Source organism: Mangrovivirga halotolerans (assembly GCF_026241165.1).
Classification (GTDB): domain Bacteria; phylum Bacteroidota; class Bacteroidia; order Cytophagales; family Cyclobacteriaceae; genus Mangrovivirga; species Mangrovivirga halotolerans.
In genome coordinates, this window is the sequence record NZ_JAPFQN010000004.1 from 1 (window position 1) to 115,343 (window position 115,343).

Annotated in this window: 99 protein-coding genes and 1 tRNA gene (1 of these 100 running past the window's edge); 58 read left to right on the forward strand and 42 right to left on the reverse strand. The window is 35.9% G+C overall.

Annotated features, from left to right (window positions below; translation table 11 throughout):
* Positions 1-307 precede the first annotated feature (307 nt).
* Positions 308-757 (forward strand): hypothetical protein, encoded by a 450-nt coding sequence (locus OO013_RS06635; protein WP_266055918.1) that lies wholly within the window; start codon positions 308-310, stop codon positions 755-757.
* A gap of 7 nt (positions 758-764) precedes the next feature.
* On the opposite strand, the gene OO013_RS06640 is transcribed toward OO013_RS06635, so the two are convergent.
* Positions 765-1,748, reverse strand: coding sequence for an NAD(P)H-quinone oxidoreductase (locus OO013_RS06640; RefSeq protein WP_266055919.1), 984 nt, complete (start codon positions 1,746-1,748; stop codon positions 765-767).
* A gap of 38 nt (positions 1,749-1,786) precedes the next feature.
* Between OO013_RS06640 and corA the strand changes: the two genes are divergently transcribed.
* Genes corA through OO013_RS06660 form a run of 4 tightly spaced genes read left to right on the forward strand, consistent with a single transcriptional unit; the run spans position 1,787 to position 7,339 of the window.
* Positions 1,787-2,863, forward strand: coding sequence for a magnesium/cobalt transporter CorA (corA, locus tag OO013_RS06645; RefSeq protein WP_266055920.1), 1,077 nt, complete (start codon positions 1,787-1,789; stop codon positions 2,861-2,863).
* A gap of 56 nt (positions 2,864-2,919) precedes the next feature.
* Positions 2,920-3,591, forward strand: coding sequence for a response regulator transcription factor (locus tag OO013_RS06650; protein WP_266055921.1), 672 nt, complete (start codon positions 2,920-2,922; stop codon positions 3,589-3,591).
* On the forward strand, positions 3,566-4,861 hold the full coding sequence (locus OO013_RS06655) for a sensor histidine kinase (protein ID WP_266055922.1): 1,296 nt from the start codon (positions 3,566-3,568) through the stop codon (positions 4,859-4,861). Before OO013_RS06650 ends, OO013_RS06655 begins: the two co-directional genes overlap by 26 nt.
* A gap of 54 nt (positions 4,862-4,915) precedes the next feature.
* Positions 4,916-7,339 (forward strand): TonB-dependent receptor, encoded by a 2,424-nt coding sequence (locus OO013_RS06660; RefSeq protein WP_266055923.1) that lies wholly within the window; start codon positions 4,916-4,918, stop codon positions 7,337-7,339.
* Positions 7,340-7,390: 51 nt separating this feature from the next.
* Here OO013_RS06660 and OO013_RS06665 read toward each other — a convergent pair whose 3' ends face one another.
* The 4 genes from OO013_RS06665 to OO013_RS06680 all read right to left on the reverse strand — a co-directional run bounded on the left by OO013_RS06665 (position 7,391) and on the right by OO013_RS06680 (position 14,826).
* Complete coding sequence (locus OO013_RS06665) at positions 7,391-7,738, reverse strand: hypothetical protein (RefSeq protein WP_266055924.1); 348 nt, start codon at positions 7,736-7,738, stop codon at positions 7,391-7,393.
* A 298-nt stretch (positions 7,739-8,036) separates the two neighbouring features.
* Positions 8,037-8,447, reverse strand: coding sequence for a hypothetical protein (locus OO013_RS06670; RefSeq protein ID WP_266055925.1), 411 nt, complete (start codon positions 8,445-8,447; stop codon positions 8,037-8,039).
* A 36-nt stretch (positions 8,448-8,483) separates the two neighbouring features.
* Complete coding sequence (locus OO013_RS06675) at positions 8,484-8,918, reverse strand: lipocalin-like domain-containing protein (protein WP_266055926.1); 435 nt, start codon at positions 8,916-8,918, stop codon at positions 8,484-8,486.
* Positions 8,905-14,826 carry a type I polyketide synthase gene (locus tag OO013_RS06680; RefSeq protein ID WP_266055927.1) on the reverse strand — a complete coding sequence of 1,974 codons (5,922 nt, stop codon included), beginning with the start codon at positions 14,824-14,826 and terminating at the stop codon, positions 8,905-8,907. Before OO013_RS06680 ends, OO013_RS06675 begins: the two co-directional genes overlap by 14 nt.
* Before the next feature lie 311 nt (positions 14,827-15,137).
* Here OO013_RS06680 and OO013_RS06685 point away from each other — a divergent pair, with 311 nt between their 5' ends.
* Positions 15,138-15,773 carry a 4'-phosphopantetheinyl transferase family protein gene (locus OO013_RS06685; protein WP_266055928.1) on the forward strand — a complete coding sequence of 212 codons (636 nt, stop codon included), beginning with the start codon at positions 15,138-15,140 and terminating at the stop codon, positions 15,771-15,773.
* 26 nt (positions 15,774-15,799) lie between these two features.
* Here the strand turns inward: OO013_RS06685 and OO013_RS06690 are convergent, their stop codons facing one another.
* The gene (locus OO013_RS06690; protein WP_266055929.1) at positions 15,800-17,449 is read right to left on the reverse strand and encodes a SulP family inorganic anion transporter; all 1,650 of its coding nucleotides are present in this window, start codon (positions 17,447-17,449) and stop codon (positions 15,800-15,802) included.
* 81 nt (positions 17,450-17,530) lie between these two features.
* Entirely contained in the window at positions 17,531-17,878 is a 348-nt protein-coding gene (locus OO013_RS06695) for a hypothetical protein (RefSeq protein ID WP_266055930.1), read from the reverse strand.
* Between the two features lie 223 nt (positions 17,879-18,101).
* Here OO013_RS06695 and OO013_RS06700 point away from each other — a divergent pair, with 223 nt between their 5' ends.
* On the forward strand, positions 18,102-18,545 hold the full coding sequence (locus OO013_RS06700; RefSeq protein WP_266055931.1) for an RrF2 family transcriptional regulator: 444 nt from the start codon (positions 18,102-18,104) through the stop codon (positions 18,543-18,545).
* Here OO013_RS06700 and OO013_RS06705 read toward each other — a convergent pair.
* Positions 18,542-18,973 (reverse strand): hypothetical protein, encoded by a 432-nt coding sequence (locus tag OO013_RS06705; RefSeq protein ID WP_266055932.1) that lies wholly within the window; start codon positions 18,971-18,973, stop codon positions 18,542-18,544. The two genes, OO013_RS06700 and OO013_RS06705, sit on opposite strands and share 4 nt — an antisense overlap.
* Positions 18,974-19,143: 170 nt before the next feature.
* On the opposite strand from OO013_RS06705, the gene OO013_RS06710 reads away from it, so the two are divergent.
* Entirely contained in the window at positions 19,144-21,297 is a 2,154-nt protein-coding gene (locus OO013_RS06710) for a TonB-dependent receptor plug domain-containing protein (protein WP_266055933.1), read from the forward strand.
* 54 nt (positions 21,298-21,351) lie between these two features.
* On the opposite strand, the gene OO013_RS06715 is transcribed toward OO013_RS06710, so the two are convergent.
* The 6 genes from OO013_RS06715 to OO013_RS06740 all read right to left on the reverse strand — a co-directional run bounded on the left by OO013_RS06715 (position 21,352) and on the right by OO013_RS06740 (position 29,439).
* On the reverse strand, positions 21,352-22,758 hold the full coding sequence (locus tag OO013_RS06715) for a TolC family protein (RefSeq protein WP_266055934.1): 1,407 nt from the start codon (positions 22,756-22,758) through the stop codon (positions 21,352-21,354).
* Between the two features lies 1 nt (position 22,759).
* Positions 22,760-24,118: an HlyD family secretion protein gene (locus OO013_RS06720; protein ID WP_266055935.1), complete on the reverse strand. Its 1,359-nt coding sequence runs from the start codon at positions 24,116-24,118 to the stop codon at positions 22,760-22,762.
* Positions 24,119-24,121: 3 nt separating this feature from the next.
* Entirely contained in the window at positions 24,122-25,708 is a 1,587-nt protein-coding gene (locus OO013_RS06725) for an ABC transporter transmembrane domain-containing protein (RefSeq protein WP_266055936.1), read from the reverse strand.
* A 137-nt stretch (positions 25,709-25,845) separates the two neighbouring features.
* The gene (locus tag OO013_RS06730) at positions 25,846-26,595 is read right to left on the reverse strand and encodes a sulfite exporter TauE/SafE family protein (protein WP_266055937.1); all 750 of its coding nucleotides are present in this window, start codon (positions 26,593-26,595) and stop codon (positions 25,846-25,848) included.
* Between the two features lie 18 nt (positions 26,596-26,613).
* A complete protein-coding gene (locus OO013_RS06735; protein ID WP_266055938.1) occupies positions 26,614-27,033 on the reverse strand; it encodes a (4Fe-4S)-binding protein in 420 nt (139 codons plus the stop codon).
* Between the two features lie 18 nt (positions 27,034-27,051).
* Positions 27,052-29,439, reverse strand: a complete 2,388-nt coding sequence (locus tag OO013_RS06740; protein ID WP_266055939.1) for a S9 family peptidase — start codon at positions 29,437-29,439, stop codon at positions 27,052-27,054.
* Positions 29,440-29,661: 222 nt separating this feature from the next.
* On the opposite strand from OO013_RS06740, the gene ric reads away from it, so the two are divergent.
* From ric to OO013_RS06780, 8 genes are all read left to right on the forward strand, one after another.
* A complete protein-coding gene (gene ric / locus OO013_RS06745) occupies positions 29,662-30,369 on the forward strand; it encodes an iron-sulfur cluster repair di-iron protein (RefSeq protein ID WP_266055940.1) in 708 nt (235 codons plus the stop codon).
* A gap of 29 nt (positions 30,370-30,398) precedes the next feature.
* Positions 30,399-30,872, forward strand: a complete 474-nt coding sequence (locus tag OO013_RS06750; RefSeq protein ID WP_266055941.1) for a c-type cytochrome — start codon at positions 30,399-30,401, stop codon at positions 30,870-30,872.
* 27 nt (positions 30,873-30,899) lie between these two features.
* Positions 30,900-32,861, forward strand: coding sequence for a Sec-dependent nitrous-oxide reductase (gene nosZ / locus OO013_RS06755; RefSeq protein ID WP_439651826.1), 1,962 nt, complete (start codon positions 30,900-30,902; stop codon positions 32,859-32,861).
* Positions 32,862-32,929: 68 nt separating this feature from the next.
* On the forward strand, positions 32,930-33,511 hold the full coding sequence (locus tag OO013_RS06760) for a hypothetical protein (protein ID WP_266055942.1): 582 nt from the start codon (positions 32,930-32,932) through the stop codon (positions 33,509-33,511).
* Positions 33,512-33,518: 7 nt separating this feature from the next.
* On the forward strand, positions 33,519-33,971 hold the full coding sequence (locus OO013_RS06765; RefSeq protein WP_266055943.1) for a nitrous oxide reductase accessory protein NosL: 453 nt from the start codon (positions 33,519-33,521) through the stop codon (positions 33,969-33,971).
* A 7-nt stretch (positions 33,972-33,978) separates the two neighbouring features.
* Positions 33,979-35,211 carry a nitrous oxide reductase family maturation protein NosD gene (locus OO013_RS06770; RefSeq protein ID WP_266055944.1) on the forward strand — a complete coding sequence of 411 codons (1,233 nt, stop codon included), beginning with the start codon at positions 33,979-33,981 and terminating at the stop codon, positions 35,209-35,211.
* Positions 35,208-35,975 (forward strand): ABC transporter ATP-binding protein, encoded by a 768-nt coding sequence (locus OO013_RS06775; protein WP_266055945.1) that lies wholly within the window; start codon positions 35,208-35,210, stop codon positions 35,973-35,975. Before OO013_RS06770 ends, OO013_RS06775 begins: the two co-directional genes overlap by 4 nt.
* The gene (locus OO013_RS06780) at positions 35,972-36,754 is read left to right on the forward strand and encodes an ABC transporter permease (RefSeq protein WP_266055946.1); all 783 of its coding nucleotides are present in this window, start codon (positions 35,972-35,974) and stop codon (positions 36,752-36,754) included. The genes OO013_RS06775 and OO013_RS06780 overlap by 4 nt, the downstream gene beginning before the upstream one ends.
* A gap of 21 nt (positions 36,755-36,775) precedes the next feature.
* On the opposite strand, the gene OO013_RS06785 is transcribed toward OO013_RS06780, so the two are convergent.
* From OO013_RS06785 to OO013_RS06820, 8 genes are all read right to left on the reverse strand, one after another.
* A complete protein-coding gene (locus tag OO013_RS06785) occupies positions 36,776-37,402 on the reverse strand; it encodes a Crp/Fnr family transcriptional regulator (RefSeq protein ID WP_266055947.1) in 627 nt (208 codons plus the stop codon).
* A 113-nt stretch (positions 37,403-37,515) separates the two neighbouring features.
* Positions 37,516-40,068, reverse strand: a complete 2,553-nt coding sequence (locus OO013_RS06790) for an adenosylcobalamin-dependent ribonucleoside-diphosphate reductase (protein ID WP_266055948.1) — start codon at positions 40,066-40,068, stop codon at positions 37,516-37,518.
* 139 nt (positions 40,069-40,207) lie between these two features.
* Positions 40,208-41,464, reverse strand: coding sequence for a hypothetical protein (locus OO013_RS06795; protein ID WP_266055950.1), 1,257 nt, complete (start codon positions 41,462-41,464; stop codon positions 40,208-40,210).
* Positions 41,465-41,476: 12 nt separating this feature from the next.
* Positions 41,477-42,535, reverse strand: coding sequence for a DUF8744 domain-containing protein (locus OO013_RS06800; RefSeq protein WP_266055951.1), 1,059 nt, complete (start codon positions 42,533-42,535; stop codon positions 41,477-41,479).
* A 117-nt stretch (positions 42,536-42,652) separates the two neighbouring features.
* Positions 42,653-42,734 (reverse strand) — tRNA-Leu (locus OO013_RS06805).
* Between the two features lie 68 nt (positions 42,735-42,802).
* On the reverse strand, positions 42,803-43,093 hold the full coding sequence (locus OO013_RS06810) for a putative quinol monooxygenase (protein ID WP_266055952.1): 291 nt from the start codon (positions 43,091-43,093) through the stop codon (positions 42,803-42,805).
* A gap of 44 nt (positions 43,094-43,137) precedes the next feature.
* Positions 43,138-44,355 carry a hypothetical protein gene (locus OO013_RS06815; RefSeq protein ID WP_266055953.1) on the reverse strand — a complete coding sequence of 406 codons (1,218 nt, stop codon included), beginning with the start codon at positions 44,353-44,355 and terminating at the stop codon, positions 43,138-43,140.
* Between the two features lie 104 nt (positions 44,356-44,459).
* Complete coding sequence (locus tag OO013_RS06820; protein WP_266055954.1) at positions 44,460-45,236, reverse strand: SAM hydrolase/SAM-dependent halogenase family protein; 777 nt, start codon at positions 45,234-45,236, stop codon at positions 44,460-44,462.
* Between the two features lie 92 nt (positions 45,237-45,328).
* Between OO013_RS06820 and OO013_RS06825 the strand changes: the two genes are divergently transcribed.
* The 14 genes from OO013_RS06825 (at position 45,329) to OO013_RS06890 (ending at position 60,605) form a co-directional block, all read left to right on the forward strand.
* The gene (locus OO013_RS06825) at positions 45,329-46,306 is read left to right on the forward strand and encodes a PhoH family protein (protein ID WP_266055955.1); all 978 of its coding nucleotides are present in this window, start codon (positions 45,329-45,331) and stop codon (positions 46,304-46,306) included.
* Positions 46,303-46,740, forward strand: coding sequence for a GNAT family N-acetyltransferase (locus OO013_RS06830; protein WP_266055956.1), 438 nt, complete (start codon positions 46,303-46,305; stop codon positions 46,738-46,740). The genes OO013_RS06825 and OO013_RS06830 overlap by 4 nt, the downstream gene beginning before the upstream one ends.
* Before the next feature lie 46 nt (positions 46,741-46,786).
* Positions 46,787-48,796: a ComEC/Rec2 family competence protein gene (locus tag OO013_RS06835; protein ID WP_266055957.1), complete on the forward strand. Its 2,010-nt coding sequence runs from the start codon at positions 46,787-46,789 to the stop codon at positions 48,794-48,796.
* Entirely contained in the window at positions 48,793-49,566 is a 774-nt protein-coding gene (locus OO013_RS06840) for an enoyl-CoA hydratase/isomerase family protein (protein WP_266055958.1), read from the forward strand. The genes OO013_RS06835 and OO013_RS06840 overlap by 4 nt, the downstream gene beginning before the upstream one ends.
* On the forward strand, positions 49,567-51,483 hold the full coding sequence (locus tag OO013_RS06845) for a RecQ family ATP-dependent DNA helicase (RefSeq protein WP_266055959.1): 1,917 nt from the start codon (positions 49,567-49,569) through the stop codon (positions 51,481-51,483).
* 479 nt (positions 51,484-51,962) lie between these two features.
* On the forward strand, positions 51,963-52,592 hold the full coding sequence (locus OO013_RS06850) for a GNAT family N-acetyltransferase (protein WP_266055960.1): 630 nt from the start codon (positions 51,963-51,965) through the stop codon (positions 52,590-52,592).
* Between the two features lie 57 nt (positions 52,593-52,649).
* Positions 52,650-53,852, forward strand: a complete 1,203-nt coding sequence (locus OO013_RS06855; RefSeq protein ID WP_266055961.1) for an argininosuccinate synthase — start codon at positions 52,650-52,652, stop codon at positions 53,850-53,852.
* Positions 53,845-54,825, forward strand: a complete 981-nt coding sequence (gene argC, locus OO013_RS06860) for an N-acetyl-gamma-glutamyl-phosphate reductase (RefSeq protein WP_266055962.1) — start codon at positions 53,845-53,847, stop codon at positions 54,823-54,825. Before OO013_RS06855 ends, argC begins: the two co-directional genes overlap by 8 nt.
* A gap of 44 nt (positions 54,826-54,869) precedes the next feature.
* Complete coding sequence (locus OO013_RS06865; protein ID WP_266055963.1) at positions 54,870-56,033, forward strand: aspartate aminotransferase family protein; 1,164 nt, start codon at positions 54,870-54,872, stop codon at positions 56,031-56,033.
* Positions 56,008-56,997 (forward strand): N-acetylornithine carbamoyltransferase, encoded by a 990-nt coding sequence (locus OO013_RS06870; RefSeq protein WP_266055964.1) that lies wholly within the window; start codon positions 56,008-56,010, stop codon positions 56,995-56,997. Before OO013_RS06865 ends, OO013_RS06870 begins: the two co-directional genes overlap by 26 nt.
* Positions 56,969-57,754 (forward strand): acetylglutamate kinase, encoded by a 786-nt coding sequence (gene argB, locus OO013_RS06875; protein WP_266055965.1) that lies wholly within the window; start codon positions 56,969-56,971, stop codon positions 57,752-57,754. The genes OO013_RS06870 and argB overlap by 29 nt, the downstream gene beginning before the upstream one ends.
* Before the next feature lie 4 nt (positions 57,755-57,758).
* Positions 57,759-58,859 carry a M20 family metallo-hydrolase gene (locus OO013_RS06880; protein ID WP_266055966.1) on the forward strand — a complete coding sequence of 367 codons (1,101 nt, stop codon included), beginning with the start codon at positions 57,759-57,761 and terminating at the stop codon, positions 58,857-58,859.
* Positions 58,859-60,157, forward strand: a complete 1,299-nt coding sequence (gene argH, locus OO013_RS06885) for an argininosuccinate lyase (protein ID WP_266055967.1) — start codon at positions 58,859-58,861, stop codon at positions 60,155-60,157. The genes OO013_RS06880 and argH overlap by 1 nt, the downstream gene beginning before the upstream one ends.
* Positions 60,158-60,218: 61 nt before the next feature.
* Entirely contained in the window at positions 60,219-60,605 is a 387-nt protein-coding gene (locus OO013_RS06890) for a DUF8785 domain-containing protein (RefSeq protein ID WP_266055968.1), read from the forward strand.
* A 104-nt stretch (positions 60,606-60,709) separates the two neighbouring features.
* On the opposite strand, the gene OO013_RS06895 is transcribed toward OO013_RS06890, so the two are convergent.
* Positions 60,710-63,109 (reverse strand): choice-of-anchor tandem repeat GloVer-containing protein, encoded by a 2,400-nt coding sequence (locus tag OO013_RS06895; protein ID WP_266055969.1) that lies wholly within the window; start codon positions 63,107-63,109, stop codon positions 60,710-60,712.
* A 142-nt stretch (positions 63,110-63,251) separates the two neighbouring features.
* Here OO013_RS06895 and OO013_RS06900 point away from each other — a divergent pair, with 142 nt between their 5' ends.
* Positions 63,252-63,386 carry a hypothetical protein gene (locus tag OO013_RS06900; RefSeq protein WP_266055970.1) on the forward strand — a complete coding sequence of 45 codons (135 nt, stop codon included), beginning with the start codon at positions 63,252-63,254 and terminating at the stop codon, positions 63,384-63,386.
* Positions 63,387-63,490: 104 nt separating this feature from the next.
* Here OO013_RS06900 and OO013_RS06905 read toward each other — a convergent pair whose 3' ends face one another.
* Positions 63,491-65,911 carry a T9SS type A sorting domain-containing protein gene (locus OO013_RS06905; RefSeq protein WP_266055971.1) on the reverse strand — a complete coding sequence of 807 codons (2,421 nt, stop codon included), beginning with the start codon at positions 65,909-65,911 and terminating at the stop codon, positions 63,491-63,493.
* A gap of 227 nt (positions 65,912-66,138) precedes the next feature.
* Here OO013_RS06905 and OO013_RS06910 point away from each other — a divergent pair, with 227 nt between their 5' ends.
* Both OO013_RS06910 and OO013_RS06915 read left to right on the forward strand, forming a co-directional pair.
* Positions 66,139-66,537 (forward strand): hypothetical protein, encoded by a 399-nt coding sequence (locus tag OO013_RS06910; RefSeq protein ID WP_266055972.1) that lies wholly within the window; start codon positions 66,139-66,141, stop codon positions 66,535-66,537.
* A 39-nt stretch (positions 66,538-66,576) separates the two neighbouring features.
* Entirely contained in the window at positions 66,577-67,584 is a 1,008-nt protein-coding gene (locus OO013_RS06915; RefSeq protein WP_266055973.1) for a transporter, read from the forward strand.
* Positions 67,585-67,673: 89 nt separating this feature from the next.
* Here OO013_RS06915 and OO013_RS06920 read toward each other — a convergent pair whose 3' ends face one another.
* From OO013_RS06920 to OO013_RS06930, 3 genes are all read right to left on the reverse strand, one after another.
* Positions 67,674-70,973 carry a VPS10 domain-containing protein gene (locus OO013_RS06920; RefSeq protein WP_266055974.1) on the reverse strand — a complete coding sequence of 1,100 codons (3,300 nt, stop codon included), beginning with the start codon at positions 70,971-70,973 and terminating at the stop codon, positions 67,674-67,676.
* Between the two features lie 165 nt (positions 70,974-71,138).
* Positions 71,139-72,140, reverse strand: a complete 1,002-nt coding sequence (locus OO013_RS06925; RefSeq protein WP_266055975.1) for an amidohydrolase family protein — start codon at positions 72,138-72,140, stop codon at positions 71,139-71,141.
* Positions 72,141-72,280: 140 nt separating this feature from the next.
* Positions 72,281-72,856, reverse strand: a complete 576-nt coding sequence (locus OO013_RS06930) for a hypothetical protein (protein ID WP_266055976.1) — start codon at positions 72,854-72,856, stop codon at positions 72,281-72,283.
* 449 nt (positions 72,857-73,305) lie between these two features.
* On the opposite strand from OO013_RS06930, the gene OO013_RS06935 reads away from it, so the two are divergent.
* From OO013_RS06935 to OO013_RS06950, 4 genes are all read left to right on the forward strand, one after another.
* On the forward strand, positions 73,306-74,358 hold the full coding sequence (locus OO013_RS06935) for a CNNM domain-containing protein (RefSeq protein WP_266055977.1): 1,053 nt from the start codon (positions 73,306-73,308) through the stop codon (positions 74,356-74,358).
* A gap of 11 nt (positions 74,359-74,369) precedes the next feature.
* Positions 74,370-74,939, forward strand: a complete 570-nt coding sequence (locus OO013_RS06940; RefSeq protein ID WP_266055978.1) for an acyl-CoA thioesterase — start codon at positions 74,370-74,372, stop codon at positions 74,937-74,939.
* Positions 74,940-75,103: 164 nt separating this feature from the next.
* Positions 75,104-77,548, forward strand: coding sequence for a TonB-dependent receptor domain-containing protein (locus OO013_RS06945; protein WP_266055979.1), 2,445 nt, complete (start codon positions 75,104-75,106; stop codon positions 77,546-77,548).
* Between the two features lie 144 nt (positions 77,549-77,692).
* Positions 77,693-78,427 carry a spheroidene monooxygenase gene (locus tag OO013_RS06950; RefSeq protein WP_266055980.1) on the forward strand — a complete coding sequence of 245 codons (735 nt, stop codon included), beginning with the start codon at positions 77,693-77,695 and terminating at the stop codon, positions 78,425-78,427.
* Positions 78,428-78,456: 29 nt separating this feature from the next.
* On the opposite strand, the gene OO013_RS06955 is transcribed toward OO013_RS06950, so the two are convergent.
* Positions 78,457-79,707, reverse strand: a complete 1,251-nt coding sequence (locus tag OO013_RS06955) for an NAD(P)/FAD-dependent oxidoreductase (protein ID WP_266055981.1) — start codon at positions 79,705-79,707, stop codon at positions 78,457-78,459.
* Positions 79,708-79,919: 212 nt separating this feature from the next.
* Here OO013_RS06955 and OO013_RS06960 point away from each other — a divergent pair, with 212 nt between their 5' ends.
* The 5 genes from OO013_RS06960 (at position 79,920) to OO013_RS06980 (ending at position 84,659) form a co-directional block, all read left to right on the forward strand.
* A complete protein-coding gene (locus OO013_RS06960; protein WP_266055982.1) occupies positions 79,920-80,912 on the forward strand; it encodes a cation diffusion facilitator family transporter in 993 nt (330 codons plus the stop codon).
* On the forward strand, positions 80,912-81,154 hold the full coding sequence (locus OO013_RS06965) for a hypothetical protein (protein ID WP_266055983.1): 243 nt from the start codon (positions 80,912-80,914) through the stop codon (positions 81,152-81,154). The genes OO013_RS06960 and OO013_RS06965 overlap by 1 nt, the downstream gene beginning before the upstream one ends.
* Complete coding sequence (locus OO013_RS06970) at positions 81,132-81,845, forward strand: hypothetical protein (RefSeq protein ID WP_266055984.1); 714 nt, start codon at positions 81,132-81,134, stop codon at positions 81,843-81,845. The genes OO013_RS06965 and OO013_RS06970 overlap by 23 nt, the downstream gene beginning before the upstream one ends.
* A 65-nt stretch (positions 81,846-81,910) precedes the next feature.
* Positions 81,911-83,602, forward strand: coding sequence for a 1-acyl-sn-glycerol-3-phosphate acyltransferase (locus OO013_RS06975; RefSeq protein WP_266055985.1), 1,692 nt, complete (start codon positions 81,911-81,913; stop codon positions 83,600-83,602).
* Complete coding sequence (locus OO013_RS06980) at positions 83,580-84,659, forward strand: NAD(P)H-dependent glycerol-3-phosphate dehydrogenase (RefSeq protein ID WP_266055986.1); 1,080 nt, start codon at positions 83,580-83,582, stop codon at positions 84,657-84,659. Before OO013_RS06975 ends, OO013_RS06980 begins: the two co-directional genes overlap by 23 nt.
* A gap of 9 nt (positions 84,660-84,668) precedes the next feature.
* On the opposite strand, the gene OO013_RS06985 is transcribed toward OO013_RS06980, so the two are convergent.
* Positions 84,669-84,893, reverse strand: coding sequence for a DUF2905 domain-containing protein (locus tag OO013_RS06985; RefSeq protein ID WP_266055987.1), 225 nt, complete (start codon positions 84,891-84,893; stop codon positions 84,669-84,671).
* A 21-nt stretch (positions 84,894-84,914) separates the two neighbouring features.
* On the opposite strand from OO013_RS06985, the gene OO013_RS06990 reads away from it, so the two are divergent.
* The 3 genes from OO013_RS06990 to OO013_RS07000 all read left to right on the forward strand — a co-directional run bounded on the left by OO013_RS06990 (position 84,915) and on the right by OO013_RS07000 (position 87,051).
* Positions 84,915-85,478, forward strand: a complete 564-nt coding sequence (locus tag OO013_RS06990; protein WP_266055989.1) for a DNA-3-methyladenine glycosylase I — start codon at positions 84,915-84,917, stop codon at positions 85,476-85,478.
* A 136-nt stretch (positions 85,479-85,614) separates the two neighbouring features.
* Positions 85,615-86,238 (forward strand): porin family protein, encoded by a 624-nt coding sequence (locus OO013_RS06995; RefSeq protein ID WP_266055990.1) that lies wholly within the window; start codon positions 85,615-85,617, stop codon positions 86,236-86,238.
* A 243-nt stretch (positions 86,239-86,481) separates the two neighbouring features.
* Positions 86,482-87,051 (forward strand): RDD family protein, encoded by a 570-nt coding sequence (locus OO013_RS07000; RefSeq protein ID WP_266055991.1) that lies wholly within the window; start codon positions 86,482-86,484, stop codon positions 87,049-87,051.
* A 17-nt stretch (positions 87,052-87,068) separates the two neighbouring features.
* Here OO013_RS07000 and OO013_RS07005 read toward each other — a convergent pair whose 3' ends face one another.
* Positions 87,069-87,605 carry a hypothetical protein gene (locus OO013_RS07005; protein WP_266055992.1) on the reverse strand — a complete coding sequence of 179 codons (537 nt, stop codon included), beginning with the start codon at positions 87,603-87,605 and terminating at the stop codon, positions 87,069-87,071.
* Positions 87,606-87,811: 206 nt separating this feature from the next.
* Between OO013_RS07005 and OO013_RS07010 the strand changes: the two genes are divergently transcribed.
* The 4 genes from OO013_RS07010 to OO013_RS07025 all read left to right on the forward strand — a co-directional run bounded on the left by OO013_RS07010 (position 87,812) and on the right by OO013_RS07025 (position 91,560).
* Positions 87,812-88,411 (forward strand): hypothetical protein, encoded by a 600-nt coding sequence (locus tag OO013_RS07010; protein ID WP_266055993.1) that lies wholly within the window; start codon positions 87,812-87,814, stop codon positions 88,409-88,411.
* Entirely contained in the window at positions 88,401-89,087 is a 687-nt protein-coding gene (locus OO013_RS07015; protein WP_266055995.1) for a hypothetical protein, read from the forward strand. The genes OO013_RS07010 and OO013_RS07015 overlap by 11 nt, the downstream gene beginning before the upstream one ends.
* Positions 89,088-89,221: 134 nt before the next feature.
* A complete protein-coding gene (locus OO013_RS07020) occupies positions 89,222-90,442 on the forward strand; it encodes an NADH:flavin oxidoreductase/NADH oxidase family protein (RefSeq protein ID WP_266055997.1) in 1,221 nt (406 codons plus the stop codon).
* A gap of 65 nt (positions 90,443-90,507) precedes the next feature.
* On the forward strand, positions 90,508-91,560 hold the full coding sequence (locus OO013_RS07025) for a carboxypeptidase-like regulatory domain-containing protein (protein WP_266055999.1): 1,053 nt from the start codon (positions 90,508-90,510) through the stop codon (positions 91,558-91,560).
* Between the two features lie 59 nt (positions 91,561-91,619).
* Here OO013_RS07025 and OO013_RS07030 read toward each other — a convergent pair whose 3' ends face one another.
* Genes OO013_RS07030 through OO013_RS07040 form a run of 3 tightly spaced genes read right to left on the reverse strand, consistent with a single transcriptional unit; the run spans position 91,620 to position 94,535 of the window.
* On the reverse strand, positions 91,620-92,807 hold the full coding sequence (locus OO013_RS07030; RefSeq protein WP_266056001.1) for a phosphoglycerate kinase: 1,188 nt from the start codon (positions 92,805-92,807) through the stop codon (positions 91,620-91,622).
* A 59-nt stretch (positions 92,808-92,866) separates the two neighbouring features.
* Positions 92,867-93,826: an L-threonylcarbamoyladenylate synthase gene (locus OO013_RS07035; RefSeq protein WP_266056003.1), complete on the reverse strand. Its 960-nt coding sequence runs from the start codon at positions 93,824-93,826 to the stop codon at positions 92,867-92,869.
* A gap of 1 nt (position 93,827) precedes the next feature.
* Positions 93,828-94,535 carry a tetratricopeptide repeat protein gene (locus tag OO013_RS07040; protein ID WP_266056005.1) on the reverse strand — a complete coding sequence of 236 codons (708 nt, stop codon included), beginning with the start codon at positions 94,533-94,535 and terminating at the stop codon, positions 93,828-93,830.
* 82 nt (positions 94,536-94,617) lie between these two features.
* On the opposite strand from OO013_RS07040, the gene OO013_RS07045 reads away from it, so the two are divergent.
* The 4 genes from OO013_RS07045 (at position 94,618) to OO013_RS07060 (ending at position 96,962) form a co-directional block, all read left to right on the forward strand.
* Entirely contained in the window at positions 94,618-95,364 is a 747-nt protein-coding gene (locus OO013_RS07045; protein ID WP_266056007.1) for a sulfotransferase family 2 domain-containing protein, read from the forward strand.
* Positions 95,365-95,435: 71 nt separating this feature from the next.
* On the forward strand, positions 95,436-95,600 hold the full coding sequence (locus OO013_RS07050) for a Lacal_2735 family protein (protein WP_266056009.1): 165 nt from the start codon (positions 95,436-95,438) through the stop codon (positions 95,598-95,600).
* Between the two features lie 3 nt (positions 95,601-95,603).
* Positions 95,604-96,311 carry an SDR family NAD(P)-dependent oxidoreductase gene (locus tag OO013_RS07055; RefSeq protein ID WP_266056012.1) on the forward strand — a complete coding sequence of 236 codons (708 nt, stop codon included), beginning with the start codon at positions 95,604-95,606 and terminating at the stop codon, positions 96,309-96,311.
* Between the two features lie 6 nt (positions 96,312-96,317).
* Complete coding sequence (locus tag OO013_RS07060; RefSeq protein ID WP_266056013.1) at positions 96,318-96,962, forward strand: flavin reductase family protein; 645 nt, start codon at positions 96,318-96,320, stop codon at positions 96,960-96,962.
* A 43-nt stretch (positions 96,963-97,005) separates the two neighbouring features.
* Here the strand turns inward: OO013_RS07060 and OO013_RS07065 are convergent, their stop codons facing one another.
* The 4 genes from OO013_RS07065 to OO013_RS07080 all read right to left on the reverse strand — a co-directional run bounded on the left by OO013_RS07065 (position 97,006) and on the right by OO013_RS07080 (position 104,642).
* Positions 97,006-98,340: an ABC1 kinase family protein gene (locus OO013_RS07065; RefSeq protein ID WP_266056015.1), complete on the reverse strand. Its 1,335-nt coding sequence runs from the start codon at positions 98,338-98,340 to the stop codon at positions 97,006-97,008.
* 15 nt (positions 98,341-98,355) lie between these two features.
* Entirely contained in the window at positions 98,356-98,985 is a 630-nt protein-coding gene (locus OO013_RS07070) for a TetR family transcriptional regulator C-terminal domain-containing protein (protein ID WP_266056017.1), read from the reverse strand.
* A gap of 55 nt (positions 98,986-99,040) precedes the next feature.
* Entirely contained in the window at positions 99,041-103,273 is a 4,233-nt protein-coding gene (locus tag OO013_RS07075) for an AsmA family protein (RefSeq protein WP_266056019.1), read from the reverse strand.
* A 124-nt stretch (positions 103,274-103,397) separates the two neighbouring features.
* Positions 103,398-104,642: an ammonium transporter gene (locus OO013_RS07080; protein ID WP_266056215.1), complete on the reverse strand. Its 1,245-nt coding sequence runs from the start codon at positions 104,640-104,642 to the stop codon at positions 103,398-103,400.
* Between the two features lie 470 nt (positions 104,643-105,112).
* On the opposite strand from OO013_RS07080, the gene OO013_RS07085 reads away from it, so the two are divergent.
* The gene (locus OO013_RS07085) at positions 105,113-106,747 is read left to right on the forward strand and encodes a mechanosensitive ion channel family protein (protein WP_266056021.1); all 1,635 of its coding nucleotides are present in this window, start codon (positions 105,113-105,115) and stop codon (positions 106,745-106,747) included.
* Here the strand turns inward: OO013_RS07085 and OO013_RS07090 are convergent.
* Positions 106,744-107,424 (reverse strand): TVP38/TMEM64 family protein, encoded by a 681-nt coding sequence (locus OO013_RS07090; RefSeq protein ID WP_266056022.1) that lies wholly within the window; start codon positions 107,422-107,424, stop codon positions 106,744-106,746. The genes OO013_RS07085 and OO013_RS07090 overlap by 4 nt on opposite strands.
* A 63-nt stretch (positions 107,425-107,487) precedes the next feature.
* Between OO013_RS07090 and OO013_RS07095 the strand changes: the two genes are divergently transcribed.
* The 4 genes from OO013_RS07095 (at position 107,488) to OO013_RS07110 (ending at position 111,022) form a co-directional block, all read left to right on the forward strand.
* Positions 107,488-108,633 (forward strand): cystathionine gamma-synthase, encoded by a 1,146-nt coding sequence (locus OO013_RS07095; protein ID WP_266056023.1) that lies wholly within the window; start codon positions 107,488-107,490, stop codon positions 108,631-108,633.
* Positions 108,634-109,527, forward strand: coding sequence for a bestrophin family protein (locus OO013_RS07100; RefSeq protein ID WP_266056024.1), 894 nt, complete (start codon positions 108,634-108,636; stop codon positions 109,525-109,527). It begins immediately after the preceding gene.
* A 47-nt stretch (positions 109,528-109,574) separates the two neighbouring features.
* Complete coding sequence (locus OO013_RS07105; RefSeq protein WP_266056025.1) at positions 109,575-109,958, forward strand: VOC family protein; 384 nt, start codon at positions 109,575-109,577, stop codon at positions 109,956-109,958.
* Between the two features lie 83 nt (positions 109,959-110,041).
* Positions 110,042-111,022: a helix-turn-helix transcriptional regulator gene (locus tag OO013_RS07110; protein ID WP_266056026.1), complete on the forward strand. Its 981-nt coding sequence runs from the start codon at positions 110,042-110,044 to the stop codon at positions 111,020-111,022.
* A gap of 238 nt (positions 111,023-111,260) precedes the next feature.
* On the opposite strand, the gene OO013_RS20160 is transcribed toward OO013_RS07110, so the two are convergent.
* The 4 genes from OO013_RS20160 to OO013_RS07130 form a co-directional block, all read right to left on the reverse strand.
* Positions 111,261-112,070 (reverse strand): J domain-containing protein, encoded by an 810-nt coding sequence (locus OO013_RS20160; RefSeq protein ID WP_305067205.1) that lies wholly within the window; start codon positions 112,068-112,070, stop codon positions 111,261-111,263.
* Between the two features lie 84 nt (positions 112,071-112,154).
* Entirely contained in the window at positions 112,155-112,790 is a 636-nt protein-coding gene (locus OO013_RS07120; RefSeq protein WP_266056027.1) for a T9SS type A sorting domain-containing protein, read from the reverse strand.
* 314 nt (positions 112,791-113,104) lie between these two features.
* Positions 113,105-113,713, reverse strand: coding sequence for a T9SS type A sorting domain-containing protein (locus tag OO013_RS07125; RefSeq protein WP_266056028.1), 609 nt, complete (start codon positions 113,711-113,713; stop codon positions 113,105-113,107).
* Positions 113,714-113,848: 135 nt separating this feature from the next.
* Positions 113,849-115,343 carry the 3' portion of a glycosyltransferase gene (locus OO013_RS07130; RefSeq protein ID WP_266056029.1) on the reverse strand. Its footprint extends 293 nt past the window's final position, so the window shows 1,495 of its 1,788 coding nt (coding positions 294-1,788); its start codon lies beyond the right edge, outside the window; the stop codon is at positions 113,849-113,851.

Sequence of the window (115,343 nt, forward strand, 5' to 3'; positions counted from 1 at the left end):
TGGAGGAATTATCAAAAATGCTTTACGGATTGATAAAGAGGTTTGATTCATAAAACAGTATCGAGAGTGCGAGCGAGAGCGAGAATTCTCGATACTGTTTTCTCTATACTCACTCACACTCTCACACTTTATAACCATATCAACCAAAAAGAGATGTTTGATATTCTTTAATATCATTAACATCATTTATGTTTCTATAAGATTATTCGATTTTGATTGATCCAGGTAATAAATCAGGTCAAATTGAAGTGCAAAAAGAAATCAGTCTGATTACTTTTAAAACTCATTCAACTAAATCTCATTTATTATGCTAAGATCAATTTATTTTTTAGGAGTATTAACGATTTTCCTTACAACTTCATGTTCATCTGATGATTCTGAAACTCCAATTGAAATCAGAAATCCCGAAGGTGTTGTAATAAGAAATGTAGGTGATAATTATTTTGTGGATATCTATTTTGATAGAATATCTGTGGGATCCAATGGAGTTTTACAGGGTACTGGTGATTACTTTAGTTTTGTTATCAATGCATCAGATTTATCCGGTAAATATGATTTGTCAGAACCAAATGTTTCTGTTTCAGCAATAGAAGATTTTAATCCGGTTCAACCCGATAATGCAGTAATAAAATTTCCATCACAAGCTTTATTGACAGTAGATAAAGAGGATGATGAGGTGAGTAAAGTAACTTATACTTTAACTTATGATGGGGTTGAGTATCAAGGAGAAACTTCCTCAAATATATCAGAATTCTAATTATTATTTAGTCAAAAGAAATTACAAGCTTCCCGATATTCTGGTTATTTTCCATGGTTCGGGTAGCTTCAATTATGTTCTTGTAATTATAAATATCATGAATTACCGGTTTAATTTTTCCTTCCGTAAATGCAGGTAATGCCAATTTAGAGAAATCATTGATTAATCTGGCCTTATAATTTAATGATCTGGCTCTTAGAGTTGTACCAGTAAGTTGTATTCTTTTGGCCAATAGCTTAAATAAAGGAAAGTTTTCTGCCCTTGCTCCCCCCATGAAGGCTATTAATAACCATCTACCATCAGATTTTAATACATCAATATTATCGTCAACGTATGGTTTTCCGATGACATCCATGATAATATCAATTTTATTTTTGCCATAATTTTCTTCAATTATTTCTTTGAAACTCTCATTCTTATAATTGATTCCAAGAGATGCACCGAGTGTTTTGCAAAAATTAATTTTCTCTTCGGTACCTGCAGTAACGATACTTTCGGCACTGAAAATTTTACACAGCTGGATAGCGGCTGTCCCGAGACCACTTCCACCAGCATGAATTAATACTTTGTCACCTGATTTTATTTTTGCTATAGTATGAAGACACTGAAATGCAGTAAGAAATGATTCAGGTATGGCTGCTGCGCTTGCAAAGTCCATTTGGTTAGGGATGTTCATGCAAAGATCTTCGTTTACTACCACTTCTGTAGCATATCCACCACCTGCGAGTAAGCACATTACCTTATCGCCAATATTAAAATTTTCACAGTCATCCCCTTTTTCAATGACGACTCCTGCGCATTCAAGCCCAAGAATTTTACTTTCTCCCGGAGGAGGTGGGTATTTACCCTTTCTTTGAAGCAGATCAGCCCTGTTAAGCGAAAAAGCCTTAACCTCAATTTTTAATTGCCCTGCTTTTGGTTTTAAACTTTCGCCTGATTGCCAGTCCATTGATTCCAGATCACCATTTTCGTTATATATTATATGTTTCATTATTTCAGCTTTTTGCTATTTTTTTCTAATTTAAAAAGATGTTAAAGACTTACCGTATTAAGCGTACGCCTCCGAAGCCCGGATCTCAACCGGGTTCACTGGTATATACCGGGCAAAATGTTGATCAAAAAACCAATATTCAACTTATCAGGTATAATGCTGATTGGTTTGATGAAAACACATCCTTCTTTGAATTAGAGCAATTTAAAGAACAAATGGATGAGAAGCATATTAGCTGGTTGAATTTTCATGGCCTGAATGAGGTGAAATATATCAAGGGACTTGGAGATCAATTATCCATCAGTAATATGATCATGGAGGATATGCTAGACACACGACAACGTCCAAAATTAGAGGAGATGGAAGATTATCTTTTCTTCACTTTGAAATCCATTACGAATGCAAGGATTGACGAAGAGGATGAAATGAATATTGAACAGATAAACTTTATAGTGGGTAAAAATTATGTTGTCTCCTTACAGGAAAAGAAAGCTGATATTTTTGAAGAAGTACGACGAAGGATCAGGAATAATTCGGGTGTGATACGGTCTAAAGGAAGTGATTATTTACTTTTTTCTTTACTCGATGCAGTAATAGATCAATACTACTATGTTTTAGATCAGGTGATTGGAAGAATAGAACAGCTGGAAGAAGAAGTTCTTGAAAATTTTGACAGAGATGTATTAATTGATATTGAGACTCAGCGAAAAAAGTTGAATAATCTAATGAGAGTCATTAATCCACTTAAAGATGCTGCTTTTAGTCTTGAGATAAGGCAGAAATACATTCAAAAGAAAAATATGAAGTATTTCCATGACCTTAAGGATAATGTTCAGAATATTATAGACCAGGTAGATTTTAACCGCAATATCATTGATGGTTTGAGCAATTTGTATTTTTCAAATCTTAGTCAGAACTCCAACGAGATATTTAAGGTTTTGACGATCATATCATCCATATTTATTCCTATTTCGTTCATCGCGGGAGTTTTCGGTATGAATTTCGAGAAGATGTATGGTTTAGGTGATCCGGATGGCTTTACGATTACACTTACAGTGATGGCCTTAATTGTAGTTAGTATGCTGATCTTTTTTAAAAGGAAAAACTGGCTGTAAAATTCAAAGTTGCTTCAGAATCAGTCGGTAATTTCGATATACATTAAAATTTTTAGATGAAAATCCTTGTTGTTGAAGATAATCCTGAGTTAGCAGACAATATAAATACATACCTTGAAAAGGAAGGTGTAACAGTTTCTATTGCATCTTCTTATCATAAAGCGATAGAAAAGCTTGTGTCTTTTGAGTATGATGTGGTGCTTCTAGACCTTATGTTACCTGATAAAGAAGGATTTGATTTGATTCCTTATATGAAGGAAACATTTCCAACAACCGGTATATTGATCATGTCAGCCCGTGATGGGGTAGAAGATAAAGTAAAAGGTTTAGATATGGGAGCTGATGATTACCTGCCTAAACCATTCAATCTAACAGAATTATTTGCCAGAGTAAGGGCTTTATATAGAAGAAGAAGTCTAAGTGGGTCATCAGAAGTTAAACTTGAAAATATTTCAATAGATACAGATAGTGGTCTGGCCAGTGTTGATAATGTAACATTGGATTTAACAGGTAAAGAACTACAGCTTTTACTTTTCTTCGTTGTTAACAGAAAAAAGTTAATCTCGAAGAATGCAATAGCCGAGCATCTATGGGGTGATTATATGGAAGATACTGATTCTTATGATTTTGTTTATCAGCATGTTAAAAACTTAAGAAAAAAATTAAAAGATGCGGGCGCCATACCAGAGATAAAAACTGTCTATGGTCTTGGATACCGGTTTGGTTGAGATGAGACTTATTATAAAACTTACTTTAATTTACCTTTCTATCACTGTTTGTTCATTTTTAGTTGGTGGTGTGATTGTTTACAACGCAATGGAAAGCGAGATTGACATTGAGCAAAAACGATTTCTGAAAGAAAGGTTTGAAAATGCGAAAAAAGGTATCCAACGATATCGACCAACTGAGCCATTTTTAAGAACTAAGTATGCTATTTATCCTTTGGATACAGTAATAAAAGAAGAAACTATCAGTTTTTCGGATACCCTTGTTATGCACTCTCAGTTGCAGCGGCTGGAGCCTCACCTAAAACTTACAGGATACTATGGACTTGATACCCTAGCCTACAAAGTAGTTCTTTATGATGTGATAATCGAAAGTGATGATATCGAAGACGGGGTGAGGTCATCAATGATCAAAGTATTTTTCTTATTATCTATTTTAACAATAATAGTTTCAGTTATTAGTTCAAATATACTCTTAAGACCTTTTTATAGTACCCTAAAAGAGTTACAGGATTTTTCGCTTAAAAAAGGTGAAACACTGAATCTTCCTCAGACCCAAACTAAAGAATTGAGAGAATTAAACTCTGAACTTTATATGCTGTCTGAAAAGATTATTAAAGACTATAATTCTTTAAAAGAGTTTTCTGAAAATGCCAGTCACGAGTTACAAACTCCAGTTGCAATTGCCCGTGGTAAATTAGATATCCTCCTTGAAAAACACGGTGAAAATATGACTGAGGAACAAAATGCTTTAATATTATCTGCTCAAAATGCTTTAAAGAGTATTAGTAAATTGAGCCGTTCGCTTGGATTACTTATGCGAATAGACAATAAAGAATATGATAAAACCTCCAATATAGATCTAAGGAATGAATTAATTAATAAAATCAATCAATTCAGGGAGTTGTATGAATTAAAACAAATAGAATTAAAACAAATAGATTTTGATGAATGCAACATAAATGCTGATCCCTCCTTAATTGAAATCCTTCTTATGAACTTATTTCAGAATTCATTAAAACATAATATTCGTAATGGATTTGTGAAAATTAGTCTCGATAAATGCCAGTTGACAATTGAAAATTCCGGTAGGGAGGTTGAAGGGGATCCTGAAATACTTTTTGAACGATTTAAAAAGGGTGATTTATCTGCTGAAAGTCCTGGTCTTGGTTTAGCCATTGTCAAAAAGATCTGTGATTATTATGGTTTTAAAATAAAATATAAGTTTAACAAGGAAAACTTTATTCATACAATTAGTGTTAATCTGGTGTAATCTTCAGGTTTACTTCAAAATCTACTTGTAGGTTTACATTCTAAATTAACATTAATGATGAGACAGATCGCACTTATTTTTTTAAGTTTCTTAGCACTAAGTAGTTATGGCCAGATGTCAAAGGCCTTAGTTTCTGGTTTGGTGGTAGATAGAGAAACAGGTAAACCAGTAGAGTTTGCTTCAGTAGGAATATTAAATCCTACAGACTCTTCCCTTATAACTGGTAATATAACCGATCCGGAAGGTAAATTTGAAATACCTGTTCAAAAAGGTAGATACTTGATAATGGTCCAGTTTATTTCTTATGAAAATGCATATGTGGGTCCGTATGATGTATCAGGAAAAACTAATATAGGTACTATTCAAATTTCTCCTGAATCCACCACTTTAGAAGAAGTTGTTGTTTCTGGGGAAAAAACCCAGGTGGAAGTTAAACTTGATAAAAGAGTGTATAATATCGGAAAAGATCTTTCTAATACTGCTGCAACAGCGTCAGATGTTTTAGATAGATTACCGAGTATTACTGTAGATGTAGACGGTAATGTTAGTCTCAGAGGTGGTCAGGGAGTAAGGGTTTTAATTGATGGAAAACCTTCAGGATTACTAGGTATTGGTGGTGGAGCCCAGGGGCTTCAACAACTCACAGGAGAAATGATTGAAAGAGTTGAAGTAATTACTAATCCATCTGCTCGTTATGATGCCGAAGGAACCGCCGGGATTATCAATATAATTTTAAAGAAGGACGAAAGAAAAGGCATCAATGGTTCTATTCAAATGAATACGGGATACCCTCATAATCATGGTGTGTCAGCGAATCTTAATTTCAGAAGAAAGTGGTATAATTTATTCCTTAATTATGGTGTTAGCTATAGAAAAACACCAGGTGGAGGATTGGAAACACAATATTATGACTTTGGTGATGCGAATTCAATACTTGAAAGGGATAGAAATTATACTCGTTGGGGTTTAAACCAAAGTTTCAGAATGGGAAGTGAATTTTTCCTTAATGAAAAAAATACGATCACTGTATCAGGTTTATACAGAATAGGTGATGATGGAAATGAGTATGTGATTGATATTGATAGTTTATCAGAAAGCGGAACCCTTTTAAATCAGAGACAAAGAGTACAGGAGGAGACCGAAGACGAAGGTAATTACCAGTTCTCAATAAATTATAAAAGAACCTTCGATAAGAAAGGTCAGGAATTAACTGCGGACTTGCAATATGAAAACAGTGGTGAGGTAGAAGCTGCGGATATCTTTGGTTACGATATTGAAAACGGTAATAGAATACCAACTACTTTTCAGAAGTCAGAAAATGATGAAGCTGAAACAGAATGGTTTGGTCAAATAAATTATAAACATCCGATTGGTGAAAAGGGTAAGTTTGAAACGGGTTACCGCGGACAGTTAAGAACAATTGAAAATGACTATATAGTTTTTAATCAAGGTGAAAACGGAGAACTTGTCGTTAACCCTGATTTTACCAATGATTTTTACTATAGAGAAAATGTTCAGGCGTTATACGCCCAATTTGGGAACGAATCTGGTAAGTGGTCCTATCAGGCTGGATTGAGACTTGAATATACCGATATTTTAACTGAATTAAGGGTTACTGATGAAGTTAACCCGAGAGATTATTTAAATCTATTTCCAAGTGTATTCCTGACATATAATATTACAGAAAAGCAATCTTTACAGGCAAACTACAGTCGAAGAATTCAACGTCCAAGATTTTGGTACCTTAATCCTTTCTTTACGATCGCCGATGATCAGAATATCAGGGCTGGTAATCCAAATCTAAATCCGGAGTTTACAGATTCGTATGAATTTGGATTTTTAAATGAGTTTGATAAAGGTTCTTTATATACGGCTGTCTACTACAGACAAACACAGGATGTTATTTTCAGGGCTAGTTATAGAATTGATTCAGTAAATTATTCAATTCCTTCAAATCTGGGAATAGGCAGAAACCTAGGAGTTGAAATCAATTATAATATGGATTTTACCAAATGGTGGAACATGAACCTGAGTGTTAATGGATTCTACAATGAAACTGAGGGGACATTCCAGCAAGGGACATTTGAAGAACAGGAGTTTTATGTTGAAACCATGTCATTTAATGCCAGAATGAGTAACAGGTTTAAAATTGGTAATAGTTTTGACATGCAGTTAAATTCAAGATACATAGCTCCTCAAGAAGAGGCTCAGGGTAGAAGAAAGAGTTTATTTATAATGGACTTTGCTGTCAGTAAGGATATCTTTAAAAATAAAGGAACGCTGGCTCTCAATGTCAGTGACGTATTTAATTCAGGGAAATGGAGATCTGAAACGGAGTTTGCAAATTTATATTCTGAAAGCACCTTTCAATGGAGGCCAAGACAGATCACTCTTTCTTTGACATACAGAATAAACCAGAAAAAACGACCACAAAGAGGAAGAGGTGATTATGGTGGTGGAGATATGGGAGAATTTTAAAAAAGTAAGTTGATAAATATCTTAAGGAGATTCATGAAAATGGATCTCCTTTTATTTTATCAGCCAGTTGTGCGCGTTTTCAAAATCCTTAAATTTCCTTATGGTCAGACTTTCAGGCATTGCTGCCTTGGCTGAAGTTTCAGCAAAAATGTTTTCAGGAAATATCCAGGCGAATTTTTGTAATCCGGCATTGACCATTTGTGGAAACCAGTATTCAGAAGTCCAGGTTGAAGCTGTATTCCATGGACCTCTAACATCACGATTGTCATTTAATATTTTTTTGCATTTATGGTTTTTGAATTTCAGGAGGATTCTTTCTCCACTTGAATGTATTTCCTCATCGGATTGAAATCCAATCCATCTCAGATATATATAATCATAGTCATGGAAATATTCCATACTTAAGTTGCTTTGGTCTATGATTACAGTTTTTTTTAAGCTTTCTGAGTGAACCATATTCATTATTAACTTCCTTATTAATTAATTTACTTGTTTTAAACCGACAATGCCAGAGTTTTTAAATTTGATTGGAATCAAGTAATTCGATTTAAAGTAATTTTGCAATGTAATTAATTTTTGACCATAACAAGTTCAAATGGTTAATTGTTATAGATAATTTAAATGGATAGTAATAAAAATAAAAAAAAGCAGCCAAAAAATTGGCTGCTTTATCGATCTAAGTATATGAATAAAATAATTATTCCTGTAACCAGGCTTCTGCCTCATTATATGAATTAAATTTCTTAACTAATTCATTATCTGGCATTGCTTTAGTAGCGGAAAGTTCAGCAAAGATATTGTCAGGGAATACCCAGGCAAACTTTTTCATTCCTGCTTCAATCATTCTTGGGAACCAGTTATTTACTGTCCAGTCAGCAGCAGTGTTCCATGGGCCTTTCACTTCTCTGTTATCATTTAATATATCCTTGCAATCCATTGTTTTAAAGATTTTAAGGATTTCTTCTCCACTTTCCTTGATATCAGCCTCTTTTTGGTAACCAACCCATTTTAAATAGACATAGTTGAGGTCTTTATTATGTTCAACAATAATGTTTTTCCTTTTTAAAAGTACTTTGTGGTTTTTTGCAGTTACAAATGAATTTGTCATAATAATTAGAATTTGATGTAAAAAATATAAGTGTGATTATTGTCTTTCCCATGTTATTTTAAAGGCAATCCTTCCATTTTCGGTATTCGTCGGAGGGGTGCTTAAAGTCAGTAAATCATTATTTACCTCACCATACCGTATATGAATGTCTCCTCTCCAATTTGGATACAAAGAGTTTTGAACGGTATGCTCCAGTACTCCTGGTTTTGTTTCTCTAAACCTTCCGAAATAACCCATATATGATTTATAGGCATTGCTAAGTTCTTCAGGTATCCCTGAATCAAACGAATCACTATTAAGATCTTTTCTTGGTTCTTTGGCGATTTGAACGGTCATCCATCCTGAATCATCAAAAATGAGTAAGCCATCAGGGTTTTCGCCATAGAATGACTGTTTTTCCCCTGTTGTTTCATTTTCAAAGATCCAGTCAACTAATCTCCATGCACCTATAATCTGCTTAGTAATTTTCATTTTTTATTAAATCATTTTTAATGTTTTCCAGAATTAAAGAGATAGCCACTTTTGAATATTCCTCCTTATAGAGGTATCCGTGTCCACCATGAAATTTTCTGATTGTTAATGTTTTTTCTACTAGTGATTTCCAGTTTTGAGCTTGTTTGTCAGAAACCTGGTCATCATCAGTTGCATACCATACTTCAACAGTATTCTGAATTTTAGTTTGGTGGCTGAAACGATATTTATTTACAATCTTCAGATCATTTTTCAATAGTGACATAAGGTATTTAAGCGACTCATCATCTGATGCAATCTCATTGATATGTGGAAATAACCTGATTAATTCGCTGTCAGGAAGATCACTTTTATATCTTTCCGGGTTGTAGGAGTTCAATGCTGGAGTCGATGAAACTATAAGCTTATTAATTTTGATATTTGTCATTTCCAGTAAGTATGCTACCTCTGTAGCTATGGCTCCACCCATACTATGACCGATCAACCATACGCTTTCCAGTTTTGCTTCTGTAATCTTGTTAGCAATGTTAACTGCACATTGTTCAAGAGTTTCAAAAGGCTGAAATTCATCGGCTAAACCTCTACCTGGAAGATCGATAGCCATCAAACCAATTTCCTCAGGGAGCTCCTTATTCATTGAAGCATACAGAGCAGAGCTTCCTCCGGCATCATGAATAGCTATGATTTGGTTTTTCGATGTTTTATTACCGAAATAAGTAATTGCTGTGTCTTTCTTTATTCCTGCATCTGACTGTACTTCAGAATTCTTTTTAGCTATTTCATTAATTAAAAAATCGGTGAGGTTTTTAATATTGTCTGCTTTCCAGATCTTTGATATAGCCAATTTAATTTCAAATCCTTTTTCAATGTGGTTTCGATACTGAACTGCCATTAATGAATCCAGTCCCATGCTTTTGAAGGATGCCTGATCAGGTATTTCAGAAGAGGCTAACTGGGTGATTTTGGATAGCCCTTCAATCAGATAGCTTTTTATAATAGTTTTTTGTTTGTCTTCTGAAATGTTTTTAGCTAATTCTTTTAAAAGAGAATCTCCATCTTTAATATCACGATCATCTTTTTCAACACTCTTATAAAATGTTGTTTCGGCTAGCTTTTTATGATAATCCTTAGATTTCCCCCAATTAATCGCCATAATTGAAAAGGACCTTCCAAGCGGATCATATTTGTTAATAAATAATTCTAATGCCTCTTTCATTTTCATAGAAATGAATCCTTCAGCCTCAGAATATCTTTCAAGATGATTGTTATCAGCGACCATACCGGCATCTTTGATTACGCCCCAATTGACTGAAAGAGCAGGTTTGTTGTTTTGAACTCTGTTTTCTGCAATGGCATCAAGTGTAGCATTTGCAGAAACATATGCTCCCTGGCCACTCAAACCAAAATATACAGAAGCTGATGAAAACATAATGAAATGTCTTAGTCTGCCTTTCTTATCGAATTTATCCATAGCTAAAGCGCCATTGATCTTTACCGATAAGATTTTTTGGATGGTTTCATAGCTCAAATCATCAAGCCTGTCAGGAGAAATAAGACCTGCAGCATGAATGAAACCAGTAATTTCTCCAAGGTTATTCTGAATCCCTTCCAGGCATTTGGTGAAGTCATTAAAATTAGAGACATCACATGCAACTCGTTCTATAACTATGCCTGTTTTTCTAAACGTTTTTATTTTTTCATTTTGCTCATCAGTTAATTCAGGGTTACGACTCACCAGAGCAATAGCTTTCACTCCAGATTTTGCGAGTAATTCCACGAATGAAAATGCTGCTCCCTTAAATCCAGTGAGAACAATTACTTCATCAGATTCAAATTTTCCTGGAATTATTGTTTTGTCTTTTACATTTTCAGGGATTTGTGAATATAATTTTGAATTGATAAGTACCCCTTGAAATGATTTTTCTGACCTCATGAAATTCACAAGAGCATCTATTTCCTCTGTAGAATAGTTGTTGTTAATATCGATGATTTTTATTGGTAGATCAGGATGTTCATTAATTGCAGTTTTTCCTGATTGCCAAACACCTCTTAGTGGCAGATCGATAGTAGTTTGAGCATACCCACTTGCATTACTAGTCAATACGGTTAAAGAATTGACTTTTTGCTTTAAAATTTGACCTAAGACAAACAAGTTATAAGATGCTGTTTCTGAAATATCTGTACTATCGCTATATGGGAGATAAATGATATTTTTACTTTCAATATTCGACAGATCAATAGATTTATCTGACAATTGTATCCTTATGACATTTAGCCTTCCAACAGATTTCTCAATGTCTTCAATAAGCTTTGTGCGGTTATCTTTTTCATTACAAACCAGGATAGGATTATCTATTGCAAAATCTTTTTGACTTGTCTTAATCTCAGTCCATTTTAATTGATATACCTTAGGTGATTTTTCGTTAGAATCTATTGATGGAATTAGTCGGGCTGATACCTTATTTATTTTTGCTACCGGATCGCCATACATATTGTATATATATATCCTGGCAGCAGGATTTAAGGTGTCTTCGCCAAACAAATAACTAATCTCAACCAATAATGGCTGTGTAGTATTTAGAGAGTCGTAAATTTTAATACCTTCAATTTCTTCAAGGTATGCTGAACTGATATTTTCGTTTTCAGAGGATTTTGAAAAAATCAATTGTAAACAGTTATCCAATAACGCAGGATGAACTTTGCAATCAGAGAAAAGAGGAGTGTTATCAGATAATTTAATTAATCCATAGAAATAATCATTTTTACCATGAATGTTAACAATACTTTTAAATGCCTCAGAATATTCGATGCCAAGGGAATTAGTTATCTGATAAAATTCTCCGGAAGTAATCTCCGGAATATTTTCAGAAGGCCTGTCCAATAAAGGGAAACTGAAATTCTGGTTTATTTTTAACGTACAATTAGCTGTACGTTGCCAATTTTTATCCTGTAAATAATAAAAGGTCAGGTTATAGGCATCATCTTCAATTGAAGCCTTTATCTGTAAATCAATATTGGAATTTTTATCTAGCGTTATTGCCCGGTCAAATTTCAAATTTTCAATAAAGTAATTCTCAATATTTAATTCTGACATTATTTCGCTTACCATGCTAACATAGGTTGTGCCCGGTAAGACAACTTCTTCATTGACCTTATGACCTTCAAAAAATGGGAAATCTGATAGTGAAAAGCATGATTTCCATATTAAGATGCTTTCGTCACAGATATCCAGCTTCTCACCGGAAAATCTGTTACCATTTTTTCCTTTAGGTTTTGTGGCAATCCTCAGGTCAGGGACAAGAATTTTCCTTTGCATTGGATAATTGGGAAGAATATTAAGTTCAGGGGTACCCTTAAAAAATATTTTTTTCCAATCGAGTGGTGCATTCACATTAACCAGGTTGCCTATTGAATTTAAAAGGCTGATCACCTCATCTTTTTCTCTTAATAAACTATAGGTAGTGATACTGTTTGAATCAGATTCTTTAATAGTATGTTCAATAGCCTGAGTTAAAACCGGATGAGGACTCATTTCAATAAATATTTCAATTTCATCCTCAAGGGCTTTTTTTACTGCCTTATGAAATTGAACAGGATTTCTAAGGTTTTTCACCCAATAATCCGGATTAAGAATTTGGTCCGTATCATTGTCAGGTAAAACTGTAGAATAGAATGGAACTATAGAAGGTACAGGAGCTATAGATTTGATCTCATTAGCCAATAAAGAAGTGAGTGGCTCCATTTGAAGACTATGACTTGCTACATCAACTTTTACCTGCTTACAAAAGATGCCATCTTCATCCAGTTTCTCTATTAGTGGTAAGAGATCACATTCTTTTCCTGCTATAACAGTATTTTGCGAAGAATTATAAACTGCAACTGAAAGGGATGAATCACTACCTGTAATGTATTTTTCAGCTCCCTCCTTATTTAATTCAGTTACTGCCATACCATATCCCTGGCCTGCAACAGTTGACATCAATTTGCTTCTGCCGGTGATGATTTTCGCAGCATCGTTAAGAGTTAATGCTCCTGCAATATAAGCGGCTGCACATTCGCCCATCGAATGACCAATTATTGCATTCGGTGTTATTCCAAATGACTCCCATAGCTTTGCAAGGCCAATTTCTATTGCAAATAATGCTGGCTGAACTATTGAAATATCAGAATTTAATGCCGGAGAATTATCTGTTAAAACTTCGACCAAATCCCAGTCGCAATAATTTTTCAGAGCGTTATTACACTCCTCAATAACTTCTTTAAATGCAGGGAAATTTTCCATGAGTTGTTTTCCCATACCAACCCATTGACTACCCTGACCCGGGAAAACAAAACAAACTTTATGGGAATTGAATTCTTTCTTACCTTTTAATTCAATATTAGAGACATCCAGGTTGGTTAATTTTTCAATAAGTTCATCTTTATCCCTGGCGGCAATAGTTATGGAAAGATTTACCGGAAGACCCTTAATTAATGAGGCAGCACATATATTCTGAGCATATTTCAGATCATTTTTTAATAACCGCTCAACAATATTGTTAGCTTGATCTTTTATAACCTGCGGATTAGCACCGGTTAGCTTAAGTAGTAAGCCAGGAAATAAATAACTGAAGTTGTTATTTTCCTCAACTGAACAATAACTGGTTAATGCTACATGAGCGTTTGTTCCACCCCAGCCGAAAGAATTAACACCCGCAATTAACTTGTCTTTGTCTAAAGGCCAATCAGAAAGCCGATCTTGCACTTCAAGTTTCCATTCCTCAAATTTGATCTCGGGATTTGGTGATTTGAAATTCAGGTTTTGCGGTAATTTTTTATATTTCATTGCCAGTAATACTTTAATAAGACCGGCAATTCCTGCGGCACCTTCAAGGTGACCTATATTCGTTTTGACTGAACCAATCCGTAAAGGAGATTTTCTGTTTTCTCCAAAAAATAATCCCAGCGCTTTAGTTTCGGTTGGATCACCCAATTTGGTTCCTGTTCCGTGTGCTTCTACATACTGTACTTCGCCTGGATTAATACCTGCATTCTTGTATGCATCTTGCAGCATACTTATTTGTCCTTCAGTACTAGTAGCAGGAAGTGATGCATTAAATCCATTGTTATTAACAGCAGTACCTTCAATTACTGCTAAAATTTCATCTTTATCATCGATGGCTTTATCCAGAGGTTTTAAAAGAACTATTCCTGCACCTTCACCTCTTACAAAACCATCCGCTTCATTGCTGAAGGTGCTGCATTTGCCTTTTTTAGATAATCCTCCAAATTTTGAAAGCAGAACATACTGTTCCGGGTCAAGAATATGATTCACTCCGCCCACAACTGCCTGTTCAATGCTATTATCAAGAATACTTTGAACAGCCATATGTAAAGCCACTATAGAAGATGAGCAACCAGTATCTACGACAAGGCTAGCTCCCGAAAAACCATAATAAAATGAAATTCGATTTGCTATTACATTAGAGGCTTGTCCAACAGCAGAGTGTGAGGTTGTCGAAGCATAAACATTTTTTCTGTGATGTTCAAAATCACTCCAGATGTTTCCTATGTATACTCCGGTTTTAGAACCTAACCAATTATCAAATGTAGATTTGGAATTTTCTATTGCTTCCCAAACAAGCTCAAGCATCAATTTTTGAGATGGGTTCATCTCCTTGGCTTCAGCTGGTGAAATATTAAATAATTGAGCATCGAAATCATTTATATTTCTCAGAAATGCTCCTTTATTCTGATAAGTTTTTTCGGCTGCCCTGGGATCAGGATCAAAGAAATCTTTGAAATTCCAGCGATCTTCAGGCATGTCACCGATACAGTCTACCCCCCCTGTTAGTGAATTCCAGAATTCAGCCGGTGTTCTGCCACCTGGAAATCGGCATGACATTGAAACAATAGCAACTTTGCACACGATAAATTTGTTTTGGTTATACTTAACGATACAAAGTAACTATTAACTCAATTAGGAAATGGAGTCAATTTAAGGGCTAATTATACAATGTAATTGTCAATAGTTTCTAGTATTAAAGTGAAGTAAAGAATCTTTACAATCAATGATATTGTCATTTTTATGTTAAAGAATTTTGACATGGTACACTTATAAGTAAGGTAGTGTGATGTGATAAAATAATAAGATTCATATAAATGAATTATATTATTACTACTTAAAAAAGAATTATTGCATCAAATTATATTAATTAATTTCTTTTCATAGTTATTGTAATGAGTAAAATTTATGTTTTTCATTCTTTTATTGAAGAATTATTGTATGATATTTCAGATAATGAGGTTAAAAAGGTATTAAATTCTGTTGATTTAAATAAATACCAAATATTTATTAATGATAAATCAAGATCTCAATTTCTTGCTGGAAGATTATTACTATTTAAAGGGTTGACTAAACTTCACAGCTCTTCTTTGCTAAAGAATATTGATTATTCTACTTCGGGTAAACCCTTCATTAAAGGAGTGAATTTTAATATTTCTCACTCTGAAAATTTAATAGGTCTGATAATCACCAAATCAGATCTTAAAGTTGGAATTGATATTGAAGAAATAGTTGAAAAAGTGAATTACACCGATATAGCAAATAGTTTACAATCACCTATACTAAATGCAAGTATCAATCTTGATGATTTTATAAATAGATGGACGATAGTAGAATCAATCATTAAAGCTTCAGATAAATCGTTAGATGAGATCGAATCTATTAATCAAAATAATAACGGCTTTTATGATTTTGATAGCTATAATTTTAGAGTGGAAAGTATTAAGGTAGATAATTATTGGTTGAGTTTTGCAATTGAATTGAAAGGTGAGGATAACTTAACTATAATAAAAGATGTAATAAAAAAATAGCCCGGAAGTAATTCCGGGCTGATTTCTTAATTTTTAGATTCTTCTTCTTCCTTGCTGACTTTTTCATTATTATTTTTAATGGCATCATCCATGGTTTTGACAAAATGCCTTTCAGAGTTTTTCAATGGTTTTTCTTTAGGCCATCCAATAACTTTATATTTAATGTTTTTATGCCCTGCTGTAGTTCTGAAATCATTTAGTATTTCCTGAACATCGAAATCCATTACTTTGGTTTTGGTGGCATCAACAATTATAGAGCTATTATCAGGTACCACATTCAATGCTCTCAAAATAGCTGCCTTATTTAGGAATGAAACTTCTTCAGAAAGTTCTATAGTTACCTTTTCGCTTTCTACATGATCATCATCATTAAAGTAGAATGGGTTCTTTAAGTTATAGAATAAAATAATAAATATGGCTACGGCAAGTCCGATTCCAATACCAATTAATAAGTCAGTTGCTACAATTGCTACAACTGTAACTATAAAAGGAACGAATTGGGTGAAGCCATTCTTCCACATTTGTTTGAAAAGAGTTGGCTTTGCCAGTTTATATCCTACTAAAAATAGTACTGCTGCGAGTGAGGCAAATGGTATTTGATTTAATACTTCTGGAAATAGAAGTACAGAAACTAAAAGCATCATACCATGAATTATAGCACTTGCTTTTGTTTTACCACCTGACTGAATGTTTGCACTACTTCTAACAATTACCTGTGTGATAGGAAGACCACCAATCATACCAGAAACCACGTTTCCGATACCTTGAGCTCTTAGTTCGCGGTTAGTTGGAGTAACTCTCTTTTGAGGGTCAAGCTTATCTGTTGCTTCAACTGAAAGCAATGTCTCAATAGATGCAACAACAGCAATGGTAACACCAGCAAGCAATATTGCACTGGGTTTATCGGTAAAAATTCCAAAATCCGGTGTTCTGAAATTACCTAAAAATTCATTGAATGATCCTGGAGTAGGTAACGAAACCAACTGGTCAGAAGATAATCCCCAAGTATTATTACCTTTAAAAACATAGTTTAAAATAATTCCTACAACAACAGCAACTAAAGGACCCTGAATCAAAGTGAAGACCTTATTTTTCTTCATGAAAGGTTGTTCCCATATAATCAGGATTGCAAGTGAGATTAATGTGATCAAAATAGCTCCCGGACTTAAAAAGTCGAGCATATAATACAATTCTGAAAATGTATTATGGCCATCAGTTTGCCAGAAACTCAGGTCTCCCTCATAGTCTGCATCGTAACCAACCGCATGAGGGATTTGCTTTAAAACAATGATAATACCAATAGCAGTAAGCATTCCTTTAATTACTGAATTGGGGAAATAATATCCTATAATACCTGCTTTCATGAAGCCTAGAGTGATCTGCATGATACCTGCAAGAACAGTTGCAGCTAATAATGCTTCAAATGATCCCAATGTATTCTGGGCGCTGATAACTATAGCAACCAGACCTGCAGCTGGTCCACTTACACCTAATGAAGATCCACTAAAAAAACCAACTACAATACCCCCGACTATACCTGCGATGATACCTGCGAACATTGGTACTTCAGATGCTAGTGCTATACCTAAACATAGTGGTACAGCAACTAAAAAGACAATTATACTTGCCGGTAAGTCATATTTAATATTTGAGAAAAATCCCTCTTTTAAGCTCATAATTTTAATTTTTGAAAATATTCAATATCTATCTATTCTTTATTTAGGAATAGAAAAAAGTCTTATATAATTAATCGAAAATTAAATAAATGATCTGGGAGGGGGGACACTAAGATCCTGACTTGGATCTTCGTGTGAGATCAAATAAGGCACTTTTGTTGATGTTGGGACTGTAAAGCTTTCATCATCAATGTCATAAAAACCGTGAAGATAACAAGGACTGTCTTCTTCTTCTAACAAGACATTTGAAGTAAATCCATCACCAGCCTGATTGTGATGATATTCCTTTCTAATCTCATTATAGGCATCAAGTGTTATGTTAATCAAAATGGAATTGCAAAAAAACCAGATAGAACTTAGTAACAGTAATGTTACAGGTATCGATCTGAATGACCTGATCAGGCTATATTTTGCTTTCCATGATTTCATTTAATTACAAATATAAAAAATAATTATGATCAAAATCTCACTAGGGCTTGTTTATTATTTGTTCAAACTAATATTTAAACAATTTGAAAATTTTTAATTTGATCATATAGTTTTGAATAAGACAGATTTACAAGTAAGTAAAGATTTAGTAATAAATATTTTTTCAGTTATTATTTTCTTGTTAATTGGCTTAAAATTGTACAGAAATAATTAATTCAAATCAATGCTTTCAAAAAAAGCTAAGTATGCTATAAATGCTCTTGTTTTTCTGGCTAAGAAAAAGGGTGAGGGTCCAGTACAGATCAGTCACATAGCTGAATCAGAGAAAATACCACAAAAATTTTTAGAAGCGATTTTGCTTGATATGAAAAGAGCCGGGATTCTCCGTAGTAAAAAAGGAAAGGGGGGAGGTTATTTTTTGTTTAAAGAACCTTCTGAAGTAAATATGGCTGAAGTAATGAGACTTTTTGATGGGGCAATTGCCTTTTTACCTTGCGTTACTTACAAATACTATGAAAGATGCGAGGAATGTAAGGATGAGGAAACCTGTGGAATAAGAGATGTTTTTTTAAATGTTAGAAATGCTACCGTTGAATTACTTAAAAATGCTACTCTTGAAAAAATAATTGAAAGAGAATCTTCAATGAAATCTTTGTATAATAACTAATTACACTTTTTACCGCTGTAAAACGGATTGCCAAAGCCCTGATTACATTTATAAGATTTTCTAATTGCTGTGATCTCCCAGAAATCAGACTTAGGTTTCATATAATATTCAGTTCTGACACCATACGTAGATTTATCAGGCAATAATTCTCTGTAAACAGTAATTCTAACACTATCTCTAGCTGGTCTTTTACTTAATACATCCTCTACTAATGCAAATTTAGCTGCATCATTTGGGTACTCATAGAAGTGCTGAATTGTTGAAAGAGGCTGCGTTGTCCAGGGCTCATTGTTTTGAGCTGCCAGAGCTATTCTGATATTCAGATCATTCGGATTGATTTCCTCATGAGTGTTATCAAATTTTTTGCACCCCGCAGCAATAATGCTAAACAAAAATATAAAAAATAATAAAATTTTAATGTGCCTCATTTCTATATGAATTTGGTACAAAGATAATAAAAGCCACTAATTATTTGGTTTATAATTGTTTGAAAAAGAGTCATGATTCTTGACGGGTAATGTCATGTTTTGTCAAGTTACTGGTTACCTGAGGTGTCGCAAAAGAATATACGCTATAAACCAATAAATTATTTATAAAAATGTGGAAATCATTAATTAGAGTTAATTTTTTACTGCTAATTTCTTTTTTCTCAATATCCGCACAGGATACTGATGATGGTGAGAAGGATCTTTTTGAGATGTCCTTAGAGGAGTTGATGGAAGTTGAGATTTATTCAGCTTCAAAGAAATCGGAAAGTAGTTTTGATGCCCCACTTTCTTCTACTGTGATTACAGGAGATGAGATTATAGCATCCGGGGCTACTACTATAGAAGAAGCGCTTAGGTTAGTTCCAGGGTTGGTAGTAAGAGAAGAGACAAACGGGAATTTTGATGTGCATGTACGGGGAAATGAATCTCTTCCACCTGGTAATTTTACATTTTACACTGAAAACAGTTTAACGCTTGTAATGATAGACGGACGAAGGGTTTATAATTACATAAATGGCGGTACTTTTTGGGAAGCCCTTCCAATTGGATTGGCAGATGTTGAAAGAATTGAGGTGGTCAGAGGTCCATCATCACCTTTATATGGTCCGAATGCTGTAAGCGGAGTGATTAATATTATCACTAAACAAGCATTCTCAAACTCCGAGTCTTCAGTAACTGCAAATGTACAAGGTGGAAATAAAGGAACTGTAATTGGAAGTTTTAATGCTTTAAAAAGATTGAAGAACAATAAAGTGTCAATAGGTTTAAGTGGAAATATTGAGACTAGGGATAGGGATGATGATCAGTATTATAACTGGTGGACTGGAGAGTATACTTCCAGAGAGGAGCTAATTAGTTATACTTATGGTAATCAGATAGAAAGTAATTCTTCCTGGTTTTCAGAAGTAGAAATGGCGAAGGAACGATTGGGTGTGAATGCATTTATAGCATATGATATTAATGAGGATGTAAATATTGATCTGAAAGCAGGATATCAAAATTCAGTTTCTCAATCTGCCTTTTTTGAAAACTTTTATTCAGTTCTCGGTGATAGAACTTCTGAGTCATATTACATTGATCTGACGTCAAAAGTCAAAGGATTGAATATTCAGGCTTCTACTGAAAGTGGTATTCAGGATATTGCCAGAGGATCTGGTTTTGTTGCAACATTTGATTATAATAAAACTGACCTGAACATTGATTATGCTTTTGATTTTAAAAATCTTTCACTTCAGCCTGCTTTTAATTACCAGCAAGCCACTTACTCTGATCTTCCTTATGTAGAACAGAATAATACTTACGGATTAATGAATGCAGAGCAACAATTGAGTAATTATGGATTTTCATTAAAAGCTGACTATAAATTATTAAATGATAAACTCAGATTAGTTGCTGCAGGAAGATTTGATAAATACAACGTTCCAGATGATGTGTATTTTACATATCAGTTTATTTCAACATATAAGTTTAATGAAAAACACTTGATAAGAGCGGTTGCATCAAGATCTAATCGAAGTGCTTTCTTTATTGATTCTTATGCAAATTATTATGTAGAAGGTGATATTGATGTAGCTTATATTGGAAATGAAGAATTACATTTACCTACGATGAATTTATTGGAATTTGGATATCGTGGAAAGCTTTCTGATAAAATATTGTTAGATATCGAAGTTTTCAGAACTGTTTTTGACAATACTGTAGATTTTCAACCGACAGAATTTTATAATACTGCTCAAGGTCCGGTATTGGAGTATCATTATTTTAATAGTGATTTGATCTCAACTCAAAACGGTATAACTACTGCATTAAGCTTTGCACCTTCAAATAAGATCCAAATGAAAGTTTTTGGAACGGTACAAAAGACTGAGTTGGAAAACTATGATAAGAAAGAAAGCGGTATAAATCCTTTTACTTTATCACTACCTAGTTATACAAGAATTGATCAGGAAAATAAAAGAACTCCAAATTTTTATGGAGGCATGACATTTAATTACAGACCGGTAGAAAAGCTTTCGATTTATTCGAGTCTTTACTACATGAGTGAGCAAGTTTATCGTCATGAGCGAGCATCAACTTCTGAAGAATTAGGAACTACTAATATTTCTCCGGTTACTACTTTGAGTATTAAAGCTTCATATGAGTTTTTTAAAGGGTTTAATGGATTCGTAAATGCAAGGAACTTACTAGCCGGTGAAAAGGACCAGTTTGGATTTGCTGACAGGATCGGTGCTCTTTATATGGCCGGTATAAATGTTAATTTATAGCAGTTAATTACACATAAGTTTAAGGAAAAGGGACTGAGTAATCAGCCCCTTTTTTTATTGAGTAATTAGTTGTTCTTTCCACTCTTTTATATTTCCCGAGGTATCAAGCCACTTGAGATATGATTTCTGAGTCTTTTTAATAAGATTTATCAATTTTATCTGCGCTTCCATGTACTTATTTTCCCGAGAGAAAACTAAAAATAATGTTGATTCACCAGCATTAAATAATTTGCGTTCAGCTTCCATCATCATTCTGAAATATTCAGCATTTTTTCTAACTGTTTCCAGCTGTTGAGTCAGATTTTGCCATTGGGTATGGGCAAGGCGTTGTTTGGTAAGCCACTCATTTTGTTTGTATCTCCATTGAAGGCTTGTCATTTCCAGCCTGGCTTTCTGACTATTTAATCCACCTCTTTCCTTTCTGAGTAAAATCGGGAAATTAACTTTTACGCCAGCATAAAAATTTTCATCGATTGCGTTACTTTGATTCAAATTTTCATTTTCAAAATCAGAAAAGAGGTAATATCCCTCAATCTTTATTTCAGGAAGAAGTCGCTGCTTCATTAATTCTGTGGTGTTCTCAATAATAGCAATCTCTGAGCGGTAATATCTTGAAATCGGATGATCATAAGCCAGGGAATCTATTAATCCGGCAACGAGGGGCTCTATCATTTCCTGATCCGGAATCTTTTCTGAGGTTAATTCCTTATTTATTTCCAGAGAATCCTGCCACAGATACAGGTCCAGACGTTGACTTTGTAGTTGATACATCAGTTTAGCATCGATGAGATCTGCTCTTCTTTGAGTTAGTTGGGTTAATGCTTCTAACGTATCGATGGCAGCATAGTCGCCAAGTTCAGCCGATCTTTTGACTCCACTGAATCGCTGTAAACCGATGTCCTGAAGTTCTTCCTGTAATAGTAAATATTCATAAGCTGCCTGCCATTCGAAAAATGCACTCGCTGCAGAAAAAATTAGTGAGTTCGACCTCAAGTCTGCTTCTGCGTTTGTCTTGTCAACTTTTAAGTTAGCATTTCTTAATTCCGTCCGTTGCTCATCCTTAATTAATCCACGACCCAGATCAAAACTTAACCCGGCTTTCCACAACCCCTCATCCGGAACAGTGAGTTCTGGATTTAAATAAAAACCTTCATTTTGCTCGTATCCTGCTTTGAAGTCAAGACCTGCAGCAGCGGTAGGTATGCTTATACCTCCTTCTCTGTGGGTGAAGTAATCTGATCCGTTAAATCGTTTAGTATCATAGTTTCCATATAATTTCGGATCAAATGCTCCCCGTTTTGAAAGCAATTCTGCCTCAGCTTCTCTGACAGACCACCATATTCTCGAAGCTTCAGGGTGGTTGTCGATCAATTTGATGACATCCTTTAGTTTTAGAGAATCCTGGCCACTGGTTTGAAAAATGCTGACCAGTAGAAAAAATGTAAATACCAGTCTTTGCATATTATTTTTTCTTATCAGAGTTCTGATTATTTTTTTTACTGTAAAAGTCTGGAGGGAAACCATTAATACGTCGCCAGATTTCATACCATAAAGGTACATCTTTTAGCAATATAATACCTCTGGTACCTGATCCTGGCCTTAATGCATCCGGCCATGAATAATCGGCAACCTCTTCACTACTCGGCGCGACAAGTATTCTGTATGTGCCATCAGGTTGGCTAAAATTATCAATAGCAACAATTTCACCACTAAAAGTTCCGTGTGAAGCACCAGGCCATCCACTGAAGACAATTGCAGGCCAACCATCAAAAATACACCTAATTTCCTGCCCTTTTTCCAATAAGGGAAGGTTGACGGGATTGATATAATAGGTAGCAGCAAGCTGATAATCTTTTGGCATGATGGTTATCAACTTTTCTCCGGCTTTAATATTTTCACCAATTCCAGTCATTGCAGCCTCGGTAATATAACCGTTTTGTGGAGCAGTAATGTAATAAAATGAGGATCTGAGTTCGTAATTACTCAAAGTATTTTCAATTTTAGCCAAATCGCCTTCTGCAGCAAACAAATTACTGGCAGCTTCAGCCTTTTCCGATCTGTTTTTAGCAATTTTATCATTGTAATCGGCTTCTATACTTTGTAGTGCAATTCTGGCGTTGATCAGTTCATTTTTAGATTTTAAAAACTTGTTATAGGCAGCAGTGCGTTTTGCTTTGGCTTCCTGAAGTTTCATTTGACCCGTTTCAAATTCTGTTTTAGATTTTAAACCGTCTTCGTAAAGCGCTTTTATCCGGTCGAATCTGGCTTCTGCTACATCCAGATTTGTTTCGGCTGCTTTCCACTCCATGCTATCTATCTGAACAGACAATCTTGCTTGTTCCAGTTTATTTGTGGCTTCCTGCAATTTGTATTTTTTTGCAGAAACCAACGCACTATATTGATTGTTAAGGGCTTCTATTTTACTTTGATAAGAACCTATTCCTCCTCTTTTTGCATTCACCTGTGACTGTGTCCGGTTCACCAGGTTAGGATCAAGATATTCTGGCTTTACCTCTCCAATCTTTAATATTGTATCTCCTTTTTCCACTTCCTGACCTTCAGATACATACCATTTTTCAATTCTGCCATCAATAAAGCTCTGGATAGATTGTGGTCTTTCCGATGGTAATAGAGCGGTAACTTCTCCTTCAGTTTGAATATTCTGAGTCCAGGGTATAAAAAAAGAAAGAGGAATAAGAAGTAACCAATAGTATTTATACTTCTTTGATGGTTGAGGCTCAAAGCTATCTATTTTATCAAACGACTTATATGAGGATGTATCTATGTCGTCTTTTACTCTTCTTTCACTTAGATTTAGCATCCTTTATATATTTAACAATTCAGCTGGTGAAAAATCAATAGGCCAGGTATACAATTTATCAAAATCATATCCTTCCAGGTTTAAATGTTCCTTCTTCGTGATAACAGCTAAAGGTATTTCGTTAGAAATAATGTATTCCAAAATCTGATTAGATAAAAACTCCTCATGGAATGTGTCTTCATTCCAGCATATGATCTCAGGATTCATACTTAAACACCTTGCGGCAATTATCGCATGGCGACTTTCAAAATCTATATTTGTTCCTTTGGGTTGAATGTGTTTTGAACAGGTAGCCTCTTCATCAAGAGTAAATTTATACCCGCACTTTTTGAGAAGTTGTATAATCTCTGAATCCTCCAAATCACGGTAAATACTAACATTTTGTCGTATTGTACCATCGAAAATATTCTCTGTGCCATTTAATAACCCAATATTAAATGGAGCCTTATCATTTTGCTCGATCGTAAAAGAAACATTTTGTATATCACTTTTATGTGGAAGTTTGATCTTGATCTTTTGTCCTTTGGTGATATTTAGAGAGCCTTTTTTCTTATTTTCAGTGTCAAATAAATTTAAAGTAAATGAACCCCTGCTTGTTTTTTCCTGGCTCTTTTCATCTACTAATGGAATATCCACAAGCTTTCCTAGTTTTTCCGATGCCGTAAGTGTATCGTATAGTGTTTCCATACTTAAGATTAGTTTTTCAACAGCATTCATAAGCATGATTATTATAATCTCACCAGCAACAAATTGACCCAGGTTCATACTGTCATTTATTACAAGTAAACCTCCAGGAATTAGAAGTAACCCCGCAATCAATATTTTAAGGGTCAATAAGCTATAAAATTGCTTAACGAGCACCTTGAAGTGATTTTTTCGGCTATCCAGGTAATTTGAAACGTAATCATCGGTTCTGTTAAAAGCTCTTTTACCTGCATTTCTGTCATAAAAGACTTCTTTCGTCCGGGCAACTTCCTGCAACCAAAAGGCTGTTTTATATTTATAATCGGATTCATCAAGACTACTTCGGAGGCCTTTTTCGCCCGTAAACCTCCAGACTAGCAACAAACCTCCAAAAAGTATGATCGAAATAGCAAGAAATATTGGGTGATATAATCCTAATAATATTAATCCGAAAAGAATTTGTAATGCAGCTGTAGTGAAGTCAAATAGTAACTTTGAAAACCCTTTTTGGATATTAATTGTATCAAAAAACCTGTTAACTAATTCAGGCGGATAACTTTTCTTAATATATTCCGGTTCCCAGTGAGGTATCCGATAGGTTAACTCAAATGCTGATCTGGTAAATATTTTCTGTTGGATACTCTCAGTAATATACATTTGTTTTACCTGCAACCATCCGTGTATAAGTAAACCCACCAATACAAGTAATACCAATAGGATCCAAGAGGTGGTTACCTGTCTAGCCATAATCAGGTTAATAATAGCCTGAATACCCAAAGGAAGACTCAGATAAACAATACCCTGAAAAAATGCATAAAGATATATTCTTAGAATATTTTCTTTGTCATTTTTTATCAGTCTGAAAAAACGCTTAAATGCCAGTTTAGTGGTCTTATTACCGTCCATATTTTATTTTAAGGTAATTCAATACAAATTACGCTAATGTTAGTCTTAAGGTTGTTAACTAATTAATTATGTATAACCATTTTTGTATAATTTTTGTTTATAGTTATCATAATCATAAATATTACTTATATAGAAATTTAAGTAAACTTCTTTACAATCAGGATAATACCGCTGATAACCATCATGCCTATTACCCATTTCCTAAATCCTTTTTCAGTCATTTTATTCAAGGTTCTTTTTCCAATTATATTACCAACTGTCGCTCCCAAACCAAGAGCAACCCCATACAAGACTAATTGTTTGTCTAAAAGACCAAAAAATGAATAAGAACTGATCTGAAATATTCCAGTGAAAAATGAATTAGCGGTTTTAGTCCCGGTGAGCTTTTCTTTTGAGATTCCGGTGTTAAGATAAAATGGATTGAGGATCGGACCTACAGCTCCTATGATTGTACTGATGAAAGTGACGATTAATCCAAGAAAGAAAAAATGATATTTTTTTACCGGGAATGATATTTCTTTTTTCCCAAATCGATATTGAAAAACAGTACTAATTAAAAATATTCCAGCAAATATTTGAAGCAACCCGATATTAGTCTTTTCAAAAAACCATCCGGCTATGGCCGAACCGATCAATGCTGCCGGGATATAATAAGCAGAGATTTTCCAGTCAATGTCTTTTCTGAAAAGCCATAATCTGACAGGTCTTCCAATAAAAGTCCCGAGGTTTAACACCGGAGCAGTTGATTTTACACCGATAAGAAAGTTAAGTACAGGAACTAAAACAAGTGCTCCACCACCACCTGAGATCGTAGATAGAATGAAAGCACCAGCACCAAGAATGAATAGTAAAAAATAAGACAGAAGCTCACTATCCGTAATCGCCATATTAAAATTTAAATCGTTTTATTTATCATCAAAGTCAACTTTTGAATGGGAACCATCACAGTATGGTTTATTGTTACTGGCGCCACATCTGCACAAAGCTGCAACTTTTTCAACAACTTCTGTCTTTCCATCCTTTAATTCTATTGTACAATTTCCTGAAACCATCAATGGACCTGCAGGACTAACTTTTATTTTAACGTCGCTCATGTCGTGAATTTTATCTTCTTTATCTTTTTCTTTAATACTTAATGCTCCTGATGGACACATAGCCACCTGCTCCCTGATAGCTTTTTCTGAAGCTCCGTCCATATTAACCCAGGGCTTCTTGTCGGGATCAAACACTTCTGGCAGGCCTTTATAACAATTTTCTGAATGATAGCATTTTTCAGGTTGCCAGACTACCGTAGTATTCCCTTTGTTGTAAGTTTTAGTTTTCATAGATAATAATTTAACTAATTAATTTTTATCTAGCAGATGCTTTTGAAATAACTTATAAATCCTTGTATACTCATCTGTCCAGCTTGCGGCTTCTTTAAATCCATGGGGTTCAACCGGATAATAAACGGTTTCCCAGCCATGTTTACCAAGTTCTATTAGTCTTTGTGATAACCTGATTACATCCTGCGGTTGGACATTGTCATCTTGTAAACCATGCAGGATCAATAAAGGATCCTCCAGATTTTCTGCAAAATATATTGGAGAACTTCTTCTGTAGGCTTTAGGATCCTCTGTCGGTGTATTTAAAATATTTGAAGTATAACCATGATTGTAATGAGCCCAATCTGTAACTGATCTTATTGCTGCTCCTGCATTGAATGTTTCTGAGGCATTAAAAAGTGCCATTAATGTGATAAACCCTCCATAAGATCCACCATAAATCCCGATTTTTTCAGGATCGATGCCATATTCTTCAATCAGGAATTCAGCTCCGTCAACCTGATCTGACAAATCTTTGCCACCCATGTGCCTGTAAATGGCAGTACGCCACTCTTCTCCATATCCGGCACTTCCGCGATAATCGATATCCAAAACGGTGTATCCGTTATCAGTAAGGAAGTTATGAAACATGTATTCTCTGAAGTAAGTAGACCACCAATGATGAACATTCTGAAGATATCCGGCACCATGAACAAATATAACAGCTGCCCCATTTTTATTTTCCTCATCTGGTGTGTAAATCCGTGCCGGCACTTCTTCTCCGTCATCAGCCACAAATGTAATGATTTCAGGTGCTCTCCAGGAGTATTGCTTAAACTCGTCTGTGGTGCTTTCAGTTATTCTTTTCATTTCCTTGCCTGCTTTTAAAGGCATTAAATAAAGATCCCAGGGATTATTTGAATAACTGTATCGAATTGCCAACCACTTTTCATTGGGAGAGACACTTACGTCATAGTTTCCCTGTCCTGTAGTGAATTGTTCAAGATCACCTCCTTCAACTGGCATTGTAAAAAAGTGGTGATCAAACGGACTTGTTTTATTAGCTGTGATGAAGAAAGTTTCTTTATCATTCGAAAGATCTGCATCTAATACCTCCCATGAACCGGAAGTTAACTGCTTTTGCTCTTTTGAATTAATGTTAACAGTATACAAATGTGAAAAACCGGTTTCTTCCGATTGATAATAAAGAATTTCAGGATCATTAGTAAAGCCAATATTTCCAGGATAATAATTCCAGGAACTTATTCCCGGCCCACCTACCCAGGCGTCATTGTGTTCTCTGTGTAGAAGTTCCAGATCACCGGTTTCGAGGTCTGCTTTCATAATCCACCTGTCTTTATTGTCTTCAGATCTGTAAACCACTACAGCCTCATTATTCTCATTAAATAGAAGATCTACTAAAACTACATCCCTAGGCTCATCATATTTATCATTGTAATCATTATCATCTTTGTGATATTCTTTTACAAATTCCGGTTTCTCATAAATACCAGGGATTTGTTTTATATCAAATGTTATCGTTGTATCTCTTTCCCTGTCATAAATGAATGTTTGAAAAGAACTTAGAGGACTTCCAACTTTAGGTCTGGCGTCATATTCTTTTGTGTATCCGGTTTCATTAACAAAATCCATCATTTTGGTAGCTTTCGCCTTGGCTCGTTCGTAAAGAGAGTAACCTATAAAACGAGTATCAGGAGAAATTTTGAATGAAGTGATTCTTTTTTTACCAATGTAGATTGTTTTAGGTCTTTCCGGATCTGATTTTTTAGATCTTTGTTCTCGTAAATTCTTTTTTGCTATACTTTGTGTTACGGTATTGAACAAAGCCTCTTCTTCAGCCATCAAAAATCCTTCTTGTTCTGTGTTCTCTGGTTCTTGTTTTTCGCTTCCTGGTTTAAAATCTGTAAGCTGATTAATTGTTCCAGATTCTAAATTCCATGAAAACAAATTGTTGCCTCTTTTAAATGTTACAGAATTTTCATTACCTGTAAATTGAGGCCCTGATTCTGTCCCAACAGTATTAGTCACTTGTAAATGACTCTTTTTCTCTATGTCAAATAAAAAAATATCGCCGTTTTTACTATAAACCTTTTTAGTGTGCTCCTTATTCCAATCACCTGATTCAGGTATTTGTGAATAATGTTCTGGATCGATCTTGATGATTTTTTCTTCTTTAAGATCATAATAGTAATGGTCTGATAACAAGTTTTGCTCAGGGTTCCATTCGAAGTAAATTCTTTCACTATCGTCTGACCACTTGATATTTTCAGGCTGAAAACCAACAAAATTTTCGCCCTTCATAAAGTCTTCGATTTTTAATGTTGAAGAATTTTCATATGAGCCTGTTTGCGCATGGGTGCCAATGCATATTATCAGGAAAAGCAGAGTGAAGGCTTGTTTAAACATATTTCAGGTTATTAATTCAACTAATTAATCTGTTTCTCAATTAAAATGTTTATTAAAATGCGATATGATAGGTAGAAATACAAATAAACTTTTTGAATACATAGCTTATTAGTTTTTATCAAAAGACTTAAAAAAGACATTTGCTGATATGATTTGAATCATAAAATAATGGGAATGAAGTGCTGAAATTTGTGGTATAACAAATGAAAAAAATATCATCCCATGCAAAATTTTATAGATTCGACAGTAGCAGAAATAGTAGCCGACAACTACAAGTATGCTGAGATCTTCAAAAAGTATCATATTGATTTTTGTTGCAAAGGGAATATACCCTTAAAGGATGCTTGTGATAAACAATCAATTAGTCCTGACCTGGTCATTAAAGATCTTGAAGAGGTAACGGAAAGGCCATCAGATTACCCTGATTATTCAGAATGGAATACAGTTAAATTAATAGAGTACATAGTTAATGTTCATCATACCTATGTAAAAGAGACCATTCCATTATTAATCGAATTTTCCTGGAAGGTAGCTCGTGTCCATGGTCATTCGCACCCTGAGACTATAACAATTCACAAATTAGTAAAAAAACTAGCTGACGATCTGATCACTCATTTGTACAAGGAAGAGCAGATCATATTCCCTTCGATGCTGTATCGTCATAACCTGCTTCAATCGATTTGGGATTCCAAACCTTCTGAAGAAGTAAAATATACAGATCCTCTCGAGGTAATGCATGAAGAGCATGAAACAGCCGGTGAAATAATTCAATCAATCTCTGAGTTGAGTAATGGTTATCAGCCTCCTGAAGATGCTTGTGCAACCTTCAAAGTACTTTATCAAAAATTAGAAGAATTTGAAAAGGACCTCAACACTCATATTCATCTGGAAAACAATGTGTTATTTCCAAAATTCTTCAACGGAAATTGAAAAGATTAAAAACTCTAAATATAAAAGCAATGAAAAAAAATAGTTTAATAGCACTGATATTAATGCTGATGATTTCTGCCTGTGGAGGCGATTCAAATCAGCAAAAATCTGAGGAATCTTCAGGAGAAGTACAATCTATGGTTTCTGAACCTGAAGATCCAATGGAAAACTGGCAGGAAAACAAAGGAATAGGACCTGTAAGCTCTGTTGAGTTGGGAGAAATAGATCAGGAAATGGCTGCTGAAGGTCAAAAGTTATACGAAGAGCTTTGTACTGCCTGCCATAAAGTGGATAAAAAATTCATTGGTCCTTCTCCGAAAGGATTATTAGACAGACGAACTCCGGAGTGGGCGATGAACATGATGTTGAATCCGGAGGAAATGATCCAGAAAGATCCAATAGCCAAACAGCTACTGCTTGAAGCAAATGGTGCTCCAATGGCCAATCAAAATCTTACCAGAGATCAGGCCAGAAAAATCTTAGAATACATTAGAACACTCTGATAACCTTTATTTTTAACGTTAAGTATTATGAAAAATACCTTCTCAATATTGCTGTCATTTATATTTCTGGTCTTTATGGCTGCCTGTGGAAATTCGGGCGAAAAGAAAGATTCGGGAATGATGAATACCGGAGATGCGGCACAGAAAGTCTATGTTGCACCGGGAGAATACGATGAGTTTTATGCTTTTATGTCTGGTGGTTTCAGTGGACAGATAAGCGTTTATGGTCTGCCGTCGGGTAGACTTCTGAAAGTGGTTCCTGTTTTCTCTCAGGATGCTGAAAAAGGCTATGGTTATAATGAAGAAACGAAGCCTATGCTGAACACCTCTTATGGTTTTGTGCCATGGGATGATGCTCACCACCCTGAGTTATCTCAAACTGATGGTGTGCCTGACGGTCGATGGATCTTCATTAATGGTAATAACACACCTCGTATAGCAAGGGTTGATCTTACTACCTTTGAAACGACCGAGATAATTGAAATCCCGAATAGTGGAGGTAATCACAGTTCACCGTTTATTACCGAAAACTCAGAATATGTGGTTGCAGGTACACGATTTAGTGTTCCTTTTCCACAAAAGGATGTGCCGATCGATTCTTACAAAGAGAATTTTAAAGGGGCGCTGACATATATCAAAGCAGATGAGCCTGGCAATATGGATGTGTCTTTCCAAATCCTGGTTCCTGGTTATGACTATGACCTTGCTCACTCAGGTAAAGGTAAATCACACGGCTGGACTTTCTTTACCACTTATAACACAGAAGAAAGCCATACCTTAAAAGAAGTTAACGCTTCTCAGAATGATAAAGACTTTATCGCTGCTGTGAACTGGAAGAAAGCAGAAGAATACCTGAAACAAGGTAAGGGTAAAAAAATGCCTGCAAACTACATGCATAATTACTATGATGAAGAAACGCATACTGCAACTTCTACTGAGAAAAAAGAAGTAACTGTATTGATTCCTTCTGAATGCCCTGGCTTGATTTACTATTTACCAACGCCTAAATCGCCTCATGGTGTAGATGTGGATCCAACCGGAGAATACATCGTTGGTAACGGAAAATTATCTGCTGACCTGACTGTTCACTCTTTTGATAAAATGCTGACTGCAATTGAAAATGAAGAATTCGAAGGAGAAGTAGATGGAATTCCGATATTGAAATTAGACGCAGTAAGTGCCGGAACAGTATCTAGTGGAGGATTAGGACCATTGCATACAGAATTTGATGGCAAAGGAAATGCGTATACCACATTCTTTATTTCTTCTGAAGTAGTGAAATGGAAGCTGGGTACCTGGGAAGTTCTTGACCGTGCACCTTGCTACTACTCTGTTGGTCACCTGATGATTCCTGGTGGAGATTCGAAAAGTCCTTGGGGTAAATATCTGGTAGCATTGAATAAAATTACTAAAGACAGATATCTGCCTACAGGTCCTGAAATGAATCACTCAGCTCAACTGTATGATATCTCAGGAGATAAAATGGAGTTGTTACTTGACTTCCCTACAATAGGTGAACCTCATTATGCACAAGCTATCCCGGCTGATATTGTAATGAAGAATTCTAAAAAGATCTATCCGATAGAGGAAAATAAACACCCTCATGCGGTGAAAAACGAAAAAGATGTTCGTGTTGAAAGAGATGGTAATGTAGTAAGGGTTTATATAACCTCAATACGAAGCCACTTCAATCCGGATAATATCGAAGGAATCAAAGTGGGAGATAAAGTATACTTCCATTTGACAAACCTGGAGCAAGATTGGGACACCCCTCACGGATTAAGCATCATGGGAGCCAGAAATGCTGAGCTTCTCGTAATGCCGGGTCAAACCGAAACTCTTGTGTGGGAACCACAGAAGCCGGGAGTCTATCCTTTCTACTGTACTGATTTCTGCTCAGCCTTACACCAGGAAATGCAAGGGTATATCAGAGTTTCTCCAAAAGGAGCTAACGTGCCTATAAAGTGGTCGCTTGACGGCGAAGAATGATTTGGTTAATTGGATAAAAAGAGGTCGCGATTTTTTAGCGGCCTCTTCCAAATTAAATAACAAAACTAATGAATGTACGAGCGAAAATAATCATGAGTATTTCAGCACTGGCTTTGCTTTTGCTGTTCGTAACACCTCTTTGGAGAATAACTCTTGAAGCTCCTCAATATCCTGATGGGGTGAGTATGTATATCTGGATAAATAAAATTACCGGAGATACACCTCACACTCTTCAGAATATAAATATTCTTAATCATTATGTCGGAATGAAATATATAGAGCCAGACTCTATTCCGGAATTAAAGTACTTTCCATTTGTTATCGGTACAATGAGTTTGCTCGGGCTGCTTGTAGCCTGGAAAGGCAAAAGATCCTGGGTTTTAACCTGGTTAATATTGCTGGTTGTACTGTGTGGTCTTGGCTTGTATGATTTTTATTTATGGGAATATGATTACGGCCATAACCTGGATCCAAAAGCTCCAATTAAGGTGCCTGGCATGTCATATCAGCCTCCTTTATTCGGAACTAAAATGTTATTGAATTTCAAAGCAGATTCTTATCCCTATTGGGGAGGGCTTTGGCTAAGTCTTTCAATAATTCTTGCAGCCTTATCATGGTATTTGGCTGGTGTTTACAAAAAGTCTAAATAATAAGCGTATGAAATATCCAATTAACCTATCGATATTTATCCTCATTTTTTTATTTAGCTGTACTCCTAAACCTCAACCCATCAATTATGGGGAAGATGGTTGCCATTATTGCAAAATGACAATTGTCGATTCGAGGTACGCTGCAGAAGCTGTTACCAGTAAATCTAAGGTTTACAAATTTGATGCAGTGGAGTGCCTTCTGAACTTTATGAATGAGAATAGTGAAACAGAATTCTCTTTGAAATTGATATCTCCATTTGATTCAGAAGGGTTAACCAGTGCAGAATCATGTGTTTATCTGCGTACTCCTGAATTACCTAGCCCAATGGGTGAGTACCTGAACGGCTTGTCTGATCGTGCATTTGCTGAAGAGCTTCAGCAAAAACATGGTGGTGAGATCTATACGTGGAATGAGTTGTCCAATAAGTTTGGGAGCTTACCAGATTTGAACACAAACTGATCAGGGTATGAAAAATTTATTATTTCTTTTCACCCTGATCTCCGTAGCTACCAATTTGCATTCGCAGACAATAGAGGTATGTCCGGATTGTCAATACACTTCCATCAAAGAAGCAATAAAATCATCTTCTCCACATGATGCTATTATTATAAAAAATGGTGTCTACCGGGAAGGAAATATTACTATTGACAAGCCTCTAAGCATTATCGGTAAAGATTATCCGGTAATTGATGGTGAATCTAAGTATGAGATTTTCACCATCAAATCAGATAGTGTTACTCTTAGAGGACTTAAGCTGTTAAATGTTGGTGTAAGCTATACCAAAGACCTGGCAGCAATCAATATTATCAATAGTGACTATGTCAATATCAAAGACAATATTCTGGAAAACAGCTTTTTTGGAGTTTATTATCAGAAATCGTCATATGGTTTGATTGAAGGTAATGTAATGCAAGGAAATGCTGTGAAAGAAATTTCCTCAGGAAATGCGATACATCTTTGGCATTGTGACAATATGCAAATCATTGATAACCAAGTAAGGAACCATCGAGATGGCATTTACCTTGAGTTTGTCGATAGTAGCCGGATCGTAAATAATGTAAGCGAAGGAAACTTGCGTTATGGTCTTCATTTTATGTTTTCAAATTGGGATGATTATATATCCAATACCCTTCGTGATAATGGTGCCGGAGTAGCAGTAATGTTCTCAAGATTTATCAGGATGGAAGACAACCTTTTTGAAAAGAATTGGGGGACTACATCTTATGGTTTGCTGCTCAAAGAAATTTACGACGCTGAAATTATCAATAATGAGTTTTATAAAAACACTATTGGTATTTATGGTGAAAGTGCTACCCGGATAAAGATCAGCAACAATGAATTTCATCAAAATGGATGGGCATTAAAGATACTGGGTAGCTGTATGGATAATGAAGTTGTATCAAATAATTTCATCGGTAATACCTTCGATGTTACTACTAATAGTTCCAGGAACTATAACATTTACAATGGTAATTATTGGGATGAATACACCGGTTATGACCTGGACAAAGATGGATACGGAGATGTCCCTTACCGTCCTGTAAGCTTATTTTCTCATGTGATCACAAAGTCTGAATCTTCAATAATTTTATTAAGGAGTCTATTTGTTGATCTGCTCAATTATGCTGAGAAAGTTACCCCGGTATTTACTCCCGAAAGTTTAAAAGATGAATTACCTAAAATGAAGCCAATACAATGATCGAGCTAAAAAATATATATAAAGCATATAAAAAGGTTCCGGTTTTAAAAGGAGTGAGCCTTAAAATGGAAAAAGGAGGGGTGTATGCCGTTCTAGGTCCTAACGGGTCAGGAAAGACCACCCTGATGAAATGCATACTCGGAATGGTTCTGCCAGATCGGGGAGAAGTTTTTGTAGGGGGTGAGTCTGTAATCAAGAAGCATTCCTATCGAGAAAATATTGGCTATCTACCCCAAATAGCAAGGTTTCCGGATAACTTAAAAGTTGAAGAATTATTTAAAATGATCTCCGATTTACGAGGCCAAAAAGGAAATTCAGAAGACCTTATCCAACGGTTTGGTCTTGAAAAATACCTTTCTTATAAGTTAAGTTCTCTTTCCGGAGGGACCAGGCAGAAAGTCAACCTGGTAATTTGTTTTATGTTTGATGCACAATACATCTTACTGGATGAACCTACTTCTGGACTGGATCCCGTAGCCATGATCGCATTAAGAAAACTGATAGAGGAGAAGAAGCAGGAAGGAAAGATAATTATTCTCACTACCCACATTATGGATGTAGTCGAAAAAATGGCTGATGAAATTATTTTCCTTATGGAGGGTAAGATTTACTTCCAGGGAGACCAGGAAAAACTGGATGAACTTACCGGCTCTGAAGGTGTTGAGGCTTCAATAGCCCAACTGCTTTTAAAAGAGGAGAAAGGAAAAAATGATTCATCTCAAAAAAATGGTTTTAGATTTAAATTAAACAAAGTGGCGCTATGAAACGGATTCTAAAATATAGCTTTTTCGATATGATCAGAAGCAGATGGAGTATCTTTTATTTTCTGTTTTTTCTGATCACTGCTTCATCTTTGTTATATATGAGCAACGACTCTTCCAGAGCACTTGCCAGTCTGATGAATATTGTGATTATCCTTTGTCCGCTTATCGGAACGCTCTTTGGGGTGATGTATTACTATAACTCAAGAGACTTCATTGAGCTTCTATTAGCTCAGCCAATAAAACGGCGAGATATATTTCTTGGTGAGTATTTTGGATTAGCATTTTCCATAGTCATCAGTTTTATCGCAGGGATTACCATACCATTCATTTTCTATGGATTCGGTGGAGCTGACACGTTGGTTAATTTCCTGACCATTGTTGTTGCCGGATCAATTTTGACAATGGCATTTCTGGCAATCTCGTTTTTGGTCGCAATGAAAAATTCGAATAAGATAAAAGGATTTGGCCTGGCCATTATCATCTGGTTATTTATGGCCATTATTTATGATGGCTTGTTCCTGATGTCATTATTTATATTCGAAGATTACCCGCTAGAAACTTTTTCGCTGGCAATGACAGTGATTAACCCGATCGACCTGTGTCGTACATTAGTGATGTTACAGCTTGATATCTCTGCTTTATTGGGGTATACAGGCGCAGTATTTAATAAGTTTTTCGGAACTTCTCAGGGAATAATCATTTCATTGTTTTTTGCCTTGCTTTGGGTTGCCGGTCCGGTATGGACGATTTCCTGGCAATGTAAAGCCAAGGATTTTTAATCTAAATGGCCGGGTACTTTATCAGTGTCCGGCCAATTCTTTTTCAGCAGGGTAAAAAACTTTTCTATTGATGATCTGCAGTTTGTTTTCTTTTGTCAAAGCCTTTATAGTTCTGATCACAGTTTCAACTCGTAAACCGGTCATATCCGCTATTTGCTGACGTGTAAAAGGAACTTCAAAAAAAGGGCAATTTGCTGCCTTTGATGATTTCTTTTGAAAATATTCTATCAGTGTAAGAATTCGATGTTCCGGAGTGTTTGTTGAAATCTCTTTAGCGATCATCGCTTTAAACTGGAGTCGCTGACTTAAAATTGAACAGAATTTTAAATGGAGGTCAAAATTATCTTTGAGAAGATTCAGAAAGTTTTCTTTTGGGATTTTCCAAAGAACTGATTCGGTAACTGCTTCAGCATTGGAAGGATATTTAAAATCACCAAAAAGAGGAGGTTCACCAAAGCTTTCGCCTTCACGAAACATTCCCTGGATAAATTCAGTGCCCTCTTCATTGAAGTTATTCATTTTCACAACTCCACTCGCAACCTGATAAAAATGGGTTGGCTCACAGCCTTCCCTAAAAAGTATTTCTCCTTTTTTATATAAAACAGGTTTTGCGCCGTATTTCTCTAATATTACAGGATTAATGATCATGGTTTAAAATTAACCAGAGCCAGGAGTGCCGGTTATGATTCATATCATGATCGGATGTGATTGTTTTGACGAATTAGAAGTACTGCCGGCATCGTGAATGCCGGCAGTTATGGTTAACCGCACTTACTATAGCCACAATTATTACATAGTAAACATGATTCCTGATAACTCATTGCAGGAGATTTACAATTCGGACATACATTATCTGTTGGCACTGTGCCATCGGGAATGAATTGTAGCAATGCGCGTTTAACGCCATTTTTCCATGTATTTAAAGTTGGTGCGTCGAGATAAAGATCATCAATCATCTCCACAACATATTTTAGTGGCATTCCATGTCTTAACACACCACTGATTAGTTTGGCATAATTCCAGTATTCTTCATTGAAAGTTCTGGACAATCCTTCAATTGTTATTTTATAACCATCAGAATCAAGATACTGGAAGTCATAGCGATTCTTACCGTTTTTACCTTTGTTTTTAATTACTTTTCCTTTTTTTACTTTAGATAAAATCGAGAAAGAATCATCTGCTCTACCAGTGAAAATTTCATATGGCTTATGATCCAGCAGCCCAACTACAGCAACCCATTTTTCATCATTATTTAAAAACTGTATTACCGTAGCATCCAGGGATGTTGGTCTTTTTGGTGCTATTGTATCCTGGAAGTCAGTAACTTTTTTGCCTGAATCACTGACTAATATACCAGATCTACTTCCTTCTCTGTATACAGTGATTCCTTTACACCCGGCTTCCCAGGCATCCATATACAAACCGGAAATAACTTCTTTCGATGTATTTTCAGGTAAATTGACCGTAACACTAATTGAGTGGTCAACCCATTTTTGTAGTTTTCCCTGGAGTTTAACTTTTGACTGCCAGTTGATGTGTTCACTACTAGATTGCTTGTATGGAGAATTTTCAATCAGCTTATCCAGGTCTTTTGGTTTTAGCTGGGCAATCTCATCACTTGTGAATCCTTTGGTGGTCAGCCAGTCACGGAATTTGTGATGGATGATTGCAAATTCTTCATATTTATCACCATTTTCATCAGTGAAATACTGTTTGCCGGGTTTCTCTACTGCATCATTTACCTTTTTCCTTCTGGTATAGTAAATTCTGAAAACAGGCTCGATGCCTGAAGTTGTTTGAGTAAGTAAACTGGTAGAGCCTGTAGGAGCGATGGTTAGCATGGCAATATTTCTTCTTCCATACTCCTTCATTCTTTCTATTATATCAGGAGCTTCCTTTTCGATTCTTTTCAGGAATGGATGGTCCTTTTCCCTGGTTTCGTTGTATATCGGAAAGGCACCTCTTTCTTTAGCCAGTGTCACAGAACTCGAGTACGCTGATATTGCCAGTTTTTTCTGGACTTTTTCAGATATGATTATTGAAGCGTCAGACCCATATTGTACTCCAAGTGCCGCTAGCATATCACCCATTGCGGTCACACCAAGACCGGTTCTTCGGCCTTTAGAAGTCTTATTCTTTATTTTAGTCCATAAATTTCTTTCCCTTATTTTATATTGATCGTCTTCAGGGTCAGATTCTATTTTTTTGAGGATCTTATCGATTTTTTCTAACTCAAGATCAACGAGGTCATCCATTAATCGCAATGCTTTTTTTACGTGATCTTCAAATAATTCAAAATCGAACGTAGCATCTTTTGTGTAAGGACTTTTTACATAGCTAAATAGATTTATAGCCAGTAATCTGCAGCTGTCATATGGACATAGAGGTATTTCTCCACATGGGTTAGTAGAGGTAGTGGTGAAGCCTTCCCTGTAGTAACGGTCAGGAAGCGATTCTCTTTGTACAGTATCCCAAAAGATAACTCCAGGTTCCGCAGACTTCCATGCCCCTTCAATGATTTCTTCCCATAGATCTTCAGCTTTGATTTTTTTACTAATTAATGGTTTAGAGGCATCAATCGGGAACCGCTGCTCATACTCAGTATGATTTTTTACTGCCTGGATAAAATCATCATCAACTTTCAGTGAGATGTTGGCCCCGGTCACTGAGGTAGTATCTCGTTTTGCGCCTGTAAAAGCCAGGGCATCCGGGTGTCTGGATGAAACGGTTAACATAAGCGCACCCCGACGACCACCTTGAGCTACCTCTCGCGTAGAATTAGAGAAACGATGCATGAATGGCACGATGCCAGTGGCACTAAGAGCTGAATTATGAACTTTACTTCCCTGTGGCCTGATTGTAGACAGATCTAAACCAACCCCACCTCTGCGTTTCATTAGTTGCACGAGTTCTTCATCCATACTCATCACAGCACCATATGAATCAGCATTTTTTTCAACACCTATGACAAAACAATTAGATAGAGATGAAACCTGAAAATTGTTACCGATTCCTGCCATTGGGCTTCCCTGAGGAATAATGTACTTGAAATCTTTCAGAAGATTATAAATCTCCTTTTCCTTCAGAGGGGAAGGGTACTTACTCTCAATTCTGGAAAACTCCCTGGCAATTCTTTTATGCATATCATCGGGAGATTTTTCGAAATATTTTCCATTACTGCTTTTTAAAGCATATTTATTTTTCCAGACTTCAGCAGCAAGGGTGTCACCATTAAAATATTTTTGACTGAATTCAGAGACTTCACTTTCTGAATAAATTCTAGGCTCTTTTTTTATAGGTGTGGCAGATTTCATTTTTCAAGAATTTAAATTTAGATTTCAGTTATCATCAAATGATGATTTATTCGAAACCAGGATGATTCTATCTCTTTAACGAGTTAAAATTAAGATGTGATTTGCCACTTTTATATGACTTGAATCATATTGGATCAAGTCATTTTTCCTGATTAATTATTTGCCTTTCCGAAAAAGAAGTTGAGGTAAAATATTGAGAAAGAATAATCATGAATATTGCAATGGGAAACAGACAGGAAGCCCAAAAAATCAGTGAAAAGTAGTAGGGAATATTTTGATTAAAGTAAGCTCTTAAGATACTTTCAGAAAAAAGTAAAACTTCAGTAAGAATAAAACCACTGAAATAAATCAGAATTCCGATATGGAAAAACAGATTTTGGAAAATCTGTTTTTGTATTAATAAAAAACCAAGTAAGAGAGGCGTAATAAGCCCCAAAAATACGAGGTGGAGGTAGCCAATCACTAATTCCCGATATGCAAGTGCCAATTCGGCGAAATAGGGGAATGAGGGAAGAAGCTGAAGGATTCCTTTCAGAATTAAGATTACAACTGAAATACTAATTAACAGGACTGTGTTTCGACTGAATAAACCTTTGATTTTCTTTAGATTTCTTTTTAATGCACTTATGATCAATACAAATGCGATCAACTGAAGGACTCCGGAAATTAAACTAACTGAGTAAACAAAGATGGTTTTCCATACCCAGGTGGTTGATAAAAAGAAAGATAGAAAGCATGAAACAATCATTAAATAATATATCAGCTTTATGTTAGGTGATTTACTTCCGGGTATTATCAAGAAATGGATCAATAATCCAAGTAGAATAAAAGTAAAGAGACCATTGTATTGAAAATGGAGATAAAAATATATTGAAAGATTGTACCAGTCAGATCCTCCCATTCCCTTTGCCATTAAATATCCCAGGGCAAAAGGGCCGATAGAAGAAATGATCATAAAAATAAATCCCCAGTAAATGAATTTAAGATCATAAGATTTATCATTCTGAATATGATTTTTAGTCAATAGATAAAATCGAATGGCAAAAACAGCTGAAAGAATCATGTGTAAAGTCGAAAATATGATCGACCATACAAAATAACCCTTGATTGGAAAGGTAATTAGCATTCCAATCACGGAAAATTGAATAGCCCAAAACAAAAATTTGAATTTATGAATGCTTTCAGGGAGCCATGTTTTCAAAAGAAGAATCATTGCTGCGGAAAATACCCATCCTAAAAATGCAACGTGAGAATGAGCATGCAGGAAATACTTATAAGTGACACCTGCAATAGGATTTATAAACATAATACGTAGCAAGCATCCGACCAGTGCTACTATCAAAAGATGAAATAATGAGGTGTATATCCAGCTTTTAGGAATTATCGTTTTACCCATTAAGGACTAAGATTATTTCTTTTTGTTAAGATAAATCATAATCATTAGGGTAGCAAAAAAAGCAATGATCCCAATACCAGTCATGATCCCTGAGTAAATCCTGATATCGGGCAGATGGAATAGGTCTGAAATGATCCTTATAACCAGAGCTCCTTCAAAGAAAGCCAAAATAAAATAGAATAAACTACTGAATTTTGGAGACGGAAGTTTAAAAATTGGAGGAAATATATGAGCTGCATGGGCAAAGATCATGGAGAAAATAAAACCCAGATAAAAGGTGTGCACTTTGGCATCGTAATTATAGAGGTCCATTTTATCAGAAAGAAAAAGTATGCCACTTACCCCGAGCCAGGTGTAACCAATCATTAATGTGATTCCGGAAAACCGATGCCAGCCAGCCTTTTTTATTGAATAGATAGCCATGTCATATTTTAGCAACCATCCGGAAGCCAGGATTAGGGCAATTCCAAAAATTATGTTTCCATTACTATGAAACGGAAACATTAAACTAGATAAAAATAGAATTAGAATACTCCATTTTAACAGTGAGGCTACCTTAGATTTCTTTAAGAATTGACTTAAAGTAATTCGTTCTGCAAAGACTGTAAAAAACAAAAAACCAATCCACCAGGGCAAGGCCTGTGGTAGCAGGCCTGTTTTCATGATCAGGATATTGCCAAATATCCAGCATAAACCACCCAAACAAAAGAATATTCCGGAATCAGTAAATTTCAGATTAATAGGGAAAATTATGATAAGGTATCCGATGCTTGCAGATAGGAGTAGAATTTGCCCTATTTCTTTTTGGCCGGTAAGAAGAAAAATCCCACTCAATCCGGATAGTATTGGAACTATTAATGAGATTTTGAGCCGGGACATTATTGCTCTTTCAAACGATATTAGGGTACCCAAAAAACTTCCTGTCATGATCAGTCCGTGTAATGAAGCTGCAGAAAGCGATATCATGGGTAAAGAATAGCCCATTCGTTGTAGTCCGGTCCAAATTCCTGTTACCAGGGCAACAAACCCTAAAGCCGGTACAATTCTGGTCAAGATATTTTTAGCGGTCATTGAATGTTTTTTTACAAAAATAGAGCTTATGACCATTTCCTTTTTATGACCTGAGTCATAGAAAGCAGATTTGAGGGAATAAAAAAAAAGCTACCGGAAAATCCGATAGCTTTTTAGTACCAAAGGAGGGAATCGAACCCTCACTCCCGAAGGAACACGAGTTTGAGTCGTGCGCGTCTACCAGTTCCGCCACTTTGGCTTGTTCGGGATGCAAATCTGATTAAAGATTTTTAAAACGTCAATACAAATCAAACAATTTTTGATCTGTTACTCTATTTTCTTTTTGTAACTGTGAGCTTCGGGCTTGCCGTTGAACAATATTTTTGTTTTAGCCCAGGTTGATTTAAACAATTCTGAATGCCGGTATTTCTGTAAATGCAGATCACTTTCCCAAATGCTATATGTTGAAAAAACATTCGGATGTTCCAGATCCTGCATTAATTCAACATGCTCGCATCCTTCAAATGCCTGTATTTTCTTTTGACTATTCTTAAATATTTCGATAAACTCTTCTGTCTTAGAAGGCTCAAAGCTCATCCGGACTATTCTTATTAGCATTTTTTGTTTTAAAGGTAATCCGTTAACCTCAAAATATCATCTGTTTACCTGGCGTAAACTCTGAAAATATCTTCATCCTCGCCTTTTACCCTTGAGGACAATTGTTCGGTTTTAAATGTTTTTAAACCAATGCCATTTAATTTGAAGAGCTTTTTCTGATCTTTTTTGCTTTGAATAAATCGCATAAGACCTCTAAGCAACCCGGCTGTAAATAAATTGCTTAAGTTTTTATCTTCGATGAGTCTTGATCCGATTTGTGAATTCGATTCGAAATTATTAACACACAGAATAGATAGCTCAGTATTATCCTTGTAGCTTTTACGAATGAGTTTTCCATAACCAAGGGCATTGACGAAAGCAATTAAACTATCAGCCATATCCTGATTTTTATGAATCGAATTAATTGTTAACCCTTTCCATTCAGCAGATCTGTATAAATGTTCAAAGAAATGAATAAACAGGTCGGATATTAATCTGTTATACCTTTTACATACAGGCATTCCTTCAGTGTCTGTTTTAGCTATTTCGCAAACCAGAAAAGGAAAAAAAGCGAGATAATTACTGAATACCTTTACCAATGAGTTATTTAAACATTGAATCTCACCATTATGATCACCATAAAATGGAAGTGAAATAGCCGTTTCTGTGATCATATCAAAATGATTGTTTACAGTAAACGAATCCGCTATCTGGAAACTTCCCCATTCAGGTGAATTATAGCAATAAGGATTTTCCTCACTTATTCTTTCAATTTTAAATGAACAAAAGCTGTCTCCGGCTGATTTACAAGAGATTTTTGAATACGTAAAAGATTCTTCTTCCTCAAGATCATAAGCAGCACTTAATCCGCCGCATAAAACACCCATGGCATAAGGATTACTAAAAAAATCTTTGTCGATCTCTTGATCAAAGCTTTTGCAAAGGGTGGTTGAGATAATTTCCCCACCGGTTTCTGAGATCGTTGATAACTCAACATTTCCCAGGCCACTGTCTTTAAGGTATCTTGAAATAGTGAATTTTTTATCCGAGTAACTAAATTCCTTATCTTCGAAATATTTCACGAACATATTTCTTGACAGTTCAGATGCAAAAGAGAAAAGCTTCTTATTTATCACTTGCTTCTTTCCCGTTGATTCGATCAGCTTTTCAGTTAATTCAAACCAGGCTTGATCCAGTATTACCACCGGCTCCGTTAGATGGGATAAATTTTGCTTTTCGTTAATTCTGTTGTCCTGAATGATATGTGAAAAAGTCTCTGACATAGTTATTTACTTAGCTTACGCAAATTTGTATATCAGAGAGCTTCTAAAAAAATGAATTAATTTTCAAAAGCTAGCAATGTATGGTTTGTTAGATAAACCGATTTCTAAGGGGTAGATTCATCGAAAATAATATTCACCGGACTATCAAAATCCAGACCGAGAAGTTCGGAAGCATTTCCCTGGGATATTCCGATCTCCATTACGCCATCGCTGTTAAACAGGGTAAAGCATTCTCCCGGCTCAACTTCGTTGTAATTTTCGAAAATTTTATTGTGTTTTTCCCTGCCGAAAATAATCGTGTAGCCTCTTTCTCTGGTCAGTATATCAAAGTCCTGTTTGAGGATATTTGTTACAAGATTACCAAAATGGTCCACATGTATGACATGCCCTTGAATTTGCTTTTTTGTGGCACGCGATGCCCTGTTAAGCAGTTTTCTCATCTCTGGCTTACGTGGGCCTAAATTATGTATTGTTTCTCCACTGGCTAATCGGGCAGCAGCTTCGGCCAAAGTAACTTTTTCCGGGAAGGTCTGGTTGGTCTTACTTGCTAACTCTACCACTCCCAACGGTGAATGGTCAGATAGCAAACTAAACAACCCGTTATCCCTTCCGACAAAATAATGTTCTTCGAGCTTGACTGCGATAAACTCACCATCGCCTTCCTGACCTCCGGCCACACAGACCAGGTGAACACTACCAGCAGGGAACTCCCTGAAAACATTCTTCAAAAGGTAAGAACAATGAATTAGATTGTGTTTTTTGACAGAATGAGAGACGTCAACGATCTGTAAACCCGGATTTACACGTAGCATTTTAGCCTTTACGGCTGCAACGTAATGATCAGTGTTACCGAAATCTGACAGAAAAGTGACTATTGCCATACGAGGGTTTAAATTATTGATTAATTTTGTTGTGGCAAAACTAAAAATTTTTACCTAGTATTCAGTATTGAACCATATAAATTGAAAATCATTTGGTAGAAAAAACTATTACGCTTGAAAATGTCTCCCTCATCGACTTTCTGGGAGTAGATAATCAGAATATAAATGAGGTCGCAGCTGCTTTTCCAAAAAGCAAGATAATATCTCGCGGAAATGAAATTAAAATCAAAGGACATACTTCGGAAATTCTGAGGATAAATGATATCCTGAACGCGTTGGTGGCTCATTATCATAAATATGGTAAGGTGACATCTGATAATGTAAGGGTATACATTCAGAAGGAAGAAGAAAATGTTGCTGCAGCAGCGACTGATGGAGTCGTAATATATGGTACCAAAGGATTTAAGGTCACTCCTAAAACAAAAAATCAAAAAGTTCTGGTCGATAAGATTGTTGATAATGACATGATCTTTGCGATTGGCCCGGCAGGTACAGGTAAAACATATATCTCTGTGGCTCTTGCTGTCAGAGCTTTGAAAAATAAAGAAGTAAAAAAGATCATCATCACCAGACCCGCTGTCGAAGCAGGAGAGAACCTGGGCTTTTTACCCGGAGACCTTAAGGAAAAAATAGATCCTTATCTTCGTCCGATCTATGATGCTCTCGATGATATGCTTCCGGCTGAAAAGCTGACCTATTACCTTGAAAACAGGGTGATTGAAATAGCACCACTCGCTTATATGAGGGGTAGAACACTTAATAATGCATTTATTCTGCTCGATGAGGCACAGAATACCACTACCATGCAGATGAAGATGTTTCTTACCCGAATGGGACCAAATTCTAAATTAATTATTAATGGTGACCGTTCGCAGGTTGATCTGCCGAAGAATCAAAGGTCAGGCTTGTTAGAAGCAATGTCGATTTTGAAAAATGTTAAAGGTATCGAGTTTGTTTACTTTGACGGTGGTGATGTGATCAGACATAAACTTGTCAGAAGTATTATCGAAGCTTATGACAAAGCATTCGAAAAGAAAAATTCAGAAAAAGAAAATAAAACTGAAAAATGATCGAAGTAAAACACGTTACCGAGGATCATCATTTAGACCAGGTGTTTGCTATTAGAAAAAAGGTTTTCGTAGAAGAACAAAACGTGGAGCCTGAAGATGAATTTGATGAATTTGAAGATTCAAGCAGACATTTTTTAGCATATTATGATGGTAAACCTTGTGGTACTGCTCGCTGGAGATTTACCCCAAATGGGATCAAGTTAGAACGTTTTGCTGTGTTGGAACAATACCGCGGTCATAAAGTCGGTCACCATCTGGTAGAAGAAGTGCTTCAGGATATAATGAAATTACCGGAAGCAGAAGGTAAACAGTTGTATCTTCATGCCCAGCTTCCTGCTGTATCACTTTATAGTCGATTCGGTTTCGTAAAAGAAGGCGATCAATTTGAGGAATGTGATATCATGCATTATAAAATGACAAAGCCACCTTTTTAAACGGCTATTTTTTCTTTCTGAGATATTAGCTCATTAATTTTCAGGCGTGAATATAAATTTGCGCTTTCAACCATTCTTTAAATACTTTTTAGCATTAATTACCGGAATTATACTGGAAAGATCCGGTGGATTCACTGTCGGTGTTAATGGCTTTTTGTGCCTCGTTTTACTCGCTTTTATATTGGGCTTTGTGCCCAGGACTAATTTTTCCACCCATACTAAAATCCGATTAGCTTCTGTGATTGGATTAGGGATTATTCTTTTAACAGGCTTACTGGTATCCGCTGAAACCCATACGCGCTTCCAGAAGATTGATGGAGATAGCCATATAGTTAAAATAACATCCATAATTAAGGAAAATGAGGAGCAAATTCAAACCTCAGCAATAGTGTTAGGTAACCCATCTTTATCCAGAATCAAATTAAGTATTGATAAAGAGGGGGCTTCCAGGGAATTTCTGTCCGGAGATATGCTCAAAGTTAAGGGCAAGGTTTTTATGCCTGACAAAATGATGATTCCCGGAGTGTTTGATTATCGGCAATATCTTATAAATGAAGGTTTTACAGGGTTGTTATATGTGAAAAGTAGCGCTTCCGAATTAATCAAACGGGATAAAGGCCTGGTTCATAAAGTAAAAAAATTAATATACTGGTTAAGGTATGATATCAGGCAGGCTATTCTGAACCAATTAGGGTTGCAAAGGGAGGATTCCAAAGCTATAATTAATTCCCTGTTGCTAGGAGACCGCTCAGAATTGGAGGAAGGATTGGAAAAGCAATATGCGACATTAGGTTTGCTTCATGTTCTGGCAGTATCAGGGATGCATGTCGGGTTGGTTTTTATGTTATTGATGTGGCTTTATAAGTTAGTTTCCTCTTATAAAAGCAGGATCCCATTTTTTCGGATGATTTTAATTGTCTGTGGAATAGTTATTCTATGGGGTTACGCATTGCTTAGCGGGTCTGCTCCCTCAGTTTGCAGGGCAGCATTTATGTTTTCATTGATTTGGATAGGGAAATGTCTTGATAAAAATTACTCAGTAATTAACAGTATTTTTGCCTCAGCTTTTTTCTTATGTTTAATCGATCCTGCAAATCTCTTTAGGCTGTCTTTTCAATTATCGTATGCAGCAGTACTCGGGATAGTATTATTATATCCACGATTAAACAGGTTTTACGGAAGCCAATTTACGTGGTTAAATAATGTTTTTAAATTGATCAACGTAAGTCTGGCTGCACAGATCGCTACATTTCCCTTACTACTTTACCATTTTGGGTACTGGTCTCCTCTATCACTAATAATAAATATTCCAATGGCGGTCCTCATACCTGTATACTTATATGGAGGTTGGATAATGATTGCGCTTTTAAAGTCTGGCATCGAAACTTTTATTCTTTCAAATTTGATCGATTGGCTTATTGATTATCAGCATCAGTTAATGAATTTTCTATCAGAGCTGGGCTGGGTTTTTTATTTCCCCAAGCCTTCTTTTTATGAATTTGTTATTTTTTCAATTGGAATTCTGTTCTTGATCAATTTTATATCTGGAAAGTCAAAGAAAACAATTGTTACTTTTTCCATTATTCTTCTGGTAAGTTTATTTTTCTCAAGATCAATATCCGGACTTCAAAATAATAAAGGCTATCTGCATCTTGTGAGACTTCAAGAGGAAGTGTTGTTGATTAATAGCAGGGATGGGATAGCAAAACGACTGGATTCAGGAAAAGAAAACCTTTCTGCATTTAAGAAAGGTATTATAAATGAAGTGCTTCGATATAATAGTGGGCAAGGTCAGGTAAAAATTATTGAGAGTAAACCGAAAGAAAAAAGGAATTTGATATTGAAAGTTAATGAAAGGGAAGTATTTAAGACATATTTGATTTTATTTGAAGATCAGAATAGTGATTTTCTGGAAGAAAGGTTTATAAATTCTGTTGATGCCATTATATTAATCGGTAACAAGAGTTTAATTACCGAAAAGGAAAATACCGGTAAGGAAAAAAGAATAAAGCGATTAACTTTGAATGAATATCACTCATTAACCCTATCTAAATGAAAACAATAGTTACTAATATTGAAGGACGTACTGGTGTCATCACATTAAACAGACCTGAAAAGCGCAATGCACTAAATCAGGAGTTGGTATCTGAGCTAAAAGGCCAGCTTTTGGCCTGGGAGGATGAGACTTCAGTAAAAACTGTGGTAATTAAAGGAAGCGGGAAAGCATTTTGTGCTGGTGCTGACCTTGCATATCTTCAGGACCTTCAAACAAATACTTTTGAAGAGAATCTTGCAGATTCTAACCATCTTAAGGAACTGTTTTACATGATCTATGATTATCCTAAAACCATCATAGCATGTGTTCAGGGGCATGCAATTGCCGGAGGATGTGGGCTGGCCAATGTATGTGATTTTACTTTTTCAGTTCCTGAAGCAAAGTTTGGCTATACAGAAGTAAAGATTGGGTTCGTGCCTGCAATGGTATTAGTTTTTCTGCTCAGAAAGATTGGAGAGGCTAAAGCAAAAGAATTGTTACTAAGCGGAGATCTCATTTCTGCTGAGGAAGCATATAATATCGGCTTGGTTAATAAGGTTATTGATGCTGAAGACCTGGAAGATTACGTATTGTCTTTTGCTGAAAAGTTAAATACAACCAATTCTGGGGATTCGATTTCCATTACTAAAAAAATGATTCATAAGGTTCAGAATCTCACACTTGATGAAGCGTTAAATTATGCTTCAGAAATGAATGCAAAGGCAAGGGCTACTGACGATTGTAAAAAAGGGATTAGTTCATTTTTAAATAAAGAACCTTTAAGCTGGTAGATGACTCCGGAAGATATACTTCGTAAATACTGGGGATATACTGATTTCAGGCCCAAACAGCGAGAAATCATTTCTTCTGTACTGTTTGGTAAAGATGTGCTTGCATTACTTCCTACAGGAGGAGGGAAGTCCGTTTGTTATCAGATACCTGCATTATTATTTCCGGGATTGACCGTTGTTGTATCTCCTTTGATTGCACTGATGAAAGACCAGGTTCAGGCTTTAAAAAGCCGAGGTATACCTGCTGCTTCGATTCAATCTTCAATGTCTTCAAGAGAAGTCGATATCACTTTAGAAAATGCAGTTCAGGGAGCTGTTAAAATATTATACGTTTCTCCGGAACGATTACATACAAAGCTCTTTATTGAAAGAATGAAGAGGACTGATGTTTCTCTTATTGCAATTGATGAAGCTCATTGTATATCTCAATGGGGCCATGATTTCAGACCTTCCTATCTGCAGATCAAGGATTTTTTTGAGTACGTCGATAGATGTCCGGTTATTGCAGTTACTGCTACAGCTACTGAAAAAGTCAGAGATGAGATTGTCGATCTACTGGAATTGAAAAGCCCTGATCTCTACATGGGTTCTTTCGCTCGTACTAACCTGTCATTATCGATCAGGGAGGTTGAAAATAAAGACAAGAAACTCGAGGAGATCATTAAAAAAATCCCTGGTTCGTCGATCGTTTATGCAAATAGTCGAAAGCAAACGGGGACAATAGCCCGGTACCTGGTCAATCATAATGTGACTGCCAATTATTACCATGCCGGATTAAAAAATGATGATCGTACTGCACGTCAAGATGACTGGCTCAATGACCGGATCAGAATTATTGCTGCAACAAATGCATTTGGAATGGGAATTGATAAATCAGATGTCCGATCCGTGATTCATTACGATATGCCTACTGTTTTAGAAGGATATTATCAGGAAGCAGGCCGGGCAGGCAGAGATGGGAAGCAATCATTTGCTGTATTGCTGGTTTATCCAAATGAAACTGTAGAAGTGATGAAACGCTTTGAAGCAATGTTTCCCGATCTTCCTTATATAAAGAAAGTATATCAATCAATTGCCAATTATTATAAGCTTGCTATCGGCTCAGCTGAATTTGAAAGCTATGATATTGATCTGACAAGGTTTTGCGAAACCTATTCACTCGATGTAATCAAAACATTTAAGGTGCTTGAGTTATTGTCAGAATATGGCTTGATGGAACTGAATACAGCCTTTCACACTCCTTCCAAAGTTAAGTTTGAAGTTAGTCATGAAGAAATGTATAAATTCATGATCGCCAATTCAGCCTATGAAAAGCTTCTAAAGACCATCCTCAGAATGTATGGTGGGGAGATCTACTCACAAGTTATGGTAATCGATGAATATAAGATCGCCAAGGCAGCCGCAGTGCCGGTCAGGGAGATCCATAATTTACTTCTTAAGCTTGAGGAGAGGAATTATATATATTATGTTCCTAAAAATGACAATCCTAAAATCACCTTTTTAACACCCCGGCTGGATATTGAGAAAATTCCAATAACTAAGACCATGCTCCAAAATCAAAAGGACATGGAAAGAGAAAAGATACAATCGGTGATTGATTATGTTCAATTAACTGAAGGATGCAGAATGCAATACCTTCAGGAATATTTTGGTGAGCGGGAAACTGAACGATGTGGTAAGTGTGATTTGTGTTTAAAGAAAAAACAACAGGAGAAATCACGTGATGAACAAAGTAAAAGTCTTGAAAAGGATATACTGGAAATAATTTCATTAAACCCTAAAACAACGGATGAACTGGTTGAAGTTTTCCCTGATATTGATAAAAAAACACTTGAAATGCTGATAAGGCAATTAATTGACTGGGACAAGATCAGAATGGATCATGAAGGAGTGTTGAGTTTGTCAAATTCGGCATAAAACAGTTTTACCCAACTTTTCTTCGGAAAATAGCATTTTTAAGTGATAATATTTTGGTATTTCGTAGTAAAGCATTATAATATTTACATTATTTGTATTGTATTTTGCCAATTTTTTAATTTATTTTATTTAGAAATTTAAAATTTTGCCAAAAAAGCAAAACTTTTTCCCTTCTATTACGATTATAATAATGTAGGTTCACGAATGCGATAAAGTAATTGCTTTATTAAAAGTATTTACTTTATTTTGAATTACTGATGAATAGTAACGGAACATATAGCAAATCATTCTTAGCGACATACACTCCTGTCGTGCTTCCGTTATTTTATGCAATCAGATCAAGGAGGCCCCTTGCGGGCACTATCTGATATAGTTGGGTTACGTACCCGACTCTCCTCGTTATATTGACGCATTCAGTCAAAAAATTTTCAAAAGGAAAACCAAAGTTTAATTAAACTAAACTATTTATTTATACTAAGATGGAAACAAAAGTTGCAGTCGCAGGTGAAGAGCACTTGCAGTACGCATCACACATCTGTAAACTTATTGAGAAAGCTGCTAAAAAGAGAGGCACGGGTATCGCAAAACGCCATCCGCTTCAGATTCAAAGAAAGATGATGGAAGGATTAGCTGTTATTGCGCTAGTTGGAGAAGAGCTTGCAGGATTCTGTTATGTTCAATCTTATGAAACAGGAAATTTTGCGTCCAATTCCGCATTGATCGTAAATCCTAAGTTTCGGGGTAGAGGTGTAGCTAAGCTTGTGAAACAAAAAGCATTTGACCTTGCTCGCGAAAAATATCCGAAAGCCAAAATTTTTGGTATTACTACCAGTTTGCCTGTTTTAAAGATCAATTCTGATCTTGGATACAAGCCTGTTACATTCAATAAGCTCCCACAAACCGACGAGTTTTGGGATGGTTGCAAACAATGCAAGAATCACGACGTGCTCATGCGTACCGGTCGTAAGCATTGTCTGTGCACAGGAATGGTTTTTGATCCTGAAGATCAAAAATCTACACTAGCAAATGTTGAAGTTCCTAAGATCAAAAAAGGACTTTCAGATGTAAAGAATTTTTTCAGGCGTAGCCCTAAGCCCGCTACTGTTTAATAATCTGAAATAATTCATTTACTATCCTACGGTTGAAGGTTAAACCGTATCCTAAAAATGGAAAATAAAAAAATAGTTTTGGCTTTCAGTGGTGGACTGGATACGTCCTACTGTGTCAAATATTTATCTGAAGTTCAGGGACTTGAAGTTCATTCGGCATTTGTACATACTGGTGGATTTTCGAAAAGTGAAATTGATGAAATCGAACAAAATGCCTATCAATTAGGTGTTAAATCTCATAAAACTTTAGAAAAGACAGAGGAATTTTATCAAAAAGCAATTAAGTACCTGCTTTTTGGTAATGTTCTTCGTAATAATACTTACCCATTATCCGTTAGCGCCGAGCGTGCTTTTCAGGCAAAGGCTATTGCTGAATATGCTCAGTTGATCAATGCCGGAAAAGTGGCTCATGGATCTACCGGAGCTGGTAATGATCAGGTTAGATTTGATCTGATGATCAATGTGTTAGCTCCTGAGATAGAAATTGTAACTCCAATTCGTGATCAGAAACTTAGTCGTAAAGATGAAATTGAGTTTTTACACTCACACGGAGTTCAAAAAGAGTGGTCAAAAGCTCAGTATTCTATCAATAAAGGATTATGGGGTACTTCAGTAGGTGGCGCGGAGACGCTGACTTCAAATAAGCCTTTACCGGAATCTGCCTGGCCTACCCAGGTAACAAAGAGCGAACCAGTAGATATCACCCTTCAATTTGAAAAAGGTGAATGCGTTGCTCTTAATGGTAAGATTATGCCACCAACCGAGTTGATCTTTAAATTACAAGAGCTGGCTTCCCCGTATGGCATCGGAAGAGATGTTCACGTCGGTGATACTATTATTGGTATCAAAGGACGTGTGGGTTTTGAAGCTGCAGCCTCTTTAATCTTGATCAAAGCTCATCATCTTCTTGAAAAACATACCCTTTCCAAATGGCAAATGCAGTGGAAATCTCAATTGGGAGATTGGTATGGTATGATGCTTCATGAAGCTCAGTACCTTGAGCCGGTGATGAGAAACATCGAAGACTTTATGGAAGGAACTCAGAGTTCAGTGACTGGTAAGGTGTTTATAACTCTTTATCCTTACCGGTTTCAATTAAATGGTATTGAAAGTGATTTTGATATCATGCAGTCTGAAGCTGGTCAATATGGCGAAATGAATAATGCCTGGACAGGTGAAGACGTAAAAGGGTTTACTAAAATATTATCTAACGCATCTAAATTATACTATCAAGTTAACAAACTAGAGAAAAATGCTTAAAACAGGAATTATAGGAGGAGCAGGATATACAGCAGGAGAATTGATAAGATTATTGATCAATCACCCTGAAGTGGAGATTAAGTTTATTCATAGTAATAGTCAGGCAGGAAAACCTGTTTACTCAATTCACCAGGATTTGATCGGTGAGATTGATATTAATTTTACCAACGAGTTAAGCAATGACGTTGATCTCGTGTTTTTATGCATGGGTCATGGAGCATCAGAAAAGTTTTTAAAGGAAAAAGGATTATCAGAAAACATTAAAATCGTCGATCTCAGCAGAGATTTCAGATTAAAACCCGATAATTCATGGAACGGCAAAGAATTCGTTTATGGTCTTCCTGAAAAGAACAAGCATCTGATCAAAGAAGCTGATGCAATTGCGAACCCCGGATGTTTTGCGACAGCAATTCAGTTAGCATTACTTCCTGCGGCATCTGTAGGAGCTTTTAAAGAAGAAGAAGCACATGTTCATGCTGTTACCGGATCTACCGGGGCAGGACAGAAACCTACTAATACATCTCATTTTAGCTGGAGAAACAATAACATATCAGTTTACAAAGCTTTTACTCACCAGCATTTGGGAGAAATAGAGCAACAAATGAATGAAGTACAGGGGCAGGAAGTAAAAGGAATAAACTTTGTGCCAATGAGAGGTGATTTTACACGAGGAATCTTTGCAACAGTTTACTTCAAAAGCGATATGAGTGAAGAAGAAGCGCAGGAATTATATGAGAATTTTTATGCTGATGCAGCTTTTACTCATGTTTCAAAAGAACCTGTTCACTTAAAGCAAGTGGTAAACAGTAATAAAGGAGTAATAAAAGTTGAAAAGCACGGAGATAAGATCATGGTTACTTCAATGATCGACAACTTGTTAAAAGGTGCTTCTGGTCAGGCGGTTCAAAATATGAACCTTATGATGGGATGGCCGGAAAAATTAGGTCTTGGTCTTAAACCTGTATCCTTTTAATAAAAGAGTGTTTATTTCAATATAAAAACTAAAAAACTAAAAAAATGGAATTATTTGATGTCTACCCGCTATTTGATATTACACCTGTAAAAGGCGAGGGGACTTGGATATACGACGATAAAGGAAATAAATACATGGACTTCTATGGTGGTCATGCAGTGATCTCCATAGGACATAGTCATCCGCATTACGTGGATAGAATAAAATCACAGGCTGAAAAGTTGATCTTTTATTCTAACTCTGTGCAAAATCCTATCCAGAAGCAACTTGCTAAAAAACTTGGTGAGTTGAGTGGAATGGAAGATTATCAATTGTTTCTGTGTAATTCAGGTGCAGAAGCAAATGAAAACGCGATAAAATTAGCTTCTTTCCATACAAATAGAAAGAAAGTAGTTGCCTTACATAAAGGTTTTCATGGTCGAACCAGTGCTGCTGTGGCTGCTACTGATAATCCAAAGATTGTAGCTCCGGTAAATGCAAACCATGAGGTAGAACATTTACCAATGGATGATATCCAGGCACTAGAAAATACATTAAAGAAAGAAGATGTTGCGGCATTGATCATTGAAGGTATCCAGGGTGTTGCCGGATGCTATATGCCAGAGAAAAGTTACTTACAGGAAGCAGAAAAGCTTTGTAAGAAATATGGAACCATGTTGATCATGGATGAAGTTCAGGCAGGATATGGTCGAAGTGGTAAATTCTTCTCATTCCAGTTATCTGATATCAACCCTGATATCGTGACAATGGCCAAAGGTATGGGGAACGGATTTCCTGTTGGGGGAATTTTGATCGCACCTCATATAGAGCCATGGAAAGGAATGTTAGGAACGACATTCGGAGGAAATCACCTGGCAAGTACTGCTGCTTTAGCAGTTTTGGAAGTAATTGAAAAAGAAGATCTTCTTAATAAAATCACAGAAAAAGGTGAATGGCTGGTTGACCAGCTTAAGGACCTGTCTGGTGTGAAAGAAATTCGTGGAGCCGGTCTGATGATCGGATTAGAGTTTAACTACCCTGTAGCTGAACTCAGGAAAAGCTTGTTGAAAGATTACCACGTTTTCACCGGTTCATCCGGTAACCCAAACACACTGCGTTTATTACCACCTTTAAACGTTAGCCAGGAGGAAATGCAGTTGTTTGTGGATACAATCAAACAAGCAATTTCCAAATTAGAAAAAAATGAAACAGTTCACTTCAATTCATGATGTAGATAATGTAGAAGCCCTGATCGAAAAGGCATTGTTCTTTAAACAAAACCCGATACACAGTTACCTGGGAGAAAGAAAGGTACTGGGAATGGTGTTTTTCAATCCAAGCTTACGAACCAGGATGAGTACCCAGAAGGCTGCTTATAACCTGGGAATGGATGTTATCGCGCTTAATGCCGGTGCTGATGGCTGGGCCATCGAAACGAAAGACGGGGTGATTATGGATGGTGACAAACCCGAACATATCAATGAAGCGGTTCAGATAATGAGCAGTTATTGTGATTTGCTGGCAGTGAGAACTTTTGCCGGACTGCAAAATCGCCTGGCTGATTATTCTGAAGCGATTTTGACAAAATTTATTCAATTGTCTAAGGTGCCGGTGTTAAGTCTGGAGAGTGCAACATTGCATCCTCTGCAGTCTCTTACTGATATGATGACGATCAAAGAACTGGGAATCAAAAAGCCAAAAGTTGTTTTAACCTGGGCTCCGCATCCCAAAGCTCTGCCCCAGGCTGTGCCAAATTCATTTTTGCAATGGGTAACAAAATCTGATGCAGAAGTAGTCGTAACACATCCTGAAGGTTATGAGCTGGATATCCAGTTTTCACAAGATTGTAAAATAGAATATGATCAAAATAAGGCCTTTGAAGGAGCAGACATTGTTTATGCAAAAAACTGGTCTTCATATTCTGCTTATGGTCATATTTTGTCTACTGATCGCTCATGGACGGTCACTAAAGAAAAAATGGCATTAACAAACAATGCGTCATTTATGCACTGTCTGCCATTACGGAGAAATATGATCGCTACTGATGAAGTGGTTAATAACTCCGTAGTGATCAACCAGGCCGGAAACCGAGTGTGGGCAGCCCAGGCGGTGCTTAATGAAATGCTTAATTACGAAAAGGAAAATCAAAATATACAAAATATAAATGAGCAAGGAAGATTTGCATATCGTTAAAATAGGCGGAAATATAACAGGAAACCCGGAAAAACTCGCTGACTTTTTAGCGCGCTTCCATAAACTTGAAGGTAAAAAAATCATTGTTCACGGTGGTGGCCGCCAGGCTACGGAATTATCGGAAAAATTGGGCATCAAAGCTAAAATGCATGAAGGCCGAAGGATAACTGATGATGAAGCGATCGATGTGGCTGTCCAGATCTATGCAGGACTGGTCAATAAAAAGATCGTTGCTCAGCTTCAGGCCTTGGGTACGAACGCAGTAGGACTTACCGGTGCTGACATGAACCTGATAAAGTGCAGTATCAGACCCAAGGATCCGATCGATTTTGGCTGGGTCGGTGATATTGAGCCCGGTTCTGTGAATGTAGAACAGCTGGACAAATTATTAAATACAGGTGCTGTGCCGGTATTTTGTGCTGTGACCCACGACGGTGAAGGACATTTATTGAATACAAATGCTGATACTATCGCTTCTGCTCTTTCTGCCGGAATGGCTAAGAAATATTCAGGAGTGGAGTTAACCTATTGCTTCGAAATGCCGGGGGTAATGAGAGATATCAAAGATCCCGAATCTTTGATAAGGGAAATTGACCTCTCACTGTACGATCAGCTTAAGGAAGAAGAAGTAGTTAAAGACGGTATGATTCCTAAACTCGATAATGCATTTGATGCAATAGAATCAGGGGTTTCCAAAGTACATATCCAGGAGGCTTCAACTTTAGGAACTGAATCAGGAACAACATTGATCAAATAAATAAATGATAACTCAAGAAAAAATAGAAATTAACAGGGAAAGACTCGAAAAGCTTCAAAATGAAGCGATAGAAACTTTAAAAAACCTTATTTCTAAACAAAGTTTTTCAGGTGAAGAAACAGAAACAGCATTAATTTTAAAAAACTGGCTTGAAAGTTATGGTTTCAAACCAAACAGACAGCATAATAATATTTGGGCTACGTCACCGGATTTTGATGAGAGTAAACCAACTATTTTATTAAATTCTCACCACGATACAGTACTTCCAAATGAAGGGTATACTAAAGATCCGTTTTCACCAATCGTGGAAGATGGAATTCTTTATGGACTGGGAAGTAACGATGCCGGAGGTCCGCTAGTTAGTTTGCTGGCTACCTTTTTGTATTTCTCTCAGGAAGAAGATGTGCCGTTTAATTTAATCTTTGCAGGAACAGGAGAGGAAGAAACCTCAGGCCCTCATGGATTGAATAACTTAATACCCGAGTTACCGAAATTTGATTATGCTATTGTCGGAGAGCCAACCCAAATGGAAATGGCTACTGCTGAAAAGGGATTGATTGTCCTGGAATGTACAGCAAAAGGTGTTTCAGGCCATGCAGCAAGAGATGTTGGTGATAATGCCATTTACAAGGCAATGGAAGATATTAACTGGTTCAAGACCTATGAATTTGGTAATGATTCACCAAAAGTAGGACCGGTGAAAATGACAGTAACTATTATTAATGCCGGTACTCAACATAATGTCGTTCCGGATACTTGTGATTTCACAGTAGATATCAGAACGACGGACACTGTTTCCAATGAAGAAGTAATGGAAGTGGTGAAGAAAAATATTAAATCTGAAGTACGAAAAGCATCAACCAGGCTTAGACCATCAGGTATTTCTGATGACCATCCGATAGTAAAGGCAGCAAAAGAACTGGATATAGTGACTTTTGGTTCGCCAACAATGTCAGATCAGGCAATGATCGATGGTCCATCAATAAAAATGGGTCCTGGTGATTCAAAAAGATCCCATACAGCAGATGAGTACATTAAACTTGATGAGATCAAACACGGAATAGAAACTTATATTACCCTGCTCAAGCAGGTTGATCATAACTAATGAATAGTTTAAATAAACTTTGGTCAAAAGGAAAGCCCCTGTCTGAAAAGATAGAGGCTTTTACTATTGGGCGCGATCTGGAATTTGACAAAATCCTGGCTAAATATGATGTCATCGGATCAAAAGCCCATGCCACCATGCTGGCACAAACCGGATTGATTGAAAAGGAAGAAGGTGAAAGCCTGATTAAAGAGTTAGAAGATATTTACCAGATTGTCATTCTGGAAGATTTTGAAATTCCAGAAGGTTTTGAGGATGTTCACTCCTGGATAGAAGCTGTCCTTACCGAAAGGTTAGGAGATACCGGGAAGAGAATTCATACAGCCCGATCAAGAAATGACCAGGTGCTTACTGACCTCCATTTATTCTGTAAAGATTCACTCAATGGATTGATCAGCCAGGTTGAAAATATTGCCTTGCTTCTTGTTGACCAGGGAGAAAAGTATAATGAAGTTATTTTACCTGGCTACACTCATTTACAGGTAGCGATGCCATCATCGGGAGGAATGTGGTTTTCGGCGTATGCCGAAGCATTGGCTGATGATCTGATCATGTTGCAGGCAGCACTGAAAGTAGCCGATCAAAATCCATTAGGCTCAGCTGCAGGCTATGGTTCTTCATTTCCAATAGATCGTGATATCACGACAAAAGAAATGGGTTTTACCCAGATGAAAGTCAATAGTTTTGCAGCACAGTTAAACCGGGGTAAGCTGGAAAAAACGATTACCAATACAATTGCATCAATAGCACAGACACTGGGTAGATTTTCTATGGATGTTTGTCTTTATAACAGCCAGAATTTCGGGTTTATTTCTTTACCCGATGAGTTGACTACGGGCAGCAGTATCATGCCACACAAGAAGAATCCTGATGTTTTTGAATTGATCCGAGGGAAATGTAATCTCCTTCAGGGAGTCCCCTTTCAGGTTACTTCTTTGACGAATAATCTTCCGGGGGGTTACCATCGTGAGTATCAATTATTGAAAGAATTACTTTTTCCTGCTATTAATGATATGGTCTCTATATTGGATATTCTTGAATTTGCTGTGTCTCAAATGAAACTTCATGGACCGGATACGGATGAGGAAAAGTATAAGTTAATGTATACTGTGGAGGCTGTCAATGCAGAAGTAATGAAGGGAAAACCATTCAGAGAGGCATATAAGATCGTTGGTCAACAGGTTGAATCCGGTGAATTTCAAATTAAACCCGGAGAGCAAAAATACACCCATATTGGGAGTATTGGTAATCCCGGATTTGATGAGATCAGGAAGAAAATCACAACAACAGGCGATTAATTAAGAATATTCTCCTTAAATTATTGAAACAATTTATCAGTGATAAAGCTTATTGATTTATATGGAGAAATTTAAGAAGATTTTACGTTGGACAATTGGAATTATAATCGTTGGTGGACTCGCAGTGTTTTTATTTTTGAATTATGCCAGCTATAGCAAGGGTTATCGGGTAGGAACACCCATAAAGCTTAGTAAGAAAGGTATGGTGATCAAAACCTGGGAAGGGGAGATGAATATTGGAGGTTTAACCAGTTCATCCGAGGGAGTAATGCCGACAACCTGGGAGTTTTCTATACACGGTAGTGATAGAGAAGTGAGGGAGAACTTAAATGATGCAATAGACCAGGGTCAGCGGGTAAAACTTCATTACAAAGAAAAATATGTACGCTTTTTCTGGCAGGGAGATACCAAATACTTCGTTTATGAGGTAGAGCCGGTGAGTAAGTGATTTTTAAGTTGAGAATATAAAAAAGGCTATTTGTGATTCAAATAGCCTTTATCATTTTTTGCTTATCCCTTTCAATTTTAGAGGTAATTATCCCTTATGATTTTTTATTGAATAATGATTTTCTGCACTACAGTGTCAGAATCATCCAAAGTGAATTTTATTATATAGATCCCAGGTTTTAACATCAAATCTAATTTTATCGGATTAGTGTCTTGATATTTTTGTTCAAAAACCTTTATCCCATCTAGATTAAATATTTCAATATATTTGGTCTTGTAATCATTAAGGAATTGGATAGTGAATTTTCCGGTTGATGGATTTGGGTGTAATTTTATGTTTTTATTTTCTTCATTTTCCTCCAAAATAATTTTTGGTTCAAATCCTGTTAAATAGGACAATCCAGTGCCATCTTCATAGTTGAATTTGTATAAAAGATTGGATTGATTTGAAATTATATTATAATTATATATTAAACCAAAATTTTCAAATAATGGGGGTGAGACACAATAAATGAAGTTTCCATTGGCATAAATACGATTGTTAATACTTAAATTTTCTTCTCCTCCAATGACTGTTTCAATTGTCTTTGAGCTTATGTCAAATTTAAATATGTGATCATCAATAGCGTTATTTCCAGACACATTTGCAATCCCATATAAATTGCCATCATTTGCAGCTAATAAATGATCAAATGAATAATGATTGATACCAGGCTTTCTTGAATTCAATAAGGTATCGATTTTAGTACTTGCGATATCATATCTTAAAAGTAAGCTTGTTTTACAATAATCAGGGCACTTATCAACTACTGATAAACTTAAATAGACTTCTTCATTTTTACCAAAAACTATATCTAGTAAGTCTGTGGTAGTTTTAATATGCAATCTGTCAATTCTTGGGAATGTATTATTAATTGTGTCTAACTTATAAAAATTTACAGAAATTGGCTCTTGGATAATATCTTTTGAAATATTATAACCATATAGAATGTTGTTTTCAGAAGATAAGTTTATTACGCTATTATATTTTTCTGGAATTTCTAAAGTTAATGAATCTGTTTTACTTGTTTCTGTGTTTAATTTATAGAGATAATTGTGTGCCTGAGAAAAGAAATAAAGATTCTTATTAAGATATTTAGGTTGGGAAATCGGCTTTAGGAAATCAAATAATTTATTTAAATCTCCTGTTAGAGTATCATATTCGAGTAATGTGCCATTATCGTGTTGCCCGCCAGTATTTGTTGCTATTATTAACTTTCCATCATTTCTTTTTGAAATATATCCCGGTTTAGACCCAAGAATTGGAGCTGGATTTGAATAATTTATAGCTGAAAGTTCTTTAGTTTCTATATTGTATTCAAAAAAATTGGTAGAAATCTTTCTTGATTTTTTAATAGCTGAAATCCCAACGAGTTTATTATTTCCAACTGGAAATACTGCAGATCTTGGGTTAAAAAAACCAATGGAGTCATTCAATTCTTTATCCAAAATAATTTCATTAGTTCTCGTATTTAACTTAAAGAATCTTCCTCTACTTAAATCACTAACAAAATAATAACTAATGCTATCAAGAGTTTGAATAGGATTTAAAAAGTGAGAAAAATATTCAGATGTTTGAAAAATTTCAATTGAATTATTTTCTAAATTATATTTGAAAAAGGCACCGTTGGGACTATTATCTTTATGGTGAAATAAGATGCCTAATAAATAATTATCCTTAGTAAGTTTTAAGTCTATTCTATTATCGACTGTATGATCAGAAACATTCAATAATACTGATGATTTGCCAGAATTAATATTGAACTTAATTAAGTGTATATCACCATTGTTAGGAGCAATGAGACCATATCCAATATAGGTGCTATCATCAATTCTTGTTGGTTGTCCAAAAATATGGTGCTCAAAAAAAGTTGTTGTAGAATCCCCGGTATAAGGATCTAGTTTCATTATTTTATTTGAATTGAAGATGAAGATCGTATCATTTTTTAAAGAGTGGTCTATGTATTTGGCACTATGATTATCATCTAAAGCTAATTCATTCCTGATTTCTCCGGTTTCAATGTTAATGCTGTATAAATAATTAGTGGAATTATTTTTTCCCCAGATTTTATTATCAATTGGTCCAATAAGTCTATTTAAAATTGATGAGTTATCGATCAACTCATTGACATCTGCTACTTTTCTGAGGGTTTTTGAAGGGTAATCAAATTCATAAACAAAGCCTCTACCATACTTGCCTCCATGATTTATTATTCCATAGAATTTATTATCAGATGTTTGAAGAACATAAGGGAATTCGGGTATGTTTAAACTTCTGAGTTCATCATAAAAATTATGAATAACCTCAAAACCACCATTATTGGTATATCGATATAGATTTCCATATTCATATTCGCCGCCTGATGCCGATACACCCCAAAAGGATTCTTGCTGTTGCGCTATTGTAGTATTTATAAATGAGGAAAGTATTACAAAAAGTATATTTAACAGAATAGTTCTTTTCATAAGTCAAAAAATGCCTAACTATATTAAAATCCGATTTTCTCAGTTGATAAATTCAAAAGAATAACTATGAATGCTGGTGTTTTTTGCAAATATATGAAAATATAATCAATAGTATTTTTCATTTCACAGAAGTGATAAAGAAGTGAGGGAGAACTTAAATGATCCAATAGACCAGGGTCAGCGGGTAAAACTTCATTACAAAGAAAAATACGTTCGCTTTTTCTGGCAGGGAGATACCAAATACTTCGTTTATGAGGTAGAGCCGGTGAGTAAATGATATAAAAAAAGCCAAAGTAAAAAAGGCTATTTGTGATTCAAATAGCCTTTATCATTTTTTGCTTATCCCTTTCAATTTTAGAGGTGATAATTTTCTATGATTTTTTATTGAATAATGATTTTCTGCACTACAGTGTCAGAATCATCCAAAGTGAATTTTATTATATAGATCCCAGGTTTTAACATCAAATCTAATTTTATCGGATTAGTGTCTTGATATTTTTGTTCAAAAACCTTTATCCCATCTAGATTAAATATTTCAATATATTTGGTCTTGTAATCATTAAGGAATTGGATAGTGAATTTTCCGTTTGATGGGTTTGGTGTAATTTTTAATTGGTTATTAAGAGATTGGGGGATATTTTCTCCTATTTTCGTTAAATATAAATATCCACCACCTTCTTCGTAATTGAATTCATGTATTTTCTCTAATTCGTTTATCACATAATCGTACTTGTATATTAATCCATGTTCTTGAGTTGAGTTTTCAGATTTGAACGGGCTACCATAAAAAAGAAGATAAATTTCATTACCAATATTTATTAAATTAGGTCTGTAACCTAAAATAACTTCATGTTCGACTAATATTTCAAATTTTTTCGAATTGACGTTATATCGAAATAAAGCATATATTCTATTATAAGTATTTGACTTTCGAACTATTCCGTATAAATTTCCATCATTTGCAATTAGTAGCTTTTCAGGTCTTGTCCAATTAGTATTTTCAATCTTGAAGTCAAGTTCAGTATTTAATAAATTTTTATTTAGATCATAGCTAAAAATCATATTTCTATAATCTCCAGATAATTTTTGGTATGTTGTGCTAAAATATAGAATATTGTTTTTACTCAGAGTTAATCCAACTATATGATTTAAAATCAAATTCTGATCTTTGGTAGATATTTTGGAGATGATTAATCCCTTTTTTGATTCTGTATCAATTTTTAGATAATAATAGGTTTTACGAAGACCTAATTGGTAAATGCTATTATATCCAAAAGCATAAATATTGTTATCTAACTCCTTTTGTATTTTAATGAAATTAAAATTATTCAATGAGTCTGGTAATGTTACGGTGTCTAGTTCTTTTGAATTTATATTGTGAAGAAAAAGATCGCTGTATTTGGCGTCATACTCGTATGTGAGGGCATATGCAGTAAAAAATAATTCATTTGAATAAGAATCAAAATTTGGATTAATTTCAAAATCGTGAATTTTAGTAATTGAATTTAGTGTTGGATCATATTCTAAGAGAGTGCCTAGATTGTATTTACCACCGGTATTTGTTTTGATAACTAAATTATTAAATTGATTACTATAAAGATAAGTGGGGCTTGATCCTAATTCAGGTATATTGTTTGAAATATTTAGAATCGATATTTCGTTGGAAGTGGTATCTAATTCATAAAAGACAGCTTCAGGACTTAATCTATTAACACGAGATATTGCATTACCAATAAAACTGTTTCTATTAGTTGGTACTAGTGGTGATTTTGGACGGTATATATTTGTAGAATCTTGATTGAACTCATGTAACCTATTAATTACGCCAGTATTTGAATTAAACTTATATATACTTCCGTCCAAATAATCAGTAGTAAAGAAATAGTTAACACTATCCAATGTTGAAAACTGACGCATAGTGTAGTTTAAAGTGGAATCTGTTGAATTGTGAACATTGTATTCTTTAGTTTCTAAATTTAAAGTGAATAATCCCAATTTATGAGTCAATAATCCTATTAATGTGTTGTTTTTGTTTACTGTTGGTTTGAACTTTAGATCAATATTATTGTTTTGGAATCTGAAAATCTCAGTGGTTACAAATGAATTTGTATTTAATTTTAAAATTGAAATTGTTCCACTGAAATTTAAATTAGTACCATATAAAACCAGGGTAGAGTCATTTAATTGTGTTGGTTTTCCCTTAAATGAAAATTCAGTTTCATATTGTCTAACGGACTTGGTTTTTATGTTGTAACTATAAATATACTTAAAGCTTGTCAAAATTATTTTCTCGTTACTATATGAAATTTGGACATTATAAAGATTATTTGGTAGTGTGAACTCTATTAAATTTTCACCATTTTCAATGTTGAAGGAATATAAATAACAACTATCGCTTCGTTTATAACCCCATAACTTATTGTTGTATGGACCTATAATTTGGTCATTATAATCTTTGGCAATATTTTTTATATCTGAAATTTTCTTCAATTCTTTTGTTTTTAAATCGAATTCATAAATAAAGCCATGTCCATATTTTCCCCCATATGTATATTTTTTACTATAAAATTTATTATCACTGCCTTTAAGTAATATTGGTGATAAGGAGACGTTCCTCAATTCATCATAAAATTCATAAACTATTTGGTGCCCTTCATCTGGGGATATTTTAAATATTGAACCACTTCTATATTGCCCTCCAGATGAATTTACACCCCATAGAGTTTGTTGTTGAGCAATAGAAGTATTTGTAATAGAAGATAAAACAACTAATATTAAATTTATTATTAAGGCTCTTTTCATAGAATTAAAAAATATCAATACTTACAAAAATAGAAAATGATAAAGTCTGTAAAAAAATAGGCTGCAGACGATTATATAATCTTTACAAAGATAAAAATTTTCTATTCTGAATAAGTATAATAAAAGAAAAAGCTTTTGAATGTTAATTGTGATAAGTTAAAGTTTTGTGACTAAAGTCCATTTGATTTTAATCCTCACAAATTATCTTTGCCCAAATTTTGTGTGTTTTGGTAAGGATACTTTCAGTAAGCTTCTTATTTCTATACCTGGTGGCTCTTGTGCGACCTGTATTTCCTTTAGTGGAATACTGGGCTAATAAGGAATATATTGCTGAAAACTATTGTCAGGACAGATTTTTAGAAATTACGATGTGTCATGGTTATTGCTATCTTCAAACTCAATTAAAAATTGAACTGAGTGGAGGTCCAGAACAGCATAATCAGGATGAGAGTGGGCCGACAAAATTAGAACTGGAAAAATTTCCTTTTTCTATTATTAAGGAGCCAAGGACTGAGGAAAGCATTTTTCAATTGGTAAGCAGAAATCATTTGATATTTAAAAATATTATTTACTCTCCACCCTTTATTCAGAAGGAGACTCCCCCGCCTAATACAATAATAAGTTGATCAGCATTTTAACTTATTATTAATCTAAAAAATTGAAAAATGAATTTCATTAAATTCCTTTTAACAGGGAGTGTATTTCTATTGCCTTTATTTATTTCAGCACAAACAGAACTTTGGTCATCAAACAGGCCTGATGGTCATGCTCCAATTGGTGTAATGGGAGATCACATGCACAAAAAAGGTGAATTGATGTTTGGCTATCGGTTCGGTATCATGGAAATGGATCAGTTAAATCAAGATAGTGAGTCAATTAGTTCTGAAGAAGTACTCGAGGATTATATGGTTTCTCCGATTTCTTCAAATGCAAATATGCATACTTTTGGTGTAATGTATGCCCCGTCAGATTTTGTTACTGTAACATTAATGGGTGGATACATTAGTAAAGAAGGGGAGATGGTCAACCGGATGGGACAGCAAATCAATGTTGCTTCAACTGGTTTTATCGATCCAAAAGTTAATTTTATATTTCGTGTTATGGATAACAACAAGCAGCATATTCATGCAAACTTAGGAGTGAGTTTACCATTAGCATCTATAGAACAACGCGACGATACTCCAATGGCTGAGCAGTCTTTATTAGCTTATCCAATGCAAATTGGAAGTGGAACTACTGATCCAGTGATTGGATTTACTTATTTGGGTCAGCAAAAAGACCTTTCCTGGGGTGGTCAGTCAAGTTATACTGCGAGATTATATGATAATAGTCGTGATTACCGATTAGGTAATGAGCTGAAAATGACTGGTTGGTTTGCCTATCGTATTTCACAGTCTTTTAGTTCTTCCGTTCGGCTATCCTATTTAAACACACAAAGCATTAGTGGTGCAGATGATGAAATGAACCCGGTAATGATGCCTATGTTTGATGTTGAAAACTCAGGCAAGGATCAGGTAATGACCGGAATCGGATTAAATTATTATGTTAGTTCCGGGGATCTTAAAAATATACGTATTGGTGCTGAATATATAATCCCGTTATATCAACATGTGAACGGTATACAAATGGTAATGGGTCAGAAAATAGTCGTTGGTATCCAATATTCATTATAGTAACATACAGAATTATTAACCCATTTTTATTAAAAAAAGGCGGTCATTTACACTTAAATGACCGCTTTTTAATTTTTATAAAGATCTATTTACTCAATCCCCTCAATGTAAGGAGCACCAGATTCGGTTAGTTGGTTTGCCAGGTTTTCAACGGCTGAATTAACGCTATTAATTTCCTGTTCTATTTCTGCAAGATCACTTTCAATAAATTCCATTGTTTGCTTATGGGTTTCAGTAGGGCCGTAAGTCGAATGACTCACTCCTTTATAAAGAGCAAACATACGGTCGCCAATAGTTGGTTTGGTTTTTTCACCGACCTGAAGTTTTGCAGGATTACCTTGAACCATTGTATTGAGCTCATTTAGTTCAGTTAATAATTCCTGGTATTGCTTATCAAAGGCGCCAGGATCAGTCTGCGACTTAGCAATAGCTCTCTCTATAGCTTTAACCTGTTTGTTTAGTGCACTCAACTTTAATTGAATCGCTGTTGTTCTTTTTACTTTCTCTTCATATTTTCTTAAGAATTGAGACAGCTCTTCGTTGCTTGCTCCTTCTAGAGCCCCATCTCGTAACTCGACCACTTCAAATTCTACAGGTTCAGATAATGTGGTTGCTTCTCCATCAACGACTTTCGACAAAGTAACTGTGTATTTTCCCGGAGGAGCCAGAAGGCCATCGAACTCAAGTTCATTTTCAGGTTCTTCAGGCTTTTCAAGAGTGATTGATTCCGGTGCCGGATAACGCAGGTCCCAGGCAACTCGATGGAAGCCTTTATCAGTACTTCCAGGGATGCGCTTGATTACATTCCCGTTCATATCTTTTACAGTAAGCCATACTTTTGGATCAGGCATCGTTTCTTCCATAGCCATTCCTTCATATCCTGCGAATGGTATGTTCTGGCCGGATTTGGTTAGTTTTTTCTCGGCATCCTGTCTTTTTTCTTCTTTTGTTTTGTATTCGTCTTTTAAATAATATGTGAATACTGCTCCAAAATCTGGGTTTGGGGCAGTGTAATGAGCGGCACCCATTGATCCTTTTTCTTCGTTAAAACCCAGTTCTGATCTTGGTACATACCACCAGGCTTTTCTGGTTGGAAATAAAACTGCTTCTTGTTCCAGTTTGCTTTGAGAGACATCCCTTAGCATTGTGTAATCATCTAAAACAAAGAATCCTCTACCAAATGATGCTCCAATAAGGTCGTTTTCTCTTCGCTGTATAGCCAAATCCCTGAAAGAGATTGTCGGGAGGCTTTCAAATTTCACCCAATTTGATCCGCCATCAACAGTGAAATAAATACCAAATTCAGTTGCGGCAAATAATAAGTTTTTGTCTTCGTGGTCCTGTACCATTCTCCAGACTAAGGTGTTGGCAGGAATGTTTCCGCTTATTGAAGTCCATGATCTGCCTTTATCAGTACTTTTAACTAAGTAAGGAGTGAAATCGCCATATTTATGGTTATCCAATGCTACATAAACAGTGTTCTCATCATATAGATCAGCTTTAATATCATTTACAAAGGCAGTTGAAGGTACTCCAGGAATTGAACCAACTTCTATTTTCCTCCAGTTATCGCCACCATCTTCCGTTACCTGGATCAATCCATCATCAGTACCGGCATAGATCACTCCTTTGGTTACCGGGGATTCTGCAAGGGAAGTGATGGTGTTGTAATTGGACATTGCCAGGAAGTCCCAGGAATTGTCCCAGCTTTGTTTTTTACCCATTATTGGAAGTTCAATCCGATTTTGGTTTCTGGTTAGGTCACCTGAAATAGCAGTCCATGAATCTCCTCTGTTATCAGATTTCCAAACGCGGTACGAACCAAAAAAGATTGTTGTTGGATTATGGGTGCTGACCAGAATAGGGGCATCCCAGTTAAATCGTTCATGAGGTTCATCTTCACCCGGTTGTGGTTGAATATCTGTTGCTTCACCGGTGATCATGTCTACCCTTGAAAGATTTCCTTCCTGTCTTTCGGCGTAAATGATATCCGGATTACCAGGCTCTGTTGCCGGTTGGTGACCATCCCAGTTTAATACAACTTTCCAGTCTGAGTTTTGGATTCCATGGTAATTATCTGTTCTCGAAGGCCCTCCCTGAGTACTGTTGTCCTGGGTTCCTCCATAAATAGTATAAAATGGTTCTGCATCATCGACAGCTACTTTATAAAACTGTGTTACCGGAAGGTTTTTGACAAATCGCCAGTTTTCACCTAAGTCAAATGATTCGTATAGACCTCCGTCTGTACCCACAAGAAGGTAATTCGGGTCATCTTTTTTAAAGGCGATGGCGTGATTATCACTGTGCTTATGCTTGTTGTTAAACCTTTTGAATGTTTTACCATGGTCGGTAGAATATTGCATCCAGGCATCCACAAGGTAAAGTCGTCCGGGTTGGTGAGGAGAAGTATACAACTCCTGATAGTAATGAGGTCCAGTTGCTCCTGCAACAGCATCTGATTGTTTATCCCAGGTTTCCCCACGGTCAGAAGACATATAAACGCCGCCTGTTCGCCGCTTGAGTTCTATTGCCGCATAGATAATATCCGGATTTTCGTACGACATAGCCAGTCCTATTTTACCCATGTTTTCTTCAGGAAGCCCTTTAGTGAGTTCTTTCCAGGTTTCACCTCCATCAGTACTTTTATGTATTCCCGTACCCGGTCCGCCTCCCATGTAGGCAGCAACTGTTCGGTGTCTGTCCCATGTGGCTGCATACAATAGGTCGGGATTTCTTGGATCGATCAATATGTCCGTAACACCTGTCCATTCGCTTCCACCAAGTGTTTTATTCCAGGTCTTTCCTCCATCAGTAGATTTGTATAATCCGCGTTCACCCCCTTTACTCCATAAAGGACCTTGAGCAGCAACCCAGATAATATCTGAATTTTCCGGATGGATAATTATTTTAGAAATGTGCTCAGAATTTTTCAGCCCCATATTTTGCCAGGACTCACCTCCATCTGAACTTTTATAAATACCATCGCCATATCCGGCATGTCTTCCGCCGATGTTTTCCCCTGTGCCAACCCAGATAGTATTGGGATTGGCAGGGTCAATGGTTACACAGCCAATGGAATATGAAGATTGATCATCAAAAACAGGTTTCCAGGTGGTTCCAGCATTAGTGGTTTTCCATACTCCTCCGGAACCTACACCGACTATCCAGGTACTTTCATCTTCAGGATGAATCGCTATATCTGCTATTCTACCCGACATAAATGCCGGGCCGATATTTCGAAACTTAATCCCCGAGAAAGTGGAGTCCGTAAGTTTAGTACTCGAAGTTGAATTTGAATTGTCTTTTTTTCTTCGTTGACCGTTAACTAACGATAATGAAAAGACCATCAGAGTAATTACCATGATGGTGGTTATTTTATTGTTGATCATAGTGAGTATTAGGTAAAGGTGTATACTGAAAATAGCACTCAGTTTCTTCTAATCAAAATAAAAGATTACTAGAATTAATGAACAGCCATGTAGAAATTAAATGTTTAAAAAAAGAGAGATCGTATTATGATCTCTCTCTATAATTCTTGGATTTTGATGGATCCTTTATTTAGATGCCGTTTGCTTATGTTCTTTGATTGTTTCTTCTGAAAGATTAAGAAATCTGGCTGCGTTGTTGTAGAAGATATCTTCTTTTTGATCTATAGTTAGAAAATCAGCACTGTTAACGTTGTTAATAGCTTTTTCAATCATACTGGTAAAAGCCATCTGATCACTTCCAAACATAATTCTTTTACCAAATCCGGCGTCGACTAGTTCTTTGAGATATGAGTGAAATTCTGATTCTTCTAAAACCCAAGAAATTACACCTAAATCAACGTAAACTTGTGGATGAGCGTACATAAGAGCTTTCATTTCATCTGCAAAAGGCCATCCTGCATGCATTATATAGACAGGGACTTTTGGGTGGGAGACCAGATGTTCTTCGATTAAAAGAGGCCTTGCATGAGATGCCCTGGTTTCCGGATATGCAAAATAAACACCGCCCGGAGGTCCTCCAGGTAAAATGTGATAGGCAACGGGGATATTTAATTCTTCAGCAAGATCAAAAATTGGGGTTATTTTTTTATCATCAGGTTTTATTCCAGCATAGTTAGGAGCAACTTCACCAATCACGTCTAATTCCCCGGCTTCGTGCCATTTCCTCAATGAATCCAGGTTTATTTGAGTTGGATCGGATATTAATTGACCCTGAATTACTTTTCCCGGATGCATTTTTGACCATTTTTTAACTGTTTGATGTGTTGGAGATGAAAGCATAACTTTTACGATTTTATGCTTTTTCATTATATCGGCAGTTTCTTTCTCGTGGCTCGGAATATCTTTTGAACCAATATATTTATCACCAGTTGTAGGGTTGATTACTTCACCAAATAAGGGGTTCGGTTTAGCATAGGCATGCATATGCATGTCGATGATGGGGCCAGAATAAGACTTGATATCTTTCTCAGATAATTTTTCAGTGTTTTTGTTTGCTGAAGTTTGGGTGCAGCTATATATAAGACAAAGACAAACTACTGGGATGATTAAGTTAAAGTTGATTTTCATGGTATAAGGAGTTGACTCTGATATCAATTTAAAGAAAAATTAACCCAGAGTCAACTAGTTGTTTTCATACAAAAAGAAAGGAGGGCTCCATGAAAACCCTCCTTCGTTCTAACCAAAAAATCCGCAATTATGAAAAAATATTACCAACTGGTGTAGACGCCGCCACTAACCCGGACATGTCCGCCTGAGCGACCACCCCTACTTCTTGAATATCTGTAGTTATCATCATCGTCATCACAATGATCACGATATTTTTTATGTTTTTTATGCTTGTGTTTGCCGTGACCTCTGCCAGGATGTTCTCTGAAAACAGGATGTTGTTTTCTATGAGATGAGCAACATGCTCCATATCGTGGCTGGTACACTCTTCTGTAGTAATTTTCATGAAAACCACAATGGTTATTACAATGATGCCCGTGCATTGGGTTTGATCGTAATCTTCTTTCTCTCACAACATGACCATAATCATCGTAAGTCACCTCGAAAAATCCGTGTCTTCCCTGAAGTACCACTGTGAAAAACATGTGGCCATGATCTCTGTATCTATTTGTATGAATCCAATTGTATCCTCTGAAGTCATATGTGATTGAACGAGCGACTCTTCCTGGAACACCCCACTCATGAGAAACTCCGAATGATGTTACAAAATGCTGGGCCTGTAATTCTGAAGCGAATCCAAATAAAACCAGCGCGATAAAAAGTATTGCTTTTCTCATAGCTTTAAAAATTTGATTCACTAGGGTAAATACAATCGCCGTGCCAAAAAACTTTTTTTCTTACATCTGGCGAATTGTTTTTAATCGTAAGTTACTGGTTTTCAGTGTTTAGTTTTCAGGTAAAATTTGTTTAATGTGTTGGTTTTTATTTTTTTAAAAACAAAATTCTCGAATGAAGGTTCATTGTTTGGATAAATTTTAAGAGAAGTGAAGCAACTTTATATAAAAAGTATAATGATCATGTTGGGATATTCTTTTACCAACAAGCAATCAAGAATTTTTTCAGATCTGTCACAAAAAAATATTTTGGATCTTTCTCAAATCCATCGCGATATTTATGATGAATTAAACAGAAAAACTCATTAAAATTTTATAGAAAGTGCAGTATCGGATTTATTTTTTAAATTGCTCTTAATTGAATCCGATATTAATTCTATTTTATTCAGAATATGTTTCTTTTGTTTTTCTATCTGGCCCTAGCGCTGGGATTTTCCTTTTTATGTTCTATTCTTGAGGCTGCCTTATTGAGTATTACTCCTGTATTTGTAAAGGCCAAAGAACAAGAAGGAGCTGCTTATGCCAAAGAATTAAAACTATTAAAAGAAAATGTAGATAAACCTCTTGCAGCAATTTTATCATTAAATACTATTGCCCATACGATTGGTGCTGCTGGTGTTGGAGCGCAGGCGAGCATCGTTTTTGGTGAAGCTTACTTTGGCTATATTTCAGCAATCTTAACAATTCTGATATTAATCTTTTCCGAGATCATTCCAAAATCACTGGGTGCTAAATTCTGGAAGTCACTAGCTCCATTTGTATCAAGAACTTTAAAAATTCTTGTTGTCCTGATGTTTCCTTTAGTATGGATTTCGGAGCATATTACAAAATTAGTAGGTGGAGGAGGGCATGTTACTGCTCCAGGAAGAGAAGATATTGCTGCGATGGCTGAGCTTGGTACTGAAGCTGGCGTATTTGATAAAAGTGAATTTAATATCATCAATAATCTTATCAGGTTTAAGTCAATTAAGGTTGAAGATGTCATGACTCCACGTACGGTTGTATTAGCAGCACCTTCAACTATGACGATAAAAGAATTTTTTGATGAAAAAAGCTTTCTGAAATTTTCCAGAATTCCTGTTTTTAAAGATACTATCGACCATGTCACCGGTTTTGTGTTAAAAAATGATGTGATGGAAAAGCTGGCTCATGATGAATATGAAGCTAAATTATCTGAAATCCAGCGAAATGTATTAATAGTTTATGAACACCAGGCTATTCCGATAGTTTTTGAACAATTACTAACAAAGAAAGAACACATTGCTCTTGTTGTTGATGAATATGGAGGTATGGCCGGCATTGTTACCCTGGAAGATATAATCGAAACGTTACTGGGACTGGAAATTCAGGATGAACTTGATAATACAAAAGATATGCAGCAGCTGGCCAGAAAAAAATGGGAGGAACGCGCCCGCCAGCTAGGTATATTTCCCGATGAAGAATAAAATAAAATCCTATGCCGGAGAATCAACTCGAACCCAGATCTGTTAAATTTTCTGCAACGACAATAACTGAACTAATGCTTCCTTCCTCAGCCAATTTCGGAGGGAAGATACATGGTGGTTATCTATTATCTATGATGGACAAGGTGGCCTATGCATGTTCAAGTAAGCATTCAGGTGCCTATTGTGTAACTGTATCAGTTAATGCTGTTGATTTTTTATTACCTGTTGAAGTTGGGGATCTCGTATCCATGTTGGCATCGGTAAATTATGTAGGAAATACCAGCATGGTTGTAGGAATAAAAGTAATTGCAGAAAATGTGAAAACCGGTGAAGTGAAGCATACTAATACCTCATATTTCACCATGGTCGCTAAAAATGAGCAGGGAGAAACTGTTAAAGTACCTCCTTTATTACTCGAATCACCAATTGATGTAAGGAGATTTGTAGAGTCAATTAAAAGACGGAAACTGAAAAAGCAGATTTCTGAAAAGATGGATGAGGAAAAAAAGACTTTTGACCTGAAAAAAGAACTTACTCATTTGAAAGATCAACGGTGCATTTTAGCTGACGATTTGCAGTGATTTTTGATTCGATCCTGTTCGAAGTTGTAAAACACCTGTACGATTTTGAACACTCTTTTAAAATTGTTAAATTTTTAATTATCTGATTATCAGTATCTTGTAAAAAATATTTTACTTGGCACGAATCTTCTTATAGATCATGTGAACATTTAAATCGCATGATTATGAACCGAGAAGTACTTAATAAACCCTATTTATTTTTAGCATTATTCTTTTTATGTTTCGCAGCTAATGCCCAGCAGGCAGGCAAAATTACAGGAAAGGTTTCAGACCAGAATTCTCAACCTGTTCCTTTCGCGAACGTAGCAGTTTTAAATCAATCGGATTCTTCTTTAGTTACCGGAGCAGTAACCAGCGAGAATGGTAATTTCACTATGGGATCTCCAAAAGTAGCGGGAACTTATTTAGTGAGACTTAGTGCCATTGGTTATGAAACAAATTATTCTGAGCCATTTAAAATAGAAGGAGAAGGATATTCTAAACATTGGTCAAGTTTGACTCTTCCAGAAGAGACTCAAAGTCTTGATGGGGTAGAGGTAAGAGCTACTCGTCCTACAGTCATTGTAGAAGCTGATAAAACAGTTGTTGATATAGAAAATTCAGCGTTAACTGAAGGGAATACTGCCCTGGAAGTTCTTGAAAAATCACCTGGAGTATGGGTAGATCAGGACGGTAACATCCAGTTAAATGGAAAAGCCGGTGTTCTTGTAATGATTGATGACAGACGAACTTTCATGAGTGCCAAAGAGCTTCAATCTCTTCTGAATTCGATGTCAGCAAATAACATTAAGAGTATAGAATTAATTACAAATCCATCTGCAAAATACGATGCGGAAGGATCTGCAGGAATAATCAATATAAAATTAAAAAGAGGTATTGACACTGGATTTAATGGTAGTGTGAACCTTGGTTACAATTATAATGAGCGTAATAGTTATAATGGTGGTGTAAACTTTAACTATAAAAAAGGTAAAGTAAGTTCTTTCCTACAAGCTGATTACAGTAAAAGAGCACAATGGAGAGACCTTACCATGCGTCGTGAGTTTATAACACAGGGAGAAGGAGAATATATGGAGCAAGATGCAAAAAACAGACATACGTTTGACAATGTTAATTTAAATCTTGGTCTGGATTATGAAATAAATGATCGCCATACAGTTGGCTTCATGGTTAAATCATTCAACAATGAAGGTATGGTAGAGTTTGACGTAGAAACTTTTAACTACGGAAACCAGGATTTTCCAGGATTTGTACTTGCTGATAATGAATTGAACGAGGAGAATGCGAATAATTCAGCAAACTTCCATTATATAGCTCAACTAGATACAAATGGTACAAAATTGAGTGTTGATCTGGATTATGTAAATAAAGAAAGTGAAGACTTTGGATTGTTCGAAAATGAAATATTTTCTAGTAAGGGAGGAGAACTTCTTGGGGATGAAACATTTAGAAATATAAACCCTAATATGTTTGATATCTATTCAGCAAAAGCTGATTTAACCAAGCCTTTCGGGAAAGGAAAGACTCTTGAGGCAGGTTTAAAGTTCAGTCAGGTTGTTTCAGATAATGAAGTGCGTTTTGAAGCATTAACTGACGGTGAATGGGTATTAGATGCAGATCGTTCGAATCACTTTATATATACTGAGAACATTTATGCAGCCTATGCTAGTTATGGCTTTCCTCTTACAGAAAAAATCAGCGTAAAAGCTGGATTAAGATATGAACATACGATAGCAGAAGGTAAGTCGGTTACTTTAAACCAGGTTAATGACAGAAGTTATGCTGGTTTCTTTCCTAGCTTGTTTGTGACTAATAATGTAAGTGAGAATTATCAGATTGGTTTTAACTACAGCAGAAGAATAAACCGACCTAATTACAGAATGTTAAATCCATATTATCTGTACATTGACAGATATACGATTGCCACAGGTAATCCAAACTTAAAGCCGGTATTTACTCATAATGTGGAGGTTAACCAGACATTTAAGAAGAAGTATATCGTAGGATTGGGATATAACAAGTCAGTGGATATGTTCACAGAAGTTCCGGATGCAGACGTTGATAGCAGATTGGTAGTGTTCAGTCCGAGAAACCTTGACGATACACATGATGCATATGCAAGATTTATATTCCCTGTTGATGTGAAAGACTGGTTTTCTATAAGCAATACTGCGGTGGTTTCTTACAAACAATTCAGTAGTGTGATTGAAGATGAAAAAGTAGTAAACGAACGTTTTAACACTTATTTCCAGTCTCGTTTCAGTTTTGTATTGCCAAAAGGATTCAAATTTGAAATGACAGGAACTTACATAGGCCCTAATGTATGGGGTATCTATAGAATGGACGAACAAGCCTGGGTTGATCTGGGTGTAAAGAAAAGTATCATCGATGATAAACTTTCATTCAGCCTGAATTTCAATGATGTATTCCACAGTCGAAGATTCCAGGGTACTGTTGAACTGCCTGATCAAAATACAAATATCGGAAATGTGTTTTCTTCTCAATCTTTGAATTTCACTATTCGATATAACTTTAGCCAGGGAAAACAGTTTAGAGTAAATACAAACAGAGGTAATTTAGAGGAATTAAATCGTGCAGGAGGTAATTAATAGATAGTTGATTGCGATACCCTTGCAATAAGCCGGATTCTGAGGAGTCCGGCTATTTTTTTTAACATTTTCATGGATTAAAGGTTTTCATTTTGTTTTTATTTGATTTTAAGCTCTATCTTAAACATTCAGATATAATTGCGAATGAAAGAAATCACAGCGATAACTTTTATGAGGTTTCCCGATTTTAAAAGTAGGTATAAAGCGCTTACAATGATGAATGAGGGACATCAATACCTATCAGAAATTCAGGGACTTAATTTTTACAAGTTAATGGGTAGTGGAAAAGGAAACGGGTTTAATCCTTTTCCCGACTGGTCAGTGTATTGCCTGATGACAAACTGGAAGGATACTGATTCAGCAACAAAATTTTTTAATAGTAGTCGTTTCTTCAACCATTATGATGATTATATGTCTGAAAAATGGACGGCCTTAATGAAATGTGTAAAATCAAAAGGGCAATGGTCAGGAGAAGAACCTTTTACTACTGATTCTGATTTTTCGACTCTTTCAGACAAAGACCCAATAGCAGTACTGACCCGTGCTACGATAAAAACATCAAAACTCCTTAAATTCTGGTCATATGTTCCGCGATCCAGCCGAGCTTTAAAAAATAATTCAGACATAATATTTTCAAAGGGAGTTGGTGAAATTCCGGTAGTGCAAATGGCCACTTTCAGTATATGGAAAAATTTAAAATCAATGAAAGATTTCGCATATGGTTCCAGGGGACACAAGGGAGCAATAAAAAGAACTCATAAACATGATTGGTACAAAGAAGAACTATTTGCAAGGTTTGTAATCTTTGATACGATAGGTAGTTTTTCGGATATAGATCTGAGAATAAAAAAAAGAAGCACTATTAATGGGGGCAATTAACAGTGCTTCAAGTCAACCAACAAAACAAATCACATTTTACCTTTCAGCATTTTATTCCAATACAGATATGGTAATCCGTATTTTTTGAGTATCCATAAGAACCAGCTTTCTTTAGCTGTATCTAAGAATTTGCTCAAAAGTGGATCGCTATCACGAACATTATTGTATTTGAACTCAGCCAGAACCATTTTACCATATCCTGTAACTAAGGGGCATGAGCTGTAGCCTTCGTATCTGGGTTTATCCAAACTGTTGTTTTTGATCAGGTTAAGGATATTAGCAACTACCACCGGAGCTTGTTTACGAACAGCCGCGCCAGTTTTTGCTGTAGGTAGAGCAGCTACATCTCCAAGGGCAAAAACATTTGGATATCTTAAATGCTGTAGAGTTTCAATGTCAACATCAACCCATCCTGCACTTGGTCCTTCTTTTAGTGCTAATTGAGATTTCCTAATAAAATCCGGTGCACTTTGAGGAGGTGCAAGATGAAGCATATCAAAAGGTATTGCTACTTCTTTGTCGTTAAGTAGCTTTTCGCCGATTGCACCGTCAGGGGTTACGCTTTCTTCGGTGTTAACTTTGAAGTATGCAGTATTATTTTCTGCATCTATTCTTGTGAGGACGTAGTGAAATTTTGTATTGATATCATATCGATCTATTACCTTATTGAGTGTATCGGCAAATTCTTTTACACCAAAGATTACTCCCCCGGGAGAGGCAAAAATTACATTGGTCTTTTCTGCCAGTCCATGTTTTTTGAAGTAGTCTGAAGCCAGGTACATGATCTTTTGAGGTGCCCCGCCGCATTTTATTGGTGTATTGGCCTGGGTAAATAGAGCATTTCCACCTTTAAAGTTTTTGATAACCTTCCAGGTGTGCTCAGGATCAGTGTAATTACTACAAACAACGCCTTTATCGAGTGCTTCGGCCAAACCAGGGATGCCATCCCTGTTTATTTGGATGCCTGGAGCGACAACTAAATAATCATATGATAGTTGCTGACCATTTTGGGTCTGAACCACATTATCTTCCGGATCTATAGTTTCTGCACGATCTTTAATCCAATTCACACCTTCCGGGATATATTCCTTCTCATCCCTGATGGTATTTTTCATATTAAAGGTTCCGGCTCCTACGAGAGTCCACGCCGGCTGATAAAAATGTTTTTCAGAAGGTTCTATTAAACCGATATTTAATTTTTGAGGTGATTTACGTACAAGTTGAGCGGCTGTCATTATACCTGCTGTTCCACCCCCAATTATAAGAACATCGTACTTCATCTTTTTAGCTGTTTTGTTTGATTACAATTAAGTACTTTTTATGATCAGAAACTGTGATAATTATCACCCAGAATGATGATTTAAAGAGTGATTACCTTCAATTTGAAAAGTATATCAGATAGTTATTTACAAAGACTTTTATTTAGCTATGATAACCAAAAGCTATGGTTTATATTCACTACAAAAATATTTTCCAGGTTAATCGGGTGTTGATGGCCAAAGATCAAAAGGTACTTTCTTTTCAAAAGATAATACTTGCAGTAGGTGTGCTGTTGATGATTATTAAATTCACTGCATTTTACTATACTGCTTCTAATGCTATATTGTCAGACGCACTTGAAAGTATTGTCAATGTGCTGACAGGCGGTTTTGCCTTATACTCATTGTATTTGGCTCAACTACCAAGAGATCTCAATCATCCATATGGTCACGGTAAAATAGAATTTATAAGTGCTTCGGTAGAAGGGACGCTTATCATCATCGCCGGACTGATGATCATAGGGAAATCAGCGTATAACCTGTTTGTGCCCCAGGAATTAAATGATCTGACCATCGGTATCTGGCTTACAATTATAGCCGGAGTAGTAAATGGCATAATGGGAAAGATATCAGAGCAAAAAGGAAAAGATATTCATTCTCCGACTCTTGTAGCGGCAGGGAAGCATTTGTTTTCTGATTTTCTTTCCAGCATAGGGCTTGTTTTGGGTTTGTTCCTTATTTATTTCACTAAAATTTACTGGATCGATAGTGCTATAGCTATCATATTTGGTTTGATAATAATATTTTCAGGATACAAAGTTATCCGGCACTCTGTTGGAGGACTTATGGATGAAGCTGATGAAGATGTACTTGAAAGTATCGTAAATACACTTGATAAAAATCGCAGAGATAAATGGATTGACGTACATAATCTGCGCACCCAACGGTTTGGTCATCTCGTACATATTGACGCTCATGTTACTTTACCATATTATCTCACGTTAAAGGAATCGCATGAAGAATTGAAAATAATGGATGACCTTATTTCAAAGCAGTTCCGGGAAACTGAGTTTTTTATTCATGCTGATCCATGCATCCCAACAAGTTGTCCTGTTTGTCGTATATCTGATTGTCCTGTTCGGCAGGCTCCATACCAGGGAACGGTAACCTGGAGAGTTCAGGATACCTTGAAAAACCGAAAACATACTGTAAAAGATCTTGATTAATGAGAGTAATAAAAGAATTCTCCAGCAATAATATTAGATACAGCGTATTTACATGGAATGAGAAGTTTTTATTGAAAGCTGAAAAAGGTCCGATGGAAATAACGTTGAAATTCAACGAGCTTGATCTGCTTGGAGAACCCGACTGGGAGAAATTTGTGGAAGGTAGATTTTCAGACCAGGTAGATAAACAGTTTGAGCAGCTAGGAAACATTTATAGAAATGCGCTTCAGGAACTGGGATAAAAAAATTACTCATACTCCACCGGAAAAATCTTTTCCTGTTGCAGAGCTTAAATGGATGGATGGCTCCAAGCCGGGTTTTATCCGTTTATTTACCAGACACCTTGAGATAGAACGACGCAACGAAAAACACCTGCATGAATTAAAAGGCTTGCATGGAATTCAGATTGTGAAAGGCCATTACCTTGGTTTTATCTGGGCAGGAGGGGTATTGTCGTCTCTTTCAATGGTGGCCTTGTTTACCTATTATGACCACCCCCTGTTAATGATAAGCCTGTTTTTTGTAGGGATTATGTTGATCTACATCGGAGGAATGGGAGGCCCGGCAATTCAATTAAATGAGCCCAAGAACCGTACGCTGGTGTTGTTGAAAAAGAAACCTGTTGACTTTCAGAAGTTTATAAGGGCCTTTTACGCTATAAAGTCTCAATCATTAACAGATGTTGATTCCCTGTGGTTACCCTTGACTGATCAGGAACTGGCAGAACTTGAAGAAGAAGATCAGGTTGAAATAAAGGGTAGAAGGGAATTACTTGTTAACCCGCAAAGAAATGGCCCGGAACAGGTGTTAATTGATTGGCCGGTCAAAGATGTTTTGATAAGTATGAAAGGTAATAAATTGGATATTGCGGTTAAAGATTTTAAATTAAGAAAGACCCAGGTAAAACAAAGGGTTTATTCGGCAAGGTCGTGATTTTTCAACATTAGTTGATTAATTTAAAATGTATATATTTGCCGGTTGAATCTGATAACTATTTTATGCAGTCAGACGAATCAATACGTCAGGAAAGATATAAACCAATTATACCAGCTCCACGAAAATGGCCTGTTGTTCAATTAAGTAAGAACAGCAAGCAGTTTATCGAAGAGGTGATCGATGACACCTTTGACAGGATCAAAGAGGTTAAGTCCACCCGCGAGGAATTGATCGAAGAGCTGGAAACCACTTTATACAGGGAGAAACTCAGGGTTAAAAGAAATCCATGGAAGGTAGATCCACCGGATGATGCTGAGTTCTGGGCTGGATTAAGGTCCGAACTTGCTTCTATAACAGGCAATCCTGATGACCCGGCAATTGATGATAAACTTGACGAATTACTCAAAACCATCATTTCGAGGTATGCAAATGAGATTTTAAGTAAGTTCAAGCCTAGTTCATACAGATTTGCGCGTTCTTTTGTTAAAACCGGGTTTACCAGGTTATTAAATGCCACACATGTAAAAGGGTGGTCAGCTTTATGGAGTAAAAAATATACTCTTAATGATCAACTGCATATTGTTGGTGAGACTGAGCATATCAGGACCCTGGCACAAAAAGGAACAATCGTTCTGCTACCGACTCATTTTAGTAATCTTGATAGTATTTTAATAGGATGGGTCATCCATTCTTTAGGTTTACCTCCATTTATTTATGGCGCAGGACTTAACCTGTTCAACATTGGAATAATAGCTTATTTCATGAATAGCCTTGGGGCTTATAAAGTAGACCGGAGAAAGAAAAACCTTATTTATATAGAAACCCTGAAAACGTATTCTAATGTTGCCCTTCAAAAAGGGGTGCATAGTTTATTTTTCCCTGGTGGAACAAGAGCCAGGTCAGGACATATAGAGAAAAAACTCAAAAGAGGCCTTCTTGGAAGTGTTATTGACGCTCAACGTATCAATTATGAGAAATTTCCTGAGGAAAACAGAAAGATTTTTGTTGTCCCGGTTACGATCAATTACCACTTTACTCTTGAGGCTCCTGCACTTATCAATGATCATTTAAAAATGATGGGGCAGGAGAGATTTTATATGGAGAACGATGAATATGCTACTTCATATAAAATATTGAAATTCCTCGTTAAGTTTTTCACAAAAGGTTCCAGCATTTCAGTTTCTATTGGTAAAGGCATGGATGTTCTGGGTAATTATGTCGATGATGATGGCCATAGTTATGATAAGAATGGACAGCGGATCTATACTCGCGAATATTTCATGCATGATAAGAAGATCGAACGCGACGATCAGAGAGATGCTGAGTATACTAAAATATTAAGTGAAAAGGTAGTAAAAGAATTTCATAAAATTAACCGGGTGTTTTCTTCTCACCTGGTAGCTTTCACGGCATTTAAGATATTACAAAAGAAACATCCTAAGCTTGATTTATATAATCTTTTAAGGCTTCCTGATGAAGATCAGGTGATTCTTTATGAAGAATTCAAAGAAGAGTTTAATTTTTACCTGGATCATTTGAAAGAATTGAATAAAAAAGGCGAAGTAGGATTTGCCAGTCATATGAACCAGGATGTTGATAAAGTGATCAAGCACGGTGTGGATAATGTTGGAATGTACCATGCCAAAAGACCATTAATATTCACCAAATCAGGAGACATTACCTCTGAAAATCTTAATACACTTTTCTATTACCATAATCGGATGATGGGATATGGACTCGAAGATCTCAAATAACGATATACAACCAGTTGCTGTTCTCGGGGCCGGAAGTTTCGGGACTGCTGTGGCTAATTTACTGGCTGTAAATAGCCCGGTTTATCTCTATGCCCGTAATCCTGAGGTGGTAGAGAAAATGAAAAGTTCGAGAGAACATAATGGAGTCAGATTACATGAAAGAATTACTCCGACCAATGATCTTCAAATGGTTGTAGAGCACTGTACGACATTGTTTCCCGTTGTTCCCTCATCAGGTTTTCGTGATCTTATTCATAAAATAGCACCAATGTTGCATCCTTACCATGTTTTGATTCACGGTACAAAAGGTCTGGATGTACAACTTGAAAGTGATGTTCCTTTTGAAGAGCAAAAGGTGACTAAAAAGCAGGTGAAGACAATGAGTGAGGTGATAAGGGATGAAACTGTCGTAGTAAGAGTTGGCGCTCTTGCCGGCCCAAACCTCGCTACCGAACTCGCCCAGGGATATCCTGCAGCAACAGTAGTGGCCAGCCCGTTTAATGAGGTTATTCAGGAAGGAATACGGTTATTAAAAAATGATAAATTCCAGGTTTATGGTAACCGCGATATTATCGGTATTGAATTGTGTGGTGTTCTGAAAAATATTATTGCTATCGCATCAGGAGGAATTGCCGGAATGGGAATGGGTGAAAATAGTCGCGGTCTTCTTATTAGCCGTGGTATGATGGAGATGATGCACATTGGGAAATTTTTTGGCGCCGAACCCGAGGCTTTTATGGGGCTGGCAGGGATTGGTGATATGGTGACCACCTGTTATAGTACCTATAGTAGAAACTTCACAGTAGGTAATCGCCTCGCGAAAGGAGAAACTCTTCAGGATATACTCAATGATATGGAAGAAGTTGCCGAGGGTGTCAACACAATAAAAATAATTAAGAAGTTAACCGAATCTGCCGGCTTACGAGCTCCGATTACAGAAAACCTATATCGCGTTCTTTTTGAGAATCAACCTGTAAATGAAGCAATTGATACATTGATGAAATATCCTTTTAATATTGATGTGTCTATGCCCGATCGGATTTCAGAAGCTACCTGAGTTCGGAATTCAGAAGAATTTGTTAATTAATCTAAGAATTACAGTGATCAAAATGCTTAAGATGATCATCGTAGTTATCGGTATGTAGATTTTAGTATTACCTTTATCGATTTTAATATCTCCAGGCAAACTGCCAGGAGTTGGAAGCTTGTTACCAAAAAAATAGACCACGATTCCAATGATCATAATTAAAATTCCAATGATCAATATTATCTTTCCGTATTGTTGATGCATAATTAATGTTAATAAGAAAGGATGAAAGAACCAAAACGTTGTGAATGGTGCCTCAGGGATGAAATCTATAAAGAATACCATGATAATATTTGGGGTAAACCGGAGTATGATGATAAAAAACTCTTTGAATTTTTAATTCTTGAAGGAGCACAGGCGGGACTTTCATGGTATACGGTTTTGATTAAAAGGGATAACTACCGACAGGCATTTTTTGATTGGGATATCGAAAAAATAGCAGCTATGACAGATAGTGATGTTGAAAGGTTAATGGATGATAAAGGCATCATCAGAAATAGATTGAAAATCCAAAGTGTTATAACTAATGCACGTGCATACCTTAACTTGCTTGAAAAGGAAAGTTCATTCAGTGAATTTTTATGGTCTTATGTAGGAGGACAACCTTTAATTAATCATCCGGAATCTTTGCAGGATGTTCCGGCTTCGACATCAATATCTGATAAAATGAGTAAAGGTTTGAAAAAGGCAGGATTTAAGTTTGTTGGTTCTACTATTTGTTATGCATTTATGCAGGCAACTGGTATGGTTGATGATCATATTATTGACTGCTGGGTTAAATCCAGGTAACTCATTTTTAGTATAATAATGATAGAGACATATATTAAATTTTTGTAAGGGATTACCATTTGGCCTTGAAGAGTATAAACAAAGGAAATCTCTTTTATGATTTTTGAATTAAGAATTAGATTAAACTTTTTATATCATGAGAATTAGAAAGATAATTTTTGCTTCACTTGTATTACTATTTAGTGTATTTATGTCAAATGCTCAATCATCAGGAGTAGGACTTAAGGGAGGTGTAAATATGACCAAGTTAACTACTAACCAACCTTCAGATTATGATTTTGGTTATTATGGTGGTGTATTTCTACATCTTCCGGTTAATGAAATCTTCCGATTACAGCCTGAGCTTATTTATACTAAATATGCTACAACCTCATCTTACGAATCGCTTGGGGTTTCTTATACAAATGATTACGAGATGAATGCTATCCAATTACCAATAATGGGGCAGTTTTATTTTGGAGAGATATTTTATTTAGAGGCAGGTCCGCAAGCAAGTTTTTTAGTAAATCAAAAGGTAACAGAAACTGTTGATAGTTCTGTAGGAGGGGGTACCACAACCACTGAAGAAGACCTTTCTTACAAAGAAACTGAATGGTATCTGAATTTTGGAGGTGGATTGAATCTACCATTCGGACTTCAGGTAAATATTCGATACAACCTTGGAATGAATAACCTGAATGATGATAGCTCTGACGATAACGAAATAAGAACAAGAATGTGGCAGGTTGGATTAGGATATAAATTTGGGTCAGGTAATTAATTACTAGATTTATTGATATTTATAAGGCCACTGACTTAGTGGCCTTTTTTTGTTTTTCAAGCCTGTAACAAAAAAGCTCCATTGGTATAAGTAAATTATAAGTTTGATAACTGTTTATTTGTTGATTTAATGTTATAACGAACGTATAACAGCGATAAATATTGTTATAAACAAATAAAATCTTTAAATTATTATATACTATAATCATTAGAACCTCCCCGGTTCTTTAAACTGTTACCAGATATGAGCAATGAAAAGATTACCCTGCACAGAGGGTTGGCAGAACTAAAGCCAAATCTATCAGCTAGGTTTTGGGCGATGTTTGTCGATCTGTTTCTGTTTTATGGCCTTTCTATAGCTGGACTATTTTTGATAGGACAGAAAAGTATTACCAGTTTTGAGATATCTATTCTTGATTGTGTAACAATGGTAGCCGTATGGATACTTTATTTTCCTGTAACTGAGTTTTTATTCGGACAAACAATTGGTTATAAGGTGAGTGGTTTAAAAGTTGTTGACACACAAGGTAAGGAAATTGATTTTACAAAAGCATTTACAAGAAGGCTATACGATTTGATTGATTTTCATTTTACTCTTGGGGTTGTTGCTTTAATCACTACATTATTTAGTAAAAACAACCAGCGGCTTGCAGATATGGCTACCAACACATTTGTTATTGGAGGGGAAAGTCTTTCGTGCTTTTCTTGCAATGAAACCTTTATTCTGGAACCTAATGAAAGGTTAAATGGCCATATTGAATGTCCTAATTGCCAGGCTGAAAATGAAATAGATCCTTTGAAAATGCATAGCTAATGCATCCAAATTTATTTTTATTTAAATAAATTAGTCACCTCATTATTTACAATGTTGTGATCTAACTGATGTCCCTGATCAGGGTGAATGTTAATTTCTATTGGAATTAGTGACCTTTTCATTTTGTCTAACATACGAAAATCTATTATTTCATCATCAGAACCTCCGGTAATTCGAAGGTGATTGTATTTTATTTTCCTTTTTAATACTGCTTCTTTTAATCTGGATGAATTTGGAGGAAAGTTTTTTAAGTGCTCCAGGTTTAATTCACTTAATACTGGTGATAGCAGTAAAATATCGAACTGATCAATTGAAAAATCAATTAGTGAATGTAAAAGATAATAGGCTCCCAGAGAATTAGCAATTATTTTCCGTCCGCCCGACATATAAAAAGATTGCAAAAGGGTTCTAATCAGATTTATTTGTTCCTCAAAAGAATCGCTTAAAAATTCATCTGATGTTTCTATTGCTGTTAATTCAAACTCATCAGAAAGCTTTTGGCCAAGGCCTTTTTTTATGCTGCCATTATAACCAGTGAGGTAGAATAATTTCATATATGTTTCTCAATAAGATTTTGCTTTTATTCTAAGATTAATATTCTGTATTCAGAAATAATTCTTTTATGTGGGTGAAACTAAAGAACGGATTAGTAAAATCAGTGATGACTGAGAAATTATTTTAAATATGAATTTGGATGATCAAAATAAATGTCGTTATTTAGATCCGTTCTTAATAAAGGAATTTATCAACTAATAGTAAAATGCGAAGAAAGACGAGAACACTTTTGATGGTCGTTGCACTAGCAATGGTTTTTTGTTCTGCAAAAGCACAACTCCGAGTGTCTGCTGGGCCAACGTTTTCTAAATCAATAGTAAATTCAGACCAATTAAATTCTGAGTTTGGAACTGGATTTTTGTTAGGTATTAGGAATCGCTTTAGACCTGAAAATTTAAAATCACTTTCCTTCTCAACTGGAGTCCAACTTTGTCATAGAAAATATAAAATCGAAAATCCTAAGATCGATCGAGAATCTTACAATGATTTATATGTCACATTTCCATTTTTATTCAATTTTGATATCACTGAGTTTTTATTGGTAAATACTGGAGTAGAACTTGGGTATGCACTCTTTAGTAATTTAAAAGAATTCGAATATAAAAGGAGAACTACTGCTTTTTTATTCGGATTTGAATTCTTACAGAATAGAGATGTAGCGCCCTTTATAACAGCAAGTTATAGTCCATGGGAAAGATTAGATTATGAAACTATAGATAAGTTTGGTAATACTACTGGAACTGGATATGAATTTAAAAATTTTTACATGGTAATAGGAGTAAATATATACATAAATGATTTTTAAAAATAACTTAGCATATACTGCACTAGTAGCTATCATCTTATTATTATCATCTTGCCTTGATAATCCCGTATTTGTTTTTGATCCTATTGAACCTGGACTTCCTATATATACTCAGAGAGGGACTGATGTAGCAGGTGCTATTATAAATGATTCTATTTGGAATTCAGAACAAGAAGTTAATGGAGGTTTAATTTGGAATGAGAAAGAATTTATCCCTGTAATTTGCGACACTATTAATAATAGATTGACCTTCGTTTTTCCAGGTTATATTATTAACTACCAGAATGATACAAAAACGAGACAAGAAATAATTGTTAATTTAGAGACTAATAGAATTAAATCCTTTGAGGATTTACCCCTTTTAGATCAAACTAAATTTGACTTGTCTAACCAATTTCATTATGCCTATCTGGTGAACCAGGAAGTATACGATAAATACAATAACTATCATTATTATTTTGAAAATTACTATGAACATCTACTTGATAGTTCAGTTGATTTTAAACCAATAAACCAAATCGGTAATTTTAATATCCGAAGATTAAGTGGTCAGGAAGATTTCATATTTGCCGGAACTTTTGGTTTTGAATATGAAGATTCTTTAAACATTAAAAACACTGTATACCATGGACGGTTCGATTTTACATTATTAAAATCTGGTTTTTTCTACAAATGATTTATAAATATTAGGTCTATATTGGATTGTTAATCAGTATGATAGAAAAAACTGGGTGTGTTTTTGGTATAGATTAAAACTAGCCTTTTGTGATACTGATACAATATTTTCTATAATTGAAAAGCAATTTTCCCATGAGTATAAAAATAAATTCTTCAATCATACTTCCTTGTGGAACAGTTATAGAAAACAGATTAGTAAAATCTGCAATGACTGAACGGATCAGTGATGTTGATTTTAGTCCTACCATTGGTCATGAAAGATTGTATTCAGATTGGTCTGAAACTGGTGCGGGTCTTTTAATTACAGGAAATGTAGTAATCGATCGCAACCATCTGGAATCAGCAGGGAATGTATGCTTTGATCGTGAAGAAATGATACCTAAACTGAAAAGATGGTCAAAAGCGGGTACTAAAAATGGTAATCATTTCTGGGTACAGATATCTCATTCGGGTCGCCAGACAAACATTTTTAATGCTGTTCGTCCAAAGGCTCCCTCGGAGGTACAATTAAAAAAACTCGGGTTGTTTGGTAAGCCAAGGGAAATGTCTGAAGAAGATATTGAACAAGTTATTAATGGGTTCGTCAGAGCAGCTGATATTGCTAAAAGATCAGGATTTACAGGAGTTCAGATCCACTCAGCCCATGGATATCTGCTAAGTCAGTTTTTGTCACCCAGAACTAATCAAAGAAATGATAAATGGGGTGGGAGCATTGAAAACAGGAGCCGTCTACTTCGAATTATTATTGAGAAAGTCAGGAAAACTGTAGGAGCAGAATTTCCTATTTCAGTAAAGCTTAATTCGTCAGATTTTCAGCGTGGTGGTTTCACCGAAGAGGATTCATTGTGGGTGGTGAAAATGCTAGACGATTTGAATATTGATTTATTAGAGATCTCTGGTGGAACTTATGAAAAACTGGCCTTCTTTTTAATGAATGAAGAGCAAAAAGAAAGTACCAAAAAGAGAGAAGCCTATTTCATCGATTTTGCTAAAAAAATCAGAGAGGTAAGCAACCTGCCTCTAATGATTACTGGTGGTTTCAGATCTTATGAATTTTGTAATGAAGTATTATCTTCAGGAGAGCTCGATCTGATTGGCATGGCACGACCTTTTATTACCAATGTGCACCAAATAAAGGGGTTTATTAATGGAGAGGTTGATCACCTTGAAAATCTTGTGCTTAGAACAGGGATCAAAAATTTCGAAGATGGAGCAGAAGGAGGATTCTACGCAAGGCAATTGATCAGACTCTCAAAGGGTAAACCTTTTAAATTGAATATGAGCCCACTCTGGTGTTCCTCTTTTTTGATATTTCATGAGTTTAAAAAAGCAATGGCAAAAAAAATATTTTAGAATAAAAGGCGTTAATAGTAAAGGAATTTAACACACTATTTTTTTATCCTATTAAATTAATCACAATGAGAAACTTTTTAGTATTCGTACTTTTATTATCAAATTTCCTGTTATTCAGCCAAACCAAAACTATCAGAATCACAGTTATTGAATCCGAAACCGAAGAACCTGTTCCGTATGTCAATGTTATGATATCGGATGGAAAAGAAGGAACCAATGCTAATGAAAATGGAGTTTTTGAATTGATAGATAAGGTTAAATACCTGGGCCAGGATGTAATTCTTTCCTGTGTTGGTTATGAATCTGTGACAATAAGCTTTAAAGAGATGAGATCGCTTGATTTTATCAAAATGACTCCAAATGAACAAGTTCTAAATGAAGTGATGGTTTCAGCCAATGAAATAAAGCCTGAAGATTTTCTTAAAAAGACTATTGAAGCAATAATTAGCGTAAATAAGGCTAGAAATATTCATTACTATAATATTGATTCTGAGATAACGGATTACCTCGATACCTTAACAACTTCAACTATAAATCAAATAGCATATCTAGATGAAATTCCTACCATTAATATTGTTGGTGCCAGGGAATTTGATAAAGATGACTATTATAAATTAAACTATTATGCTGCATATCCCTGGACAGCGGTAGTAAATCATAATATGTATGCAGGCCCATTTTTAAATCCTGATAATTTAAAACACTTTGATTATCAGTATGATTTTAGTGATGCTACTATCGGATATTTAAAAATCGATTTTAACGCTACTAAGCTTAGTAAAAGAGTATTAACCACCTCTGGTGTAATATCTTATTCGGGATCTTTGATTATAGAAGAAGAAAGTGAATTATTAAAAAGAGCAGAAATAAATATAAATTATGCTGATGGAGGAATGGTAAGAACACAAATCCATTTTGCGGAGATAAATAATGAATTTATACCTGTTTTTGCATTTGAAAAACGAAAAATTGGGCACGTAATAATTACAAACCATATTAATTGGTTGAAATATGATGAGTATACAGGCCAGGAATTAATAATGGATCATGATCTTGAAAAGATTATTCCTTCAGACGAATTCTTTGAAAATTATAACAATTACGTAAAAGAATTGTAACACTAAAAAAGGCCACTTCTCTTAAGAATGTGGCCTTTTTTAATTTTTATTTTCTTGTTTTAGCTATTCAAAGCTGCTACGCCCGGAAGAGTTTTACCCTCCATGTATTCTAACAATGCTCCACCTCCTGTAGATACATAGCTTACGTCATCACCAAAACCAAGGCTATTTACTGCAGCGGCAGAATCACCACCACCGATAAGGGAGAAGGCGCCCTCTTTTGTTGCTTCAACGACAGCTTCTGCGATTGCAAATGTTCCCTTACTGAAGTTTTTCATCTCAAATACTCCCATGGGTCCATTCCAGAGAATAGTCTTGCTGTCTTTAATTATTTTTGAGAAAACTTCTCTTGCTTGCGGACCAATATCAAGTCCCATCCAGCCTTGTTTGATATGACCATTTTGCATAATCTCAATGTTGGCATCATTTGAGAAGTTATCTGCGCACACCGAATCAAACGGTAATTCCAGGTTTACATTTTTCTCCTTGGCTTTTTGAATCAGTTCTTTAGCCAGATCTAGCTTGTCTTCCTCAACAAGTGAATTGCCGATAGTTCCACCCATGGCCTTGAAGAAGGTATAAGACATACCCCCACCGATAATCATGTTATCTACCTTGTCGAGAAGTCTTTCGATTATAAGGATCTTATCAGAAATTTTGGCTCCACCCATGATCGCAGTATAAGGCTTATCTGCTTTACTAAGAACTTTCTCAGCGTTTTCGAGCTCAGCTTTCATTACGTATCCACAAGCCTTTTTATCAAAGAATTGAGCAATTACTGCGGTTGAAGCATGTGCTCTGTGAGCGGTGCCAAAAGCATCCATCACCCAGATGTCACCCAGTTTTGAAAGTGATTTGGCAAACTGAGAATCTCCTTTGGTCTCTTCATCATGAAATCTCAGGTTTTCAAGAAGTAAAATCTGTCCTGGTTTTAGATTTTCTGCTTTCTCTTCTGCTTCAGAACCGATACAATCAGAAGCAAATTCAACTTCAGTATCAAAGATCTCTTTTAATCTTCCGACTAAGTGCTTAAGGGAAAATTTATCTTCTGGTCCGTTTTTAGGACGGCCTAAGTGAGACATTAAGATAGCACTTCCTCCATCATTAAGAACTTTTTTAATGGTAGGAACTGCGGCCTGGATCCGGTTTTCGTCAGTGATCTCTTGCTTATCATTTAAAGGCACATTGAAATCAACCCTGATAAGAGCTTTTTTGCCTTCGAAGTTGTAATCTTCAATTGTTTTCATGTGTTAGTGTTTTTACAGATCGTTTAAGTGCAGGGGGCACGGTAAATTTCAGGTTGTTGTCAGGATTGTGCCGAAGCACGGCTCAGACGGTCATTTATTGCCTTGCCAAGTCCGGTGTCGGGCACTCTCTCTGCAATAATAGCCTCAATGGGACTATTATCCAATTTTCTCATCAAAGAAAAAAGATTGGCTGCAGCCTCATGCATATCTCCATTCTCACTTAAAGCAAAATAGTAAGGGTGCCCTGTGTTCATAGGCTTGAAGGTCAGGACTCCAACCTCCTTACCGGGATGTTCTTTTAACAACTCATTTATATTTCCCAGGTAAAATTTTTTCTTTGGAGCATAATGACTTTTTAACATGCCGGGAGCTTTGGGGTTTGACGAACTATGAGGCATGACATCAACTTTACCAACTACATTTTCAATTTCATCAATGCTGAGGCCACCAAGTCTTAAAATAACCGGTTCGTCGTTTTCGAAGCCGATAATAGTCGATTCGATTCCTACCTTACATTCACCACCATCCAATATATAATCGACCTTATCAGACAGTTGAGCAGCTACATGCTCAGCTGTTGTCGGACTGATATACCCGAATGGATTCGCACTTGGTGCTGCAACAGGAAAATCAATGAGAGATAGTAATTCCCTTGTCAAAGGGTGGTTAGGCATTCTGACTCCTACAGTTGTGAGCCCACTACTCACTATGTCTGGAATGATATTTTGCTTTTCCAGAACTAAAGTCAAAGGTCCCGGCCAGAATTTTTCAGCGAGAATCCTGGCCTTTTCAGGTATATGAGTTGTAAAGGATTTTACCTTTTCTAAGGTATCCGTATGGACAATAAGTGGATCAAAAGAAGGGCGTTGCTTAGCTTCGAAAATCCCGGTTACAGCTTCAGGATCAAATGCATTTGCAGCAAGACCGTAGACAGTTTCTGTAGGGATGGCTACCAAACCTCCTTTTTTAAGGGTATTAACTGCTTTTTGAATGTCTTTACCTGTTTCTGTCTTGCTCATATTAGTTTTCGCAATATTCATTTATCGCAGCTTGTGCTTCAGCAAATCCCAGATTTTTGGCTCTGTTCAATAGACGACAGCCTTCATTTTTGTCTCCCTTATTTATCATTGCATAACCCATCCAGAAATTAGCAAAAGGAAGGTCAGGATCCAGGTTTAATGATGCTTCAAGTGCTGACAGAGCTTCATCAAGTCTGTATAATGCAATAAGACTTTTTCCTTTATTAGCATAAGCCAAAGCGTAATCCGGATTTATTTCGATCGCCTTATTGAAATCTTCCAGTGATTGTGGATGAAATCCAAGTTTTTGTAAAACTGCACCTCTGTTATTATAAATATCCGCAATGGTACTATCAATCTTTATCGAACGCGAATAGTCCTGAACTGACGCATCATAATTTTCAAGCTCCCTTCTGGCATTGCCGCGATTGTAAAAAGCCCTGTAATCAGTGCTGTCATTGGTAATAGCTTCGGTGAAATAAGCTTCAGCTTTTTCATATTCGTTTTCTTCGAAAGCGATTACTCCTCTAAGTACTAATGCATCGTAATTATCAGGATTTTTTTCAAGGGCATTTTCAAGTAATGGAAGAGCATCGCCCATTCTACCTTCCTGCATTCTTTTTCTTGCTTCACTTACTAACTCTTCTTCGCTTGCACTACATCCTGCAAGAATACCTATCGCAAATATAATTTGTATCAGATTTTTCATTTTCATAAAATTTGCTGCAAAATTAGAGGGTAAAATGCCAGCTTACAATATATACTGTTAATTTGTGCCAATGGTTAAGTGGTTGAAATTTATATTATTACTTTTTAAGCATGGTAAGTGTGAGAAATATCTTTCTGCTTACAACGATAAATCCCATCTTAAGAGCTGGAAACGCAGTATTTTAAAGATGCCTTACCTGGGTTATTTTTCATATCAGCTTAAATATATTTTATTTCACGATTCCCGCCATAGGGCAAGATATCTCGAACCGCCGGAGGCTGATTTTATCTTTTACAGAATACCAAAAACAGGGAGTACATCTCTCTTGAAGTATTTACTTGAAAAACATTACAGTTTCAATCTTTCTGAGAATTCAAAAGATATCAACAAATTAGCTGAAAGGAAACTTTCCTTAATGGTAAGGGAACCTGAAAGAAAACTGTTAACTGTTGTCAGAAACCCAAGAGAACGGTTTATTTCGGCTCATTCTAATATTTCTGAAAGTAGTAATCCATATGTGCTAAAGGACTATTTGTTTGAAATACTTCCAAAAGACCTGGATATAAATGAAATGTTAAGAAGGATAACAATGATACCTGAACGACTACTTGATGATCACTTTCAATCTCAATCTTATTTAATCGATCTTGCCTTTAAGCAGCCTGAAGTTTACAAGCTTGAAGAAGGCCTTCAAAAATTACCATTCACTGATCCGATTTGGTTCTCATTTTCAAAATTGAATGTAAGTAAAGAAAAGAATTCACTCTCCCCAGATTCAGAAAAAATCCTTAAAACCTATTATAAGCGAGATTATGATCGCTGGTATTAGTTTGTTTAACTTTTGATTAATAAAAGTTAAACAAAAATGAATCTGATCGGTTTAATTAATAAAAACTGATCATGTTCGGATTATTTAAAACAGACCCTGTAAAGAAATTAGAAAAGGAAAGAAAAAAGCTTTTAGAGAAAGCATATAAATTATCTCATTCCGACCGTCAGGCATCAGATGAAATGATGGCGAAGGTAGATGAGATCGAGAAAAAAATTGATGAATTGAAAAAGTAAATTATGGCTGATAAGAAAACTATAGCTGTTATAGGTGGGAGTAGTGGTATTGGGCTTGCGACAGTTAAAATACTTGCTGAGGCAGGTCATGATGTACATGTTTATTCCCGTAGTTTTGATGAAGAAATTGATAATGTTTCACATACTGAGTTAGACGTAACTGATGACGATATAAAGGAAGATTTATTCCCTGAAAAGTTAGATGGGCTCGCTTATTGTCCGGGGTCTATAAACCTTAAACCATTTCAATCTTTAAAAACGAAAGACTTTGAATCGGATTTTAATATTAATGTTCTAGGGGCAATGAAAGTTCTTGGTGCAGCAATGAAAGCATTGAAAAAGGGCGATGATTCTTCCGTTGTTCTTTTTAGTACCGTAGCTGTTCAGACAGGAATGCCTTACCATGCTTCAGTCGCTGCTTCTAAAGGAGCAATAGAAGGCGTTACACGCACATTAGCTGCAGAATGGGCCCCGAAAGTTCGTGTAAATGCAGTTGCGCCTAGTTTAACGGATACCCAAATGGCCTCTCAATTATTATCTGATGATAAGAAAAGAGAAACAGGAGCTAAAAGACATCCGCTGAAAAGAGTAGGAGAGCCTGAAGATATAGCAGAAGCTGTTGCTTATTTATTATCGGGAAAAGCTTCCTGGATAACAGGACATATTTTTAAAATAGATGGAGGAATGGGTTCTTTACAAATACCCGGTTAATTAATAATGAAAAATACATTGATGATAGATCGCTTGTCCATAGAGAAAATGGACAAGCGTTTTCGTACTAACCTTATTAATTGCATATCTGGATTTAAATCCCTGAATTTATGTGGGACAATCAGTACAGAAGGTGTGACTAATGTTGCGCCTATCAGCTCTGTGGTTCATATCGGGGCAGACCCTCCTTTACAAGGGATGATTATCCGACCGGTTTCGGTTCCCAGGGATACCTATCAAAATATAATTGACACCGGGTATTTTACCTTAAATCACGTTCAAGAAGGATTTTATAAACAGGCTCATCAATCTGCAGCCAGATATGACAGAGACAAATCTGAATTTGAAAAGACAGGTTTGACGGCAGAGTTTATAAATGATTTTAAAGCACCATTTGTAGGTGAATCAATTGTTAAAACCGGGTTTAAATTAATTGAAGAGATCGACATTAGATCTAATGGAACCAAAATGCTTATTGGAGAAGTAATTCAGATGCATATTCCTGAAAGCTTCATCAGTGATGATGGTTATTTGGATATTCACAAAGCCGGCAGCTTAACAGTTAGTGGTTTGGATGGTTATTACAAGACCGAAATAATAGATCGTCTTTCATATCCCAAGCCAGATAAAAAATTAGAAAGTATAGGTTGAAAATGATGAAAAGCTCTCGTTTGAGAGCTTTTTTTAATTGTTTTTAAGCGTCAGCTACTTCAGCTTTGTTCATAAATGTGGTTGTATCCACTGTTGCTCCCAGCATATGAAGCAGCCGGTAAAGTCCGAAGTAGGTTCTGTTTATATAAATAGCATGTCTGGAACCTCTTGCAGTACCGATTTTTTTTAGTTTTTTATCCTTGCTCAATGCCTGTCCGGTATTATTTATTTTTTCAAAATAACTTCTATCTGAAAAATCAAATTTCCCTGCTATAATTGGTTCGGCTACCATGCCGATTATTTCGCGATAAACTTCAATAAGATATTTTTTAGTATCAGGAGTATCCTCATTTTTAATAATTTCCAGTTCGATTAAATACTTCATGAGCATTTCATCATTATCAATCACTTCTTTGTTAATCAGAGCAAAGAAAGAGTTGTAAAAGTGTTCTGGAATTTCTTTTGTGCACCCAAAATCAAGTACACCAAGATTCCCTTCCTTAGTAATCACAAAATTGCCCGGATGAGGATCAGCATGTACAATTCCTAATTGATGAACCTGGTAATTGTAAAAATTCCATAAAGCCTGCCCGATCTGATCTGCCCCTGCACGGTCTGTGCCTTTATTTTTTTCTATATAATCTTTTAAAGAAGGGCCATCCAGCCACTCCATAACCAGAATTTTTTCTGAAGAAAGGTCTTTTTTGAATTCTGGAAATACCACTCCCTCCAGGTGATTACATTTTTGAGAAATGTACATTCCCTGACTGAGTTCCTGAACGTAATCCGTTTCTTCTATTAATTTTGATTCAACTTCCTTGACATAGTAGTCCAGATCTTTTAATGATAGATTCAATAATTTAGCAGCCAAGGGTCTGGCTATTTTCAGATCCGATTGAATACTGTCAGCTACGCCGGGATATTGAATTTTAACTGCGTAATTCTCATCACCAATTGAAGCTTTATGCACTTGTCCGATTGAGGCTGCATACTTCGCTTCCGAGCTAAATTCATCAAAAACCTCAGATGGCTTTTTCCCAAGATATTTCATGAATGTCTTTTTGATCAAGGGGCCACTTAACGGAGGTACTCGATTCTGACTCAGTGCAAATCTTTCCTGGTAAGCCAATGGCAACATCTGGTCTTCCATAGAAAGCATTTGAGCCACCTTTAATACTGAGCCTTTTAATTCACTTAAAAGTCCGTAAATGTCTTCAGCATTAGCTTCATCAAGCGATTCTTGTGTGACTTTTCCCCCGGTAGCCTTTTTGGCATAATGCTTAACATAGTTACCACCTACCTTGAAACCTGTACTCAAAAATTTACTGGCCCGCTTTACTTTTCCTGCGGGAATACTATCCTGTCTCTTCTTTGTCATCTTCACATTAAGTTATTATCGAAATTGTCTGAACATGAACTTTCCAAAATCAACTGCTGCATCAAAAACTCCACCACTGATAAGTTCAAAACCAAGCCTTACACTTTTCTCTATTGCTTCATCAGTTTTCTCGAAGTTTTTACTAGTGTCATTGCACCAGAAATTTATCAGAAAGATCAACTGGGCTAAAAATGGATTTTTGAGTTGTCCCTGAATTGGAAGTTTAATGATTTCACCTCCTTCAACCCCTTCATCGACTAATTCATTTACATAATTTTTAAATGATTTGTAAAAGGGTTTTAGGTAGCCCGGAGTTTTTTGTGGCTTTGTAAAAGCATCCTGTCGATACAATACGTAGCTTCTGTTATTTTTAAGGATCTCAAAGAAGGTGTAGTAAAAGAAAAGCATTTTTTCTCTTACAGGATACATTTCGTATTCTTCTTCTTTACCTAATGATTTAATTGTATCATCAAAAAATCCCTGCCAGATATCAGCTTCTAATGATTCGAAGGAGCTGTAATGGGCGTAGAATTCCTCTTCTTTGATCTTTAGTTTCTTACAGAAGGCCAGTACTGATCGCAATGGCTCCGGATCAACTAGTAGATGATTTATGTAATTATTTTTTAATCTTTGTGATGTTACCATGTATTTTAAACAAATGAGGTAACATATTGTTGGAGGATTTCAATAAATTATTTAATTAATTTTTAAGCCTGGATTCTTTAAGTTCCTCGATCTCAGGTTTGAATTCATCCTGGTAAAATCTCCTGATAAACTTAAGGTTTCTTCCGGCTCCCATGTTACTTTTTATCCCTGTTAAACTGGCTTTTACAAGGAAATTAATGAAGGAACGATGATCTACACGTTCATAAAACATGTAACGCGGCTTTTTGTACCACTCTTCTGTATTATTCTTTTTAAGGATCATATTGGCAAAAAATCCGCCCAAAGTACCCTGAACGCCACCTTCTTTGTCGGTATTTACTTTTAAGAGAGTCATTGACATATCCTGGTAATAAAATCCCATGTTACCGTAAATGTTGTCTTTATAACCCTGGGCAAAAACCATGGCGGTATCTAATTGCCCCGAATTAAACCTGATCATAGCAGATGGTTCAAGAAATGCATTCATTTCCGGCAATGGCATAGGAGCCAGGCCAATGGTGGTTTTAAAGGCCCCTTCTTCACTATTCATATTGAAGTCAAGATCCAAAGTTAATTTACTTGTGCCCATCAGGTCACCCTGCATACTAATCAGCATATGTGAACTGTCTGGTGGATTGCTGAAAATATTGGACAGATTGCCCGAAACATCAGTGAGGATAACGTCACCGGGCCTTAAACCGTTTTCAGGGACCTCTCTGTATCTCAGGAATCCACCAAAAGTAGTGATCTTATCTATATTGAGACCCAGTGGACTATTGCGGACAAACTCATTTGGGAAAGGTTTGTTTTCACTTTTATCAACTGGTTTATTTTTATCCCTGTAGATATTTAATTCCGGGTTTTTAATAATTATTTCTTTGGCTACAATTGTTGAATCATTGAGCAATTCAAGAGTATTGAAATCTTTAATTACCGTTTCTCCAAGTCGTAGCGTAACAATATCTTCTTCGTAGTTTTGTGACTCAGCAAGTATCTCAGGGGGTAGGGTAGGTACAATTCGAAAGTCTGTTACGGTCAGGGTTTGAGAAATATCGTTCCAAATCGTATAACCACTTTGTATATTATATGAAGCCAAAGGATAGAAGAAGTAATCAAAACCGGTTTCAAGGGCTCTATAGCTCCAGATATCTTTATTTTTTGTGAAATCTGCCTTCAGGTCTTTGCATCCAAGTCTAAAGCCCTGGACTGCAAGTCGTTCCTGGTAAGGGTCTGCAATTGAAAAATTAACCTGGTTTATAGCAAAATTATCGATGTCTATTTTAGAAAGGGCGGTAAACTTTTTGATAATAAAGTCATTTGCTTCCTCTTTTAAATTAAATACATCGGAGTTATCAGTAGCCTGAATGTTATCACCTGTCAGGAGTTTGGTATAGGTCACTCCGTCAACGACCAAAGATCCGGCTGTGAATTCTTTTTTAGAAAATAGTACAGGGATATCCCAATTGTTAATAGAAATTTTTTCCGTGTTAGCCTGCCAGTTTTTAGTGCTGTCTTTAGGAGTTCCTTCGGCATTGGTAATAACCAAGGACCCGGGATCCATACCGGTAGTAATGCTATCAGCTTTAATTATGATGTCCTTATTTTCGAAATCCACTCCTGAAAAAGCAAACATTCCTCCATCAGGCCAGTGAATACCAGTTGAATCTCTCAGGGTTTCAAGGCCACTTACCGAACCATTGATCAAGGCAGTACTTATTTTTGTGATGTTTCCTGAGGAATCTGTGAGATTTATCGAAAGACTTCCGTTTATGATTGATGTGTTCTCTGATGAAAATGAAAATTTACCGGCTTCCTTTTTTGTTATATTTTTTTTGTTGATATCAATTTTTATCGCAGGCTCTTCCAGTTCAATTGACCTGAAACTAAGTTCATTCTTATTTATACCTTTTGAAAGATCATAGGCATTTGCTGTTAGAAATGGGATTTCTGCATTGATAGTAATTCCCCTGTTCAGTTTTTTATTATCTGCATTGATCAATAGATTATCAAAAATCACTTTGTCAGAGCTGGAGCTTGAATATACTCTGTCAGCACTTAATTCATGGCCCATGCCAAGATGCTTAAAAAGTAATGTTTTGAAATCGATCTTATATTTATTGAAGCCAAATTCTATGCTGTCTGTGGTATTATTCCATTTAAGATCTGTAGTATAAAAAGCTGCATTTGGGGTTGTCAGATGCCAGGTAGAATCTCTTTTGATATTAAATTCTGTTTCTTTGAGATTTACTGCCTTTAAGTTTATTCCCTTAATGGTTTTTTTTCTTAAAACAGAACCGGTTGAATCGACCCTGGCTTTATTGCGGATCAGATATTCTAAATTACCTTTTTCGATGGTAGCACTGTCAGCAGAAATTACCAGGTCTTTAATTAATTTGTTTTTAGACAGTCTATAAAGCCTGATTCCCTCTCCAATATATTTCACATCTGAAGATAAGCTGTCTTGTGGAGGTTTTTCAAATTCCAGGTCCTGAATGAAAATTCTATTAAAATCATTTCTTACAACCGGAAATCTTGATTTTATAATTCCGCCATTATTTAATGAGAGAATTATATACTCAGTAGAAGCTGTATTTATTGTAGCCTGGTTTAAACTTTCTTCAAGACTCATTTCTTCATACCAGAGCATATTATCGATATCAATCTTCATGCCCGTCGTTAATATTTGTGGAGAACTGGAGCCCCGATATCCACTTATTTCAAGTCTGGCATTATCAATTATTAGATTATCAATCTTTGCATTTAACCATGCTTTAGGCAGGTCCCTTAGAATGTTTTCTTTATTCTGTGTCTTATTTATATTTGATGACCTGATAAAAAAATCTGGACTATTGAGATAGACTTCTTTCAATGAAACCGTGCTGTCTTTATTAAGCATGGTTTTATCAAGTCCGTCAAGTATAATTTCTGGCAGATAAGCTTCAAAGTCTGGTGTTTTAGCTCCATCTTTCTGTTTGCTGATTTTTAATTTATTGACCTTGAGTATCTCAGACTTCGAGGAAAATTCGATGCTTGAAGCATTAAAGTTCAACTCCCGGTTTCCTGATCGGTAATTTGGGCTAAAAAACCGGACTCCAAGGTCAGTATAAGACGGAAAATAGTTTCCGGTAGATATCATCGTACTATCCAAAATGTAGTCATAGACACTGATCTCCATTTGAGGAAGATGCAGTACACCACCGTTTTCCTGTTCAAAGATCATTTTTCCATGAGCCATTGTAAAAGTATCGACTTCGATGGTGTTAAAAACAGATGATAAGAATGCGGATAAATTATTATCCTGTTTAACGGACTTTTCTCCGCTGATCATTTTTTTTACCCAATGGTTTTTTGTGTTAAATGTGGTTTCAGTCAGAGTTATGGCCCCTACATCTAATATATTTTTTTGATAAGACCTGTTGAAATCAATATTTCTGATCTCTAAACCCGGGGTATTGTAATAAAATAAATTTTGAACCTCATCATGTGAAATATCCTCAGATGGCTGAATGGTAAAGTCAGTGATGCGTATTGCTGAGTTTAATGTATTTATTTTTAGGCTGTCAAAACTCACAAAGTGAACAGAGTCTTTCAGAAAAATTTTCTGGGGGCCTGAATAAAAAGTAACATTATCAGCACTTAAAAATTTCGACTTATTTTCTACTGCTGATCTGTTTAGTAAAAAATCATCGATATTCAGGTTTAGATCATCAAGTATCACTGGCCATAATTGCTCATCTCTTAAAAGCAGATATTCAACATTGGCATCATTTATACTGAGGTTATTAATTTTGAATTCTTCAAGGTATTCAGAAATCTGATTATAGATTTTACCCACTTCGCCACTTAAGGAAGTAGAATTTTGTCTTCCGGAGGTTTTAATGGTAATTACCGGAGAATCAAGACGAATGCTTTGAACTTCCAGTTTTTTAGTCCAATAAACCAAAATAAGTTGTTTGACATCCAGTGTGAGATCCGGAATTAATATCTTAACCATGTTGGAGGTATCCTTCAGGTTATAAAAATCGGAAGAATCTTTAGGTGTCAGATGTATGTCTTTAAACTCTGCCTTGCTTGCTAAAAATGATACAGATATGTCGGAATAACTAAATTGATATTTGCCGTCAGTCTTTTCTGCTATCTTTTCTTCTAAGAAATCATACAGGTAAGATTTTGTAAGATTTTTCGTAATTAGAAAGAAAGGAATCAATAGAATAATTAAGGAAAAACCAATGATCACACCATGGCGACGATAAAATGGTTTTTTATGTCTTGTTTTTCCTTCGGGCATAGAGTTACAAGGTATTATTATGCAGTTTAGACAAAAACCTTCATAAAAAAAAGACCCCTTAGCTGCAGGCGCAGTTCGGGGGTCAGATTGCTCATAACAGGTGAAGAAATAAGGAAGATCTTACTTAGTCGTTGTAGACGATTGTATACCCTCTGATTCCGTGTTCGTGGCTGTCGAGGCCTTCAGTTTCGTGTTTTGCTGATACACGGATTCCAAATGTTTTTTTCATTATAAAGAATATGATAAATGCTGAGGTAAAGGCCGCACCACCACAAATTGCAACTCCTTTTAACTGGGTTAAAAATTGACTCCATCCTGCCATAGAGCCGAATATTCCAACAGCTAAGGTTCCAAATACTCCGCAGGTAAGGTGTACAGAAACCGCTCCGACACAATCATCAAGCTTTAATTTGTCTAAAAATACAGCAGAGAAAACTACGAGTGTTCCACTGATCAATCCAATAAAGAGCGAATCAGTTATATTCATTACATCAGCTCCGGCAGTAATCCCTACAAGCCCGGCTAGAACGCCATTTAGTACCATGCCGAAATCAAGGCGATTAAACATGAAGTAACCCGTGAAGCAACCTCCAAGTGCTCCTGCACAAGCTGCCAAACTAGTGTTGACAAGTACGATTGAGGTAGCCATAGGATCGGCAGAAAGAACAGAGCCTCCATTGAATCCAAACCATCCTAGCCATAATAGAAAAACACCGATTGTTGCAAGAGGGACACTACTCCCTGCTTTATCAACTACTTTTCCATCAACATATTTGCCGATACGAGGGCCAATCATGATAATTCCGGCAAGCGCTCCCCAGCCACCCACTGAATGTACAAGTGTTGAGCCGGCAAAATCATAAAAACCCATCGCATCTAATGCTCCGCCACCCCATTTCCAGCTACCGATAACAGGGTAGATTAACCCGACAAATATTACGGTAAAGATAAAATAGGCGTTTATTTTAATTCGTTCAGCCACGGCACCTGAAACTATAGTGGCAGCAGTAGCGGCAAACATTCCCTGGAACAGGAAGTCAGTCCAATATGTGTATCCCGAATTATAACTAAGGCCGGAAGTATCACTTAACAGAAATCCTGAAAAGTCAAACCATCCTGGCCCGTCTGCAAATGCAGGATACATCAAGTTGAATCCGAAGAAAGCAAAAGTTAACAAGCCGATTGCGGGGGTTAATGTGTTTTTGAAAAGGATATTAACGGTATTTTTAGCTTGCGTAAATCCTGCTTCCACAGCTGCAAAACCCAAGTGCATGATAAACACCAGCGCTGTACACAGCATCATCCAGGTATTATTAGTAGTTAAAATATTTAATTCTTGTTGTTCTTTTAAAGATTCGATCTCTGCCATCGCAAAAGATGAAGCGGTTGATGAACCTGGTTCAACATCTGTCAGTACTGAAAAATCGCTTCCTGTACTGATCAATAAGTCATGAATAATTTCGGTTAGCATATGAACTTATAATTCAGTAAAAAAATGTATATGTTTAATTTTTAGGTTTAATAACAACCCTAATTTTATATAATTTTTGTTTAAAAGGAATTATTAGGGTTTAAAATAATCCTGAATTTTGATTTTTAATGAAATTTGTAATTGTATAGGGGTGTTTTTGAAAGAGTTGTAGTGGATTTGTTGAAAATATGGTGATAGATGGGTTTATTTTTAATGAGAGGGGTGAGGCATTAGTAGAATTTTTATGTCTGATCTGTTTTATTGATAAAAACACATCAATAGCCTCTTATATTTAAATATTATCAATAAAGTCCAGTTTGTTGAATAATAGAATAAAGGGTGTTTATTTTGTTGAAAATTATCAAAGCATGAAATCTCAATATATCACCAGGTTTTTATTTTATTTTTTACTAGCCATGCCGCTTCTTTCCTTTGGACAGGAAGAGAAGAAAAAAGATACGGTAACGGTTGATTTATCTACACCCCGAAAAACGGTGAAGACTCATCTGAAATATCTTCAGGATGATAATTATCACCCGAATGCATCTGCAAGATCCTTTAATCCAAAATATCCTTTAAAGGAGAGAAAGAATTTTGCGAGGGAACTAAAAGAAATTTGGGATGGCCAGGGAATCAGGATCTATACAGCTCAGATTTCTAATAACCCAAATTATACTGATTCTGCATCATCTGAACATATGTATATTCTTGATCAAGGGGTAGAGGGAATCAGTCTTGAAAAAGTAGGAGACAGATGGTATTATTCTGATGAAACTGTCAGACATATTGATGAGCTACACAAGGAAACTTATCCATTTGGTACTCATAAACTATTAAATATTTTACCGAATACAACTAATAAAAAGTATTTAGGTCTTTATTTATGGCAAATCATTGGGTTGGCCATTTTAATATTGGTGGCAGTGATAATCCATAATTTATTTACCTTTTTATTAAGAAAGGTGATCACTGTTATTCTTTTAAAAGCAGGATATAAAGATATAGCCAAGGGGTTTGTAAAGCCAATCGCCAGTCCGGCAGCGTGGTTTATTGTGGTTTTTCTAATGAGTGTATTCATCAGGGTATTGCAATTGCCCATTGAATTTGCCCATTATACTATTATAATACTCAAATCTCTTGTACCGCTTTTTGCTACAATAATTGTATACAGGCTGGTGGATATCGTTAGTTTGTATATGCATCGGATGGCTGAGAAAACTCAGTCTACACTCGATGATCAATTAGTTCCCCTGGTGAGTAAGACCTTGAAAATCTTTGTGGTACTAATCGGGGTAATATTTATCTTAAGTAGCCTGGATATTAATGTAATTCCAATTCTAACCGGACTATCAATTGGAGGTCTTGCTTTTGCTTTAGCTGCCCAGGACACGTTGAAGAACTTTTTTGGGAGTATAATGATTTTTCTGGACAGGCCTTTTCAGATTGGAGACTGGATTACTGCCGGTAGTGATATTGACGGAACTATTGAAGAAGTTGGTTTCAGGTCTACACGAATCAGAACTTTTAGAAATTCGGTTACCTCTGTGCCAAATGGCAAGCTGGCAGATATGACTGTCGATAATCACGGACTGAGAGTTTACAGAAGGTTTTATACTCGTTTGGCTATTACTTATGATACTCCACCAGATGTGATCGAGGCTTTTGTAGAAGGATTAAGAAAATTAACAGAAGACCATCCTGATACCAGGAAGGATAACTACCATATTTATTTGAATGAATTCGGAGGTTCTGCATTGGAGATCATGTATTATGTGTTCTTCCGGGTGCCTGATTGGGGTGGTGAGTTAAAGGCCCGTCATGAGTTAATGCTTCAAATCATTGAATTGTCTGAAGATTTAGGAGTGAGATTTGCCTTTCCTACACAAACACTTCATATGGAAACTTTTCCTGAAAAAGAAAGTCTTACACCGGAATACACTGATTCTCCGGATCAATTAAAGGAAAAGCTTGCAGCTTTTTACTCTAAAAAAGGATTGAATTAGTTTTTGACAGCTTTTCGGATCATCCAACCGATCCATATAGTCGAAATAAAGAATAAGATTATCCAAACCGCTGTCTCAACTGGCAGCGGTTTTTTTGATTCGATGATTGCATAAATTGATGAAGCAGATGCACCTGTGAGAAAAGCCAGGGCTGTGCGTGGCATCATTCCGATCAGGCTGCCATAGAAGAATTTTTTTATGTGAACTGCAGCTGCAGCCATTAAAAGATTCATTACAGCAAAGGGAAGGACCGGGGATATCCTGACAGCAATAACAGTTTTAAGTCCTTTTCTTCTTAACGTCTCAAAAACTCTCCTTCGCTTTGAGTTTTTATTAATAATAGTATATAGCCACCTGTCCTCGATGTTAATCGAAATATAATATCCTATTAATGCAGCTAACATATAGGCAGCGATAAGAAAAGGGAAGGTGAACCAGGGTAAATAATAGCCCCAGATTGCCGCGGTAAGCGTTGTGGGTAATAGTGCCAGCCCCATTACAATAGCAGCTATGAAGAAATATATAGTGGTATCGAGCAAGCCTACTGGTATCGAAGTGATATCGTTCATAATGAGATATCCCAGCAGCGTAGAACTGCAAATCAAGGGGCCTACAAATTGCCATGCTCCCCAAAAGGTAGAAATAAGATTACGAATGAATGTCCTGGAACCTAACATTTCTTAATTTTATAACTCATTATTATAATAATTATTTTCCTTCTGAAAATTAATTTTAATTATATGACTAAACTGGGAACGAAAGCAGTTCACGCAGGTGTCGAGCCAGATCCTGCAACGGGGGCGATAATGACACCCATTTATCAAACCACGACTTATGTTCAGTCAGCACCTGGAGAACATAAGGGTTATGAATATTCGAGATCTCAAAATCCAACAAGGCATGCCCTGGAAAAAAGCATTGCCTCTCTTGAGAATGCAAAGCATGGATTATGTTTTTCTTCAGGTCTTGGTGCTATCGATGCAGTTGTCAAAATGCTTAAACCCGGAGATGAGGTTATCAGTACCAACGATCTCTATGGCGGATCTTACCGCATATTTACTAAGATTTTTGAGAACTTTGGTATAAAATTTCATTTCACTGATATGAATCATGTCGAAAAGGTGAATAGTCTGATCAATGATAACACCAAATTGATCTGGCTTGAAACGCCGACTAATCCCATGATGAATATTATTGATATAAAAGGAGTAGCTGATTTAATTAAAGATAAAGACATACTTCTGGCAGTTGATAATACCTTTGCTACACCCATACTTCAATCTCCTATGGAACTGGGCGCTGATATTGTTATGCATTCAGCAACGAAATACCTTGGAGGTCATAGTGACGTGGTAATGGGGGCTCTGGTTGTTAACGATGATGAGCTAGCCAAAAAGCTTGCGTTTATACAAAATTCAAGTGGAGCTGTTCCGGGTCCACAAGATTGCTTTTTGGTGTTGAGAGGGATCAAAACTCTGCATTTAAGAATGGAACGTCACTGCCAGAACGGAGAAGTGATTGCCAATTGGCTTGCTACTAATCCTGCGGTTAAAAATGTATTCTGGCCCGGTTTTGAAGATCACCCTAATCATGATATCGCAAAAGTACAGATGAGGGGCTTTGGGGGAATGATTTCTTTTTCTCTAAAAGAAGATAGTCAGGAGGCTGCCTTCGAAGTTTTGAAAAAATTTCAATTATTTAGTTTGGCCGAATCTCTGGGAGGTGTGGAATCACTTTGTGGTCATCCTGCATCGATGACTCATGCATCTATTCCGCGTGAGGAGAGGTTAAAAGTTGGTCTTACAGACTCATTGATTAGGTTAAGTGTTGGAATTGAGGATTCAGAGGATTTAATTGCAGACCTTAAACAAGCTTTGAAGATTTAAATGAGTAAAATAACTGATTACCTTGATCAATTAAAGAATGAATATGATTCAAGACCTTTAATTAAATTTAAATGGTCGATGTTAATGAAGCTGATGCCAAAATTAATTCTTGTTGTCTTATGCGCATCCTTCATTGCTTATTTAACCCTGGATCTTCAAATGCTGGCTACAAAAGTAGGTATTTCTTTTGCAGGATTTTTAACAGCTGCTATGGGTATTCTTTTAGTCTTTAGAAATAATACTGCCTACGATCGCTGGTGGGAAGGTCGCAAGATCTGGGGGACACTCGTCAATACATCCAGGCATATGGCCATGTTGATAAAGGAGCTGTTTAAAAATAGCCCCCATAGACTGGAAGATTTTACTGGCCTGCTATCTGCTTTTCCTCATGTATTAAAAGATCACCTGAGAAATAGAGATGATGAAGAAGCATATAATTTCCTGTCTGATGAAGAGTTTGCCTTTGTGAAAAAGATGGATCACAAGCCTAATGCATTGATTATGCTTATGCAACAAAGGTTTCGGGAAGCGTATTCCTCTGGTGAAATTACAGATTATCAATTTGTAAAACTTACAGATCAGGCCGGGTTATTAACAGACTACCTCGGTAAGTGTGAAAGGATCAAGAATACACCAATCGCTTCCGGACATCAGTTTCTTGTTACTTCGATTGCCTGGCTTTACTTATTGACTTTACCTTTTGGCCTTGTTGAGTCAATGGGGTGGTATTCTGTATTTGTGGTGTTTTTTATAGCATATCTGCTTTTATCAATGATAGAGGTGAGTTTAGAAATAGAAGATCCATTCGGAACAGACACTAATGATCTGCCTACTGATAAGCTGGCGGATATGATTGCTTTAAACGTTGGAGAAATCTTGCTGGGAAAAGATTGATTATTAATTTGATACCCAGTAAATTCCTGTAAAAACAAATTTATCTCATGGCTAAGGTAACAGGAATAGGAGGAGTGTTTTTTAAGTCTCCGGACCCCGAAAAGTTAAAAAAATGGTATAAAGAACATTTAGGTATCGATTATGATCAGTATGGTCGGGTATTTAAATGGCAGGATGGGGATGCTGAGGGAAAAGGATCGACCACATGGTGTCCGTTTGTTGGTAATACGAAATACTTTAGTCCTTCAGATCATGATTATATGATCAACTACCGGGTGGATGATCTCATCGAACTACTGGGAGAATTGGATAAAAAAGGAATTAAACAGGTAGGAGAAATGGAAGACTACCCTTATGGCAAATTTGCCTGGATTATGGATCCCGAAGGTAGAAAAATCGAACTTTGGGAGCCTATTGACGATCAATTATAAACAAAAATCATAAAAATCATATTTTTTAAATCCTTTCTGGAAGGTAGCCGTTATCTTTATCATTTAAGTTACCCAACCAGTACATGATTACATTAAATATTCATCCGGATGCCTCACGGGATATCCTGCATGAAATAGCCCGTGAATTTGATATCAAAGTAAACGGAAACCGGCTAATAGTTGATAATGAAGACCTGAAACTCGATGTTCGAATTGAAGAGTTCGAAGGTTTATTTGATCTTATTATAACACGAGAGTGTATTTCCAGAAATCCTGTAAGAATATTTCGTCACGGTAAGTTATCCAATAACTTTTTTCCGGTTTTATTTATAGATTCTCCGGCAATACGATTTGAAATTCCAGAATATGGACAGGTAAATGTAGGTAGTAATTCCCTGCATGGGGTTTCTTTTGGAATGACAACTGAGCCAAGTGAGATGTTTTTGCCAATTGACAAAGAATTAAGATTTTTATCTGTCCGGCTTAAAGATCAATTTATTAAACGGTTTGAAAAGGATAGTTCTTTCTCCAGGCATGTTTTAAAGGCAGAACAGGATATAATAATCCATGAAATGCTCACTCTTGAAATGAAAAAGCTAATCAGTGATATTCACAATGTTGTAGGAGATGATGCGTTTTCGAAAAATATTCGAAAAGTGCGTGCTGAGGAACTGGTCATGTTATTTTTAAATAAGGTCGATGAAAGAGATTTTTCATTAGGGTCGAAGGCCGGGAAAAGTAAAACCGATGCTTATGAAAGGATTTATAAAGTAAGGGAAAAACTGCTTGAGGATCTTTCTAAACAACCTAATGTTGAAGAATTAGCTGATGAAGCTGCATTATCACCAAGTAGAATGCGTAGCGTGTTTAAAGAAGTATTTGGAATGCCCGTTTATTCATATTTGCAGGAAGCCAGACTAGAAGAAGCCAGAAACCTGTTATTAAATTCAGATTATAGCATATCTTCAATTAGTTATTTGATTGGTTTTAACAATCCCGGACATTTCGCATCAGTCTTTAAAAACAAGTATGGTATACTTCCAAGCGAGTGGAAAAGACTCTGATAATGAGAAGATAGTCATATTTTGACATTAGTTAGTTAAAATTGTATATACAGATTAATCCGATAGTAATACATTTGTAATACGAATTCCGACTAACACACCAGATGTCGTGTTTAGTTAAGATGTTGCCACCCGAATTTGGTTGTGACGGTGGATTAGCAGATTAATTGTCGGTATGAGTTTTCATGGTTGGGTTAATTAAACCTGTTTTCCTCTCGGGAAGACAGGTTTTTTCATTTCAGGAGAGCAGGAATATTACCAGGGTGAAAATCGCAAAAAGAATCGAGATTATCGATAAGTTGGCAAATGTAACCGGGTGTTTCTTTATAAAAAGTCCAATAATGCTTAATAAAATAGTGATGGCTGGAAAGAATATCAAAGTGCCGTAAATTGGTGCAGGGTCAGACACGAAATTAGCTGTTCCATCGATGCTATATAATTCATATCCTTTTCGCTTCCCAAAGAGTTTTGTTTTGAAAAGTTGAGCAGGCTCTGATTCGCTAAGTTCTTTGAATGGCCCGACTCTCTTTAGATAACTGCCTACCTCGATATTGTATATCATTCCCTTAGAAGGAACTTCCCGGACTTCAAAAGCATTAAAATAAAATTTGTCACCGGGTTCAATAGTTAGAAAATCACTCAATAGCAAAGCTCCAATAATAATTATTATCCAGTTAATAGTTACAAATGTTTTTTTATTTTGGATCAGAAACTCCTGGTTTTGAGGAATGTTTTTATAGTTATATTGTTGTCTGTGGGTTCGGTAAGGAGAATACTGATGCCATTTTGGTCTGTGGTTTGAAGGAACTACTCTTCTTGTGTCTCTTAGTAGTTCAGCATAATTAAGTTTATTATCATAGTCTTCTTTTTTTACCGGATTAGATAAAACGTCATATGCTTCTCTTATTTTAATAAATATTTCCTGTGCCTTTTTATCATTATTAACATCAGGGTGATATTGTGAAGCTAGTTTTCTATAACTCGATTTAATTTCTTTCAGAGAAGCATCTCTGGAAAGATTTAGTATTTCATAATAATTCTTATCCATAGGCAACTGCTAAAGTAACTTTAATTCAACATAAAAAAAAGAGTGGCCTTAGACCACTCTTTTTAATTGCCAGTTATGAAGTTTTTATTCAACTGTGACTTTTTGTGTTTCGGATAGATTCTTTGATTCCAAAGATATTGTATATTCTCCTTTAGGTAAAAAACTTAAATCTAAATGATCTCTGTAGTCATTAACAAAGTAAGAATCATAATATACTAATTTATTATCTTGATCATGGATTTTAATTTTTACAGTCGAATCAGTGTTCAGAGACACAATTGTCACCTTATTTTTTATTTTTTCACTTTCTTTAATAAAGGCTTTTGGTCTCATAAATTCTGGTTTTTCTAGAACGATCTTATCACTAGCTACCTCACCAAGAGTAGCAATCTCAACTGTATATTCACCATAGCCTAATCCAGACACATTAAATAGTTGGCTGATTTCAGTTTTACTGGTAAATGATGAGTAGACCTCTTTACCATTTGTGTCATAAATAGTTACATTGACTAAATGATTTTCAGGTTGACGAATATCCAATCGGAAATTTAATGGAGCTTGAGACATATGATCCAGGTCAAATGTTAAACCTGAACTCATTTTTTTAGGATCGAAGGTTTTGTCTTTGTTTTCATTAACTTCTGCAAAAGAAATAAATGAAGTAAGAAAGAAAGCAAGGGCTAAACTTAATACTGAAATTGTTTTTGTTAGAGTTTTCATGGCGTTGTATATTTTGTAGTTTTTATTAAATCAATTTGTGTTTTGTTTAATGCCAAAGCAATGCCAAATAGTGTTAAGTAGTTGTTTTTCAGTGGTTTAGATGTTTTTTTATTTGAAGGGCTTAATAAAAAATGTACGCTAATGAACATTATGGTTTCAATAGTGACACATATAACTTTTTAAAGGTGTTTAAGTAGCCAAAAAATGTGGGTTACCTGAATGCATGGACTGGTACCACAATCTGGGGGATATCCGATAAGACAAAAAAAAAGAGTGGCAAAAGCCACTCTTCTTTACGCACATGAAATGTCGTGCTACTTTTTACTTACAGTTGTTTTGTGAGAAAGGTCTTTATTTGTAGTGCTTATTATATAGTCACCCCAACGAAGATTTTTAATGTTTAATTTTTCATTAAAATCCTTCTCATTGATTTTATTTTTATAATATACTTTTCCTTTTGAATCACTAATACTTATATAAGTATCTTCAGAAAGGTTTCTGCCATAGATTACCACCAGATTTGTTTCCGGGTTATGCTTGACTAAAATTCGAGGTTTTAACACTTCCGGAAATTCATATTTTATTTTATCTGTGATTGTCTCACCTTCTGATGTGACTGAGATGCTATATTCACCATATCCAAAAAGAGACAGGTCAATTTGCTGATGATGCTTTTTATTACTTGTAAAAAATTTATACAAGATTTCTCCATCTTCAGAAGACAGGCTTACTATAGCAAGTTTGTTACTTGGTTGATCCAGATTTAATTTTAACATTAAATCCTTTTCTGATTTTTTTACTTCGAAAGAAAGTCCTGACTTGAACGTTTTAGGATCTAGTGATTTGGAAAAACCAGAAAATGAAGCGCAGAACAGAGCAATTATAATTATTGCATTGGCGATAGTTTTTATATTTGTTTTCATAACACTGATATTTATTTCTTTATAATATCAATGCCAAAAATTAGTCCAACATTATTTAATGTACTGTCTTACAGCGTTTTATGTAATTATCTCTATTGGTAAAGTGTAATAAAAACGGACATTAGGATTTCATTTTTATTCCAGTGCTTTTTTGTAAGCCTCATTATAGTATTTAGTCAATTCTTTCCAATCAAAAGATTCTGACAGATCTTCAGCTTTATTTCTCTGTATCATTCTAAATCTCCTCGAAGTCATGGTAAAATGAAGTAAGTACTGAGCGAGGTTCTCTACAGTTTTAGTTTCATTACCAGTTTTTCTTTTCAATACATTGACTCCCTTGTCTTCGTAATCTTTCATATTTTTTGAAACGTAATTTCCAAAACCCGAAAGATCTGAAGTGACAGCCGGTACCCCTCGTGCTATACATTCAAGAGGAGTATATCCCCAGGGCTCATAATAAGAAGGAAACACACCCAAATGACAACCTCTTACAAAATCTTCATAATCAATACCAAATAACGGATTGGTAGAATTGATAAATTCCGGATGATATACAACCTTCACCTTATCCAAAGGACTGTTAACAAATTGATTATCCCTCAGATATTTAAGAATGTCATCATCAATGTCGTTTTTAAGATTGTGTGTGACAACTATAGGCCATTGATTGGTTTTCCAGGATTGAAGAATTCTTCTATATCTAAGTTTCCAATATTCTTCCACAAAGTTATTTAAATCAGGTAAGGTGAAATTCTCCTGATCAGCTGCTGCAGAATAAAACAACTTTCTACCTACCTGCTCCTCAATTTTTTCACAGGTTTTATTTATTTCTTCCATCACTGCACGAGTATGCAGTACGTCTGGGTTAATGGACCATGAAGGCCTTGGTGTAATGAAGAAGAAGACCACTGTTTTATCGACCTTTTCTTTTTTCATCAGTTCATTTAGTCGAACTAAGGCTTTCAGAGTGATGTCATATCCTTTATTCTTGAATTCAAATCTCCCCGAAGTGAAAAAATACAAGGTATTATCGAGGTCAAAACTATAGCAATGGAAGAAATGTCCCATTACGAAATTATGAATCTTTTCTTTAAACTCTTCATGCAGGTTTTGTACCTCATGGGTAGCGCTAAATCGTTTTATATTTAATCCATTTGGAGTAATCAGATCAGGTTCTTTTCCAAGTAAATATTTGCATTCCTCACCGGTCAATTCGCTTACAGTGGTGAAAATATCTGCATTTTTAGCACAGGCTCTTTCCATTTGAACAATAGGGAGGATCCAGTATTTTTTTGCTTCCTGGTGCCAGTCGGTTGTTGGCAGGGATTTATAAAAATCTGGTTTGTTCATTGCCAGACTCCTTCCCAGTGCTGTCGCATGAGTAGTGAATACAGTTGAAATAGGGAGATTCATCTCTTTAACTCCCAATAATGGCACCCCTGCAAGCCATTCATGAACCTGGGCAATAGCCTTAGTATCTCCTTTTTTTTGTGATAGAACTGATAAAAAGGTCCTTACCTGATCACCCCACATCAAAATCTGGTCAAATAATTCATTATCCTCAGCAGAACTGATTCCAAAATTTTCGCTTAAACCTTTTTTTATTGTTTCCAGGCGATTGAAAGTTGCT

Coding starts and splice junctions, on each gene's coding strand:
- OO013_RS06635 (WP_266055918.1), top strand. CDS start 308: ATGCTAAGATCAATTTATTTTTTAGGAGTATTAACGATTTTCCTTACA.
- OO013_RS06640 (WP_266055919.1), bottom strand. CDS start 1,748: ATGAAACATATAATATATAACGAAAATGGTGATCTGGAATCAATGGAC.
- corA (WP_266055920.1), top strand. CDS start 1,787: ATGTTAAAGACTTACCGTATTAAGCGTACGCCTCCGAAGCCCGGATCT.
- OO013_RS06650 (WP_266055921.1), top strand. CDS start 2,920: ATGAAAATCCTTGTTGTTGAAGATAATCCTGAGTTAGCAGACAATATA.
- OO013_RS06655 (WP_266055922.1), top strand. CDS start 3,566: ATGGTCTTGGATACCGGTTTGGTTGAGATGAGACTTATTATAAAACTT.
- OO013_RS06660 (WP_266055923.1), top strand. CDS start 4,916: ATGATGAGACAGATCGCACTTATTTTTTTAAGTTTCTTAGCACTAAGT.
- OO013_RS06665 (WP_266055924.1), bottom strand. CDS start 7,738: ATGGAATATTTCCATGACTATGATTATATATATCTGAGATGGATTGGA.
- OO013_RS06670 (WP_266055925.1), bottom strand. CDS start 8,447: ATGACAAATTCATTTGTAACTGCAAAAAACCACAAAGTACTTTTAAAA.
- OO013_RS06675 (WP_266055926.1), bottom strand. CDS start 8,918: ATGAAAATTACTAAGCAGATTATAGGTGCATGGAGATTAGTTGACTGG.
- OO013_RS06685 (WP_266055928.1), top strand. CDS start 15,138: ATGAGTAAAATTTATGTTTTTCATTCTTTTATTGAAGAATTATTGTAT.
- OO013_RS06690 (WP_266055929.1), bottom strand. CDS start 17,449: ATGAGCTTAAAAGAGGGATTTTTCTCAAATATTAAATATGACTTACCG.
- OO013_RS06695 (WP_266055930.1), bottom strand. CDS start 17,878: ATGAAATCATGGAAAGCAAAATATAGCCTGATCAGGTCATTCAGATCG.
- OO013_RS06700 (WP_266055931.1), top strand. CDS start 18,102: ATGCTTTCAAAAAAAGCTAAGTATGCTATAAATGCTCTTGTTTTTCTG.
- OO013_RS06705 (WP_266055932.1), bottom strand. CDS start 18,973: ATGAGGCACATTAAAATTTTATTATTTTTTATATTTTTGTTTAGCATT.
- OO013_RS06710 (WP_266055933.1), top strand. CDS start 19,144: ATGTGGAAATCATTAATTAGAGTTAATTTTTTACTGCTAATTTCTTTT.
- OO013_RS06715 (WP_266055934.1), bottom strand. CDS start 22,758: ATGCAAAGACTGGTATTTACATTTTTTCTACTGGTCAGCATTTTTCAA.
- OO013_RS06720 (WP_266055935.1), bottom strand. CDS start 24,118: ATGCTAAATCTAAGTGAAAGAAGAGTAAAAGACGACATAGATACATCC.
- OO013_RS06725 (WP_266055936.1), bottom strand. CDS start 25,708: ATGGACGGTAATAAGACCACTAAACTGGCATTTAAGCGTTTTTTCAGA.
- OO013_RS06730 (WP_266055937.1), bottom strand. CDS start 26,595: ATGGCGATTACGGATAGTGAGCTTCTGTCTTATTTTTTACTATTCATT.
- OO013_RS06735 (WP_266055938.1), bottom strand. CDS start 27,033: ATGAAAACTAAAACTTACAACAAAGGGAATACTACGGTAGTCTGGCAA.
- OO013_RS06740 (WP_266055939.1), bottom strand. CDS start 29,439: ATGTTTAAACAAGCCTTCACTCTGCTTTTCCTGATAATATGCATTGGC.
- ric (WP_266055940.1), top strand. CDS start 29,662: ATGCAAAATTTTATAGATTCGACAGTAGCAGAAATAGTAGCCGACAAC.
- OO013_RS06750 (WP_266055941.1), top strand. CDS start 30,399: ATGAAAAAAAATAGTTTAATAGCACTGATATTAATGCTGATGATTTCT.
- nosZ (WP_439651826.1), top strand. CDS start 30,900: ATGAAAAATACCTTCTCAATATTGCTGTCATTTATATTTCTGGTCTTT.
- OO013_RS06760 (WP_266055942.1), top strand. CDS start 32,930: ATGAATGTACGAGCGAAAATAATCATGAGTATTTCAGCACTGGCTTTG.
- OO013_RS06765 (WP_266055943.1), top strand. CDS start 33,519: ATGAAATATCCAATTAACCTATCGATATTTATCCTCATTTTTTTATTT.
- OO013_RS06770 (WP_266055944.1), top strand. CDS start 33,979: ATGAAAAATTTATTATTTCTTTTCACCCTGATCTCCGTAGCTACCAAT.
- OO013_RS06775 (WP_266055945.1), top strand. CDS start 35,208: ATGATCGAGCTAAAAAATATATATAAAGCATATAAAAAGGTTCCGGTT.
- OO013_RS06780 (WP_266055946.1), top strand. CDS start 35,972: ATGAAACGGATTCTAAAATATAGCTTTTTCGATATGATCAGAAGCAGA.
- OO013_RS06785 (WP_266055947.1), bottom strand. CDS start 37,402: ATGATCATTAATCCTGTAATATTAGAGAAATACGGCGCAAAACCTGTT.
- OO013_RS06790 (WP_266055948.1), bottom strand. CDS start 40,068: ATGAAATCTGCCACACCTATAAAAAAAGAGCCTAGAATTTATTCAGAA.
- OO013_RS06795 (WP_266055950.1), bottom strand. CDS start 41,464: ATGGGTAAAACGATAATTCCTAAAAGCTGGATATACACCTCATTATTT.
- OO013_RS06800 (WP_266055951.1), bottom strand. CDS start 42,535: ATGACCGCTAAAAATATCTTGACCAGAATTGTACCGGCTTTAGGGTTT.
- OO013_RS06810 (WP_266055952.1), bottom strand. CDS start 43,093: ATGCTAATAAGAATAGTCCGGATGAGCTTTGAGCCTTCTAAGACAGAA.
- OO013_RS06815 (WP_266055953.1), bottom strand. CDS start 44,355: ATGTCAGAGACTTTTTCACATATCATTCAGGACAACAGAATTAACGAA.
- OO013_RS06820 (WP_266055954.1), bottom strand. CDS start 45,236: ATGGCAATAGTCACTTTTCTGTCAGATTTCGGTAACACTGATCATTAC.
- OO013_RS06830 (WP_266055956.1), top strand. CDS start 46,303: ATGATCGAAGTAAAACACGTTACCGAGGATCATCATTTAGACCAGGTG.
- OO013_RS06840 (WP_266055958.1), top strand. CDS start 48,793: ATGAAAACAATAGTTACTAATATTGAAGGACGTACTGGTGTCATCACA.
- OO013_RS06845 (WP_266055959.1), top strand. CDS start 49,567: ATGACTCCGGAAGATATACTTCGTAAATACTGGGGATATACTGATTTC.
- OO013_RS06850 (WP_266055960.1), top strand. CDS start 51,963: ATGGAAACAAAAGTTGCAGTCGCAGGTGAAGAGCACTTGCAGTACGCA.
- OO013_RS06855 (WP_266055961.1), top strand. CDS start 52,650: ATGGAAAATAAAAAAATAGTTTTGGCTTTCAGTGGTGGACTGGATACG.
- argC (WP_266055962.1), top strand. CDS start 53,845: ATGCTTAAAACAGGAATTATAGGAGGAGCAGGATATACAGCAGGAGAA.
- OO013_RS06865 (WP_266055963.1), top strand. CDS start 54,870: ATGGAATTATTTGATGTCTACCCGCTATTTGATATTACACCTGTAAAA.
- OO013_RS06870 (WP_266055964.1), top strand. CDS start 56,008: ATGAAACAGTTCACTTCAATTCATGATGTAGATAATGTAGAAGCCCTG.
- argB (WP_266055965.1), top strand. CDS start 56,969: ATGAGCAAGGAAGATTTGCATATCGTTAAAATAGGCGGAAATATAACA.
- OO013_RS06880 (WP_266055966.1), top strand. CDS start 57,759: ATGATAACTCAAGAAAAAATAGAAATTAACAGGGAAAGACTCGAAAAG.
- argH (WP_266055967.1), top strand. CDS start 58,859: ATGAATAGTTTAAATAAACTTTGGTCAAAAGGAAAGCCCCTGTCTGAA.
- OO013_RS06890 (WP_266055968.1), top strand. CDS start 60,219: ATGGAGAAATTTAAGAAGATTTTACGTTGGACAATTGGAATTATAATC.
- OO013_RS06895 (WP_266055969.1), bottom strand. CDS start 63,109: ATGAAAAGAACTATTCTGTTAAATATACTTTTTGTAATACTTTCCTCA.
- OO013_RS06905 (WP_266055971.1), bottom strand. CDS start 65,911: ATGAAAAGAGCCTTAATAATAAATTTAATATTAGTTGTTTTATCTTCT.
- OO013_RS06915 (WP_266055973.1), top strand. CDS start 66,577: ATGAATTTCATTAAATTCCTTTTAACAGGGAGTGTATTTCTATTGCCT.
- OO013_RS06920 (WP_266055974.1), bottom strand. CDS start 70,973: ATGATCAACAATAAAATAACCACCATCATGGTAATTACTCTGATGGTC.
- OO013_RS06925 (WP_266055975.1), bottom strand. CDS start 72,140: ATGAAAATCAACTTTAACTTAATCATCCCAGTAGTTTGTCTTTGTCTT.
- OO013_RS06930 (WP_266055976.1), bottom strand. CDS start 72,856: ATGAGAAAAGCAATACTTTTTATCGCGCTGGTTTTATTTGGATTCGCT.
- OO013_RS06935 (WP_266055977.1), top strand. CDS start 73,306: ATGTTTCTTTTGTTTTTCTATCTGGCCCTAGCGCTGGGATTTTCCTTT.
- OO013_RS06940 (WP_266055978.1), top strand. CDS start 74,370: ATGCCGGAGAATCAACTCGAACCCAGATCTGTTAAATTTTCTGCAACG.
- OO013_RS06945 (WP_266055979.1), top strand. CDS start 75,104: ATGAACCGAGAAGTACTTAATAAACCCTATTTATTTTTAGCATTATTC.
- OO013_RS06950 (WP_266055980.1), top strand. CDS start 77,693: ATGAAAGAAATCACAGCGATAACTTTTATGAGGTTTCCCGATTTTAAA.
- OO013_RS06955 (WP_266055981.1), bottom strand. CDS start 79,707: ATGAAGTACGATGTTCTTATAATTGGGGGTGGAACAGCAGGTATAATG.
- OO013_RS06960 (WP_266055982.1), top strand. CDS start 79,920: ATGGCCAAAGATCAAAAGGTACTTTCTTTTCAAAAGATAATACTTGCA.
- OO013_RS06965 (WP_266055983.1), top strand. CDS start 80,912: ATGAGAGTAATAAAAGAATTCTCCAGCAATAATATTAGATACAGCGTA.
- OO013_RS06970 (WP_266055984.1), top strand. CDS start 81,132: ATGCGCTTCAGGAACTGGGATAAAAAAATTACTCATACTCCACCGGAA.
- OO013_RS06975 (WP_266055985.1), top strand. CDS start 81,911: ATGCAGTCAGACGAATCAATACGTCAGGAAAGATATAAACCAATTATA.
- OO013_RS06980 (WP_266055986.1), top strand. CDS start 83,580: ATGGACTCGAAGATCTCAAATAACGATATACAACCAGTTGCTGTTCTC.
- OO013_RS06985 (WP_266055987.1), bottom strand. CDS start 84,893: ATGCATCAACAATACGGAAAGATAATATTGATCATTGGAATTTTAATT.
- OO013_RS06990 (WP_266055989.1), top strand. CDS start 84,915: ATGAAAGAACCAAAACGTTGTGAATGGTGCCTCAGGGATGAAATCTAT.
- OO013_RS06995 (WP_266055990.1), top strand. CDS start 85,615: ATGAGAATTAGAAAGATAATTTTTGCTTCACTTGTATTACTATTTAGT.
- OO013_RS07000 (WP_266055991.1), top strand. CDS start 86,482: ATGAGCAATGAAAAGATTACCCTGCACAGAGGGTTGGCAGAACTAAAG.
- OO013_RS07005 (WP_266055992.1), bottom strand. CDS start 87,605: ATGAAATTATTCTACCTCACTGGTTATAATGGCAGCATAAAAAAAGGC.
- OO013_RS07010 (WP_266055993.1), top strand. CDS start 87,812: ATGCGAAGAAAGACGAGAACACTTTTGATGGTCGTTGCACTAGCAATG.
- OO013_RS07015 (WP_266055995.1), top strand. CDS start 88,401: ATGATTTTTAAAAATAACTTAGCATATACTGCACTAGTAGCTATCATC.
- OO013_RS07020 (WP_266055997.1), top strand. CDS start 89,222: ATGAGTATAAAAATAAATTCTTCAATCATACTTCCTTGTGGAACAGTT.
- OO013_RS07025 (WP_266055999.1), top strand. CDS start 90,508: ATGAGAAACTTTTTAGTATTCGTACTTTTATTATCAAATTTCCTGTTA.
- OO013_RS07030 (WP_266056001.1), bottom strand. CDS start 92,807: ATGAAAACAATTGAAGATTACAACTTCGAAGGCAAAAAAGCTCTTATC.
- OO013_RS07035 (WP_266056003.1), bottom strand. CDS start 93,826: ATGAGCAAGACAGAAACAGGTAAAGACATTCAAAAAGCAGTTAATACC.
- OO013_RS07040 (WP_266056005.1), bottom strand. CDS start 94,535: ATGAAAAATCTGATACAAATTATATTTGCGATAGGTATTCTTGCAGGA.
- OO013_RS07050 (WP_266056009.1), top strand. CDS start 95,436: ATGTTCGGATTATTTAAAACAGACCCTGTAAAGAAATTAGAAAAGGAA.
- OO013_RS07055 (WP_266056012.1), top strand. CDS start 95,604: ATGGCTGATAAGAAAACTATAGCTGTTATAGGTGGGAGTAGTGGTATT.
- OO013_RS07060 (WP_266056013.1), top strand. CDS start 96,318: ATGAAAAATACATTGATGATAGATCGCTTGTCCATAGAGAAAATGGAC.
- OO013_RS07065 (WP_266056015.1), bottom strand. CDS start 98,340: ATGACAAAGAAGAGACAGGATAGTATTCCCGCAGGAAAAGTAAAGCGG.
- OO013_RS07070 (WP_266056017.1), bottom strand. CDS start 98,985: ATGGTAACATCACAAAGATTAAAAAATAATTACATAAATCATCTACTA.
- OO013_RS07075 (WP_266056019.1), bottom strand. CDS start 103,273: ATGCCCGAAGGAAAAACAAGACATAAAAAACCATTTTATCGTCGCCAT.
- OO013_RS07080 (WP_266056215.1), bottom strand. CDS start 104,642: ATGGCAGAGATCGAATCTTTAAAAGAACAACAAGAATTAAATATTTTA.
- OO013_RS07085 (WP_266056021.1), top strand. CDS start 105,113: ATGAAATCTCAATATATCACCAGGTTTTTATTTTATTTTTTACTAGCC.
- OO013_RS07090 (WP_266056022.1), bottom strand. CDS start 107,424: ATGTTAGGTTCCAGGACATTCATTCGTAATCTTATTTCTACCTTTTGG.
- OO013_RS07095 (WP_266056023.1), top strand. CDS start 107,488: ATGACTAAACTGGGAACGAAAGCAGTTCACGCAGGTGTCGAGCCAGAT.
- OO013_RS07100 (WP_266056024.1), top strand. CDS start 108,634: ATGAGTAAAATAACTGATTACCTTGATCAATTAAAGAATGAATATGAT.
- OO013_RS07105 (WP_266056025.1), top strand. CDS start 109,575: ATGGCTAAGGTAACAGGAATAGGAGGAGTGTTTTTTAAGTCTCCGGAC.
- OO013_RS07110 (WP_266056026.1), top strand. CDS start 110,042: ATGATTACATTAAATATTCATCCGGATGCCTCACGGGATATCCTGCAT.
- OO013_RS20160 (WP_305067205.1), bottom strand. CDS start 112,070: ATGGATAAGAATTATTATGAAATACTAAATCTTTCCAGAGATGCTTCT.
- OO013_RS07120 (WP_266056027.1), bottom strand. CDS start 112,790: ATGAAAACTCTAACAAAAACAATTTCAGTATTAAGTTTAGCCCTTGCT.
- OO013_RS07125 (WP_266056028.1), bottom strand. CDS start 113,713: ATGAAAACAAATATAAAAACTATCGCCAATGCAATAATTATAATTGCT.